110 protein-coding genes, 1 tRNA gene and 2 pseudogenes (2 of these 113 running past the window's edge) are annotated in these 114,083 nt (G+C 63.0%); 33 read left to right on the top strand and 80 right to left on the bottom strand.

The window, feature by feature from the left end:
* From X771_RS157510 to X771_RS157555, 10 genes are all read right to left on the bottom strand, one after another.
* A protein-coding gene (locus X771_RS157510; RefSeq protein ID WP_023687202.1) for an alpha-glucosidase family protein crosses the window boundary here: on the bottom strand, positions 1-1,343 show its 5' portion. It extends 307 nt beyond the left edge of the window; 1,343 of the gene's 1,650 nt are visible here — the first part of the coding sequence; its start codon is at positions 1,341-1,343; the stop codon falls past the left edge of the window.
* A complete protein-coding gene (gene glgX / locus X771_RS157515) occupies positions 1,343-3,343 on the bottom strand; it encodes a glycogen debranching protein GlgX (protein WP_023687201.1) in 2,001 nt (666 codons plus the stop codon). Before glgX ends, X771_RS157510 begins: the two co-directional genes overlap by 1 nt.
* A gap of 90 nt (positions 3,344-3,433) precedes the next feature.
* The gene (locus X771_RS157520) at positions 3,434-5,062 is read right to left on the bottom strand and encodes an alpha-D-glucose phosphate-specific phosphoglucomutase (RefSeq protein WP_023687200.1); all 1,629 of its coding nucleotides are present in this window, start codon (positions 5,060-5,062) and stop codon (positions 3,434-3,436) included.
* 3 nt (positions 5,063-5,065) lie between these two features.
* Positions 5,066-6,511 carry a glycogen synthase GlgA gene (gene glgA / locus X771_RS157525; protein WP_023687199.1) on the bottom strand — a complete coding sequence of 482 codons (1,446 nt, stop codon included), beginning with the start codon at positions 6,509-6,511 and terminating at the stop codon, positions 5,066-5,068.
* Positions 6,512-6,530: 19 nt separating this feature from the next.
* Complete coding sequence (gene glgC, locus X771_RS157530) at positions 6,531-7,796, bottom strand: glucose-1-phosphate adenylyltransferase (protein WP_023670729.1); 1,266 nt, start codon at positions 7,794-7,796, stop codon at positions 6,531-6,533.
* Between the two features lie 59 nt (positions 7,797-7,855).
* Positions 7,856-10,069, bottom strand: a complete 2,214-nt coding sequence (gene glgB / locus X771_RS157535; protein WP_023687198.1) for a 1,4-alpha-glucan branching protein GlgB — start codon at positions 10,067-10,069, stop codon at positions 7,856-7,858.
* Between the two features lie 70 nt (positions 10,070-10,139).
* Complete coding sequence (locus tag X771_RS157540) at positions 10,140-12,602, bottom strand: glycogen/starch/alpha-glucan phosphorylase (RefSeq protein WP_023687197.1); 2,463 nt, start codon at positions 12,600-12,602, stop codon at positions 10,140-10,142.
* Positions 12,603-12,742: 140 nt separating this feature from the next.
* Entirely contained in the window at positions 12,743-13,525 is a 783-nt protein-coding gene (locus X771_RS157545; RefSeq protein WP_023670726.1) for an ATP-binding cassette domain-containing protein, read from the bottom strand.
* Positions 13,522-14,583: an ABC transporter permease gene (locus tag X771_RS157550; protein ID WP_023670725.1), complete on the bottom strand. Its 1,062-nt coding sequence runs from the start codon at positions 14,581-14,583 to the stop codon at positions 13,522-13,524. The genes X771_RS157545 and X771_RS157550 overlap by 4 nt, the downstream gene beginning before the upstream one ends.
* 150 nt (positions 14,584-14,733) lie before the next feature.
* On the bottom strand, positions 14,734-15,750 hold the full coding sequence (locus tag X771_RS157555; RefSeq protein WP_023670724.1) for a sugar ABC transporter substrate-binding protein: 1,017 nt from the start codon (positions 15,748-15,750) through the stop codon (positions 14,734-14,736).
* 225 nt (positions 15,751-15,975) lie between these two features.
* Here X771_RS157555 and X771_RS157560 point away from each other — a divergent pair, with 225 nt between their 5' ends.
* The 4 genes from X771_RS157560 (at position 15,976) to X771_RS157575 (ending at position 20,009) form a co-directional block, all read left to right on the top strand.
* Positions 15,976-17,202, top strand: a complete 1,227-nt coding sequence (locus X771_RS157560) for an ROK family transcriptional regulator (protein ID WP_023687196.1) — start codon at positions 15,976-15,978, stop codon at positions 17,200-17,202.
* Positions 17,203-17,649 carry an RbsD/FucU domain-containing protein gene (locus tag X771_RS157565; protein ID WP_023687195.1) on the top strand — a complete coding sequence of 149 codons (447 nt, stop codon included), beginning with the start codon at positions 17,203-17,205 and terminating at the stop codon, positions 17,647-17,649.
* Positions 17,646-18,569, top strand: coding sequence for a carbohydrate kinase (locus X771_RS157570; RefSeq protein ID WP_023684582.1), 924 nt, complete (start codon positions 17,646-17,648; stop codon positions 18,567-18,569). Before X771_RS157565 ends, X771_RS157570 begins: the two co-directional genes overlap by 4 nt.
* A 297-nt stretch (positions 18,570-18,866) precedes the next feature.
* Positions 18,867-20,009 (top strand): DegT/DnrJ/EryC1/StrS aminotransferase family protein, encoded by a 1,143-nt coding sequence (locus X771_RS157575; protein ID WP_023687194.1) that lies wholly within the window; start codon positions 18,867-18,869, stop codon positions 20,007-20,009.
* 1 nt (position 20,010) lies between these two features.
* Here the strand turns inward: X771_RS157575 and cysQ are convergent, their stop codons facing one another.
* The 4 genes from cysQ to X771_RS1000000167950 form a co-directional block, all read right to left on the bottom strand.
* On the bottom strand, positions 20,011-20,799 hold the full coding sequence (gene cysQ / locus X771_RS157580) for a 3'(2'),5'-bisphosphate nucleotidase CysQ (protein ID WP_031196090.1): 789 nt from the start codon (positions 20,797-20,799) through the stop codon (positions 20,011-20,013).
* Between the two features lie 10 nt (positions 20,800-20,809).
* Positions 20,810-22,747 (bottom strand): sulfate adenylyltransferase subunit CysN, encoded by a 1,938-nt coding sequence (gene cysN, locus X771_RS157585; protein ID WP_023687192.1) that lies wholly within the window; start codon positions 22,745-22,747, stop codon positions 20,810-20,812.
* 2 nt (positions 22,748-22,749) lie between these two features.
* Positions 22,750-23,655, bottom strand: coding sequence for a sulfate adenylyltransferase subunit CysD (gene cysD, locus X771_RS157590; protein ID WP_023670717.1), 906 nt, complete (start codon positions 23,653-23,655; stop codon positions 22,750-22,752).
* A gap of 73 nt (positions 23,656-23,728) precedes the next feature.
* Positions 23,729-24,028, bottom strand: a complete 300-nt coding sequence (locus X771_RS1000000167950; protein WP_156935969.1) for a hypothetical protein — start codon at positions 24,026-24,028, stop codon at positions 23,729-23,731.
* A 41-nt stretch (positions 24,029-24,069) separates the two neighbouring features.
* Here X771_RS1000000167950 and X771_RS157595 point away from each other — a divergent pair, with 41 nt between their 5' ends.
* Both X771_RS157595 and X771_RS157600 read left to right on the top strand, forming a co-directional pair.
* Positions 24,070-25,362: an O-antigen ligase gene (locus tag X771_RS157595; protein ID WP_031202480.1), complete on the top strand. Its 1,293-nt coding sequence runs from the start codon at positions 24,070-24,072 to the stop codon at positions 25,360-25,362.
* Entirely contained in the window at positions 25,359-26,294 is a 936-nt protein-coding gene (locus tag X771_RS157600; RefSeq protein ID WP_023687190.1) for an NAD-dependent epimerase/dehydratase family protein, read from the top strand. Before X771_RS157595 ends, X771_RS157600 begins: the two co-directional genes overlap by 4 nt.
* On the opposite strand, the gene X771_RS157605 is transcribed toward X771_RS157600, so the two are convergent.
* From X771_RS157605 to X771_RS157670, 14 genes are all read right to left on the bottom strand, one after another.
* On the bottom strand, positions 26,282-26,821 hold the full coding sequence (locus tag X771_RS157605; protein ID WP_023684586.1) for a sugar transferase: 540 nt from the start codon (positions 26,819-26,821) through the stop codon (positions 26,282-26,284). The two genes, X771_RS157600 and X771_RS157605, sit on opposite strands and share 13 nt — an antisense overlap.
* 17 nt (positions 26,822-26,838) lie before the next feature.
* Entirely contained in the window at positions 26,839-27,771 is a 933-nt protein-coding gene (locus X771_RS157610; RefSeq protein WP_023687189.1) for a glycosyltransferase family 2 protein, read from the bottom strand.
* 138 nt (positions 27,772-27,909) lie between these two features.
* Positions 27,910-29,898 (bottom strand): nucleoside-diphosphate sugar epimerase/dehydratase, encoded by a 1,989-nt coding sequence (locus X771_RS157615; RefSeq protein ID WP_031202479.1) that lies wholly within the window; start codon positions 29,896-29,898, stop codon positions 27,910-27,912.
* Between the two features lie 178 nt (positions 29,899-30,076).
* The gene (locus tag X771_RS157620; protein ID WP_023687187.1) at positions 30,077-31,444 is read right to left on the bottom strand and encodes a sulfatase; all 1,368 of its coding nucleotides are present in this window, start codon (positions 31,442-31,444) and stop codon (positions 30,077-30,079) included.
* Complete coding sequence (locus X771_RS157625) at positions 31,444-32,223, bottom strand: sulfotransferase (protein ID WP_023687186.1); 780 nt, start codon at positions 32,221-32,223, stop codon at positions 31,444-31,446. Before X771_RS157625 ends, X771_RS157620 begins: the two co-directional genes overlap by 1 nt.
* Positions 32,224-32,310: 87 nt before the next feature.
* A complete protein-coding gene (locus X771_RS157630) occupies positions 32,311-32,976 on the bottom strand; it encodes a sulfotransferase (protein WP_023687185.1) in 666 nt (221 codons plus the stop codon).
* Positions 32,977-33,058: 82 nt separating this feature from the next.
* A complete protein-coding gene (locus X771_RS157635) occupies positions 33,059-34,528 on the bottom strand; it encodes a hypothetical protein (protein WP_023687184.1) in 1,470 nt (489 codons plus the stop codon).
* Entirely contained in the window at positions 34,528-35,253 is a 726-nt protein-coding gene (locus X771_RS157640) for an ATP-binding cassette domain-containing protein (RefSeq protein ID WP_023687183.1), read from the bottom strand. The genes X771_RS157635 and X771_RS157640 overlap by 1 nt, the downstream gene beginning before the upstream one ends.
* A gap of 36 nt (positions 35,254-35,289) precedes the next feature.
* The gene (locus X771_RS1000000166455) at positions 35,290-36,024 is read right to left on the bottom strand and encodes an ABC transporter permease (protein WP_245262533.1); all 735 of its coding nucleotides are present in this window, start codon (positions 36,022-36,024) and stop codon (positions 35,290-35,292) included.
* A gap of 124 nt (positions 36,025-36,148) precedes the next feature.
* Positions 36,149-37,078: a dTDP-4-dehydrorhamnose reductase gene (gene rfbD / locus X771_RS157650; RefSeq protein ID WP_023687181.1), complete on the bottom strand. Its 930-nt coding sequence runs from the start codon at positions 37,076-37,078 to the stop codon at positions 36,149-36,151.
* On the bottom strand, positions 37,075-38,169 hold the full coding sequence (gene rfbB / locus X771_RS157655) for a dTDP-glucose 4,6-dehydratase (protein ID WP_023687180.1): 1,095 nt from the start codon (positions 38,167-38,169) through the stop codon (positions 37,075-37,077). The genes rfbD and rfbB overlap by 4 nt, the downstream gene beginning before the upstream one ends.
* 25 nt (positions 38,170-38,194) lie before the next feature.
* Positions 38,195-38,749 (bottom strand): dTDP-4-dehydrorhamnose 3,5-epimerase, encoded by a 555-nt coding sequence (gene rfbC / locus X771_RS157660; protein WP_023687179.1) that lies wholly within the window; start codon positions 38,747-38,749, stop codon positions 38,195-38,197.
* A 1-nt stretch (position 38,750) separates the two neighbouring features.
* Entirely contained in the window at positions 38,751-39,632 is an 882-nt protein-coding gene (gene rfbA / locus X771_RS157665) for a glucose-1-phosphate thymidylyltransferase RfbA (protein WP_023687178.1), read from the bottom strand.
* Between the two features lie 272 nt (positions 39,633-39,904).
* The gene (locus X771_RS157670; protein ID WP_023684601.1) at positions 39,905-40,498 is read right to left on the bottom strand and encodes a biotin transporter BioY; all 594 of its coding nucleotides are present in this window, start codon (positions 40,496-40,498) and stop codon (positions 39,905-39,907) included.
* Between the two features lie 117 nt (positions 40,499-40,615).
* Here X771_RS157670 and X771_RS157675 point away from each other — a divergent pair, with 117 nt between their 5' ends.
* Positions 40,616-41,524, top strand: coding sequence for an MBL fold metallo-hydrolase (locus tag X771_RS157675; protein WP_023687177.1), 909 nt, complete (start codon positions 40,616-40,618; stop codon positions 41,522-41,524).
* 2 nt (positions 41,525-41,526) lie between these two features.
* Here X771_RS157675 and X771_RS157680 read toward each other — a convergent pair whose 3' ends face one another.
* Positions 41,527-42,309 (bottom strand): DUF1499 domain-containing protein, encoded by a 783-nt coding sequence (locus X771_RS157680; RefSeq protein WP_023684603.1) that lies wholly within the window; start codon positions 42,307-42,309, stop codon positions 41,527-41,529.
* A gap of 121 nt (positions 42,310-42,430) precedes the next feature.
* On the bottom strand, positions 42,431-44,059 hold the full coding sequence (locus tag X771_RS157685; protein ID WP_023687176.1) for a fatty-acid--CoA ligase: 1,629 nt from the start codon (positions 44,057-44,059) through the stop codon (positions 42,431-42,433).
* A 312-nt stretch (positions 44,060-44,371) separates the two neighbouring features.
* Between X771_RS157685 and X771_RS157690 the strand changes: the two genes are divergently transcribed.
* A complete protein-coding gene (locus tag X771_RS157690) occupies positions 44,372-44,731 on the top strand; it encodes a hypothetical protein (RefSeq protein WP_023670697.1) in 360 nt (119 codons plus the stop codon).
* Positions 44,732-44,890: 159 nt separating this feature from the next.
* Entirely contained in the window at positions 44,891-45,280 is a 390-nt protein-coding gene (locus X771_RS157695) for a DUF427 domain-containing protein (protein WP_023687175.1), read from the top strand.
* Positions 45,281-45,445: 165 nt separating this feature from the next.
* Here X771_RS157695 and X771_RS01000000164765 read toward each other — a convergent pair.
* The 3 genes and pseudogenes from X771_RS01000000164765 to ppdK all read right to left on the bottom strand — a co-directional run bounded on the left by X771_RS01000000164765 (position 45,446) and on the right by ppdK (position 50,283).
* Positions 45,446-46,215: pseudogene (locus tag X771_RS01000000164765) on the bottom strand (polysaccharide deacetylase family protein).
* A gap of 89 nt (positions 46,216-46,304) precedes the next feature.
* Positions 46,305-47,405: a glycosyltransferase family 9 protein gene (locus X771_RS157700; protein WP_023687174.1), complete on the bottom strand. Its 1,101-nt coding sequence runs from the start codon at positions 47,403-47,405 to the stop codon at positions 46,305-46,307.
* 172 nt (positions 47,406-47,577) lie between these two features.
* Positions 47,578-50,283: a pyruvate, phosphate dikinase gene (ppdK, locus tag X771_RS157705; RefSeq protein ID WP_023687173.1), complete on the bottom strand. Its 2,706-nt coding sequence runs from the start codon at positions 50,281-50,283 to the stop codon at positions 47,578-47,580.
* A gap of 215 nt (positions 50,284-50,498) precedes the next feature.
* On the opposite strand from ppdK, the gene X771_RS157710 reads away from it, so the two are divergent.
* Together X771_RS157710 and X771_RS157715 are read left to right on the top strand one after the other, a co-directional pair.
* A complete protein-coding gene (locus tag X771_RS157710; protein WP_023687172.1) occupies positions 50,499-50,843 on the top strand; it encodes a VOC family protein in 345 nt (114 codons plus the stop codon).
* A gap of 110 nt (positions 50,844-50,953) precedes the next feature.
* A tRNA-Gln gene (locus X771_RS157715) sits at positions 50,954-51,028 on the top strand.
* 117 nt (positions 51,029-51,145) lie between these two features.
* Here the strand turns inward: X771_RS157715 and X771_RS157720 are convergent.
* The 4 genes from X771_RS157720 to X771_RS157735 form a co-directional block, all read right to left on the bottom strand.
* Positions 51,146-51,454, bottom strand: a complete 309-nt coding sequence (locus tag X771_RS157720; protein WP_023687171.1) for a hypothetical protein — start codon at positions 51,452-51,454, stop codon at positions 51,146-51,148.
* A gap of 1,231 nt (positions 51,455-52,685) precedes the next feature.
* Positions 52,686-56,210, bottom strand: a complete 3,525-nt coding sequence (gene smc / locus X771_RS157725; protein WP_023687170.1) for a chromosome segregation protein SMC — start codon at positions 56,208-56,210, stop codon at positions 52,686-52,688.
* Positions 56,211-56,279: 69 nt separating this feature from the next.
* Positions 56,280-57,011: a DsbA family protein gene (locus tag X771_RS157730; RefSeq protein ID WP_023687169.1), complete on the bottom strand. Its 732-nt coding sequence runs from the start codon at positions 57,009-57,011 to the stop codon at positions 56,280-56,282.
* Positions 57,012-57,178: 167 nt separating this feature from the next.
* Positions 57,179-57,685: a DUF721 domain-containing protein gene (locus tag X771_RS157735; RefSeq protein ID WP_023687168.1), complete on the bottom strand. Its 507-nt coding sequence runs from the start codon at positions 57,683-57,685 to the stop codon at positions 57,179-57,181.
* Between the two features lie 50 nt (positions 57,686-57,735).
* On the opposite strand from X771_RS157735, the gene mutY reads away from it, so the two are divergent.
* Positions 57,736-58,857, top strand: a complete 1,122-nt coding sequence (mutY, locus tag X771_RS157740; RefSeq protein ID WP_023687167.1) for an A/G-specific adenine glycosylase — start codon at positions 57,736-57,738, stop codon at positions 58,855-58,857.
* Positions 58,858-58,879: 22 nt separating this feature from the next.
* The gene (locus tag X771_RS157745; protein ID WP_023687166.1) at positions 58,880-59,491 is read left to right on the top strand and encodes an HAD family phosphatase; all 612 of its coding nucleotides are present in this window, start codon (positions 58,880-58,882) and stop codon (positions 59,489-59,491) included.
* 219 nt (positions 59,492-59,710) lie between these two features.
* Here the strand turns inward: X771_RS157745 and X771_RS157750 are convergent, their stop codons facing one another.
* Positions 59,711-60,844, bottom strand: a complete 1,134-nt coding sequence (locus X771_RS157750; RefSeq protein WP_023687165.1) for a site-specific DNA-methyltransferase — start codon at positions 60,842-60,844, stop codon at positions 59,711-59,713.
* A 187-nt stretch (positions 60,845-61,031) separates the two neighbouring features.
* Here X771_RS157750 and X771_RS157755 point away from each other — a divergent pair, with 187 nt between their 5' ends.
* Positions 61,032-61,718, top strand: a complete 687-nt coding sequence (locus tag X771_RS157755; protein WP_023687164.1) for an HAD family hydrolase — start codon at positions 61,032-61,034, stop codon at positions 61,716-61,718.
* A gap of 5 nt (positions 61,719-61,723) precedes the next feature.
* Here X771_RS157755 and X771_RS0133485 read toward each other — a convergent pair whose 3' ends face one another.
* The 7 genes from X771_RS0133485 to X771_RS157785 form a co-directional block, all read right to left on the bottom strand.
* Positions 61,724-62,155 carry a DUF1801 domain-containing protein gene (locus tag X771_RS0133485; RefSeq protein WP_245260083.1) on the bottom strand — a complete coding sequence of 144 codons (432 nt, stop codon included), beginning with the start codon at positions 62,153-62,155 and terminating at the stop codon, positions 61,724-61,726.
* Between the two features lie 13 nt (positions 62,156-62,168).
* Positions 62,169-62,627: a DUF1801 domain-containing protein gene (locus X771_RS157760; protein ID WP_023687163.1), complete on the bottom strand. Its 459-nt coding sequence runs from the start codon at positions 62,625-62,627 to the stop codon at positions 62,169-62,171.
* Between the two features lie 3 nt (positions 62,628-62,630).
* Positions 62,631-62,852: a hypothetical protein gene (locus X771_RS157765; RefSeq protein WP_023668396.1), complete on the bottom strand. Its 222-nt coding sequence runs from the start codon at positions 62,850-62,852 to the stop codon at positions 62,631-62,633.
* Between the two features lie 24 nt (positions 62,853-62,876).
* On the bottom strand, positions 62,877-63,269 hold the full coding sequence (locus tag X771_RS157770; RefSeq protein WP_023687162.1) for a VOC family protein: 393 nt from the start codon (positions 63,267-63,269) through the stop codon (positions 62,877-62,879).
* 57 nt (positions 63,270-63,326) lie between these two features.
* The gene (locus X771_RS157775) at positions 63,327-63,752 is read right to left on the bottom strand and encodes an SRPBCC domain-containing protein (RefSeq protein ID WP_023687161.1); all 426 of its coding nucleotides are present in this window, start codon (positions 63,750-63,752) and stop codon (positions 63,327-63,329) included.
* Complete coding sequence (locus tag X771_RS157780; RefSeq protein WP_023687160.1) at positions 63,749-64,072, bottom strand: metalloregulator ArsR/SmtB family transcription factor; 324 nt, start codon at positions 64,070-64,072, stop codon at positions 63,749-63,751. Before X771_RS157780 ends, X771_RS157775 begins: the two co-directional genes overlap by 4 nt.
* A 199-nt stretch (positions 64,073-64,271) precedes the next feature.
* The gene (locus X771_RS157785; protein WP_023687159.1) at positions 64,272-65,003 is read right to left on the bottom strand and encodes a hypothetical protein; all 732 of its coding nucleotides are present in this window, start codon (positions 65,001-65,003) and stop codon (positions 64,272-64,274) included.
* Between the two features lie 128 nt (positions 65,004-65,131).
* Between X771_RS157785 and thrC the strand changes: the two genes are divergently transcribed.
* From thrC to X771_RS157805, 4 genes are read left to right on the top strand one after another with little or no spacing between them, the layout of a single operon-like run.
* Positions 65,132-66,529, top strand: a complete 1,398-nt coding sequence (gene thrC, locus X771_RS157790) for a threonine synthase (RefSeq protein WP_023687158.1) — start codon at positions 65,132-65,134, stop codon at positions 66,527-66,529.
* Positions 66,530-66,543: 14 nt separating this feature from the next.
* Positions 66,544-67,836: a pitrilysin family protein gene (locus X771_RS157795; protein ID WP_023668402.1), complete on the top strand. Its 1,293-nt coding sequence runs from the start codon at positions 66,544-66,546 to the stop codon at positions 67,834-67,836.
* Between the two features lie 14 nt (positions 67,837-67,850).
* The gene (locus tag X771_RS157800; protein WP_023668403.1) at positions 67,851-68,447 is read left to right on the top strand and encodes a GNAT family protein; all 597 of its coding nucleotides are present in this window, start codon (positions 67,851-67,853) and stop codon (positions 68,445-68,447) included.
* 3 nt (positions 68,448-68,450) lie between these two features.
* Entirely contained in the window at positions 68,451-71,339 is a 2,889-nt protein-coding gene (locus tag X771_RS157805; protein ID WP_023687157.1) for an EAL domain-containing protein, read from the top strand.
* Between the two features lie 195 nt (positions 71,340-71,534).
* On the opposite strand, the gene X771_RS157810 is transcribed toward X771_RS157805, so the two are convergent.
* Positions 71,535-72,143 (bottom strand): YqgE/AlgH family protein, encoded by a 609-nt coding sequence (locus tag X771_RS157810; protein ID WP_023668405.1) that lies wholly within the window; start codon positions 72,141-72,143, stop codon positions 71,535-71,537.
* Between the two features lie 215 nt (positions 72,144-72,358).
* On the opposite strand from X771_RS157810, the gene X771_RS157815 reads away from it, so the two are divergent.
* The 3 genes from X771_RS157815 to X771_RS157825 all read left to right on the top strand — a co-directional run bounded on the left by X771_RS157815 (position 72,359) and on the right by X771_RS157825 (position 74,337).
* Positions 72,359-73,165, top strand: coding sequence for a protein-disulfide reductase DsbD domain-containing protein (locus tag X771_RS157815; protein ID WP_023687156.1), 807 nt, complete (start codon positions 72,359-72,361; stop codon positions 73,163-73,165).
* Positions 73,166-73,276: 111 nt separating this feature from the next.
* On the top strand, positions 73,277-73,759 hold the full coding sequence (locus X771_RS157820) for a peroxiredoxin (RefSeq protein WP_023668407.1): 483 nt from the start codon (positions 73,277-73,279) through the stop codon (positions 73,757-73,759).
* Between the two features lie 98 nt (positions 73,760-73,857).
* Positions 73,858-74,337: a DUF2938 domain-containing protein gene (locus X771_RS157825; RefSeq protein WP_023687155.1), complete on the top strand. Its 480-nt coding sequence runs from the start codon at positions 73,858-73,860 to the stop codon at positions 74,335-74,337.
* Positions 74,338-74,409: 72 nt separating this feature from the next.
* Here X771_RS157825 and X771_RS157830 read toward each other — a convergent pair whose 3' ends face one another.
* The 13 genes and pseudogenes from X771_RS157830 to coxB all read right to left on the bottom strand — a co-directional run bounded on the left by X771_RS157830 (position 74,410) and on the right by coxB (position 84,331).
* The gene (locus tag X771_RS157830; RefSeq protein WP_023687154.1) at positions 74,410-74,994 is read right to left on the bottom strand and encodes a histidine phosphatase family protein; all 585 of its coding nucleotides are present in this window, start codon (positions 74,992-74,994) and stop codon (positions 74,410-74,412) included.
* 29 nt (positions 74,995-75,023) lie between these two features.
* A complete protein-coding gene (gene rnhA, locus X771_RS157835) occupies positions 75,024-75,560 on the bottom strand; it encodes a ribonuclease HI (protein WP_023685427.1) in 537 nt (178 codons plus the stop codon).
* The gene (locus X771_RS157840; protein WP_023687153.1) at positions 75,557-76,519 is read right to left on the bottom strand and encodes a homoserine kinase; all 963 of its coding nucleotides are present in this window, start codon (positions 76,517-76,519) and stop codon (positions 75,557-75,559) included. The genes rnhA and X771_RS157840 overlap by 4 nt, the downstream gene beginning before the upstream one ends.
* 7 nt (positions 76,520-76,526) lie before the next feature.
* Entirely contained in the window at positions 76,527-77,537 is a 1,011-nt protein-coding gene (gene ispH, locus X771_RS157845; protein WP_023687152.1) for a 4-hydroxy-3-methylbut-2-enyl diphosphate reductase, read from the bottom strand.
* A gap of 163 nt (positions 77,538-77,700) precedes the next feature.
* Positions 77,701-78,456 (bottom strand): SURF1 family protein, encoded by a 756-nt coding sequence (locus X771_RS157850; protein WP_023687151.1) that lies wholly within the window; start codon positions 78,454-78,456, stop codon positions 77,701-77,703.
* Complete coding sequence (locus X771_RS157855; protein ID WP_023685423.1) at positions 78,453-78,839, bottom strand: DUF983 domain-containing protein; 387 nt, start codon at positions 78,837-78,839, stop codon at positions 78,453-78,455. The genes X771_RS157850 and X771_RS157855 overlap by 4 nt, the downstream gene beginning before the upstream one ends.
* A 13-nt stretch (positions 78,840-78,852) precedes the next feature.
* A pseudogene (locus X771_RS1000000166440) lies at positions 78,853-78,987 on the bottom strand (L,D-transpeptidase family protein); the annotation flags it as partial.
* An 83-nt stretch (positions 78,988-79,070) separates the two neighbouring features.
* Entirely contained in the window at positions 79,071-79,952 is an 882-nt protein-coding gene (locus X771_RS157860) for a cytochrome c oxidase subunit 3 (RefSeq protein WP_023668416.1), read from the bottom strand.
* A 1-nt stretch (position 79,953) separates the two neighbouring features.
* Positions 79,954-80,580 (bottom strand): cytochrome c oxidase assembly protein, encoded by a 627-nt coding sequence (locus X771_RS157865; protein ID WP_023687150.1) that lies wholly within the window; start codon positions 80,578-80,580, stop codon positions 79,954-79,956.
* Between the two features lie 8 nt (positions 80,581-80,588).
* Complete coding sequence (locus X771_RS157870; protein WP_023698516.1) at positions 80,589-80,738, bottom strand: hypothetical protein; 150 nt, start codon at positions 80,736-80,738, stop codon at positions 80,589-80,591.
* A 2-nt stretch (positions 80,739-80,740) separates the two neighbouring features.
* Complete coding sequence (locus tag X771_RS157875; RefSeq protein ID WP_023668419.1) at positions 80,741-81,685, bottom strand: heme o synthase; 945 nt, start codon at positions 81,683-81,685, stop codon at positions 80,741-80,743.
* A 70-nt stretch (positions 81,686-81,755) separates the two neighbouring features.
* Positions 81,756-83,408 carry a cytochrome c oxidase subunit I gene (gene ctaD / locus X771_RS157880; RefSeq protein WP_023687149.1) on the bottom strand — a complete coding sequence of 551 codons (1,653 nt, stop codon included), beginning with the start codon at positions 83,406-83,408 and terminating at the stop codon, positions 81,756-81,758.
* A 38-nt stretch (positions 83,409-83,446) separates the two neighbouring features.
* Complete coding sequence (gene coxB / locus X771_RS157885; RefSeq protein WP_023687148.1) at positions 83,447-84,331, bottom strand: cytochrome c oxidase subunit II; 885 nt, start codon at positions 84,329-84,331, stop codon at positions 83,447-83,449.
* Positions 84,332-84,706: 375 nt separating this feature from the next.
* On the opposite strand from coxB, the gene X771_RS157890 reads away from it, so the two are divergent.
* The 5 genes from X771_RS157890 to X771_RS157905 all read left to right on the top strand — a co-directional run bounded on the left by X771_RS157890 (position 84,707) and on the right by X771_RS157905 (position 87,989).
* A complete protein-coding gene (locus X771_RS157890; protein ID WP_023668422.1) occupies positions 84,707-85,291 on the top strand; it encodes an invasion associated locus B family protein in 585 nt (194 codons plus the stop codon).
* A gap of 69 nt (positions 85,292-85,360) precedes the next feature.
* Positions 85,361-85,558 carry a hypothetical protein gene (locus X771_RS1000000168710; protein ID WP_023687147.1) on the top strand — a complete coding sequence of 66 codons (198 nt, stop codon included), beginning with the start codon at positions 85,361-85,363 and terminating at the stop codon, positions 85,556-85,558.
* Positions 85,555-87,258: a metalloprotease TldD gene (gene tldD / locus X771_RS157900; RefSeq protein WP_245262526.1), complete on the top strand. Its 1,704-nt coding sequence runs from the start codon at positions 85,555-85,557 to the stop codon at positions 87,256-87,258. Before X771_RS1000000168710 ends, tldD begins: the two co-directional genes overlap by 4 nt.
* Before the next feature lie 79 nt (positions 87,259-87,337).
* Positions 87,338-87,613 carry an AbrB/MazE/SpoVT family DNA-binding domain-containing protein gene (locus tag X771_RS1000000166435; protein ID WP_081725433.1) on the top strand — a complete coding sequence of 92 codons (276 nt, stop codon included), beginning with the start codon at positions 87,338-87,340 and terminating at the stop codon, positions 87,611-87,613.
* Complete coding sequence (locus X771_RS157905) at positions 87,600-87,989, top strand: type II toxin-antitoxin system VapC family toxin (protein WP_023687145.1); 390 nt, start codon at positions 87,600-87,602, stop codon at positions 87,987-87,989. The genes X771_RS1000000166435 and X771_RS157905 overlap by 14 nt, the downstream gene beginning before the upstream one ends.
* Positions 87,990-88,055: 66 nt before the next feature.
* Here X771_RS157905 and X771_RS157910 read toward each other — a convergent pair whose 3' ends face one another.
* Positions 88,056-89,291, bottom strand: coding sequence for a class I SAM-dependent RNA methyltransferase (locus X771_RS157910; protein WP_023668426.1), 1,236 nt, complete (start codon positions 89,289-89,291; stop codon positions 88,056-88,058).
* The gene (locus X771_RS157915; protein ID WP_023687144.1) at positions 89,288-90,082 is read right to left on the bottom strand and encodes a TlyA family RNA methyltransferase; all 795 of its coding nucleotides are present in this window, start codon (positions 90,080-90,082) and stop codon (positions 89,288-89,290) included. The genes X771_RS157910 and X771_RS157915 overlap by 4 nt, the downstream gene beginning before the upstream one ends.
* Before the next feature lie 146 nt (positions 90,083-90,228).
* On the opposite strand from X771_RS157915, the gene X771_RS157920 reads away from it, so the two are divergent.
* Positions 90,229-90,630, top strand: a complete 402-nt coding sequence (locus X771_RS157920) for a GFA family protein (protein WP_023687142.1) — start codon at positions 90,229-90,231, stop codon at positions 90,628-90,630.
* On the opposite strand, the gene X771_RS157925 is transcribed toward X771_RS157920, so the two are convergent.
* The 8 genes from X771_RS157925 to X771_RS157960 form a co-directional block, all read right to left on the bottom strand.
* Entirely contained in the window at positions 90,627-90,911 is a 285-nt protein-coding gene (locus X771_RS157925) for a hypothetical protein (protein WP_023668429.1), read from the bottom strand. The genes X771_RS157920 and X771_RS157925 overlap by 4 nt on opposite strands.
* 141 nt (positions 90,912-91,052) lie before the next feature.
* Positions 91,053-92,966 (bottom strand): 1-deoxy-D-xylulose-5-phosphate synthase, encoded by a 1,914-nt coding sequence (gene dxs / locus X771_RS157930; RefSeq protein ID WP_023685414.1) that lies wholly within the window; start codon positions 92,964-92,966, stop codon positions 91,053-91,055.
* 100 nt (positions 92,967-93,066) lie between these two features.
* Positions 93,067-93,987 (bottom strand): pirin family protein, encoded by a 921-nt coding sequence (locus tag X771_RS157935; protein ID WP_023687141.1) that lies wholly within the window; start codon positions 93,985-93,987, stop codon positions 93,067-93,069.
* Positions 93,988-93,996: 9 nt separating this feature from the next.
* Positions 93,997-94,263, bottom strand: coding sequence for a DUF2277 domain-containing protein (locus tag X771_RS157940; protein WP_023668432.1), 267 nt, complete (start codon positions 94,261-94,263; stop codon positions 93,997-93,999).
* 38 nt (positions 94,264-94,301) lie between these two features.
* A complete protein-coding gene (locus tag X771_RS157945; RefSeq protein WP_023668433.1) occupies positions 94,302-94,553 on the bottom strand; it encodes an exodeoxyribonuclease VII small subunit in 252 nt (83 codons plus the stop codon).
* Positions 94,554-94,556: 3 nt separating this feature from the next.
* Positions 94,557-95,483 carry a histone deacetylase family protein gene (locus tag X771_RS157950; RefSeq protein WP_023687140.1) on the bottom strand — a complete coding sequence of 309 codons (927 nt, stop codon included), beginning with the start codon at positions 95,481-95,483 and terminating at the stop codon, positions 94,557-94,559.
* A 71-nt stretch (positions 95,484-95,554) separates the two neighbouring features.
* Positions 95,555-96,538 carry a hypothetical protein gene (locus tag X771_RS157955; protein ID WP_023687139.1) on the bottom strand — a complete coding sequence of 328 codons (984 nt, stop codon included), beginning with the start codon at positions 96,536-96,538 and terminating at the stop codon, positions 95,555-95,557.
* A 94-nt stretch (positions 96,539-96,632) separates the two neighbouring features.
* On the bottom strand, positions 96,633-97,241 hold the full coding sequence (locus X771_RS157960) for a TetR/AcrR family transcriptional regulator (RefSeq protein ID WP_023687138.1): 609 nt from the start codon (positions 97,239-97,241) through the stop codon (positions 96,633-96,635).
* A 118-nt stretch (positions 97,242-97,359) separates the two neighbouring features.
* Between X771_RS157960 and X771_RS157965 the strand changes: the two genes are divergently transcribed.
* On the top strand, positions 97,360-98,583 hold the full coding sequence (locus tag X771_RS157965) for an MFS transporter (protein WP_023687137.1): 1,224 nt from the start codon (positions 97,360-97,362) through the stop codon (positions 98,581-98,583).
* 329 nt (positions 98,584-98,912) lie between these two features.
* On the opposite strand, the gene ribB is transcribed toward X771_RS157965, so the two are convergent.
* Positions 98,913-100,013, bottom strand: coding sequence for a 3,4-dihydroxy-2-butanone-4-phosphate synthase (gene ribB / locus X771_RS157970; RefSeq protein WP_023668438.1), 1,101 nt, complete (start codon positions 100,011-100,013; stop codon positions 98,913-98,915).
* Positions 100,014-100,086: 73 nt separating this feature from the next.
* Positions 100,087-101,202 carry a chorismate synthase gene (gene aroC, locus X771_RS157975; protein ID WP_023687136.1) on the bottom strand — a complete coding sequence of 372 codons (1,116 nt, stop codon included), beginning with the start codon at positions 101,200-101,202 and terminating at the stop codon, positions 100,087-100,089.
* Positions 101,203-101,385: 183 nt separating this feature from the next.
* Between aroC and X771_RS157980 the strand changes: the two genes are divergently transcribed.
* Positions 101,386-101,640, top strand: a complete 255-nt coding sequence (locus X771_RS157980) for a DUF1344 domain-containing protein (protein WP_023687135.1) — start codon at positions 101,386-101,388, stop codon at positions 101,638-101,640.
* Positions 101,641-101,722: 82 nt separating this feature from the next.
* Here the strand turns inward: X771_RS157980 and X771_RS157985 are convergent, their stop codons facing one another.
* From X771_RS157985 to mddA, 3 genes are all read right to left on the bottom strand, one after another.
* Positions 101,723-102,310: a histidine phosphatase family protein gene (locus X771_RS157985; RefSeq protein ID WP_023687134.1), complete on the bottom strand. Its 588-nt coding sequence runs from the start codon at positions 102,308-102,310 to the stop codon at positions 101,723-101,725.
* 46 nt (positions 102,311-102,356) lie between these two features.
* Positions 102,357-103,178, bottom strand: a complete 822-nt coding sequence (gene fabI, locus X771_RS157990; protein ID WP_023687133.1) for an enoyl-ACP reductase FabI — start codon at positions 103,176-103,178, stop codon at positions 102,357-102,359.
* Between the two features lie 219 nt (positions 103,179-103,397).
* Positions 103,398-104,132: a methanethiol S-methyltransferase gene (gene mddA / locus X771_RS157995; RefSeq protein ID WP_023687132.1), complete on the bottom strand. Its 735-nt coding sequence runs from the start codon at positions 104,130-104,132 to the stop codon at positions 103,398-103,400.
* Between the two features lie 187 nt (positions 104,133-104,319).
* On the opposite strand from mddA, the gene X771_RS158000 reads away from it, so the two are divergent.
* Positions 104,320-104,955, top strand: a complete 636-nt coding sequence (locus X771_RS158000) for a TetR/AcrR family transcriptional regulator (RefSeq protein WP_023687131.1) — start codon at positions 104,320-104,322, stop codon at positions 104,953-104,955.
* Positions 104,956-104,974: 19 nt separating this feature from the next.
* On the opposite strand, the gene X771_RS158005 is transcribed toward X771_RS158000, so the two are convergent.
* Both X771_RS158005 and X771_RS158010 read right to left on the bottom strand, forming a co-directional pair.
* The gene (locus tag X771_RS158005) at positions 104,975-105,904 is read right to left on the bottom strand and encodes a J domain-containing protein (protein ID WP_023687130.1); all 930 of its coding nucleotides are present in this window, start codon (positions 105,902-105,904) and stop codon (positions 104,975-104,977) included.
* Positions 105,905-106,028: 124 nt separating this feature from the next.
* Positions 106,029-106,490: an RT0821/Lpp0805 family surface protein gene (locus X771_RS158010; RefSeq protein ID WP_023687129.1), complete on the bottom strand. Its 462-nt coding sequence runs from the start codon at positions 106,488-106,490 to the stop codon at positions 106,029-106,031.
* Positions 106,491-106,530: 40 nt separating this feature from the next.
* On the opposite strand from X771_RS158010, the gene pdxH reads away from it, so the two are divergent.
* Entirely contained in the window at positions 106,531-107,148 is a 618-nt protein-coding gene (gene pdxH / locus X771_RS158015) for a pyridoxamine 5'-phosphate oxidase (RefSeq protein WP_023668448.1), read from the top strand.
* Positions 107,149-107,156: 8 nt separating this feature from the next.
* On the opposite strand, the gene X771_RS158020 is transcribed toward pdxH, so the two are convergent.
* Both X771_RS158020 and X771_RS158025 read right to left on the bottom strand, forming a co-directional pair.
* A complete protein-coding gene (locus X771_RS158020) occupies positions 107,157-107,909 on the bottom strand; it encodes a crotonase/enoyl-CoA hydratase family protein (protein ID WP_023687128.1) in 753 nt (250 codons plus the stop codon).
* A 31-nt stretch (positions 107,910-107,940) separates the two neighbouring features.
* On the bottom strand, positions 107,941-109,719 hold the full coding sequence (locus X771_RS158025) for an acyl-CoA dehydrogenase family protein (RefSeq protein ID WP_023687127.1): 1,779 nt from the start codon (positions 109,717-109,719) through the stop codon (positions 107,941-107,943).
* A 448-nt stretch (positions 109,720-110,167) separates the two neighbouring features.
* Between X771_RS158025 and X771_RS158030 the strand changes: the two genes are divergently transcribed.
* Complete coding sequence (locus X771_RS158030) at positions 110,168-111,280, top strand: glycoside hydrolase family 25 protein (RefSeq protein WP_033001343.1); 1,113 nt, start codon at positions 110,168-110,170, stop codon at positions 111,278-111,280.
* A gap of 3 nt (positions 111,281-111,283) precedes the next feature.
* Here the strand turns inward: X771_RS158030 and purD are convergent, their stop codons facing one another.
* Together purD and X771_RS158040 are read right to left on the bottom strand one after the other, a co-directional pair.
* Complete coding sequence (gene purD, locus X771_RS158035; RefSeq protein WP_023687125.1) at positions 111,284-112,570, bottom strand: phosphoribosylamine--glycine ligase; 1,287 nt, start codon at positions 112,568-112,570, stop codon at positions 111,284-111,286.
* 133 nt (positions 112,571-112,703) lie between these two features.
* Positions 112,704-113,498: a phytanoyl-CoA dioxygenase family protein gene (locus tag X771_RS158040; protein WP_023687124.1), complete on the bottom strand. Its 795-nt coding sequence runs from the start codon at positions 113,496-113,498 to the stop codon at positions 112,704-112,706.
* 91 nt (positions 113,499-113,589) lie between these two features.
* Here X771_RS158040 and X771_RS158045 point away from each other — a divergent pair, with 91 nt between their 5' ends.
* On the top strand, positions 113,590-114,083 hold the 5' portion of the coding sequence (locus X771_RS158045; RefSeq protein ID WP_023687123.1) for a LysR family transcriptional regulator. The gene runs 418 nt beyond the window's last position; 494 of the gene's 912 nt are visible here — the first part of the coding sequence; the start codon lies at positions 113,590-113,592; the stop codon falls past the right edge of the window.

The raw sequence follows: 114,083 nt of genomic DNA, 5'->3' as shown, positions 1-114,083 counted from the left end.
TGGATATCGACCGCCCGAGCGCGGTGGCTTTCCGGCACCGGCAGCCAGGGTTTTCCCGAGGAAAACCCGGCATTGTCGGCGCCCGCTTCCCAGACCATCGGTGTGCGGCAGCCGTCCCTGCCCTTTACCCCCGGCCAGAAACGGATGCCGACGGGATCGCGCAGATCCTCGAAGGTCAGTTCCGCCTCCTCCAGCCCAAGCTCTTCGCCTTGGTAGAGACAGATCGAGCCCCGCAGGCAGGAGAGCAAAGCGATAGCGAATGTCGCCACCGCATCTGGATCGCCGCCCGGCCGCGTCCAGCGGCTGACATGGCGCACGACATCGTGGTTGGAGAACGCCCAGCAGACCCAGCCGTCGGCGACAGCTGCCTCGAAGGCCTCGACGCAGCCGCGCACATGGGCGGCTGAGAATTGCGGGCCGAGCAGGTCGAAGGTGTAGCACATGTTGAGCTTGTCGCCGCCGGATGTGTAGGCGGCCAGCGTCTGCAGCGAGCGGCCTTCGTCGCCGACCTCGCCGACACTGGCGCGGCCGTCATATTCGTCGAGCAAAGCGCGGAAGCGCCTGAGGAAATCGAGGTTTTCCGGTTGCGTCTTGTCGAACAGGTGCTCCTGGAAGAGATAGGTGTTGGTTTCGCCGTTGGTGCCGGCGACGCTCGACGCCAGCGGCGGGTTGCTGCGCAGCCAGCGGTCGTGGACATAGTAGTTGACCGTATCCAGGCGGAAGCCGTCGACGCCGCGCTCGAGCCAGAACCGCACCGTCTGCAACAACGCGTCTTGAACCTCAGGATTGTGGAAGTTGAGGTCCGGCTGCGAGGCGAGGAAATTGTGCATGTAGTATTGCCGGCGGGTCGCGTCCCACTCCCAGGCCGGGCCGCCGAAGACCGACAGCCAGTTGTTGGGCGCGTTGCCGTCCGGCCTGGTGTCGGCCCAGACATACCAGTCAGCCTTGGGATTATCCTTGCTGGCACGGCTCTCTACAAACCATTCGTGCTTGTCGGAGGAGTGCGACAACACCTGATCGATGATCACCTTCAGGCCGAGCCTGTGCGCCTCGGCAACCAGCGCGTCAAAGTCGTCGAGCGTGCCGAACATCGGATCGACCGCCTGATAGTCGGAGACGTCGTAGCCCATATCGGCCATTGGCGATTTGAAGAAGGGCGACAGCCAGACGGCGTCGACGCCGAGCGAGGCGACGTGCGCCAGCCGTGAGGTGATGCCTGAGAGGTCGCCGCTGCCGTCGCCGGTGGTGTCCTGGAAGGAGCGAGGATAGATCTGGTAGATGACGCAGCCGCGCCACCAGTCGGCGCTCTGTTCGGGTCCCGGCTGGGCATTGTCGTCGGCCATCACGGACCCTTCCTGGCGCGGGCCTTTGCGGTCCGGCGCTCGATCATGAAACTGACACTGCGGCCGGGCAGCGGCCACGCGAGGTCGACCGCTTGCGCTTCAACAGCCGGCTGCCATTCAAACCCTTGCCGCGCGGGCAGCGTGAAGACGCATTGGCGGCGATCGCCATTGACGATCACAGCCAGGCGGCCCTCCCCGCCGTCGCCGAGCAGCATGACGAGGCGATGGCGCGAGCCATCGTTCCAGTCGGCTTCGCCGAGCGGCGCGCCGGTCTCGGTCAGCCAGGCGACGTCGGGCACATCAGAACCGGCCGGCGGCTCTCCGGTCAGGAAGCGCGTATCGGAAAGCGCCAGCACCGCGCGGCGCAGAGCTGCGAGCGCCGACACATGGGCTTCCAGCGCGACGTCGCGCCCGGCCCAGTCGAGCCAGGTGATGGCATTGTCCTGCGCATAGGCGTTGTTGTTGCCCTGTTGCGTGCGGCCGAATTCGTCACCCGCCGTCAGCATGATCGTCCCTCGCGAGGCAAACAAGGTGGCAAGCAGTGCGCGCCTATCACCGGAACGGGCCTCGGCAATCGCCTTGTCGGAGGTCTCGCCCTCGACGCCATTGTTCCAGGACAGGTTCTCATTGTGGCCGTCGCGGTTCTTCTCGCCATTGGCCTGGTTGTGCTTGGCTTCATAAGCGACGATATCAGCCAGCGTCATGCCATCGTGCGCGGCGATGAAGTTGACCGTGCGGCTGGCGGATTGGCCCTCCCTGCCGAACACATCGGAGGAGCCGGCGAGCCTTGTCGCCAGCGCACCGACCGCGCCGGCATCGCCGCGCCAGAAGCGCCTGACGTCGTCGCGGTAGCGGTCGTTCCATTCGAGGTAAGGCGGCCGGAAATTGCCGAGCTGATAGCCATTCGGGCCGATGTCCCAGGGCTCGGCGATCAGCACCCTGTCGGCAAGGATGGGATCGGTTGCGATGGTTTCGAGCAACGGGGCTGCCGGATCGAATGCGCCATCGACGCGACCGAGGACCGGCGCCAGGTCGAAGCGGAAACCGTCGACGCCGGCATGGCGGACGAAATGGCGCAGCGTGTCGAGCACCATGCCGCGAACGACCGGATGATCGCAGGCGACCGTGTTGCCGGTGCCGGTGTCGTTGGCCAACCTGCCGTCCGGCTCGCTGCGGTAGTAGGCTTGATTGTCGAGGCCGCGCAGCGACAGCGTCGGCCCGAGCCGGTCACTTTCGCCGGTATGATTGAAGACGAGATCGAGGATGGTGCCAATGCCAGCCCTGCGCAGCACCCCCACAGTATCGCGCAACTCGGCGATGCCGCCGGGCGCCAGGCGCGGGTCGAGCGCCATGAAGGTGACTGGGTTGTAGCCCCAGGCATTGCTGAGGCCCAGCGGCGGCAAATGGCGCTCATCGACCCATGCCGTCACGGGCATTAGCTCAACGGCGGAGACGCCGATCTTCTTGAGATGTTCGACGATAGCCGGATGGGCAAGGGCTGCAATGGTGCCGCGCTGCGCTTCCGGTACGTCCGGATGCAGCCTGGTGAAGGAGCGGACGTTGAGTTCGTAGATCAGGCCGCCTGGCTGGAACAAAGGCGGCTTGGCCGGCAGCGGCTTCGGTTGAGCCCGCGCGATGGTCTTCGGCATCAGTGGCGCGGTGTCGGCGCCTTCGTTGCGCCGGGCGGCAAGCCGCCAATGATGCTGGTAGGGCCGGTCGATCTCGACGGCGTAGGGATCGGTGAGCAGCTTGTCGGGATCGAACCACAGCCCGCGCTCCGGCGCATATTCGCCGTCGGCGCGAAAGCCGTAGCGCGTACCCGCGGCAAGGCCGGCGACGAACAGCGCATGGACGCCTTCGCTTTCCGGCTGGAGTTCGAGCCGGTCGATTTCGCGGGCGCCGGTGTCGTCGAAGATCGACACCCAGAGCCGCCGCGCCGAGGACGACCAGGCGGCAAAACGGATGCCTTCGGGAGTGACCTTTGCGCCGAGTTGGGTCATCGGCGCATCCTCCACCCTCCCCCTTGTGGGGAGGGTCGCGAANGCGGATCGACCCTCCCCACAAGGGGGAGGGTAAAGAAGTCACCACCCTCAAGTAATCACGCTCGGCTTGTTGCGCCCGGTGTGGCTCTTGATCCCGGCGATATCATCGGCAGCCGCGATCAGGTCAGCGAGCGCCTCTTGCGTGTCGAGATCATGCCGCGCTCTGTCCGGCTCGTAGCGCTCGATGTAGACGCGCAGCGTAGCACCCGACGTGCCGGTGCCGGACAAACGAAACACGACACGCGAGCCGCCTTCGAACAGGATGCGGATGCCCTGGTTCTTGCTCACCGAACCGTCGACGGGATCGTGATAGGCGAAGTCGTCAGCATTGGCGATCTTCAGTCCGCGCACGCTGGTGCCGGGCAGCGAAGCGAGCTTGGCGCGCAACTCGTCGACCAAGGCGTTGGCGCGCTCGGTTTCGACCTCCTCATAGTCATGACGTGAATAGTAATTGCGGCCGTAGGTCGCCCAATGTTCGGTGACGACGTCCTTGCAGCTTTCGCCGCGCACGGCCAGGATGTTCAGCCACAACAGCACCGCCCACAGCCCGTCCTTTTCACGGACATGGTTCGAGCCCGTGCCGGCGCTTTCCTCGCCGCAGATCGTTGCCATGCCGGCATCGAGCAGATTGCCGAAGAACTTCCAACCGGTCGGCGTTTCGTAGATGCCGATGCCGAGCTTTTCGGCGACGCGGTCGGCCGCGCCGCTGGTCGGCATCGAGCGGGCGATGCCTTTGAGGCCGTCCTTGTAGCCGGGCGCCAACTGCGCATTGGCGGCAAGCATGGCCACCGAATCCGACGGGGTGACGAAAATGCCCTTGCCGATGATGAGATTGCGGTCACCGTCGCCGTCGGAAGCCGCCCCGAAATCGGGCGCATCCGGTCCCATCATCTCGTCATAGAGATGCTTGGCGTGGACCAGGTTCGGATCCGGGTGATGGCCGCCAAAATCCGGCAGCGGCTTGTAGTTGCGGCAGGTGCCATTCTCCGCGCCGAGCCGGCGCTCGAGGATTTCCTTGGCATACGGGCCGGTGACCGCATGCATGGCGTCGAAGCGCATGCGGAAGCCGTATTTGAAATTGGCGCGGATGGCGTCGAAGTCGAACAGGCTCTCCATCAATTCGGCATAGTCGGTGACCGGGTCGATAATCTCGACCGCCATGCCGCCGGCGGTCACCGTGCCGATCTTGTCGATGTCGATCTGGTCGATGTCAACCGTCTTGAAGCTCGAAATCGTCTTGGTCTTTTCGAAGATCGCGTCGGTCAGCTTTTCCGGCGCCGGGCCGCCATTGCCGGCATTGTACTTGATGCCGAAATCCTCGTGCGGGCCGCCCGGATTGTGACTGGCCGACAGGATGATGCCGCCGAAGGTCTTGTATTTGCGGATGACATGCGACGCCGCCGGCGTCGACAATATGCCGCCCTGCCCGACCATCACCTTGCCGAAGCCGTTGGCCGCCGCCATGGCGATGGCCTTCTGGATGACCTCGCGGTTGTAGAAGCGGCCGTCGCCGCCGATCACCAGCGTCTTGCCCTCAAAGCCCTCCAGCGCGTCGAAGATCGACTGGATGAAGTTCTCGGCATAGTGCTCCTGCTGAAAGACAGGCACCTTCTTGCGCAGGCCGGACGTGCCGGGTTTCTGGTCGAGATAGGGTTTGGTGGCGACGGTCCGGATCATGCTTCAGGCAACCCTTTTCGAAAGCAGCAGGCGGTAGAGTTCAACGTATTTGTCGGCGCTCTTGTCCCAGGAGACATCGGCCTTCATGCCCTGGCGCTGGATCTGTTCCCAGACGGCCGGGCTCGAATGCGCATCGACCAGCCGGCGGATGGCGTGCAGCATGGCGCCGCCATTGTTGGGCGCGAACTGGAAGCCGGTGGCGACACCGGCCGAGATCGCTGCTTCATTGGCGTCGATGATGGTGTCGGCAAGGCCGCCGGTGCGGGCGACGACCGGCACGCAGCCATAGCGCAGGCCGTAAAGCTGGGTCAGCCCGCAAGGCTCGAAGCGCGACGGGATGACGATGGCGTCGCAGCCGCCCTGCATGGCGTGGGAAAGCCCCTCGTCATAGCCGACGACGACGCCGACACGGCCGCGATGGCGGGCGGTGGCAGCCAGCAGCGCGCCTTCCAGGCCGGCGTCGCCTGAGCCAAGGATCGCCAGCCGCGCGCCGGTGGCGACGACGCCGTCGACCACAGCCGCCAGTATGTCCATGCCCTTCTGCCAGGTCAGCCGGCTGACGACGCAGACGATCGGACTGTCGTCGCGCTCGAGGCTGAAGCGGTCCTCGACAACCGCCCGGTTGGGAAGGCGAGCCTTCAGCGTCGCGGCGGAGTAGGCCGACACCAGATGCTTGTCGGTCTCCGGGTTCCAGATGTCGGTGTCGATGCCGTTGACGATGCCGTAGAGGTCGGAAGAGCGCATGTTGATGAGGCCGTCGAGGCCCATGCCGAATTCCGGCGAGCGGATTTCCTGGGCATAGGTGGGGCTCACCGTGGTGATCGCCCAGGCCGCCTGCAGGCCGGCCTTGAGGAAGCCGACGCCGCCATAATATTCGACGCCGTCGAGCGCCATCGCCGCGGCCGGCAAGCCGAGCTCGCCAAAAATGCCGGCGCCGAACTGACCCTGGAAGGCAAGGTTGTGAACGGTGATCAGCGACGGTACGCCGACCGCCTTGCCGTAGCGCATGTAAGCCAGCGTCATCGCCGACTGCCAGTCATGGGCGTGCACCAGGTCGGGCTGGTAGCCGGAGATGGCGCCGCCGGCGATATCGCCGCCGACCTGGCTCAGCGCAGCAAAACGCCGCCAATTGTCGGGCCAATCGGCGCCCGCCGCATTGCCGTAGGGGCCGCCCGGACGGTCGTAGAGATGCGGCGCGTCGAGCACGAACAGGTCGAGCCCGGCGATCTTGACGGCATGGACCGAAGCCTTGCCGCCCTGCAGCAGCGGATATTGGTAGACGGCTTTCTTTTTCTTGAAGGCGTCCATCACCTGGGGAAAGCCAGGGATGAGCGTGCGCATGGTCACGCCCTTGGCGGCCAGCGCGATCGGCAATGCGCCGGTCACATCGGCAAGTCCGCCGGTCTTGACCAGCGGGAATATTTCGGGCGTGACCGACAGAACCTGCATGCGTCTATGGTATCCCGTCTTACAGCTTCAGCTTGTCGATCATGTCCTGCGTGACCAGGCAGATGCCCTTTTCCGAAACCCGGAAACGCTTGGCGTCGAGAACAGGGTCTTCGCCAACCACCAGCCCTTCCGGTATCCTTACACCGTGGTCGATGACGACGCGCTTCAACTTTGCGTTCCGGCCGACATGAACGTCGGGCAGCATGACGACCTCTTCCAGCGTCGAATAGGAGTTGATGCGCGCGCCGGTGAAGATCAGGCTGCGCTTCAGCGAAGCACCCGAGACGATGCAATCGCCTGAGACCAGCGAGGACACGGCCGAACCGCGCCGGCCATCCTCGTCATGCACGAACTTTGCCGGCGGCTTCAATTCGGCATAGGTCCAGATCGGCCAGTCACGGTCGTAGAGGTCGAGTTCGGGGGTAATGTCGGTCAGGTCGATATTGGCTTCCCAGTAGGCGTCGACCGTGCCGACATCGCGCCAATAGGCCTCGTTCTCGGCCGTCGAGCGCACGCAGGATTTGGCGAAGCGATGCGCGATCGCCTTACCGTGCTGGACGATGTAGGGGATGATGTCCTTGCCGAAGTCGCGGCTGGAGCCTGGCTCGGCCGCATCGCGGCGCAGCTGTTCCATCAGGAACTTGGTCTTGAAGACATAGATGCCCATGGAGGCCAGCGCGAATTCCGGCTTGTCGGGAATGCCGGGCGGGTCGGCGGGCTTTTCGACGAAGGCGATGATGTTGTCCTTGCCGTCGACATGCATGACACCGAAGCCGGTCGCTTCCATGCGCGGCACTTCGAGGCAACCGACGGTGACGTCGGCATTGGCATCGACGTGCTGGCGCAGCATCAACTCGTAGTCCATCTTGTAGATATGGTCGCCGGCCAGGATGACCATGTATTCGGGCCCATAGGCCTCGATGATGTCGATGTTCTGGTAGACGGCGTCGGCGGTGCCTTCATACCACTGGGTTTCCGAGACACGCTGGGAGGCCGGGAGGATGTCGAAGCTTTCGTTTCGCTCCGGGCGCAGGAAGTTCCAGCCGCGCTGCAGGTGGCGGATCAGCGAATGCGCCTTGTACTGGGTGGCGACACCGAGGCGACGAATGCCGGAATTCAGCGCATTGGACAGCGCGAAATCGATGATGCGCGTCTTGCCGCCGAAATAGACGGCCGGCTTGGCCCTGCGGTCGGTCAATTCCTTGAGCCGGCTGCCGCGGCCGCCGGCCAGCACATAGGCCATGGCATCGCGCGCCAGCGGCTGGGTTCTCTTCAAGTCTGCCATTTTTACCCTCCCAAATTACCAGTCTGGAGCATCGCCCGGTCCGCAACGAGTCGACGGACCTAGTCCGCAACGAGTTCAAGCATGATCGTCGACAGCGGCGGCAAAAGCATCGTTGCCGAAATGCCTCCTCCTTCCGCCCTTGCTTCGACCACACCGCCATTGCCCTTGCCCGAACCACCATAGTCCGAAGCGTCGGTGTTGATGATTTCGCGCCATTTGCCGACCTTGGGCAATGGCACGCGATAATTGTCGCGCGGCACCGGCGTGAAGTTGGAAATGACGGCGATCGGGTTGCCGTCGGGCGCGCTGCGCAGCCAGGCGAAGACCGAATTTTCCTTGTCGTCGACGATCAGCCAGGAAAAGCCGTCCGGTTCGCAGTCGCGCGCATGCAGCGCCGGGCGCGAGCGATAGAGATAGTTGAGGTCGCGCACCGTCTGCCAGACGCCGCGATGCGGGTGGAAGTCGAGCAGGTTCCAGTCGAGCGCGCGCGCCTCGCTCCACTCGCGGCGCTGGGCGAATTCCTGGCCCATGAACAACAGCTTCTTGCCGGGATAGCCCCACATGAAGGCGTAAAAGGCGCGCAAAGTCGCGAACTTCTGCCAGTCGTCGCCGGCCATCTTGCCGAGCAGCGTGCCCTTGCCGTGCACGACCTCGTCATGGGACAGCGGCAGCACGAAATTCTCGGAAAAGGCGTAGGTCAGGCCGAAGGTCAGGTCGTTGTGGTGATGTTTGCGGAAGATCGGCTCCTTGGCGAAATACTCCAGCGTGTCGTGCATGAAGCCCATGTTCCATTTGAAGCCGAAGCCCAGCCCGCCTTCATGCACCGGCGCCGAGACCTTCGGCCATGAGGTCGATTCCTCGGCGATGGTCATCACGCCGGGATGGTGGCCGTAGACCTCCTTGTTCATCTTCTGCAGGAAGGACACCGCTTCGAGGTTTTCGCGGCCGCCCTTCTCGTTGGGGATCCATTCGCCGGCCTTGCGCGAATAATCGAGGTAGAGCATCGAGGCCACCGCATCGACCCGCAAACCGTCGACATGGTATTTCTCGGCCCAGAACAGCGCGTTGTTGACGAGGAACGACACCACCTCGCGGCGGCCGAAATTATAGATCGCGGTGTTCCAGTCGGGATGAAAACCCTTGCGCGGATCGGCATGCTCGTAGAGTGCGGTGCCGTCGAAATTGGCGAGGCCATGCGCGTCGACCGGGAAATGCGCCGGCACCCAGTCGAGGATGACGCCGACGCCGGCGCGGTGCGCACCGTCGACGAAACGGGCGAAGCCGTCGGGGTCGCCGAAGCGCGCCGAGGGGGCATAAAGTCCGGTTGTCTGATAACCCCATGACGGGTCATAGGGATGTTCGGAGATCGGCAGGAACTCGATGTGGGTGAAGCCAGTCTCGACAGCATAGGGGATGAGCTGGTTGGCGAGTTCGTCCCATGACAGGAAGCTGCCATCATCGTGCTGCTGCCACGAACCGGCATGGACCTCGTAGATCGATATGGCTTCCCGCCGCGGATCGGCCTTTCGCCAGTAAGCGCGATGCGCTTCGTCCCCCCATTCATGCGCCGGGGGCACCGCCGTCACCGATGCTGTGGCCGGGCGTAATTCAGACTTGAAGGCGAACGGATCGGCCTTGAGCGGCAGGCGCACGCCGTCGGGGGCAATGATCTCGTATTTATAGGGGTGGCCGGCGCCGATATCGGGAATGAACAGTTCCCAGATGCCGGTGTCGCGGCGGTCGCGCATCGTATGGCGGCGGCCGTCCCATTCGTTGAAGTCGCCGACCACGGAGACGCGCCTTGCATTGGGCGCCCAGACGGCGAAATGGACGCCCGACGCGCCTTCATGGTCGAGGAGATGGGCGCCGAGCTTGTCGAACAGCCTGAGGTGCGACCCTTGCGCGATATAGTAGTCGTCCATCGGGCCGAGCACCGGGCCGAAGGAATAGGAATCGGTCAGCCACCAGTCGCCGCCGGCATTTTTGGCGTGATAGCGCAGCGGCTGACGCTTCTTGATCGACAGTCTGCCTTCGAAGAAACCGGCGTCGTCGCGCCGCGTGAGTTCGCCGGCGTTCTTGCCGGCCAGCGTGTATGCGGTGACGAACTCGGCATTGGGGACGAAGCAGCGGGCAACCAGGCTCTTGCCGGCATCATGCACGCCCAGGATTGCAAAAGGATCGCCATGCGTGCCTGCAACAATTGCGGCGACATCGCCGGCTGACGCCAGCCCGTCCGACCCGCTCGTCGTCGCGGTCGCGCGCGGTTTCTTCATCAGGCGGTGTCCCTCCCTGGGAACCAGTTCTTGTGCACAAGACCCATTGTCGTGGCCTCATGCAATCATATCAGGCGGGCACGTTCCAGATTTCTTTCGCATATTGGCGGATCGTGCGATCGGAAGAGAACCAGCCGACGCGGGCAACGTTGCGGATAGCGCGCGCGTACCAATCGGGGCTGTTGCGCCAGACGGCGTCGACATCGCGCTGGGCGGCGGCATAGGCGTCGAAATCCGCCGCCACCATGAACCAGTCGCTGTTGTAGAGACCGTCGACCAGCTCGCGGTAGCGATCCGGCTGGTCGGGCGAGAACACGCCCGACGATACTGCGGCAACAGCCTGCGCCAATTCAGGGGAGCCCTCGATCACGGCGCGCGGGTTGTAGCCATTGCTGCGCCGCTCGGCGACTTCCGCCGTGCTCAGGCCGAAGATGAAGATGTTGTCGTCGCCGACGCATTCCTTGATCTCGACATTGGCGCCGTCGAGCGTGCCGATGGTCAAGGCGCCGTTCAGCGCGAACTTCATGTTGCCGGTGCCCGACGCCTCCATGCCAGCAGTCGAAATCTGCTCGGACAGGTCGGCGGCCGGCATCATCACCTCGGCCAGGCTGACATTGTAGTTCGGCACGAACACCACTTTCAGCAGCCCGCGCACCGACGGGTCGCTGTTGATGACCTTGGCGACGTCGTTGGCCAGTTTGATGATCAGCTTGGCATTGTGGTAGCTGGGCGCCGCTTTGCCGCCGAAGAATTTGACGCGCGGCATCCAGTCCTGCTCGGGATGCGAGCGGATCTGGTCGTACAGCGCGATCGCTTCCAGGATGTTGAGCAGCTGGCGCTTGTATTCGTGGATGCGCTTGACCTGGATGTCGAACAGCGCCGACGGGTCGAGCTTGATGCCGAGCCGGTCTGCGACCAGATTGGCGAGCTTGACCTTGTTGGAGCGCTTGACGGCGGCGAACTTGTCGCGGAAGGCGGCGTCGCCGGCAAAGGCTTCGAGCCCCTTGATGGCGTCGATGTCGTCGAGGAAACGGTCCCCGATCGCCGCGCGGGTGAGCGCGGTGAGGCCCGGATTGCACTGGATCAGCCAGCGCCGTGGCGTGATGCCGTTGGTCTTGTTGTTGATGCGATCGGGATAGAGCTTGTGGAGATCGGCAAACACCGTCTCCTTCATCAGTTCGGTGTGCAACGCCGACACGCCATTGATCGAGTGCGAGCCGACAAAGGCCAGGTTACCCATGCGCACGCGGCGGTCGCCATTTTCCTGGATCAGCGAGATGCGGCTGATCTGCTCATTGGAAAACTGGTTGGTGGCGCGGGCCTCAAGCAGCACCTGAGCATTGATGGCGTAGACGATCTGCATGTGGCGCGGCAAAAGCCGTTCGAACAGCGGCACCGGCCAGCTTTCCAGCGCTTCTGGCAGCAGCGTGTGGTTGGTGTAGCCGAAGGTGCGCTTGGTGATGTCCCAGGCCTGGTCGAAATCCATGCCATGGACGTCCATCAGCAGGCGCATCAGCTCTGGCACGGCGATCGCCGGATGGGTGTCATTGAGATGGATCGCCGCCTTGTCGGGCAGCGAGGCGAGATCGCCATACTGGCTGAGATGGCGCTGGACGATGTCCTGCAGCGATGCGGTGGAGAAGAAATATTCCTGCCGCAGCCGCAGTTCCTGGCCGGCCTTGTGGGAATCGGCGGGGTAAAGCACGCGCGACAAGGCATCGGCCTTGTTGCTTTCGGCCAGCGCGCCGATGTGGTCGCCGGCGTTGAACTTGTCGAGCAGGATCGGATCGACCGGCATGCCGGACCAAAGCCGCAGCGTGTTGACGCGGTTGGCCCGCCAGCCAACCACCGGCGTGTCGTAGGCGACGGCCTGGACATGCTCGGTCGGCTTCCAGACGTGACGTTCGAGCCGGCCATCCTTGGAGGTGATCGATTCCACCGAGCCGCCGAAGCCGACCTCGAAGGCACGCTCCCGCCGCTCGAACTCCCAAGGGTTGCCGTGGTCGAGCCAGGTTTCGGGCAGTTCGACCTGCCAGCCATCATGGATCTCCTGGCGGAACATGCCGTTGGCGTAGCGAATGCCGTAGCCATGCGCGGGAATGTCGACGGTCGCCATGCTTTCCATGAAGCAGGCGGCGAGCCGGCCAAGACCGCCATTGCCGAGCGCTGCATCCGGTTCGAGCCCGGCGATGAGGTCGAGGTCGACGCCCAGCGACTTGAGCGCTTCTCGCATATTGTCCATCAGGCCGAGATTGGAGAAGGCATCGCGCATCAGCCGGCCGATGAGGAATTCGAGCGACAGGTAATAGACGCGCTTTTCCTGCTGGGCGTAGGCCTCCTGCGTCGCCTGCATCCAGTGATCGACGATGCGGTCGCGCACGACCTTGATCGAGGCTGTCAGCCAATCATATTGCGTGGCAACGGAGGTGCCTTTGCCGACCCGGTATTTGAGAGCCAGCAAGACTTCGTCGGCCAGCGTCTTGGGATCGGGTATTTCGAGATCGGGGGCTTTGGCTGTCATTGTTCGCGTCATACTGCCTCTCGTGATCGTGCTGCGATCATACCGGCTTTCGCTCTCAGTCCCAGCCTATCCTAGTGCATCGCAACATACGTTCAATCGATTTAGACCAGCATGCCGCCAGTTCCCCTGCGGCAATTTATCCGTCGAGCGGATCAGGCAGCGAGTGCAGCCTCCGGCGGAACCTTCGCTCCCGTCATGAAGGCGACGGCGTCGGACATGGTATATTGCTTGGGATCGATGACGCAGAGGCGGCGACCCAGCCGATGGATATGGATGCGGTCGGCAACCTCGAAGACATGCGGCATGTTGTGCGAGATCAGCACGATCGGCAGGCCTCGCTTCTTGACGTCGAGGATCAGTTCCAGCACGCGGCGGCTCTCCTTGACGCCGAGTGCCGCGGTCGGCTCATCCATGATCACCACACGGCTGCCGAAAGCGGCGGCGCGCGCCACCGCCACGCCCTGACGCTGGCCACCCGACAGCGTTTCCACCGCCTGGCTGATGTTCTGGATGGTCATCAGCCCAAGCTCGGTCAGCTTGTCGCGGGCGCGCTTTTCCATTGCGGGCCGGTCGAGCATACGAAGCCAGTCGCCGAGGAAGCCGGGTTTGCGGATCTCGCGGCCGAGGAACATGTTGTCGGCGATCGACAGAGCCGGCGACAAAGCCAGGTTTTGGTAGACCGTCTCGATGCCCGCCTCGCGCGCCTCCATGGGCGATTTGAAAGCGACAGCTTTGCCTTCAAGACGGATCTCGCCTTCGTCGGGCACGGCGGCGCCGGAAATCGCCTTGATCAGCGATGATTTGCCGGCGCCATTGTCTCCGATGACGGCCAGGATTTCGCCTGGGTAGAGGTCGAAGTCGGCATTGTCGAGGGCGGTGACACGGCCATAGCGCTTGATCAGGCCGCGCGCGGTGAGGATGGGTTCCACGGTCATGCCGAAACCTTTCTGATCCATTGGTCGATCGCCACGGCGCCGATGATCAGCACACCGGTGAGCAGCACCTTCCATTGCGGATCGGCGCCCAGCATGTTGAGGCCCATCGAGACGACGCCGACGATCATCGCGCCGAAAAGCGTGCCCAGAATTGAGCCGCGCCCGCCGAACAGTGAAATGCCGCCGATCACCGTCGCGGTTATCGCCTGCAGGTTGTAGTCGGTGACGGCGGCTGACGGCGAGATCGAGCCGTTGCGGCCGATGGAAACCCAGGCAGCGAAAGCGGCGATCAACCCGGCAAGGGTGTAGACCGTCATCAACACCTTCTTGGTCTGGATACCAGACAGCTTCGCCGCCTCCTGATCATCGCCAACGGCGTAGACATGGCGGCCCCAGGCGGTGTGATTGAGCACGTACCAGAGGATCAAAACGAGCACGACCGTGGCGATGACGCCCAGTGTGAGCACCGCCGTGCCGATCTTGAAACTCAGGGCAAAGAGATGCAGCAGCGGCGCCTGGGCGTCGACGTCGGTATCGCGGATCGTCTCATTAGCCGAATAGATGAAGTTCGTCGCCATGACGATGTTCCAGGTGCCGAGCGTGACGATGAACGGCGGCAGCTTCATGTAGGCGACCAGCAAACCGTTGAGCAGGCCGCAGGCTGCGCCGGCGGCAAGCCCGATGGGCACTGCGAGCACGGCCGGCATGCCGTAGCTGACCGCGCAATTGCCCATGATCACGGCTGAAATCACCATGATCACGCCGATCGACAGGTCGATGCCGGCGGTCAGGATGACCAGTGTCTGCGCGGCACCGAGGATGCCGACGATGGCGATCTGCTGCAGGATCAGCGTCAGCGTATAGGATGAGAAGAAACGCCCGCCAATGGCGATGCCGAAAATTACGATCGACAGGACCAGCACAATCAGCGGCACCGCCGCCGGCGTGGAGTGCAGGAAATGCTGGATGCGCTTGACGGCCGATTTGTGCTCGTCAAAGGCGGCAACGCTTGTGTCGCTGCTCGAGAGAACCTTCTCGAATTCCTGTGCTTGAGCCATGTTTCCTCCCCTGGGCTTCAGCTCCATGCCGATACCCGCTCGCGCCTGTCCGGTCTGCTGCCGGGATTATTCGCGTGACGCATCGTCCACCCGAAGCGGCCGGGGATCAAGCCCCCGGCCGTCAGCTTGCCGCTGGCTGTCAGGCAGCCATCAGCCCCAGCACTTGGCGAGGCCTTCCTTGGTGTCGATCGACTTCACGCCATTGGCCGGCTTGTCGGTGACGAGGTTGACGCCGGTGTCGAAGAAGTTCTTGCCTTCGGTCGGCTTCGGCTTGGCGCCGTCCTTAGCGAAGGCGGCGATCGCCTCGATGCCGAGTGCCGCCATCTGCAGCGGGTATTGCTGCGAGGTGGCGCCAATGACGCCTTCGGTCACCGACTTCACGCCGGGGCAGCCGCCATCGACCGAGACGATCAGCACCTGGCTTTCGAGACCGACCGCCTTGAGCGCCTGGTAGGCGCCGACAGCGGCGGGCTCGTTGATGGTGTGGATGACGGTGATGGAGTTGTCCTTCTGCAGAAGGTTTTCCATCGCCTTGCGGCCGCCTTCTTCATTGCCGTTGGTGACGTCGTGGCCGACGATGCGGGCATCGTCCTCATCGCCGATCTTGTTGGGATCCTTCACGTCGATGCCGAAGCCCATCATGAAGCCCTGGTCGCGCAGCACATCCACGGTCGGCTGTGAGGGGGTCAGGTCGAGGAAACCGATCTTGGCGTCCTTGGCCTTGTCGCCGAGGGTCGCGGCTGCCCAGGCGCCGATCAGCTTGCCGGCTTCCAGATTGTCCGTCGCGAAGGTCGCGTCGGCGGCATCGATCGGGTCCAGCGGGGTATCGAGCGCGATCACCAGCAGGCCGGCGTCACGCGCCTTCTTCACCGTCGGCACGATGCCCTTGGTGTCGGACGCGGTGATCAGGATGCCCTTGGCGCCGTCGGCGATGCAGCTTTCGATCGCCGCCACCTGGCTCTCGCTGTCGCCGTCGATCTTGCCGGCATAGGTCTTGAGGTCGACGCCAAGTTCCTTGGCCTTGGCGGTCGCGCCCTCCTTCATCTTGACGAAGAAGGGGTTGGTGTCGGTCTTGGTGATCAGGCAGGCGCCGACGCCGGCGGCCGATGCTGTCGAAGCAAACGCCATCAGGCCGAGGCCCGCCGCGGCGAACACGGTGGACTTCAATAAAGCTTTGGTCACGATCTTCCTCCCATGGAACCATGCGGATGCCGCCAACCGGCATCTCGAGCGCATCCACTGAAGTTCTCCCAGTGTGGACGCGCCCTCAAATGACACCAGCGGGAGCCGCCTGTCAATAATTAAATCACTCTTATTTATTATTGACAGCTTTGCGCGGTTCACTCATTCTGCCGCAAAAGCAGTAAGAATAAACCAAGGGAAGGAACAAGGGTGGAGACCGGCATTGCGAGGCACGGTTCGCCCGAGGCGGCCGCCAGCCGTCTCCACCGTGGCACCAACCAGAGCGGCATGCGCGACCACAATGAGCGGCTGGTGCTGTCGTTGGTTCGCCAGCACGGCAGCTTGGCCAAATCAGACATTGCGCGCATGACCGGGCTTTCAGCGCAGACCGTCTCGGTCATCATGCGCGAACTGGAGGAAGACAGCCTGCTGCTGCGCCAGGCGCCGTTGCGCGGCAAGATCGGCCAGCCCTCCATCCCGATGGCGCTGAACCCCGAAGGCGCCTTCTTCATCGGCCTCAAGATCGGCCGCCGCAGCGCCGAACTGGTGCTGATCGATTTCCTCGGAACTGTGCGTTCCATGCTGCAGCACTCCTACCGCTATCCGGCGCCGCGCGAGACGGTTGAGTTCGTCACCGAAGGCATGAAGACGATGCGCGCCGAACTGACACCTGCGCAGGACAAGCGCATTGCCGGGCTCGGCATCGCCATGCCGTTCGAACTGTGGAACTGGGCCGACACCGCCCGCGCGCCGCGCGACATCATGGACGAATGGCGCCATCGCGACATCCGTGCCGACATCCAGGCGAAGTGCGAATTCCCGGTCTATCTGCAGAATGACGCCACCTCCGCCTGCGGCGCCGAACTGGTGTTCGGCCAGACCGGCGGGGCGCGCGACTTCGTCTATTTCTATATCGGCGCCTTTGCCGGCGGCGGCATCGTGCTCAACGGCCGGCTGTTCGGCGGGCCAACCGGAAATGCCGGGGCGCTGGGTTCGATGCCGGTGCCGGGACCAGACGGCAAGCCGACGCAGCTCATCGACGTCGCCTCGATCGCCATGCTGGAAAAGGCGCTTAACGCACGCGGCGTCGAGGCTTCGCATCTGTGGACGTCGCCTGAGGATTGGGGCGAGATCGGTCACGAGCTCGACGACTGGATCGCCAATGCCGCTCAGGCGCTGGCCTATGCCATCGTATCGGCGTCATCGGTGATCGATTTCGAGGCCGCGGTGATCGACGGCTGGATGCCGCTCGCTGTCCGGCGCCGGCTCGTCGATGCGATCAGGCAGGCGATCGGTACGATCGATGGCGAAGGGCTGAAGCTTCCGGTGGTGCGCGAAGGCACCGTCGGCATCCATGCCCGCGCGCTGGGCGGCGCCAGCCTGCCGCTGTCCGAACGCTTCCTCATCGGTTCGACCACCATTTCCCGGAGCACCTGAATGCTGATCGGTATTCCGTCGCTGCTCGGTCCGGAGCTTCTGGCGACATTGCGCGCCATGGGCCATGGCGACGAGATCGCGCTTGTCGACGGCAACTATCCGGCGGAAGAACAGGCAAACCGGCTGATCCGCGCCGACGGTCTTCACCTCATACCGGTGCTTGACGCCATTTTGAGCGTGCTGCCGGTGGACGACTTCGTGCCGGAAGCGCTGTTTCGTGCCTCGGTAAAAGGCGATCCCTCGGTCGCCGATCCCGTCCACCTCGAGATCGAGGCGATCTGCACCAGGCGCGCGCCGGGCCGCAAGGTGGTTGCGCTGGCGGGCGCCGACTTCTATGCACGCGTCCGGTCGGTATATGCGATCGTCGCCACCAGCGAACCCCGGCTCTATGCCAACATCATCATCCGCAAGGGCGTGATCTATCCGCCGGAGAACAAGAAATCATGATCCTCTGCTGCGGCGAAGCCCTGATCGACATGCTGCCGCGCACCACGACACAGGGAGAGCCGGCCTTTGCGCCCTATGTCGGCGGCGCGGTGTTCAACACGGCGATCGCGCTTGGCCGCCTCGGCGCGCCCGCCGGCTTCTTTTCCGGCCTGTCGTCGGATCTGTTCGGCGGCCAGTTCCGCGAGGCGCTCGGCGCAAGCAAGGTCAGCTCCACCTATGCGCACACCTCCCCTCGCCCGACCACGCTCGCCTTCGTGCGGCTCACCAACGGTCAGGCGACCTACACTTTCTACGACGAAAACACCGCCGGGCGCATGCTGACGACAGAGGATCTGCCGAAACTGGGCGCCGAGATCGAAGCCATGCTGTTTGGCGCCATCAGCCTGATTTCGGACCCGGCGGGTGCTGCCTACGAAGAATTCATGAAACGCGAGCACGAACGCCGCGTCATGATGCTCGACCCCAACATCCGGCCGAACTTCATCCCCGACAAAGCCAAGCACCTCCGGCGCATCCGCTCGATGATGGCGATGGCCGACATCGTGAAGCTATCGGATGAGGATCTGCACTGGTTCGGCGAGGCCGGCTCGCATGAGGACGTCATCCGCAACTGGCTGGATCGCGGCCCGAAGCTGATCGTCGTTACCCACGGCAGCGAAGGTGCCGTCGGCTACAGCAGGGAACACAAGGTCACGGTGATGCCGCATAAGGTGGAGGTGGTAGACACGGTCGGCGCCGGCGACACTTTCAATGCCGGCATTCTGGCCTCGCTGCACGAGCAAGGCCTGCTCACCAAGGCCGGGATCGGCGGCCTTTCGGAGGACGCCATCCGTCAGGCGCTGGCGCTCGGCGCCAAAGCGGCGGCGGTGACCGTGTCGCGGGCCGGCGCCAACCCGCCCTGGCGGCACGAAATCGCCTGATCCACGCTTAGTCCGCCGCCAGCCGCTGCAAGCAGCCGATCACTTTATGTTTCCGCGAGCCGGAAAGACGCACTGAATTAGCCGGATTAATAGGCGGCGAAGCCCGGATTTCCGGCATCTTGCGGCAATGCAGGGAAAGCCTGAAGTAACAGGCTGCGACACCTAGACAACCCGTCCCGCGGCCGGTCCGGCTTTCTAGACCGGCCCAACTCTGGTACCAGCGGCCCGGTTAAGTTGTTGTTTCTGTGCGTGTCATTGTCCCCGGGGCAGCCCGCACCACACCGTTTTGAGGCCGACATGCAGTTCATCGATCTTGGCGCGCAGCGCGAACGTATCCGCGACCGGCTGAAGGCCGCGATCGACAATGTCGTCGAGGAAGGCCGCTATATCCTCGGACCGCAAGTCACCGAATTCGAAAACAAGCTCGCAGCCTATATCGGCACCAAGCATGTCGTGGCCTGCGCCAACGGCACCGACGCGCTGCTGTTGCCGCTGTTTGCCGCCGGTATCGGCCCCGGCGACGCGGTGTTCGTGCCGAGCTTCACCTTTGCCGCGACGGCGGAAGTGGTGGCGCTTGCCAAGGCCGAACCGGTTTTCGTCGATGTGGACGCCGAGACCTACAACATCGACATCGCCAGCCTCGAGGCGGCGATCGCCATGATCAAGAAGGAAGGCCGGCTGAAGCCGAAGGCGATTATTCCCGTCGACCTGTTCGGGCTTGCCGCCGACTACGAGGCGATCATGGCGATTGCCAAGCGCGAAGGGCTGCTGGTGATCGAGGATGCGGCGCAGTCGATCGGCGGTTCGGCCGAGGGCACAATGTGCGGCGCCTTCGGCCATGTCGGCTCGACCAGCTTTTATCCGGCCAAGCCGCTGGGCTGCTACGGCGATGGCGGCGCGATGTTCACCAATGACGACGCGCTGGCCGACCAGCTGCGCTCGTTTGCGTTCCACGGTAAGGGCGAGACGCAGTATGACAATGTCCGCGTCGGCATCAATTCACGCCTCGACACGATCCAGGCGGCGATCCTGATCGAGAAACTCGCTATCCTCGAAGACGAGATGGTCGCCCGCCAGGTGGTGGCCAAGCGCTACGCCGAAGGTCTCGGCGACATCGTCAAGACGTCACGCAATCTGGGCGGTGGCCGCTCGGCCTGGGCGCAATACGCCATCGAGACGCCGAAGCGCGACGGGTTGAGGGCGCATCTCGGCGAAAAGGGCATCCCTTCGGTGATCTATTATGTGAAGCCGCTGCACGAGCAGGTCGCCTATCGCGACTATCCGCGCACGCCGACCGGGCTTGCGGTTTCGGAGGAACTGCCGAAGCGCATCCTGTGCCTGCCGATGCATCCCTATCTCAGCGAAGCCGACCAGGACCGCATCATCGAGACGATCCGCAACTACATTGGCTCGAACTCGGCGCATGTAGCGGCGGCGTAAGTTACGCCGCGTCCGCCGCCTTCCCGCTCGCAATAAAATGCGGGTTGGCGAAATCCTCGTCGTCGCTCTGTTTGCGCTTGCCATAGGTGAGCGGCTCGCCGTCCAGCGTGCGCGTCATGCCGCCGGCGGCGCGCAGTACGGCGTCGCCGGCCGCCGTGTCCCATTCCATGGTGCGGCCGAAGCGCGGATAGATGTCGGCTTCGGCTGCGGCGAGCAGGCAGAATTTCAGCGATGAGCCGACCGAGACGATCTCGGCGGCGCCGAGATCCTTGATGAAGGCTTCGGTCTCCGGGGTGTTGTGCGAGCGGCTGGCAACGACCGCCAGCGGCGTGACCGCCCTCCTAACCGAAATCCGCCGGCGGCCGACGATACGGAAGTCGCCATCGACCTCGATTGCTTCGGCCCAGCCCGGCCGTCCAGAGAAGAACCGCCCGCTGCACGGTGCGAAGACGACGCCGATCTCCGGCACGCCGTGCCGGACAAGCGCGATGTTGACGGTGAAATCGGTCCGGCGGTTGACGAATTCCTTCGTTCCATCGAGCGGATCGATCAGGAAGAAGGCGCCATCCAGATCGGGCGGCACAATGCCTTCGGCGACCTCTTCCTCGGCCACGCAGGGAATATCGGGATAGGCCGCACGCAGGCCGGCGAGGATGATCGTCTCGCTCTCGCGGTCGGCTTCCGTGACCGGCGAGGAGTCCGACTTGCTGTCGACCGCGCAGCCGGCCTTGAAGACCCGCATCACCTCGCGTCCGGCTTCGAGCGCCAGGCGCTCGAACACGTCGAGCATCACTTCGTCGTCAGATGCCGCCGCCGCTGTCATATTGGTCTTCGGCAATGTCGCGCTCATTCAGCCAGTGTTCCAGAGCCTCTACCATCTCCTCGGCCGTCTTGCCGAGTGTCTTGAGATGGATTTCGGGATTTTCGGGAGCTTCATACGGGGAATCGACGCCGGTGAAGTTCTTGATCTCGCCATTCAGCGCCCGTGCGTAAAGGCCTTTCGGGTCGCGTCGGGCGCATTCCTCGAACGGCGTATCGACGAACACTTCAACGAACTCGCCGTCGGCCATCAACTCCCTGGCCATGCGCCGCTCGGCGCTGAAGGGGGAAATGAAGGAGACGATGACGATCAGCCCGGCATCGGCCATCAGCTTTGCCACTTCGGCGACACGGCGGATGTTTTCGACCCGATCGGCGTCGGTGAAGCCGAGATCGCGGTTGAGGCCGTGGCGGACATTGTCGCCGTCGAGAATGTAGGTGTGACGCCCCGAAGCGAACAGCTTCTTCTCAAGCAGATTGGCGATGGTGGACTTGCCCGAGCCGGAAAGACCGGTGAACCAGAATACGGCGGGGCGCTGGCTCTTGAGGTCGGAGCGGCCGCGCTTGCCGACATCGAGCGACTGCCAATGGATGTTTTCGGCGCGGCGCAAGGAATGCAGGATCATGCCGGCGCCGACCGTGGCATTGGTGATGCGGTCGATCAGGATGAAGGCGCCGGTATCGCGGTTGTCGGCGAAGGTATCGAAGGCGATCGGCGCCCGGGTCGAGATATTGCAGATGCCGACTTCGTTCATCTCGAGCGACTTCGCCGCCTCGCGAGCGAAGTCGTTGACGTTGACGCGGTATTTCAGGTCGGTGACGGTGGCGCTGGTCTGGTCGGTCTCGGTGCGCAGTATATAGGAGCGTCCCGGCAGCAGCGCTGCCTCGTCGAACCAGACGATGTTGGCGGCGAACTGGTCGGCGACCTGCGGCCGTGCCGCCGGCGACACCAGCATGTTGCCTCTGGAGACCTCGACCTCGTCATCGAGCACAAGGGTGATGGCCTGGCCGGCCACCGCCTGGGCAAGATCGCCGCCTTGCGCGACGATGCGCTTGACCCGCGAGGCCTTGCCGGATTTGGCGACCACCACCTCGTCGCCCTGCGCGACGGAGCCGGACGCGATGGTGCCGGCAAAGCCGCGGAAGTCGAGATTGGGCCGGTTGACATACTGCACCGGAAACCGGAACGGCAGTTCGACCGCGGCCTCGTCGACCGATATGGTTTCGAGATGCTCGATCAGCGACGGGCCGGAATACCACGCCGTCTTGCCGGAGCGGCTGGTGACATTGTCGCCATAGCGGGCCGACATCGGGATCGGCACGATCGTCAGGAAGCCGAGCTCGTGCGAGAACTGCCGGTAATCCTCGACGATACGGTCGAACACCGCCTGGTCGAAATCGACGAGGTCGATCTTGTTGACGGCAAGCACGATATGGCGGATGCCGAGCAGCGAAGCGATGATCGAGTGGCGCCGGGTCTGGCGCAGCACACCCTGGCGCGCATCGATCAGCACGATGGCGAGATCGGCAGTCGATGCGCCGGTCGCCATGTTGCGGGTGTACTGTTCATGGCCGGGGGTGTCGGCGACGATGAACTTGCGCTTGGGCGTGGCGAAGAAGCGGTAGGCGACGTCGATGGTGATGCCTTGCTCGCGCTCGGCCTCGAGGCCGTCGACCAGAAGCGCGAAGTCGATGTCGTCGCCAGTGGTGCCGTGCTTGCGGGAATCGCGCTCGAGTGCGGCGAGTTGGTCCTCGAAGATCTGCTTTGTGTCGGACAGAAGACGGCCGATCAGCGTCGACTTGCCGTCGTCGACCGAGCCGCAGGTGAGGAAGCGCAGCAGCGACTTCTTCTCCTGCGCCGCCATGTATTCGCGCACGCCGTCGGTGGGAGCGAGGCTCTTGGCCAGGATATGGCGCATGCTCAGAAATATCCCTCGCGCTTCTTCTTTTCCATCGAGCCGGCTTCATCGCGGTCGATGAGGCGGCCCTGGCGCTCGGAGGTGCGCGCCGTCAGCATCTCGCCGACGATGGCTTCGAGCGTGTCGGCGTCGGATTCGATGGCGCCGGTCAGCGGATAACAGCCGAGCGTGCGGAAACGCACCAGACGGTTCTCCATCGTCTCACCGGGGCGCAATTGCATGCGATCGTCATCCTTCATGATCAGCATGCCGTCGCGTTCGACCACCGGCCGCTCCTTGGCGAAATAGAGCGGCACGATCGGGATGTTTTCCTGCAGAATGTACTGCCAGATATCGAGCTCGGTCCAGTTCGACAGCGGAAACACGCGGATCGATTCGCCCGGCGCGATGCGGGTGTTGAAGATCTTCCACATCTCCGGCCGCTGGTTCTTCGGGTCCCAGACATGCTGGGCGTTGCGGAAGGAAAAGATGCGCTCCTTGGCGCGCGACTTCTCCTCGTCGCGCCGAGCCCCGCCGAAGGCAGCGTCAAAGCCGTATTTGTCGAGCGCCTGGCGCAACGCCACCGTCTTCATGACATGGGTGTGGGTGTTCGAGCCATGGTCAAAGGGGTTGATACCGTCGCGCACGCCGTCTTCATTGACGTGGACCAGCAGGTCGAAGCCGAGCTTCTGCGCCATCTGGTCGCGAAAGGCGATCATCTCGCGGAACTTCCAGGTGGTGTCGACATGCAGGAAGGGGAAAGGCGGCTTGGCCGGATAGAAGGCCTTCATCGCCAGATGCATCAGCACGGAGGAATCCTTGCCGACGGAATAGAGCATCACCGGCTTGGAGAAGGAGGCGGCAACCTCACGGAAGATGTGGATGGACTCGGCCTCGAGCCGCTGCAGGTGCGTAAGCGCGATGTTCATGGACTGTGAGCGTTCTCTCGTGCAATCCAGACCTTGCATCAGATGGATCGGGCGTCCTTTTCAGCCGCCCGGTTCAAGCTTCACTGCTGGACACTATCGGTTCGTGCCGGCGTTCTAGCAGATCGCCACCTGATATAACAACGCTGGAAAGGCCGGCGGCCACACCGATCGGCAACGAATTTTCCATGAAAAGCCTAGAATCCGAAAATTCCTGCCCGCCGGAGCGATAGCATTCAAAGGCCGGGAAAAATCTTGCCTGAACCGAAAGAAACGCCCGCCCGATCTCGTCGCACTTTCGAAAACCGCACCCAGCCGCTATACCGGCTCCTGAACCTGCGCCGGGCGGCATGCCGCAAATGCCGCCGCCAAACATTGTCCGTCGCCACGCGACCCAGCGCATTGTGAACCAGAGCATTGACCCCGATCTCCGCCATCAAGCAGCACGTTTCGCCGTCACGGATCAACGTCACCTTCTCCATTTTGTGCTTCTTTTTCCCGCCGGTACTGGGATCGGCGGTCAGCTTTTTGTTCAATGGCGGCGGCCTGTGGTCGGTGCTTCTGCTTGCGCTGAAAAGACGGCGTTTCAACATCGACCGGCCGATGACCGCGATGACGGTGGCCATCTATGCCTATTGCGCAGCCAGCGTGCTCGCCTCCATCGTCAACAATTCGATCGCCAGGGATGCGCCGCATCTGGCAGGGCTGATCACCTTCCTGTTTTTCCCTGTCTCATACGCGACCTGGAGCATTACCGAGAAAACCACGCTGACGCGCATCGTCGTGCTGGCGAGCGCCGCCGCCTGTTTTGGCGCCCTGCTGCTGGCGGTCGTGCAATATCACGGGCTGGGCATACGGGCCGAAGGCGGCGCCGGCAATCCGATCGTGTTCGCGACCGTCGCCTGCCTCAGCATGATGATGTGCCTGGCAGGCGCCTTATCGGGTGTCGAAAAGAACAGGGCGTTGCTGGCCTGCGCGACACTGGCCGGCGCGGTCGCCATTGTCTATTCGGGGTCGCGGATCATCTGGCTGGCGATGCTGGTGGCCGGCATCGCGGTCCTGCTGATCAACCGTCGCAAGCTCAACAACAGAAACGCCATTCGGCTTTTGCTGATTGCGGGCGCGATCGGCATCGTCATCGCGGTCATTGGTCTCCCCATCATTTCCGAGCGCGCGGCCTTCCTGTTCAGCGACTGGGATGCGCTCGCCACGAAGGGCGACCACACGACCGCGCTCGGCTTGCGCGCCGCACTTTGGCAGATTGGGCTGAGCGCCTTCCACGACATGCCGATTTTCGGTCACGGCATTGCTGCAAGCCGTGAGCTGATAAAGGATGGATTCCACAATCAGTTCCACATGCCGTCCACGGGCTTCAGCCATTTTCACAATGGCTTCCTGACTGCATTGGTGGAGGCCGGGCTGCTTGGAGCCGTAACGCTCGCGGCTGTGTTCTTCGTTGCCGCGAGAAACGCGGCCATCGTGCTGCGCACCAGCACGGACGCGATCGAGCGGTTCGGCGCCACGATGATTGTCGTCACTGCGATCATCTACCTCATCGGCGGCCTGACCGGCATCCTGGTCGGCCACGACATCCTCGATGCCACACTGATGGTGTTCCTGGTGTCCGGGACATATCTTGCATCGGGCCGGCAACAAATGCTGCCGGAACAACAGGCACCGGCCCCGGCGCCCCAGGCAAGCCGGCCGTGAAAGTGCTGGTCACAGGCGCGACGGGTTTCATCGGCAGGCAGGTCGTCAACCAGCTGCGCGAAGCCGGGTTCGTGGTGCGCATGGCATCGCGCCACCCGGAACGGCTCGATCCCGTGAGCGATGCGGTTTTGTTGCCGGACTTCGACGCACCGGCTCAGGCATACCAGGCGCTGATGCGAGATATCACCCATGTCGTCCACTGTGCGGCGCTCAACAATGACCGCAAGGCGAGCGAAGCCGACTTCATGGCAGCCAACGCGACACTGACCGCGCAGCTGGCGCGCGCGGCCGCCTCGCGGACAAGCGGGCGCTTCATCTATCTGTCGTCGATCCGGGCAGTAGCCGGTCCCGGTTTCAGCGGAACGATCAGCGAGGCGACGCTCCCTGCCCCGCAATGCGCCTACGGGCGCTCGAAACGCGAAGGCGAGATCAAGACACTGGAAGCCTATGCGTCCAGGCCCTCCGATGCCACGGCGCTGCGCCTGCCGCCGGTCTATGGCGAAGGCATGAAGGGAAACCTGCGTGGAATGATGCGGGCTGCCGCCATTGCCTTACCATTGCCCTTAGGCGCTTTCACCGCAGTTCGTTCGCTGATATCGCGCGACGCGGTGGCTGGCGCCGTGGCGCATCTTTTGACTCGTCCCACGCCACCGCGCCCGACCTATGTCCTGGGCGATGCTTCCCCCGTTGCGATGTTCGAAATCTTGACTGCATTCAGGCACGGATACGACGTTCCGACCCGGCTCGTTCCTGTGCCGGCCTGGCCATTCAGGCTGTTCGCCACACTGCTTGGCAGAAAAGCAGCGTACGACGCTTCCATGGCGACACAGATTTGCGACCCGTCACTGCTGATCTCGGAAGGCTGGATGCCGGAAACCGACACGCTCGGCCGGATTGAGGAACTTGCACGACAGGCCCGTCAGGTCCGGTAGATTGTGCCAAGCAGGATTTTGACGTCGAGTCCGATCGAGGCTCCCCTGAGATATTCGGCATCCGTTTCGGCGCAGAGTTTCGGATCCGACATGTCGATGCCTCTCATCTGCGCAAGCCCGGTAATGCCTGGAAGTGCGGCAAGCACACCCAATTGCCTGCGGCGGTCGACCAACTCGGTTTGCGTGGGCAGGCATGGACGCGGCCCGACCAGGCTCATCTCGCCCTTCAGCACGTTCCAGAGCTGCGGCAGCTCGTCGATCTTGAATTTTCGCAGCACCTTACCGGCGGCGGTGACGGAGTTTGCCGGCGCCTGATGCGAGGGCAGAGATGGCGTTCCCACAACCATCGTCCTCAACTTGTGGCAGCGAAACAGCACCCCGTGCTGGCCGACGCGAGTTTGGGAGAGGAGTGCCGGTCCGGGCGACGACAGCCTGATTGCCAGTATGGCAAGCAGGGTGACGGGCGAGGTCAGCGGCAACAGAACCGCCGCCGCGACGAGATCGAAAGCTCGCTTGGGTCCCCTCATGGCCATCTCAGCATGCTCTAGATCCGCCGCCAGATGAAGGCCACATAGAGCCCAAGCGTCCCAGCCAGCGTCTGCCGGTAGACGCCGCTTTTCCTGAGAAGGCGCAGGCGTCGCAAGATACCGCCCTTTCGCGCCCTGATGAACAGGCCGAGACAGGCGGCGGCATCCCTCGTGAGGATGTCGCGATTGACGGCCAGGCCGCTCAGATTGTGATCGGTCCAGACGGCGAACTCGCCCCTGAAGAGGCGCCCCAGCCGCGACAGCCTCGCCTTCCACGACACGTTGGCGCCGACCAGGTTTGCCTCATGCTGGCGGTAGCGCACCAGCGGTCGCGGGTCATAGCGGACAATGCCGCCGGCAGCCGTGACGATCAGATAGGTCCACCAGTCATGGCTGACGAACTCGGTCCTTGCCGATGCCTTTGCCAGCAACTTTCGCGCGGCGCGGTTGATCGTCATCGTGTTGCCGCCGGCAATGCTTTGCACAAGCGCATTGCGAAATGCGGGTGGATGCTGGAACAGCGGCGAATACCCTTGCGCTGCTCCGGTTTCGGACATGGTCGCGGTTCTGGAGCAAAACAGCAGCGGCGTTCCGGCGTCGTGCCCTTGCATCCAGGCAATGGCGCTCTCCAGCCTGTCCGGCTCCCAGATGTCGTCCTGGTCGCAGAAGGCGTAGTAGTCGGCCTCGATGCGCGGATCGATGATCATCGCGCGGAAATTGGCGGCAAAGCCTTGGCGAGGACCATTCGACAGGGTCAACCGGCCCTTGGACCAGCGGCTCTGCCAGGCGCCGATAATGGCCGAAGTGCCGTCTGTCGAACCGTCGTCGGAAACCCAGAGGTCGACAACAGGATGCGATTGCGCAGCCAGCGACGCGAGCTGCTCGTCAAGGAAAGCCGCGCCATCTTTCGTGCCCAGCAGCACGGCCACGCGCTGATCTTGTCTGCTCACTGGTTCAAAATCATCTGCAAACGCCTGGGAACGGCCATCGGATCGGTTTCAATAGCCAATCCCGGTCGATCAGGACAGGCTCTTTGTTTTGACGCAATCCCGGACGGAAAACCGCTCCACACTTTTCCTGGAATTGCTCTAACCAGCTTGCCCGACTGTTTTCGCAACGGTTTCCCGGCGTGCGTCACTTGGAGGCTCTTCCGCCTGATAGAGGCCGGCCATGACGGCGAGCGCCGAGGCCTTGTCCTGATCGCGCATGGCCGCCTGCAGCAATGTCAGCGCCTCCTGGACCTTGGGCCATCCCACGACATCGGTCCTGAGGCCGAAGATCTTGGGGATATCCAGCGCGACGATCTCCTCATTGCCGCCATGCAGCACCTCGTGAAGCTTCTCGCCCGGCCTGATCCCGGTGAAACGGATCGGAATGTCGGTGTAGGGGCTTTTGCCGGCCATGCGGATCATGGTTTCAGCGACTTCGAGGATCGGCACCGGCTTGCCCATGTCGAGCATGTAGATGGCGTAGTCGTCCTTGCCCTGGCGCCGCTCGGCGTCGGCCGCCGACATGATGACGAGGTCGACGGCTTCGGCCACCGTCATGAAGTAGCGGGTCATGCGACGATCGGTGATGGTGACCGGACCGCCGGCCTCGATCTGCGCCTGGAAGATGGTGGCGACCGAGCCATTGGAGCCGAAGACATTGCCGAACCGCACGGCGATGAACTTGGTGCCGGAGCGACGGCCGCTAGGCCCGGTGGCATGCGTTTCGTGCAGCGAAGAGACGATCTGCTCGGCGGCGCGTTTCGTCATGCCGAGCACCGAGGTCGGATCGACCGCCTTGTCGCTGGAAATCAGCAGGAACTGCGGCACCCCGCATTTGGCGGCAACCTCGGCGCAGACGAGGGTGCCTAAAATGTTGGTCTGGATCGCCGATTCCCAATTTTCCTCGAGCAGCGGCACATGTTTGAGCGCGGCGGCATGGAAGATGATGTCGGGCTTGAAATCGCTGACGACGCGGGTGATCTGGCGCCGGTCTGTGACATCGACGATGCGGCTCTTGAGCCGGACATGGTCCTTTTCGTCAACCTGCTGGTCGAGCTGGAAAATACCGAACTCCGAGATATCGGCGACCAGAACCGCCTCGGCGCCAAGTTCCAGCGACCGCTTGACCAGGATGCGACCGATTGAGCCGGCGCCGCCGGTGACCAGGACGCGCTTGCCACCGATAAAGCCGCCGATCCGCTCCATATCGGAAGCAACTGTGGAGCGGCGCAGGATGGTTTCCATCTCGACAGCGTCGAGTACCAGCTTTCCGCCTTGGCCGAGCTCCGAAACGCCGGAGAATTGGACGACGGCGATACCGCTGTGACGGGCGACACGGACCAGTTCCGAATATTCCTCGATCTCGCGTTCGGTGCCATTGCCGAAAATCAGCATGTCGAGGCTTTTGGTGCCTCTTGCATATTCTTCGAGGACCTCGACCAGGCGGGGCCGCACGGCCACCACCGGAACGCCCTGTATCTGCGTGCCCAACGGCGCGCCGTTCTCGATGGCCATGATGCCGGCGATGGAATATTCGGCCGGCTCGGCCGTGCGTGTGAAGCGGATGATGACGTCTGCTTCGCCAAGCCTGCCGACGAACAGCGCTTGTTTGATCGCCGCATTGTTTGCGTTGCGGCTCAGGATTCGCCAGCTCGCCCCGTCGCGCAGGAACCGGTAATAGAGCCGAGGCGCCGATATGATGGTGAAGGAGACGAGGAAAAAGACGATGAACTGGCGCTCGTTGAGGCCGGTCACCGGCTGAAACGATCGAACCCCCAGCGAGACGACATAGAGCGTGACGGTCAGGATGGCGCAGCTCTTCAGGATGTTGAAGAAGTCCGGCGTGGAGGCGAAACGCCACACGGTGTTGTAGAGGCCGCAATAGCGAAACAGCATATGGCTGAGAAAAACAATACTTGCCCAGCACGCCAGGCCGGCCGTGGAGAGCGCGTCGAATGAAAGTCTCGACTGAGAAAGCCCCAGACTCAGCGCCACCGCGACCAGGACCATGACCAGATCCTGGATCATTATAATGGCGCGCCGCATCTTCGGCCGAAGTCCGGACACGACCTCTACATAGGATGTCATTGGGTAGTACTGAACTCCAGGCGCAAGGACATGGACACTAACGTGGTGCAAGAGCGACGGAAACCCGTCACCGATCACCTGTTTAGAGTGCCAATCCCCAGCCCCGCCGCTTTGTATCGCATAGCGTGGAGTTGTAGTGATCGCCAGATATTTTTTTGGAAATTCCCTTGGCTGGCCTTCAATCCAGGCGATCGGGCGGGAGGCGCGCACCGAGATCCATGCGCATTTGCTCAAAGCGGGCGTCGCCGGCCAGATTGTTCCACTCATAAGGGTCGGCGCTCAAATCATAGAGTTCTTCCGACAAGTCGGAGTAGCGCGTGTAGCGCCAGCGGCTTGACCGCACAGAATGATTGCCGCGCAACCATGTCATGATCGCACAATGGTCTTCCATTTTGCCGCCCCGCGCCAAAGGCATGAGTGAACGGCCGTCTATGTCCGCTGGCGGCTCGAACCCGCAAAGATCAAGAAGCGTAGGAAACAAGTCGACCAGACTGACCGGCTGGTCGACGCGAGCCGATGTCGCCATACCTCGTGGCGGCACCAGAATGAAGGGCACTCGCGTTGCTTCCTCCCACAGCACGAATTTCCGCCAGTGCAGCTTTTCGCCCAGGTGGAACCCGTTGTCTCCCCAAAGGACCACGATCGTATTGTCGGCGGCGGGCGAAGCATCCAGGGCGTCAAGCACACGTCCAATCTGACTGTCGCAGTAGGAAATGGCCCCGAGATAGCCTTGGACGGCGTTGCGCCATTGCCCGTGTTTCAGGACGGTTTCGTGGTCAGGCGGCGACAGAGCCCAAGCCTTTGCGATGGCGGGAACGTCGTCAAGGTCGTCATTCTTGACAAAGGGCAGGCTGACCTTGTCGAGAGGATAAAGATCAAGGAATCGTTGCGGTACGTACCAGGGCAAATGCGGCTTGTAGAAACCCGTCGCGCAAAAGAACGGCTGCTCGTGCGGTTTTTGCAGGAAGGCGCAAACCGCGTCCGCGGTCTTGAAATCGGGCATCTCCGGCTCGCGAGCGGATTCGATGGCGCCCCAATCGAAGTGGTGATTCATCGACGCTACGTTCGGGAAATCATCAAAATCAAACATGCGGTTGAGCGGCCGATGCAACGGCATCGGCTCGGCGGCGGTCGTATGGAATTCGTCCCACAAGGCTGGGCGGTTCTCGATGTCGCTCCATCTTGCCGACGGCGTCCTGTTGCGCCCTGCATCGGCGTAGTCGAAACTGCCATGGAACACTTTCCCCGCACCCATGCAAAAATACCCGGCCTCGCGCAGGCGCTCGAGCAGTGTGACCCTGCGCAGCGGCGCCTCCCAGAATGGCTCATTCTGATAGACACCTGTTGTCGTCGGCAGGCATCCGGTAAACACGGACATCCGGCTGGCATTGCAATAGGGCGCCGTGCAGTAGGCGCGCAGAAACGTCGTTCCACGCGATGCGAGTCGGTCGATTGCAGGCGTCTTGACGTCCGGATGGCGGCCCAACGGCGCAATCCAGGAATTGAGGTCGTCAGCCACGATGAAGAGGATGTTGGGTCGCTCCATCAGCCTTCAACCGCCAAGCCCGAATCAATAGTCGGCCAGTCGGAAACCGACAGCCCCGAAAGTCGGGAGAATTCGACGGTGTCATCGTAAAAAATCTCGCGCAAATAGGTTACGTCCTCAGGTCGAAGCTCGTTCTCACATCGTCTCCCAAGATGATCTGTTCGCGGAGCAAGGGGGGGAAACGGTTGGATGGAAAGGAACCCGGCAACGGCATCCAGCGTAGGTTGGTGATCCCTCAACAAATCCAGTGAACGCAGGAGCAGAACGTTCTCCCTTGGGAACAAGGCAAATAGCCGGCGTGTTTGGCGTGCGTAAAAGCCCCGTTCGACATAGCTATACACACGCCATGCCGGATCGGTCTGATCCAACCCCTTTAGTCGCCAGCGGCCTTGCCGGATCGCCAGGTGAAAAGGCAGATACTCCGACCGGTTACCGGTCTCCATACGCCATTGCGACCACGCTCGCTCGATCGGATCGCGAAAGATGAAGACAAGCTTCATTGCGGGATTGTATCGCTTTATCCGTTCCAGCGATGGCGGCCAGAAGAGATAGATCGGGGTCACGTCAAATCCGATGCCTCTCCCAGCATCGTCGGAAAAAAAGCTTCCCAATTTGCGATAGTCCGGCTCCGTCCAGTTCTGCGTCTCGTCGTCAAAGAAATGCATCTCCTTGACGGACGGCGTCGCCAGCTGTGGGTGTTGCATGAGATAGCCGAACAGGCTGGTCGTGCCGGACTTCTGCACCCCACCAACGATGAAACCCAACACAGGCTGGTCCAATGCATGCGCCCCCATGCCAGGGTTACGTCCTTGTTACCACTGTCTCTCGCCCCCCGACGAAAGTGCCCGGCAAGCCATCAAGGAAGCCTAGACAGCGGCGTTTGCCAAGTCCAGTTCCTGATAATCCCGCCCGGAAGCGAACTGCTTGATGAAATCGCGCTGTCTTTCGCTGGGGGGCTCAAGTCCAATAAAATCTGCGATCTCGCACAACAGTGACTCCGGGTTCAACAGCGAACGCTCATAGCTGACAAGGAGCGTCGGCCACTGCAATCGCTGCAGCAATTCCCAATATCTGCTGTACCTGATCAGCGCCAGGTCATAGGCTTGCTCGATCGAGGACTGCATCTGCTTGACTTCGGACTGGGCGACCGCAGCCATGTCGCGGTTGACGAACACGATGAACGGGTTCCTCACGACCTCCGCTATCGCCCCGAGGTAAAGATCGGCAGACGGATCTTTCCAACCCCATAGATCATTGGCATCATTTCTCGCCTCGATGATCTCTTCCAGCTTCTTCAAGCCATTATCTGCCGAACCATCGATCAGGCGGCCATCGATGTCCCGACCCTGGGCCGCATAAACGAGCTCCATATCCTCATGGATGATGGAAGCGGGTGACGATCCCATGGGCACACCCAGGATTATGGCCGCACCGGCGACGAGGCTTGTGCCGCCCCGGCCACATCCGACCACTATCAGGGTTCGTGGCCCCAGCGGCAACGCGAGTCTGACCGCCTTGTGTGATGTAGCCATCGCCACCGTCTTACGCTCCTAGTGTCCCAATGTTCGCAGTCGCCCCGACCGCGGCGCCGGCAATCGAAAAAATTCATGACGGTTATTGTTTGCCTGTTGCTGCTTTTTCCGCGCGAACCTGCAGGCGACGCTTGAAGAAATTCAGATGTTTGGCAGTGAGCGACTGGTCCCAATCCCGCGGATACTTCATTGCCTTGGCAAATCTGTACCTCTGCTCCAGGTCCCCGCTCCTCGACTTTGCCAGCTCCAAAGCTGAAACGATTTCATTCAATTCCGAAGCAGCCGGGATGATATTTCCGCTGAGGCCCTTCAAATAATCATCAGTTTTTGTCTTGAAGGTATTTGTCACAACGACACAGCCGGATCCGGCCAGATCCATCGGGATCATGCTCGGATGCGGAGAAGCCATCAGCGTGAGACAGATATCAAAACCCGAGACCTCCTCGATGTATTTGCTGAGGTCCATCCTTGGCAACGAAACCGATCGAACCCCGGGCTGCAACTCGACAACACCTTCTCCCAAGCCCATGCCCACGCAATCCCATTCCTCGGGGTCGAAAATGCCCCGCCTGAAGGCCGTGGTAAGAGCTAACGCTGTAAGTTCGAACATATTCCGATCCACCACCGGCCGAGAATAGAAGACGATCGTCTTCTTTTTCTTTGCAAGATTGCGTTGGATGAACATGTCCTTGGGCAGGAGATTGGACGAGCAGGCGTTGTTGAAAAACGTATGCGACATGCCGCGAGACCTTATGCCGCCGACATCATTCGAAATGAAGAACTGCATAAGGCTTTCGCTTGAAAATATCGCGTCGTAGTCCATCGCGTATGTACGATCTGCAACGGCATATAGACTATTTGCTGGATAAAATACAGCCTCATAGTCCTGTATCAGGTATATAAACTTCTTGCTCTCTGTGCGCGCTGTAATCTTCTCTGCAAAATAGGCTGAATACCAAACGGTCGCCACGGCATAGTCGAAGCGCGATATAGCAAGCGGTTTCCGCCTCTCGCCGATATACTCGACTTCGAGTTCGTCGAAGACACCCTCCATACCGGGGTATTTCAAAACCTTTTCTCTGAAGTCGGCGATATTGAAATAGAAATTATCAAATAGGACGAGGCGAACATTGATACCCGTCTTGCGCAAGAACAGCGCCATCTGGAAGACGCCGAAGAACCCGGCCGAGATCGATTTGAAGTCGAAAGCAGGAACCAGGACATTGATCGTCTGCGGCCGGCGCTCATCTATCTCGACGTCCGGCATGTCGTAGATTCGATTCAGCCGCAGGTTCAAGAACTCGTGATCATAGACATGGTTTGGCGGAGCGACCGCCGGGACGAGCGGCAGCTGCGACAGGTAGGACAGTTGCAGGTCGGAGAGGAAGCCAAGGCGGTGCGCCGCCGACATGCACCAATAGGCAAGCCTGCCCTTATAGCTTTGCAGGGGAACGTCGGGGTCGAAGACCTTATGGTAGGATTGTTTCAAATCCTGGTGCCCGAAGATTCGGGCGCCGGCGCCGGCGAGCGTTGCAGTCAGCTGACGACGCATTAGCCAAAGGTCTCCTCTCTCACGACGCGACCTTTCTCGAGAAACACCGCGGAACTGCACATCGACCGGATCAGGGCATCGGAATGCGATGCCAGCACGACGATGGCGGCATTGTTGAGCCAATGCTCCATTCTCTCTCTGGCCTTCTTTTGAAATGACGCGTCGCCCGTGCCCAGCCCTTCGTCAAGAAGCACGATATCGGTCGGATATGCGGTGACAACCGAAAACGACAGCCGTGTCTGCATGCCGGACGAGTAGGTGCGTACCGGCAAATTTATGAAATCGCCCAGTTCCGAGAACTCGATGATCGATTCGGTCTGGCGCTCGATTTCACGGGGGGCGATACCGGTCATGAGGCTCTGAAGCCGGATGAACTCTCGGCCCGTGAGTTCGGGAGATAAACCCATGGAGGGCGTTATCAGAACGGCCGAGTCCCCGTTGATGACAGCTGTCCCGCTGGTGGGTTTGAGAATGCCTGCCAAGACGCGCAACAGTGTCGTCTTGCCAGCACCGTTGTGCCCGCTCAGTCCCAGCCGGGTGCCGGGTTTAAGATCGAGCGACACGCCATCGAGAGCCGCGACTTCGAAACGGCCGGAGTCACCGGCCAGCAAACGCCCGCCCGTGGTGAAACGGAGCGCGGCTTGCTTGAGAGAACGATTTGCCGGAGCCGACCAGACCGGAATTCGGACGGTGACGTCGCTCAGATGAATGGATGGCGGTGACATGGGGCTTCCAATACAATTGTGTGACGGCGTCAGAATTCAAAGCCAGTACGGAATTCGGTGCTCCGTCCTTCGATAGAGAAGATAGGCGGCGATGCTCCCCGCGCCGGCAATAATGGCGGACACGAGCACGCTCATGTAGTCGGTGCCGTCGCTCATCAGTGGAGTTCGCGCTGCATCGATGATGTAGGCGACAGGATTGTAGACCAGGAACGGAGAGCTGGTAGGGAGAACCTTTGCCGTCCAGATAATCGGCGAAAGCATGAACAGAAGCTGCATAACGGCAGCGGTGATCAGCGGAACGTCTCTGTATCGCACAGAAACAATCGCTACGATGGTCGATATCCAGGCGGCATGGGCAGCCAACAGCGCGGTTCCGACGATGAACATTGGTATGTTCAAGCCGGAGTTCGGATAGGCAATAATTAGAGTTATGAATATAATTAGCACATTGTGCATCAATATTATTGTGTTCTTAGAGACACAACGAAATATGCATGAGGCCGGCGAGATCTTCGTATTTAGAAGAAGATCGTGAGATCCAATTAAAATTTCCGAACCTTCAATTATTGCTCCAGATAGAAATTGCCACAAGACTACACTCGTAGCCAAGTGATGTATGAACTCCCTTATAGGCTGCTTAAACAAGACAGCATATAGAAGCCCAACTGAAAGGGCAAATATTGCCGTGTTCAGCGTAATCCAGAAAGGCCCGAAAGTCGAATTTCGGTAACGAAGCCGTATATCAAACTGCGCGAGCCGAAGCCAAACCATTGATACACCCGACATTATGATACTTCCTTCAGTGTAACTTGCTCAGGCTTGGTAATTTCCGCGACAGGCATGAAGGCGCCGCGATATGGCGACTCGGCCGACATAAAGATAGCGACAAGCTGTTTCATCGCTTAACAGACACAATCGCTACGTCTTTCCATGCTGTCGGCTGGGCTTGCAAGATGCGGCGCACCACAAGCCCCGTCGATTGCTGCCACCCCTGTGCCTCCGATCCGAATGCGGCCGTGAATTTTTGCGTCGAAAGACGCGAATTAGCCGGGCGACGCGCTTTGGTCGGGTAGTCGCGCGCCGTAATATCCCGTACCGCAGCATACGGCCCGCCATGTGACAGGCTTGCCTCCAGAATGTGGCGAGCAAAGCCGCTCCAGTTGACGTCTCCGGCTCCGGCGAGATGGTAGATCCCATAGCCGTCGAAGCTGTCGTCGCCGCGCAACACCGCCGCCGCATGCAGGATCGCGTCGGCAATATCAAGTGCGGATGTCGGATTTCCCCATTGGTCGGCGACCACGGCGATCTCGTCGCGGTCGCCGGCCAGCCGCAGCATGGTTTTCACGAAATTCTTGCCGAACGGGCTGTAGACCCAGGCGGTGCGCAGGATCAGATGGCGCGGATTGACGGCGGCCACGGCCAGCTCGCCGGCAAGCTTGGAGGCGCCGTAGACGCCGAGCGGTGCGGTGGCGTCGGTCTCGACATAGGCGCCGTCCTTGGTGCCATCGAAGACGTAGTCGGTCGACAGATGGATTACGGGCACGCCGAGCTTCGCGGCCGCCTCGGCGACCTTGCCGGCGCCGACGGCGTTCACAGCGAAGGCAAGATCGGGCTCGTCCTCGGCCTGGTCGACCGCGGTGTAGGCGGCAGCCGACACCACGATATCCGGCCGCGCTGCCGCGAGTGCGTCGAATACCGTATCGGGCCGCGCCAGATCGAGCACTGGGCGGCCGAGGGTGACGACCTCGATGCCATCGCGCCTCTGCCCGGCCTCCAGCAGGCTGGCAGCGACCTGACCGTCGCGTCCGGTGACAACCAGCCTCACGCCGCGCCCTTCCTGCCTTCAACCTGGCCGCGCGACCGGACTTGCCCCAGCCGCTCGCCGGCGTAGCGCTGCTCGCGGATCGGTCCCCACCACCATTTGTTGTCGAGGAACCAGTCGACGGTCCTTGCAAGGCCGCTGTCGAAACTCTCCGCCGGCGCCCAACCGAGATCCCGGCTGATCTTGGAGGCATCGATTGCATAGCGGCGGTCGTGGCCGGGGCGATCGGTGACAAAGCTGATCAAATCGCGGTAGCTCCTGCCGCCGGCGCGCGGACGCCTGATGTCGAGCAGATCGCAGATCGTCTCGACGACACCCAGATTGGTGCGCTCGGAGTTGCCGCCGACATTGTAGCTTTCGCCCGGCTGGCCCTTGGTGGCGACCAGCTCCAGGGCGCGGGCATGATCCTCGACGAACAGCCAGTCGCGCACATTGGCGCCGGCGCCGTAGACCGGTAGCGGCTTCTCGTCGAGCGCGTTGAGGATGACCAGCGGGATCAGCTTTTCGGGAAAGTGATACGGTCCGTAATTGTTCGAACAGTTGGAGAGCACGACCGGCAGGCCGTAGGTCTCGTGCCAAGCCCGCACCAGATGGTCGGACGCCGCCTTGGAGGCGGAATAGGGCGAGGACGGCGCGTAAGGCGTTTCCTCGACGAACATGCCGCCGTCGAAGGGCAGATCGCCGAACACCTCATCGGTCGAGACATGGTGGAAGCGGAAGCGGGCTTTCCTGTCCTCACCAAGGCCACGCCAATATTCGAGCGCCGAATTCAGCACCCGGTAGGTGCCGACGATGTTGGTCTCGATAAAGGCGCCGGGTCCGTCGATCGAGCGGTCGACATGGCTTTCGGCGGCGAGGTTCATGACGACGTCGATCTCGTCGCGGTGGAGGATGTCGAGAACCGCCCGCTCGTCACAGATGTCGGCCTGCGCAAATTTGTAGTTGTGTGCATTCTCGATGGTGCGCAGCGAGGCCAGATTGCCGGCATAGGTGAGCTTGTCGAGATTGGTCACATGGTAGGCGGGATTGGCGCACAAATGCCGGCACACGGCCGAGCCGATGAAGCCGGCACCGCCTGTCACCAGAAAATTCATGGCGCTCTCCTCACATCGTCGCGCGTCATGCGAACACCTCGGCCTCGGCAAGCGCCGACGCCTTGAGGTCCTTGGCCGAGAGCTCGAAGGCGCCGGCCGGCGACGGCCAATCGATGCCGATATCAGGATCGTCGAAACGGATCGATCGATCATGCGCCGGCGAATAGGTGTCGGTGACCTTATACAGAACCTCGGTGTCCGGCACGAGCGTGACGAAACCGTGCGCGAAACCCTTCGGCACCAGGATCTGGTTGCCTCTCTCGGCCGATATTTCGAGCGCGACCCATTTTCCGAAGGTTTTCGAGCTGCGGCGGATGTCGACCGCCACGTCGAGAATCTTGCCTCGGATCACACGCAGCAACTTGTCCTGCGCGCGTGGAGGCAGTTGATAGTGAAGCCCCCGCACGACACCTGCGGCAGCCGAATAGGAATGATTGTCCTGGACGAAACGCAGATCGATGCCGGCCTCGGCAAAGGCTTCGGCATTCCAGGTTTCGATGAAATAACCGCGCGCATCGCCATGCCGCTTCGGCACGATTTCCAGCACGCCGTCCAAACCGAGCTGCCTGACTTCCAGCACTCTATGTCTCCGTCAGCTCGGCGACACGCCGGCGCAGATAGGCGGCGTATTCGTTCTTGCCCAGGCGCGTGGCGCGCTCAAGCACCTTGTCGGCGGTCAGCCAGCCCTGCTCGAAAGCGATTTCTTCAGGACAGGCGACCTTGATCCCCTGGCGGTGCTCGATCGTGCGCACGAAGGAAGAGGCTTCATGCAGGCTGTCATGCGTGCCGGTGTCGAGCCAGGCATAGCCGCGGCCGAGCTGATGCACGTGCAATTTCCCGCGCTCGAGATAGACGTTGTTGACCGCCGTGATCTCGAGTTCGCCACGCGCCGAGGGCTTGATCGTCGACGCGATGTCGACGACCTCATTGTCGTAGAAATAGAGGCCGGTGACCGCCCAGTTGGACTTCGGCTCCCGCGGCTTCTCCTCGATCGTCAAAGCCGTGCCGCTGAGCTTGTCGAACGACACCACGCCGTAGCGCTGCGGGTCCTCGACATGGTAGGCGAACACCGACGCGCCGCTTTGGCGCTGCGCAGCAGTGCGGCAGAGCTGCGACAGGCCCTCGCCGAAATAGATGTTGTCGCCGAGAATCATCGACACATTATCCTTGCCGATGAAGTCGCGGCCGATGATGAAGGCCTCGGCAAGCCCGTTGGGCTGCGCCTGTTCGGCATAGGAGAATTCGACCCCGAATTCCGAACCGTCGCCCAGCAACTCCCGAAACACCGGCAAGTCGCGAGGTGTCGAAATGATCAAAATCTGGCGGATACCGGCGAGCATCAAGACGCTCAGCGGATAAAAAATCATCGGCTTGTCGTATATCGGCAGAATCTGCTTAGAGATCGCTAATGTAAGGGGATACAGACGCGTCCCGCTGCCTCCTGCAAGGATTATTCCCTTCAACAAGCTCTCCTTGAATTACCGGCCCCCGCCTCGAAATCAAGTTGCCCGTGCTTAGGTTTCGCGCAATGGCTTGTCAATTCAATCTCGGCCGTGGATCGGCGCCAGAATTGCTCTGCATCTGCCGCCTCGCGGCAATTTGACCGACCAGGCACAAGCTGACGATGCAAATGGGCGTGGCGATTTGGCAACCGGCTTGCACCATCGGCTGGCGGACGCGTGACAACAAAAAGCCGGCGGGCCCAGGGCCCGCCGGCTCATTCATTTGTCCGGTTTCAGGGCTGCTTGGGCAGCAGCGACCATACCGCCGGCACCAGGCTGGCGGCGAGCGCAACCTTGATCAGGTCGCCGAGGACGAACGGCAAAACGCCGAACTGCCACGCCTTTTCCGCGCCGATGAGGGTGGCCAGCCAGGCAAAGCCCATGGCCATCATGACGATTTCGGCGACCAGCATGGCGTTGAACAACTTGATCGGGTGGCGGTCCCAGCCGCGGTCGGCGGCCCAGCCGACAATGGCCGCCATGACGACGAAGCCGGCGAGATAACCGCCGGTGCCGCCGATCATGTAGGCGATGCCGATGCCCTTTTCAGGCGTGCTCTGGAAGACCGGGAAGCCCATGGCGCCTTCGGCCATGTAGAGAAGCAGGGTAGCGACGCCAAGCCGCAGGCCAAATGCGGTGGCGATCAGCAGGACGGCCAGCGTCTGCATCGAGATGTCGACCGGCCCGAGCACGACTTTCGTCTTGGCCGACAGGGTCAAAAGCAGCGTTCCGGCGATCGCCAGCAAAAGCTGGGTTGCCAGGCGCTGCGCGCCCTCCTGGGGCAAAGCGAGAGAAACAAGCGGGCGCATCGTCGTTGCAAGTGCCATGGTCTTCCCCAATCCGGATTGCCGCAGATCGCGGCCTTGCGTTTTTCTATATTGGCTTCCGTGTTATGCGGCAATCAGTTTTGCCGTCTTCCTGAACAGAGATTCAACGACACCGCCATGGCGCTCAAATTCGACACCAGCTTCGATCCGGCATATGGCGAGGGCGTCACCGTTGCGCCGGACGTCTTGCGCGTCACCGCCAAAAACCCCAGCCCGTTCACCTTTCACGGCACCAACAGCTACATCGTCGGGCGCGATACGCTGGCGGTGATCGACCCGGGTCCGGATGATGAAGCGCATTTCCAGACGTTGCTGAAGGTGATCGCAAACCGGCCGGTGAGCCATGTTTTCGTCAGTCACACGCATCGCGACCATTCTCCCCTGGCCGCCCGGCTGAAAGCGCGCACCGGTGCCGCCGTGCTGGCCGAAGGCCCGCACCGCCCGGCAAGGCCGCTGCGGATCGCCGAGATCAATCCGCTCGACGCCAGCGCCGACACCGGTTTCGTGCCGGATGTCACTTTGCCCGACGATACGCTGGTCGAGGGCGATGGCTGGACGATCCGGACGGTGCTGACGCCGGGCCACACCGCCAATCACGCGGCATTTGCGCTCGAAGGCACCGGCATCCTGTTTTCGGCCGACCATGTGATGGCGTGGGCGACGTCGATCGTGGCGCCGCCGGACGGCGCGATGGCCGACTACATGGCCTCGCTGGATAAATTGATCGCGCGCGGCGACCGCCTGCTGCTGCCCGGCCATGGCGGCCCGGTGAATGCGCCGCGCAGCTTCATGCGCGGGCTGAAGACTCACCGCAAGATGCGCGAACGGGCGATCCTCGAACGGATCCGGGGCGGCGACCGGACAATCCCGGACATGGTCAAGGCGATCTACAGGGACACCGACCCGCGCCTGCATGGCGCCGCCGGCCTGTCGGTGCTTGCCCATCTCGAGGACCTGGTGGCGCGCGGCCTGGTTGCTACCCAGGGTGACCCGGCCATCGACGGCGTTTTTGTGCCGGTGGGGTAGAACTACTCAGCCGGCGCCGCACCCACCTGGCCCGCAACTTCCTGATCAAGTTCGGCGAGGAACCCGACGATACGGGCGGCATTGTCGCCGAGGTCGTAGCGGCCGTAGCGGGAGGCCGAGCGCATGTCGACGACGATGGTGTCACCATCATTGCTGACCCGGATGGCGACGTCGGCGGGCAGGCCCACGACGAAGCTCCGGGCCACGGCCGATATCGTCACCTCGTCTTGACCGTCGGTCACTGGGTATGGCGCGGTAAGTTGCCAATCGCGGCGGTCGAGCACGGTTTCAACGGCGTCGACGACGGTTTCGAAAGGCAGATTGTAGCTATGCCCGGTGACCAGCGGATAGGCGTCGGCCTGCAGGCGCGCTTCGCCCGGCGTTGGCAGCGCGAGCACGTTCATGTCCTTGGTGCGGTCGCTGGTGTCGAGCACTGGCGGATTGTCGAGGTCCGTCGTGATGTCCCTCAGGGGCGGCGTGGTCGCCGCCAAATAGGTGGCAAAGCCGTAGGGCGTCAGCACCAGCAGCGCCAGCAGGGCGCCGACCGAGAGGTCGCGGCCGCCACGGTCACCGAAATGCCACAGCCGGGACAAAGCGAGGCCGGCAAACAGCAAAGCGAACGCGGCAAGCAAGGCGACGATCGCCAGCACCCACAGGAAGGCCGGCGTTTCGACCAGTTCGAAATGATGGCCGGCCAGCACGGTGAGCAGCAGGACCAGGGCAAAAGCGCCCGTGCGCCGCGACCAGCCGGCCGCCTTCGATGTCTGCCGCTCGTCAATTTCCATTGTCTTCAGCACCGCCCCAACCCGCACAGACGCTTAGAGCAAAGGATGCTCAAATTGAACATCCCCTGCCCTAACGTTTTTGCCGCCGGTAGCTTGAAGTCAAGGAAACGCACGGTCCCGGTCAATCCGTCGGCAGGCGGTAGTCGCTGAACTGCTTGCGCAAGGTGATCTTCTGGATCTTGCCGGTGGCGGTGTGCGGGATTTCACTAATGAAAGCGACGTCGTCGGGCATCCACCATTTCGCCACCTTGCCGTCCATGAACGCCAATATATCGGCCTTGCTCGGCTCCTTGCCGGGTTTGGCGACCACGACCAGCAACGGCCGTTCGCCCCATTTCGAATGATGGACGCCGATCGCCGCGGCCTCGGCGACATCGGGATGGCCGACGGCGAGGTTCTCCAGGTCGATGGTCGATATCCACTCGCCGCCCGATTTGATCACGTCCTTGGCGCGATCGGTGATCTGCATGTAGCCGCTCGCGTCGATATGGGCGACATCGCCGGTGTCGAACCACCCGTCCTTGTCGAACTGCTCGGCGCCGACGCCGCCATAATAGGCTCCGGCGATAGCCGGACCGCGCACCTTCAGCCGGCCGAAGGTCTTGCCGTCCCAGGGCAGTTCCTTGTCGTCATCGTCCGTCACCTTCATCTCGACGCCGAAGGGCGGGTAGCCCTGCTTGCCCTGGATATCGAGCCGGTCCTCGCCCTCGAGCGCTTGATACTGCGGCTTCATGGTGCACAGCGTGCCGAGCGGTGACATTTCGGTCATGCCCCAGGCATGGATGACTTCGACACCGTAATTGTCCTGGAATTTCCTGATGATGGCGCGCGGGCAGGACGAGCCGCCGATGACGACTTTGCTGAGATAGGGAAGCTTCTTGCCGGTCTCTTCCAGATGCTGCAGCAGCATCATCCAGACGGTCGGCACGGCGGCGCTGAAGGTCACCTTCTCGGTGTCGAGCAGCTCGTAGATCGAGGCGCCGTCCATCTTGCAACCGGGCATGACCAGCTTGGCGCCGATCATCGGCGCGCTCTGGCCAAGGCCCCAGGCATTGGCATGAAACATTGGCACGACGGGGAGGATCGTGTCCCGCGCGGAGAGGCCCATGGCGTCGGGCATGGCAGCAATCATGGCATGCAGCACATTCGAGCGGTGGCTGTAGAGCACACCTTTGGGATCGCCCGTCGTGCCGGAGGTGTAGCACATGCCGGCTGCGGTGTTTTCGCCGAAAACCTTCCAGGCGAAGTCGCCATCGGCCTCGTTCAACCAGTCCTCATAGGCAACCACATTCGGCAGCGTCGTTTCAGGCAGATGCGCCTTGTCGGTCAGGACGATCACCTTTTTCAGCGATTTGACCGCGCCGGCGATCTTTTCCAGCAGCGGCATGAAGGTCAGGTCGACGAAGATCCCTCTATCCTGCGCATTGTTCATGATCCAGACGATCTGCTCGGGGAACAAACGCGGGTTAAGCGTATGGTAGATGGCGCCGATGCCCATGATGCCGTACCAGGCCTCTATGTGGCGCGCCGTGTTCCAGGCCAGGGTCGCGATGCGGTCGCCGAGCACAAAGCCATCGCGCTCCAACCGTTGAGCGACCTTGAGGGCGCGGCGATGAACTTCAGCATAGGTGGTGCGAACGACAGGACCTTCGATCGAGCGCGAGACGATCTCGCGCGTCCCGTGCTGCCGCTCGGCATTGTCGATCAGCTTGTGGCAGAGCAGCGGCCATTCCTGCATCAGTCCGAGCATCTGGTTCCTCCCATTGCTTCCTCGTTTTTCCCGTCTTTTGTTCCATTGTGGGACGAACGGACGGATTGTCCAGCCATGACGTCTCCAACCGTTAACGGCTGAAGCAAGCAGTGATCGAAACGCGGGGAAAACCGCCACAATCCGGCCATCGTCGACGTTAAGGTTCGTTAACGGGGTAGGGGTGCGGAGTGGCGACTGAAAGAGGTTCGCATGGACACGCAGCTCGACGACAAGCAGATCGACGACAAGCAGATCGACGACAGGCAGATCGACGACAGGCAGCTGGCTGACAGCGGGGCCGAAGACGTGCAGTTGGACGATATTCAACTCGACGACAAAGAGCTTGAAGACACGCTTGCCGCAAGTCTGGCCGATCTCGTGCCGGAGGCCAAAAAGGTTTCCGAAGACGAATTTGTCGAGGTGGTCGGCGGCGCCCTTGAGGCGGTCGGCGGCACGCTGCTGTTCAAAATGTGCGTCCAGAACGAAGGCGAAGGCCAGCATGTCGCCGCCGCATCGATCGGCGACGGCGGCAATCGCCAGTTCCTGCTGCTCACCTTGCCGACCGGCGGCGGCCCGCTGAAGGTTGAGACGACGTCAAGAAGCACCAACCCGGTAGCCGGTATTGCCGCGGCCTATGCCGGCCTAATGGACGTGTTCAAGACCGCAGCCTAGCATTCCACGCGGGATCGTTTTTAGTGATCGGAAGGCCAGCTCTGGCCTACTGGCGAAGGCTTGCGCAACGAGTTCTCCAGACACATTTTAGGGACATGGGAAGCAACCCCGCACTCTCTCAATCGGACTGTGCTCCCAATCGAACAAGGAGAACCCCGCATGGACCAGATCGCCAACCCCGCCCCCGGCTTTCAGAGCAATCCCGGCAAGGTCATCACCGTCGAACCCTATCGGGGTACCGTGGTCGTGCGTGCCGGCGATACGGTGATCGCCTCATCGAGGCGGGCGAAGCTTCTGTCCGAACCGCCCTACCCCCAGGCATTCTACATCCCCTTCGAAGACATCGACTTCACCCAGCTCGGCAAAACCACCCTGTCGACCCACTGCCCCTACAAGGGCGACGCCAGCTACTGGAGCGTGCTGCCGGCCGGCGAGACCGGCAAGGACGCGATGTGGGGCTATGAGCAGCCCTTCGACGAAATGGCTGAGATTCGCGACCACGGCGCCTTCTATCCCAACAGGGTGACGATCGAAGCAGCACCGGCCTGAGCAAGCGACTCAAGCCGCCGTTGCTCGCTTCGTCATCCCAGGGTCTTCGCGACGGAGCTTCGCTCCTGTTTCATCCTGGGATGACGAAGCTCAGAGGCCTCGGCTAATCTCAAACGTCGGCGACGTCAGTCCAAAGGCGATGAAACTGCCTGCCGCCGCCTGATCCTAATCAGTCGTCCCGTCGTTGCCGACACCGTCGGCGTCATCCAGCCGCACGAACATCAGCCCCTTGGCCTTCAGCGCGAGCAGACTTTGCACGACGCCCTCGCCGGCAGCGTGGGTCGGCTGGTTGATGTGGGCGATGATGACATCGCCATCCTTGGCGGCGGCGATGCGCCGGGCAGTTTCTTTTGCGCCGAGCAACGAGCCGCCATCGCCGTTGATCGAAAGCCGGCGACCTTGAAGCCAAGCTTGCGGATCATGGCGATAGCCGACGGGCTGTATTCGGCGGTCGCGCCGCGAAACCATTTCGGCGCCGGCTCGCCGGTGCCAGCGAGAGCGGCAGCGCCCGATTCGACTTCGGCCTGCACCGCTTCCGGGCTGCCGGCGCTGCGGATGCCGTAGATCTTGCGCGGCGTGTCAACGGCCGGGATGTGATGGCCGCCATGGTTTTCCAGTTCGAACAGGTCCGGATGCGCGCGCATGATCTCGACGGCGGCGGCGTTGCGCTTCAGCCAGATACCGGTGACGAAGATCGTCGCCGGAATCCGGTTCTCCACCAGCGCCGACAGGATCCTCGTATCGGTCTGGCCGCCGCAGGCGTCGAGCGTAAGCGCGACGCGGCCGACACTGCTACCGTCCTCAGCCTTCAGATGCAGCGCCGGCTCGACAAGCGGCGCGGCCTGGGCCGAGGACACGGCCACGATAGATAGCGCCAAGGCGCAAAACAGCTTTTGCAAGGGATGCCTGTCTTGTCTGAGAATCGGCGCTGTCATAGCCGCATCCCAGGACCCGCAACAAGGCGGAAATCGGGATAGTGGCCGTGAGAAAGCTGATATCCCGACAATGTGACCGCCGCGCACCGTCAGACGGCGTGTTCCAGTTCCACATGCGTGCGTGACAGGACTTCGCGCACGGCCGCGACGACCGGTTCGACCTCGAGGCGCCAGACGCAGCAGGCCTTGCTGGGATCGAGCGGATTGCACAGGCTGCCCGCCACGCAATTGCACGGCATGGATGGCTGCAAGGCGAGGCTGGGCACGCCGACCGGTCCCCAGACTGCCGGGCTGGTCAGGCCGAAAAGGCCGACAACCGGCGTTCCGGCCGCTGCTGCCATGTGCATGGGGCCGCTCTCATTGCCGACAAACAGCCGCGCCTGCTGCAACACCGCCAGCAGCGTTTCCAGCGACAGCGCGCCGACGAGGTTGATGATCGACGCGGCACTGGCGAGGATCTGCTCGGCCGGCTTGCGCTCGTCAGGGCCGCCGACGAGTACGAAATCCAGTCCGGTTTCGCGCGAAATCGTGTCGATCACGGCGGCAAAGCGTTCATGCTGCCAGCGCCGGCCGTGAAAACTTGCGCCGGCATGCACCGCGATAAAGCCGTTTGGCCGCAAATGGTGTTTGTCCAGCAATGCCTGGGCCCTCGCCGTCTCCATCGGCAATGGCCGAATCGACGGCACCCGCACGCGCAGGCCGACGCCGAGCGGCTCGAGCGGCGAAAGGTAGCGGTAGAGATAGTGACGTTCGCCAAAACCGAACGGCTCAGCAAAGACATTGGCGGGCTGGCGCTCATGCCAGCGCAGCGGCCTTTCCGGAGGATTGTAGCCGATGCGGGTGCTGGCGTTGAGGAACCTGACGATGAGCCGCGATGTCTTTGAATCGGTGAGGTCGATGGTCAGGTCGAAACGGAATTGGCGCAGCTTGCTGATCATAGAATAGAGCTCGCGCCCACGCTCCAGCGGGGTGCCGCGCATGGCGGCGCGGCGGAAGCTGACGACCTCGGCGGCGATGCCGTGCGCGGTGACGAAACTGGCGAGGCGCGCCTCGCAGAGAAAGACGATCCTGACACCGGGATATTCGAGCTGCAGGTTCTTGGCGAGCGTGGAGGACAGAACAATATCGCCGATGAACTTGGTCTGGATAATCAGGATCGAGCGGAAGGGTCTGGGCGAAATCTGTAACATCTTTTCTCGGCACCGGCGGGTTGGGGGGCCGTGAAATTGGGAAGAAACGATGTCGGGATTGCGTGTTGGGGCGCGCACATCAGCGTGAATTTGCTTACAAAATCGTAAGCTTAGCGCCAAACGGCCACCCAGGGGTGGCCGTTTCATCGATACCGAAAGGACTGTGTCGAAATCAGGATGCCGCGGCGCTCTTTTTGGGGCGCGGCACTGCTGTTTTGGCAATCTGCACCGCGGCTTGGGCTGCGGCCAATCTTGCGATCGGCACGCGGTAGGGAGAGCACGAGACATAGTCGAGGCCGACCTCTTCGCAGAAGCGGATCGAGGCCGGATCGCCGCCATGTTCGCCGCATATGCCGAGCTTGATGTCGGGCCGCGTCGCCCTGCCCTTCTCGGCAGCCATGCGCACCAGTTCGCCGACGCCCTCGATGTCGAGCGAGACGAACGGGTCCTGCTCGATGATACCTTTCTGCCGATAGGTCTCGAGGAAGGATGCTGCGTCGTCGCGCGAGATGCCGAAAGTGGTCTGGGTGAGATCGTTGGTGCCGAAGGAGAAGAACTCGGCCGTGGCGGCGATGACGTGGGCGCGGATCGCCGCGCGCGGAAGCTCGATCATCGTGCCGGTGAGATAGTCGATCTTGACGCCGGTCTCGTCCATGACAGCCTTGGCGACCGCATCGATGCGCGCCTTGACGTAGTCGAGCTCCTTCACCAGGCCGACCAGCGGCACCATGATCTCGGGAACGACCAGCGCGCCGGCTTTCTTGCCGGCCTCGACGGCTGCCTCGAAAATGGCGCGCGCCTGCATCTCGGCAATCTCGGGATAGGAGACGGCGAGACGGCAGCCGCGATGGCCGAGCATCGGGTTGAACTCATGCAGGGCTTCTGTGCGCTGCCTGAGCTTGTCGGGCGAGACGTTCATGGCGGCGGCGACCTCCGCCACCTCCGCTTCCGTCTTGGGCAGGAATTCGTGCAGCGGCGGATCGAGCAGCCGGATCGTCACCGGCAGGCCGGCCATAATCTCGAACAGTTCGAGGAAATCCGAGCGCTGCATCGGCAACAGCTTGGCAAGTGCGGTGCGGCGGTCCTTCTCGGTATCGGCCAGGATCATCTCGCGCATAGCGACGATACGCTCGCCGTCGAAGAACATGTGCTCGGTGCGGCAGAGGCCGATGCCTTCGGCGCCGAAGGAGCGCGCCATGCGCGCATCGAGCGGCGTCTCGGCATTGGTGCGCACCTTCATGCGGCGCACCGCATCGGCCCATTCCATGATGGCGGCGAAATCGCCCGACAGTTCCGGCTGCAGCATCGACACGGCGCCCTTCAGCACCTGGCCGTTGCTGCCATCGATGGTGATGATGTCGCCCTTGCGGAAGGTCTGGCCCATCGACATCAGCGTGCCGGCCTTGTAGTCGACACGCAGCGAGCCGGCGCCCGAAACGCAAGGCTTGCCCATGCCGCGCGCGACCACGGCGGCGTGGCTGGTCATGCCGCCGCGCGTGGTCAGGATGCCTTCCGAAGCATGCATCCCATGAATGTCTTCGGGGCTGGTTTCGATGCGCACCAGGATTGCCTTGCGACCTTGCGTCTTCAGATCCTCGGCATCGCCCGAGGAGAAAACAATCTCGCCGGTCGCCGCGCCCGGAGAAGCCGGCAGGCCGACGCCGATGACATCGCGCGCGGCCTTGGGGTCGATGGTCGGATGCAACAGCTGATCGAGCGAGGCCGGATCGATGCGGGCGACCGCCTCCTCCGTCGTGATCAGCTTGTCGCGCGCCATCTCGACGGCGATCTTCAGCGCCGCCTTGGCGGTGCGCTTGCCGGAACGCGTCTGCAGCATCCACAATTTGCCGCGCTCGATGGTGAATTCGAGGTCCTGCATATCGCGGTAGTGCTGTTCCAGGCGGTCGGAGATGTCGACGAAGGAGCGAAACGCGTCCGGCATCAGTTTCTGCAGCGACGGCTTGTCGGAGCCAGCGGCGATGCGCGCCGCCTCGGTGATGTTCTGCGGCGTGCGGATGCCGGCCACGACATCCTCGCCCTGCGCGTTCACCAGGAACTCGCCGTAGAGCATCTTTTCGCCGGTCGAGGGGTTGCGCGTGAAGGCGACGCCGGTGGCTGACGTCTCGCCCATATTGCCGAACACCATGGCCTGGACATTGACCGCCGTGCCCCAGCTTTCCGGGATGTCGTGCAGGCGCCGGTAGGTGATGGCGCGGTTGTTCATCCAGCTGGAAAACACCGCGCCGATCGCCCCCCACAGCTGCTCGTGCGGGTCCTGTGGAAACGGCCTGTCGAGCTCCTCCTCGACCTTGGCCTTGTAAAGGGCAATGACGCTCTGCCATTCCTGCGCTGTCAGTTCGGTGTCGAGCTCGTGGCCGAGGCTGGCCTTCTGGTCCTCGAGGATTTCCTCGAACACTTCGTGGTCGAGACCCATGACGACATCGGAATACATCTGGATGAAGCGGCGGTAGCTGTCATAGGCAAAGCGGGCATCGCCGGAATCGGCTGCCAACGCCTCGACCGTCTCGTCATTGAGGCCGAGATTGAGCACGGTGTCCATCATGCCCGGCATCGAGGCCCTGGCCCCGGAGCGGACCGAGACCAGAAGCAGCTTCGACGGATCGCCGAAACGGCGCCCCGTCAGCTGCCCGATATGGTCCAGCGCCTTGACGACATCGGCCTGCAACGCGGCCGGATAGCTGTTGCTATTGGCGTAATAGGCGTTGCAGACTTCGGTGGTGAGGGTGAAGCCCGGCGGCACGGGCAGGCCAAGACTGCACATCTCGGCCAGATTGGCGCCTTTGCCGCCGAGAAGGTTGCGGTCGCCCGCACGTCCCTCCGCGGCGCCATCGCCGAAGGTGTAGACCCATTTGGTCATGCTCGCCCTCCAAGTCCTCGGAAGATAGAACACCGGGGCCAAGACCCGGTTCCCCCGCGTTCCGACCCGAGCGTTATTATGCTGCAGCGCGAAAGGCAAGGTGTGGCAGCGAAGCCTGGCGACTACAATCGATTAAGCAAAAGCTGCGTCGAAAAGACTTGCCGGATCGCTGCCCAGGATATAGAACATATAGGGAACAAGTTGGGAGCAGCGTGATGAAACTCAACGGAAAACTCGACTATCTCGAACTGCCCGCGACCGGCGCGACGCTGGACAGCGTCAAGGCTTTCTACAGCGCCGCCTTCTCGTGGTCGTTCACCGATTACGGGCCGACCTATTCGGCCTTCGGCGAAGGGCTCGATGGCGGCTTCCAGGCCGATGCAGGCGAGGCTCCGGCGAAACCATTGCCGGTGCTCTATTCGCAGGATCTGGAAGCAACCCTCGACGTTGTCGAAAGCGCCGGCGGCACGATCGTCAAGCCGATATTCTCGTTCCCGGGCGGCAGGCGGTTCCATTTCACCGATCCCGCCGGCAACGAGTTGGCGGTCTGGGGCGAATAGCGCTTCCCCGCGCGAAGCGGTGGATCAGTTTTGCATAGTGGCCAACTCGGCATTGAGCTTTCGTGCCGCTCGTCTTATAAGGCCGCGCGCAACGGGCAAAGCTCGCTTGCTGGGGCGTCGCCAAGTGGTAAGGCATCGGTTTTTGGTACCGACATTCCCAGGTTCGAATCCTGGCGCCCCAGCCAAATCACATGCCTTTGGAATCAATGATTTACCGACCTTATCGATGGCTCCCGTCAGGAGCTATCTGACTCCCACGCGACCCCGACTCCGTTGACAGAGCCGGGGCCGTGCGGAGAGGATCAGTAATCGTTGTCGTCCTGGATGACGACGGGATGATGCCGATGATGTCGATAATAGCGATGATGGCTGCGCTCGATCGAGCCGGTCACGATGACCATATCCCGGCGATGATGTCTGCGGCCGTGGTCGTAGAAGGCAACCGTGCCGTGTCTGCGGTGATGAAGGCGTTGACCCTGGTCATTGATGACCTTTACGCTCCTGTGATGATGTCGATGGTGGGTCGTGATGACCACGTCAGCTTCGGCTGCCGGAGCTATCGTCGGCATGGCAATGAACAGCGCCAAGGCGCTCACGATCATTGTTTTCATTGTAATATCTCCACCTGCTAATTATCCCTTCGCGGGGATAACCGCGTCCCATCCCTTTGGTTCCGAGTAGCGTCGTCGGTCCACGGGCGCGATCAGTGACGGCTGCTCCCGTGCAACACGGCGTATCGAAAGAAGAAGTTGCGACAGCAGCTCCTGTTGGCAACTTCTGGTAAAGGCGCTCTTTCAAGCCGACCACCAGGGTTACGCCACTCGACAAAGGAGCGCTGCACAGGACCCTTCTATGTCGTCGCGTTCGATCTCCTGATCTGTGACGGGAAACACCCGTCTTGCGAGGAAGACCGTCGGCACAATTTGTGAGATTTACGAGACCAATCAGGCCATCTTAGATCGCCTAAGTCGGGCCGTCTCAGATCCCGTAAGAAAGTGCAAGGTAAACCACCGGCGCCAAGATCAGCAGAACCGCGATTCCGATAACCACTGCGATTGCCAGGCGCTCTGTTCGCCTGACAAGCTCAGCGACCTTGTCGTCGTCAGCCGATGGTATGAGGTCAAGAACGGAAGAAACCTCCGCAGGACTGTCGTTGTCGTTTGCGGGTCGGGTTGCGCCGTCACGCACAGATCTCTGGACAAAGGTCACTGTTAGCCTCGCTATTGAAACGCACGCCGTTGGCGGTGTCACGACAATCGGGTGCCCGCTAACCTCTCAGGAATGGCGGGCACCCGATTGACCACCGATGAAGGGACTCATGCTCGGCAGCCCGGTTCCAATGTATCGGGAGGGCATAGGTTGCCCGCCTTCAGGCCTATGGCTCCGACGTCAGGACTTCAGTCATACCCTGTTCGGACCTTGGTCTGGCAATCGACGAAGCGATGGCCGCCATTTTGTTTCGATGCAGAAAATGCGGGAACATTAGTAGGCTCTTACGAGTTCACTCCCAGCAACTAGTTCGGGAGAGATACGGTGAACAACATAATCTGGCTCATCGGAGCAGTCGTTATCGTGATTGCGATACTGAGCTTCCTGGGCTTCCGATAAACGTGGCAGCTGAATTGCGGTCGGAGCCTATTGCCATCTGCGCCTTGTAGGCATCGCTTTCGCGTTGGCCGGGCGCTTTGCATGTGGGCTTTGGCGTTCGCTCTCAGGTGGCGCTTAAATTCCTTCTCTTCGAACCTTACAGAATGCGCGTCGCAAGCAGGTCGCAAGGGCGACGGTCCTATTGCAACAGTCGGATCGACGCCATCGCCGACGAAATCAACAAAGCATGCTGCGTCAGCTCGCCTCGCGCATCGCCTCGGCGGCCTGCAGATCGACCGAGACCAGTTGGCTGACGCCCTGCTCGGCCATGGTCACGCCGAACAGGCGGTTCATGCGCGCCATCGTGATCGGGTTGTGGGTGATGATGACGAAGCGCGTCTCGGTGGTCGCGGCCATTTCGTCCATAAGGTTGCAGAAGCGTTCGACATTGTGATCGTCGAGCGGCGCGTCGACTTCGTCGAGCACGCAGATCGGCGCCGGATTGGTCAGGAACACGGCAAAGATCAGCGACATCGCCGTCAGTGCCTGCTCGCCGCCGGACAGCAGCGTCATGGTCTGCGGCTTCTTGCCGGGCGGACGTGCCAGGATTTCGAGCCCGGCTTCGAGCGGGTCGTCGGATTCGATCAGCTGCAGTTCGGCCGTGCCGCCACCGAACAGATGCGAGAACAGCCGCTGGAAATGGCCGTTGACCACCTCGAAAGCGGCAAGCAGCCGTTCGCGGCCTTCGCGGTTCAGGCTCTGGATCGCTTGCCTGAGCTTGCGGATCGCCTCGATGATGTCCTCGCGCTCGGAGACGATGGTCTCCAGCCGGTCCGACAATTCCTTCTGCTCTTCCTCGGCGCGCAGATTGACGGCGCCGAGCCGCTCGCGCTCAACCTTCAGCCGGTCGAGCTGGCGCTCGATCTCGGCCATTTCCGGCATCGGGCTGTCGGCTTCCAGGCCAGTATGGCGAATGACCAGATGCGGCGGCGTGTTCAGCGTTTCCTGGATGCGCGCCTCGACCTCGAGCCGGCGCTCATCGGCGGCGGTCAATCGCTCTTCGGCGCGGACGCGGGTTTCGCGGGAATCGGCCAGCGACTGGATGGCCGCGGTGGCGGCCTTGTCCAGCTCGGCCTGCTTGTTCTCGGCCTCCTGCAAACGGTCGGCGGCCGCCTTGCGCAAGGTCTCGGCCTCGGTCAGCTGCGACAGCAGCGCGCGCCGCCTGGCGTCGATCTCGTCGGGGGCGTCGGCCAGCGTTTCGCGCTCGGCCTCGGCCTCGGCCCTGCGCTCGCCCAGCGAGGCAATCTGCGTCGAGGCGTTTTCGGCCCGCTGCAACCAGTTGCTGCGCTCGGCGCCGATGGCGTCGAGCCGGCGCGTGCGCGCCTCGGCTTCGCGGCGCAGGCCTTCATGGACGGCGCGCGCGTCGGCCAAGGTTGCGCGATCGCGGCTGACATTGGCGGCGGATTGTTCAAGCTGCAATTGCAGGTCGCCGAGATCGGGGGCGTCCNCGCGGCTGACATTGGCGGCGGATTGTTCAAGCTGCAATTGCAGGTCGCCGAGATCGGGGGCGTCCTGCAGCAGCATTTCGGCCTCGGCGAAGGCGGCGGCCGTTTCTTCATGGCTGTCGACGATTCGCGCGCGCGCCTCGTCCAGGGCGGCGCGGCGGCTTGCCAGCTCGCCACCGGCCTTTTCGGCCTCGGCCAGCGCGCTGCGGGCGGCGTCCAGGCCGTGCTGGGCATCGCGCCCGGCCTGGCGGGCGTTGCGTTCGGCCTCGCTCGCCTCACGCAGCGCCTGTTCGGCCTGGGCAAGGGCAGCCTCTGCCTCACGCATCATCTGCGTCGCCTGCACCGCCTCGGCATCGAGCTCGGCCAGCCGGTTCTTCTGCGCCAGCCTCTGCGCGGCCGCGGTCGGTGCATCGGCGCTGGCGGTCAAGCCATCCCAACGCCACAGCGCGCCGTCACGGCTGACCAGCCGCTGGCCGGGGGCAAGCAGCGTCTGCAGGCGTTTGCCGTCCGCCGCATCGACGATGCCGATCTGCGCCAACCGGCGGGCAAGCTGCGAAGGCGCGCGCACCACGCTGGCGAGGCTCTTGAGGCCTTCCGGCAAAGCCGCATCGCCTGGTTCAACCTGGCTTTCGCCCCAATGCACCGGCGCGCTGCGGTCGAGCGGCACGTCGAGATCCTCGCCAAGCGCAGCACCGAGGGCCGTCTCATAGCCGCGTTCGACGCTGAGTTGCTCCAGTACCGACGGGAAAAGATCGCCGCTGGCGGCATTGAGGATCTTGGCCAGCGTGCGGGCTTCGGTCTCGATGCCGGCGAGTTCGGCCCTGGCATCCTGCAGCGGCGGACGGGCGGCACTCTCGGTGGCGCGCGCCTCGGCGACCGCCTGTTCGGCAGCAATGGCGCCGGCCTCGGCTTCCTCCAACCGGGCGAGCGCGTCCTCGACCAAAGCGCGCTTCTCGGCGGGATCGGGCAGGCCGGCGACTTTCGAGACGATCTCCGATAGCTCGCGGTCGACATCGGCCAGCTGGCGGGCAAAGCGATCGCGGCGTTCGGCGGTGTCGCGCAGCGTGCGCTCGATCTGGTTGCGCGAGGCGGCGGCCTCTGCTCGTTCGGCGGTCAGCGCCGCGAGCTTTGCTTCGCTTGTTATAAGCGTTGCGCCGGCCTGCTCGAAAGCGGCCCGCGTCGTGGCCTCGCGCTCGGCGGCGCCGGCATTTTCGGAGTTGAGCGTGGCTTCTTCCTCGCGCAGGCGCTCAAGAATATCCGCATTGTCGCGGACCATGCGCTCCTCGCGGGCGATGTCGCCGTCGAGCTGCTGCAGCCGGCGCTCCAGTTCGGCCTGGCGGGCGCGGATGCGGCCAGCCTCCTCCTCGATCTGAGCCTTGGCGATCGACAGCCGCTGGAAGGCGGCGGCAGCCGCGGCCTCGGCGTCACGCAGATCGGGCAGCCGGTGGGCGCCGATGCCTTGTTCCCGGGCGGCAGCCATCTGGGCGGCGGCGCGGTCGCCGACCAGAGCTGTGGCAACCGCCAGCGCCGACCGCGCATCGCCCTCCTGGGTCTTGGCCAGCGTCCAGCGCAGATGCAAGAGCGTGGCTTCCGCCTTGCGGATATCGGCCGACAGGTTCTTGAAGCGCGATGCCTGGCGCGCCTGGCGCTTAAGGCTTTCGATCTGGCTCTCCAGTTCGCCGACGACATCGTCCAGCCGTTCCAGATTTTGTTCGGCCGCCTTCAGCCGAAGCTCGGCCTCGTGACGGCGCGTGTGCAGGCCGGAAATGCCGGCGGCTTCTTCGAGCAGCGCGCGGCGCGCCTGCGGCTTGGCCTGGATCAGTTCGCCGATGCGGCCCTGTCCGACCATGGATGGCGAGCGCGCGCCGGTCGACTGGTCGGCGAACAGAAGCTGCACGTCCTTGGCACGGGCTTCCTTGCCGTTGATGCGGTAGAGCGAGCCGGCTTCGCGCTCGATTCGGCGCGACACTTGCAATTCATCGGCGTCGTTGAAGGCGGCGGGCGCGGTCCGGTCGCTATTGTCGAGGAACAGCGTGACTTCGGCGGTGTTGCGGGCCGGGCGCGTTCCCGAGCCGGAAAAGATCACGTCGTCCATGCCGGATGCGCGCATGTTCTTGTATGAGCTTTCGCCCATCACCCAGCGCATCGCCTCGACAAGGTTCGACTTGCCGCAGCCATTCGGCCCGACAATGCCGGTCAGGCCGCGTTCGATGACGAACTCGCCGGGTTCGACGAAGGACTTGAAGCCGAGGAGGCGAAGGCGCGAAAACTTCATTCGCGCCTGCCTGGAAGGCACAAAGGTGCGCTGACGCCGAAGCGCAGTCGCTCCGGCGCCGCCTGGACGTCAGAGCAGAGGGTCGATGATGGCCGATATTTCCTCAATCGACATCGCACCTTTGTAGGTTTTCCCGTTGATGAAGAAGGTCGGTGTCGAGTCGACCTTGAATTCATCGGCGCCGCGCTTCTGGACCGATCTCACATCGTCCAGAAGTTTCTGGTCCGTCAAGCAGGCCTCGAAGGACTCCTGTGTAAAACCGGCGAGCTTGGAGATCTGCAGCAGCGCATCCTTGGTATTGTTGACGCCGACCCAGTTGGCCTGCTGCTTGAACAGCACGTCGACCATCGGGAAATAATTGTCCTTCGAACAGCGCGCCAGCATGAAACCGGCCTCGGCGCTCGGATCGAACGGGAATTCGCGCAGGATGTAACGCGCCTTGCCGGTGTCGATGTATTTGGTCTTCAACTCAGGGAAGGTGGTCGCCGCGAAATGCGCACAATGCGGGCAGGTCATCGAAGCATATTCGACGATGGTGACCTTGGCGTCATCCTTGCCGAGCTGCTTGTCGGGCAAAGCGCCGGGCTTCAGCAGTTCGGCCATGTCGACATTGCCGGAAGACTCCGGGACCTTGACGGCGGCCGGAGTGGCAGGCGTCGAAGCAGGCACCGCGGGAGCCGCAGGCTTCACATCCGCTGCTTTGGCATCCTCGCCTGAATCGCTGCATGCGGCGAGCATAGCCACTGCCGGAATGACGGCCAGCGAAGACAGGAGGTTTCTGCGGGACAAGCTACGGTTCATGCGAATCACCTGACTGTGGTTTGATTTTGCAACGCAAAGGCTAGAAAAGGCGAGAGTTGGCGGGAATTAAGGCATCGCCGTCCCCATTCCAATCGCCAAACTCTACATGCAGGATCACGAATGCGCGAGATAGATGACGCGTTCATGACCGACTGATTACCGGTTGATTACCTTGGCCGCTTCCTTTGGCCAAGAATTGTGGCGCCAAGACGCTCCAGCGAGGCGCGCAAGCCTTCATCCTCGATCTTGCCGACGGTATCGGACAATTTGGCCTTTTCGACAGAAGTCAGTGCTCTCGGCGTCGGTTTCGGCCGGGCTTTGTCCCTCAGCACCGGCTTTTGCACGATCCGGATCCTGCCGATCGCGTTGAAGCCGAGAAAGGCATTGACGCGGTTGATGATCTCGCCGGTCTCGTGCTGTAGGTGCAGCGCGGCCATGCCCTCGCAGGCGATGACCAGCACCGCCGGCTCGAACGGATCGTCCTCATGCATGCGGCGCGGCCACTGGATTTTTTCGGGGCGCGAATGGCCGGCGAGCCTGGGGCCGGCGATCTCTTCCCATGACTGCACCAGCCCGATCGAAATGCCGGCCCGCTTGCGCAGCACGGGGTCGAGGATCGCGGTCGCGAGATCGCTCACCGGAACGGGATTGCCGTAAGGCGTTCTCCCTGCCATGTACGTTCTCCAGCCACGCTCCTCACCAGCCTAGAGCCAGCCCGCGATCAATGGCACTGCACGAACAGACCCGCAAGGCCGCATCCGGACCAACTCTATCGGGAGAGATCGCCGCGCGTCTGCTTGCCTGGTACGACGCGCACCATCGCGAACTGCCGTGGCGGATCACGCCGCACGCCGCGGCCGGCGGTGCACGGCCGGACCCCTATCGCATCTGGCTTTCGGAAGTGATGCTGCAGCAGACCACGGTCGAAGCGGTAAAATCCTATTTTCGCGCCTTTGTCGAGAAATGGCCTGATGTGAAGGCGCTGGCGGCTGCGCCGGCCGAGGATGTGATGAAGGCCTGGGCCGGGCTCGGCTATTATTCACGGGCGCGCAACCTCAAGGCCTGCGCCGATCTGGTTGCGAGCCAGGGCGGCCGTTTTCCCGACAACGAAACGGGATTGAGGGAATTGCCGGGGATCGGCGCCTATACGGCGGCGGCGATCGCGGCGATCGCCTTCGACCGTCCGGCGGCGGTCGTCGACGGCAATGTCGAACGTGTCATCTCGCGGCTCTATTCGATCGCAACGCCGCTCAGCGAGGCAAAGCCTGAAATCCGCGCGCTCGTCGCAAGACTGGTTCCGCAGACAAGGCCGGGCGATTTCGCCCAGGCGATGATGGACCTCGGCGCTACGATCTGCGCGCCAAGACGGCCGCGCTGCATGCTGTGCCCGGTGCGCGAGGATTGCAGCGCCATCCTGTCCGGCGACCCCGAGCGCTTCCCGGTCCGCCTGCCCAAGGTCGACAAACCACTCAGGCGGGGTGCCGCCTTCGTCGCCGAGCGCGGCGACGGCGCCATCCTGTTGCGCAAGCGGCCTGACAAGGGCCTGCTCGGCGGCATGACCGAGGTGCCGACCACAGGTTGGACAGCGCGGATCGACGGTGCAACCACTTCGGAGGCAGCGCCCTTCCCTGCCGACTGGCGGCGCGCTGGAGAGATCGCGCATGTCTTCACCCATTTCGCGCTCGAGCTCGAAGTCTTTCACGCTCAAGTGAAAAGTGATGCGCCGGAAGGGCATTTCTGGTCGCTGGCCCATGACATTTCCGGAGAAGCGCTGCCGACGGTCATGAAAAAGGTCATCGAAGCAGCGATACCGGGCGCAACCAAAAAGCACCGCCCCATTGACTAGCATTCGCTTTGAAAGGCCAGAAATGACTGAAATCCGCCATATCGTGTTCGACATCGGCCGCGTCTTGCTCCACTACGATCCGAACATTCCGTTCAGCCGCCTCATTCCCGATGCCGAAGAGCGCAAGTGGTTCTTCGACAATGTCTGCACGCATGACTGGAACATCGAGCAGGACCGTGGCCGGACGTGGGAAGAGGCGGAAGCGCTGCTGATCGCGGATTACCCGGATCATGCTGAAAACATTCGCAATTTCCGACGCTATTGGAACGACATGGTGCCGCATGCCTATGAGGACAGCGTCGCCATCATGCTCGGCCTGATCGAGAGCGGCCACGACGTGACCATGCTGACGAACTTCGCCGCCGACACACTTGCCGAGGCAAGACTGCGCTTCGATTTCCTCAGCCGCCCGCGCGGCGTGACCGTGTCGGCCGATATCCGTGAGATCAAGCCCGACCGCGCCATCTACGACCATCACGTCGCCGCGTTCGGTCTCGAACCGTCAGCCACGCTGTTCATCGACGACAGCCCCAGAAATGTCGATGGCGCCAGGGCCGCCGGCTGGCAGTCGGTGCTGTTCACGGATGCAAAAACGCTGCGGGCAGATCTTGCGGGGTATGGGATCGCGGTGTGAATGCGCGGAGGGCCGAAGTAACGCTCTACGGCGCCCCCCTCTGGCCTGCCGGCCATCTCCCCCTCAAGGGGGGAGATCAGCAGCCGCTGCGGCCGTTCTCACCTTGCAAGATCAAAAATTGGCGAAAGCGTTGATGACAGCAATCTCCCCCCTTGAGGGGGAGATGCCCGGCAGGGCAGAGGGGGGCCGTCGTAGAGCGCCGAATTTAAACCTTGAATCTCAAGCCCCTGCGCGCTCCATACCGAGCCTGGCGATGCGGCGCAGTTCGTCGATCGGGGTCAGGCCGCCCGAGCGCTCATAGTGCCAGAAGGTCCAGCCGTTGCAGGCGTCCAGGCCCTGCACTTCGGCGCCGATCTTGTGGATCGAGCCGGCGCTGTCACCGATGGCAACCGTGCCGTCGGCGCGTACCTTGGCCGACCAGCGCTTCTTGGCATCGTAAAGCGTGGCGCCGGGCTGCATAAGCCCGGTATCGATGAGGCTGACAAAGGCGACGCGCGGCTCGGCGCGCTTGCCGGTGAGCACGGCGAGATCGGCGCTTTCCAGCGGCCGCACCGCATCGATGCGCTCATTGGCGGCGTCGATATAGGCCTGTTCGCGCTCGATGCCGACGAAATGGCGGCCAAGCCGCTTGGCCACGGCGCCGGTGGTGCCGGAGCCGAAAAACGGGTCGAGCACGATGTCGCCCGGCTTGGTCGAGGCCATCATGATGCGGGCGAGCAGCGCTTCCGGCTTCTGCGTCGGATGCAGCTTGTCGCCATTGTCGTTCTTCAGCCGCTCGCCGCCAGTGCAGATCGGGAACAGCCAGTCGGAGCGCATCTGGATGTCGTCGTTCGATGCCTTCATCGCTTCGTAATTGAAGGTGTAGCCCTTGCCCTTCTGGTCGCGCGAGGCCCAGATCATGGTCTCATGCGCGTTCTGGAAGCGGCGACCGCGGAAATTCGGCATTGGGTTGGTCTTGCGCCAGACGACATCGTTGAGGATCCAGAAGCCGAGATCCTGCATCTTGGCGCCGACGCGGAAGATGTTGTGGTAGGAGCCGATGACCCAGATGGTGCCATTCGGCTTCAGCACGCGGCGTGCCGCCAGGAGCCAGGCGCGGGTGAAGGCGTCATAGGCCTCGAAACTCTCGAACTGGTCCCAGTCATCGTCGACGGCGTCGACCTTGGACTGGTCGGGCCGGTGCAAATCGCCGTCGAGCTGCAGATTGTAAGGCGGATCGGCGAAGATGACGTCGATGGATTTTTCCGGCAGCCGGTCGAGCGCGGCGACACAATCGCCCTTGAGGATCGTGTCCAGCCACTCGGATTGCTGGGGGGCGTGGGAGAGGTCGGCGAGAAGACGCACGGCAGACATTTTTACACCCAAGGCACGCGTTACTGTTTACTCCCCGTTATGGTTACCGATCAGCGTAAATATTCGGTGAAGGACGCAACGGTCCAGGCAGCCCTGACGTCGTCAATTTGCGCAGCCCGGCCCGTTGGTGTATGTCGCGCCGCTTGAGCCTTGCCGGGCCTCCATCACCCTCCTCGTTCGGATTGCCATGCCCCAGCCAGATCTTGTCATCTTCGATTGCGACGGCGTGCTCGTCGATTCCGAAATCATCGCAGCCCGCGTCGAGGCCGAATTGCTGACCTTGGCCGGATATGAAATTTCGGCTGAGGAATACGCCGAAACCTATGCCGGACTGACCTTCAAGGACATCATGATGCGGGTCGAGCAAAAATCCGCCATCCCGTTCCAGGCCTCGATGATCGACCGGGCCGAAGAGCTGGTCGACCGCAAACTGCGCAGCGACGTGCGCGCCATCGACGGCGTGCGCGAGGCGGTCGCCGCGGTCACCGCGCCGCGCTGCGTCTGCTCGAACTCACGCTTGGAGCGGATCGAGTTCATGCTCGAGAAAGTGGGCCTGCTGCCGTTCTTCGCCGGCCGGATTTTTTCAGCGCTGGAAGTACCAAGCAAGAAAACCAAGCCCGCGCCGGATGTGTTCCTGATCGCGGCGGAGCAACTCAACGCCAATCCGGCAAACACCTTCGTCATCGAGGATTCGGTGCACGGCGTCACCGGCGCCAGGGCCGCCGGCATGCGCGTGATCGGCTTCACCGGCGCCGCGCACAGCTATCCCGGCCATGCCGATGTGCTGACCGAAGCCGGAGCCGAAACCGTCATCCGCCGCTGGGCCGAACTGAAAAGTGTGATTGCCGCTCTGTCGGAGTGGTCGGACGCCTGAACCGATCAGTCCTTGGCTTTGGCCGACCTGGCCGGTTTCTTCTTAGCCCTGTTGTAGGCAATCGCGGCGCGGACGAGCGCTTTCAGCGCATCCGCATCGATCACGTCGCCCTCCGACACATCGATGGCGCGCCACACCTTGCCGTTGAGCCCGTTGTTGAACAGCCTGTCGGGATCCGGCAGGCTGGCACCGTGTGAAAAGGTCAGCTTCACCTTGTCCTTGTGAGCGTTGCCGACGGCGATCATGCCGTCGCGTGACCATACCGGGCTGCCCATCCACTTCCACTCCTCGATGATTTCCGGGTCGGCGTCGAGGATGGTCTTGCGCAGGCTGGCCAACGTCTTGCCCCGCCAATCGTCCAGCTCCCGGATTCGGGCATCTATCCGCTCGGAGGCAGAGGCGCCTCCCTCGTCCTTGCTCGACATGCTGATCTTCATGGTCTGCCTCCGTTCACATCTTCTCGCCGGGCAATCGGCTGGCCTGCTTCACCCAGGAGGCGAAGCGGGCTTCGTCGATCTCTTCGCCTTCATGGATGTCGAGATAGCGCACTTCCTTTTGCCTGGAACCGCCGGGAGGCACAGGATCGAGCGACGTGCCGCGAAAGAAGGCGACTTTGACGTATCTGGTGAAGCAATGCAGGCTGAGGAACCAACCGTCGCCCTCGATGCCATAGAACGGTGAGTTCCACTTCACCGCCTTGCAGACGCCGGGGAAGGCGCTGACGATAAGTGCGTCGATCCGGCGCCCGACATCGCTTTTCCAGCCCGGCATGGCGGCAATATATGCCTGCACCGGAGCGTCCCCATAGACCTTAGGGATCTGCGGGTTGCCGCCCGAAAGCAGGACCGGCTTTTCCGGCTTGTCTGGGGCCGGTTTTGCGACCTTCGATTTTCCCGGCGCCTTGGCCATGTCCTACCCTTGCGCGCCCTGCTCGCCACGCGATCTCGCGACGTAAGGCAGCACGAACATGTAGAGGCCGCTGAACAGCAGCAGGAATAGCGGCAGCAGCGGCGAATAGACCACCCAGGCCGGAGGTTGCCCGAACGCCATGGTGATGAAATTGGCTGCCACGGTCAGCGTGAAGATGATCGACAGCCAACGATGGGTTTGACGTATCCATTTGCTCAAGTTCATTGCAACTTCCTCTTGAACCAGCGCCTACCAACGCGCCAGTTGGGTGATCTGGATGAGATTGCCGCAGCTGTCGTTGAGCTGGGCGATGGTCGAGCCGGTCACTTCTGTCGGCGCCATGGCGAACGCACCGCCGCGTCCCTTGATGCGCTCGTAATCACCCTTGACGTCGTCGGTGAACAGCATGAGCGCGGGCTGCCCCTGCTTGAAGATGGCCTGCTGGTAGGCCTTGGCGGCCGGGTTGTCGTTGAGCGCCAGCTGTAGCTCGGCTCCCTCGGGCTCATCGGGTGAGATGACGGTCAGCCAACGAAAAGCCCCATTGCTGAAGTCGGCCTTCACAGCAAAGCCCAGCACGTCGGTGTAGAAGCGCAGTGCGTTGTCCTGGTTGTCCACATAGACGCTGGTCAGCTTGATCTTCATCGATTTCCTCCTTTTTGCATTCGGTGCCCCGCGATCAGGGCATGGTACCGGCAGGCTTCAATCCGGCTTCGCCAGGACCTGCTCCAGCTTGGTGAGGAATTGCTGCCACCCGGCCCTGGCGCCGCCATAGGCCTGCTTCTGGCTCGGATGGAAGCCCGACTGCTCGACGCGCAGATGGGTTCCCGAGCTCGTGGGTGTGAGCGTGAACGTCACCACGCTCTTCAGATTGTAGGCGGCATCCTCATGCGCAAAATCCCAGCTGTAGGACAGCGTCCTGTTTTGCTCGATGGCCAGCACCTCGCAGTCGAGCACGCCGCCCCAGTCGCCGCGAAGATTGAAGCTGTGGCCGACGACAGGCTTGAAATCGTTCTTCATGAGCCAATCCTCCATCAGATGCGGCTGCGTCAACGCGCGCCAGATCTTCTCCGCCGGCCAGGATATTTCACGTTCGACGACGACGGTGCGCAGTTCGGGATTGCTCACTGGTCCATCCTTTTCAGCAGGTTCTCGAGATCATCGAAGCGGCTCTCCCAGAATCCTGTCATTTGAACTGTCCAGTCGGTCAGCGGACCAAGTGCCTCGGGCTGCGCGCTGTAGTGGGTCTGGCGTCCGGCGTGGCGGTCACGCACCAGGCCGGCCAGCTTCAGGACGCCGAGATGCTTCGACACCGCCGGTTGCGAGACCCCGGACTGCGCCGTCAGCGCCCCCACGGTCTGCTCACCTTGGCGGCACAAGCGCTCGAAGATGGCCCGCCGGGTCGGGTCGGCAAGCGTTCTGAACAAAGTATCGTGGGCGTCCGGCATCGGGATCAATAACCTGCGAGCTATTGATTGACGTATAACCGCCGGGATATGGATGAGTCAAGTGCGCTGGCGGAATGGATCGAGATTAAAGCGCAGACGCGACCTGCCGCAGGCGCACGCCTGCAGGATTACGATCGGATCGTTTGGATCTTTCAAAGAGTTGACCGGCACCGTCGCAGCAGCGACGGCGCCCAGGCGCTTAGTTCGTCGCCGGAGCGCGCTTCTTTTTCTTGCCGGACTTCTTGTCCACCGCCGCCGGCGCGGTGTCGTCATAGCCGGCATAGACAGTGTAATCCCGGGCGGAGGGTTCGGGCACGACGACGTTGGGATCGGTGAACACGAACTGGGTGGCGGTCGAGGGATCGCTGACCTGGATCTGATAGGGGTGGATCTGCGAATAAAGCACGTCGGGGCCGTGCATGACGGCAATGCGGATCGGCATGGTGATGGTGCCGGGGGCGAACAGCGGTCCCGGCACGATCTTGCCGGCAACGCCAACCTTCATCGTCAACTGGCCGTTGGCACGGCTGCAATCGCGGCTCACATCGCTGATCGAGGCCTGGTAGATGATCTTGGCCGGATCCTTGTTCGGATCGACGATGGAGCCGTCAGGCGCCGTCTGCGCGGCGGCAGCGGCCTCGGCATCCTGTGTTGCATCAGCCTTTTTCTTTTTCGGCTGCGGCGCGCCCTTGGCGTAGGTATTGAAGTATGCGGTGCCATCGCGCACCGTCACTTTCGGGCAGTAGGCCTGCAACTGGCTGGCGAGAACCTTGGGATCCTGAGGCGGTATTGGCGCATTCGGGTCGGTCTTCTTGCCGAAACCGAGATTGAGGATGCCATTGTCGCTCGATTGGCAACCGGCGGCGGCAAGCATAAAGCCGGTTAGCGCCAGACCCGCGACAAAGCGACGGTTGAACTTATGAAACGCCATGAAACTGCACTTCCCTCTCGCAAAGTTGGTGACGTATAGCAACGCCACGGCAAAAATGCGACTGAGGCGGCTCGGAAAATTAACCAATTGCCGTGGATGAAACCGGCGGCAGCAATGGACCTTTGACGATGCGCTATGTGAGTACCCGCGGGGATGCGCCCGTGCTTGGATTTGCCGATGCGGTGCTGGCGGGGCTGGCCCGCGACGGCGGGCTTTATGTGCCGCAGACATGGCCGCAGTTTTCGGCAGCCGAGATCCGCGCCATGCGCGGCCTGCCCTATGCGGACCTCGCCATCCGCGTGCTGACGCCGTTCCTCGGCGGCGAGATCGCCGCACCCGTCTTCGAGCGCCTGGTGCGAGAAGCCTATGCCACCTTCCGCCACCGGGCCGTCTGCCCGCTGGTGCAGACCGGCGCCAACACGTTCATCCTCGAGCTCTTCCACGGTCCGACGCTGGCCTTCAAGGACGTTGCCATGCAGCTGCTTGCCCGGCTGATGGACCATGTACTGACTGAGCGCGGCCAGCGCGCCACCATCGTCGGCGCGACCTCGGGTGACACTGGCGGCGCCGCCATCGATGCCTTTGCCGGCCGCGACCGAACTGACATTTTCGTGATGTTCCCGCATGGCCGCGTCTCGCCGGTGCAGCAGCGGCAGATGACGACATCGACGGCCGCCAACGTCCAGGCGCTGGCGATCGAAGGCAATTTCGACGATTGCCAGGGCCTGCTGAAGGATATGTTCAACGATCATGGTTTTCGTGATCGCGTGTCGCTGTCGGGCGTCAATTCGATCAACTGGGCCCGCATCATGGCCCAGATCGTCTATTATTTTTCCTCGGCGCTTTCGCTCGGCGCGCCGGACAGGCCGGTCTCCTTTACCGTGCCGACCGGCAATTTCGGCGATATTTTCGCCGGGAACGCCGCCAAGAAGATGGGCCTGCCGATCGAGCGGCTGATCGTCGCCACCAACGACAACGACATATTGGCGCGCACTTTCGCGACCGGTGAATACCGCACCAAGGGTGTGTTTGCGACGACGTCGCCATCGATGGACATCCAGGTATCGTCGAACTTCGAGCGACTGCTGTTCGAGGCCTGCGACCGTAACGCAGAGACGGTGCGGCGTTACATGGCCGGCCTCAAACAATCCGGCGCCTTCACCATCGAAACCGCGGAAATCGACCGGATGCGGTCCGAATTCGACGCCGGACGCGCTGTTATGGACGAAGTTGCAGCCACCATTCGCTCGACGCTCGAATCCAGCAATTATCTGCTCGATCCGCACACGGCCGCGGCCGTGCATGTCGCCGCCGGCAAGGCCGACGGTGCAGTGCCGATGGTGGTGCTGGGCACGGCGCACCCGGCCAAGTTCCCAGCGGCGGTCGAAGCCGCCTGCGGCGTGTCGCCGGCCCTGCCCGCATGGCTGGGGTCCTTGATGTCAGCCGACGAAAAGTACACGGTACTTCCATCCGACCTGAAAATGGTGGAAGATTACGTGAGCCGCCACTCAAGGGCAGCGCGTTAGGGAGTACTTGCCATATGGGTGTTGAGGTAAGCCGTCTGTCGAACGGCCTGACAGTCGCCACCGAAACCCTTCCAAGCCTCGAATCCGTTGCCCTTGGCGCCTGGGTCAAGTCCGGCGCCCGCAATGAGCGTGACGACGAGCACGGAATGGCCCATCTGCTCGAGCATATGGCCTTCAAGGGTACGAAAAGGCGGACCGCCTTCGAGATCGCCTCGGAAATCGAGGATGTCGGCGGCGAGATCAATGCCGCCACATCAGTCGAGACGACGTCCTATTACGCCAGGGTGCTGTCCGACGATGTGCCGCTGGCGGTGGATATCCTTGCCGATATCCTGCAGGAGTCCGAATTCGACCCGGAGGAACTGGAGCGCGAGCAGCATGTGATCCTGCAGGAGATCGGCGCCGCGCACGACACACCCGACGACATCGTCTTCGACCGCTTCACCGAGACCGCCTTCCGCCACCAGACGATCGGCCGCTCGATCCTCGGCACGCCGGAAACCGTCAAATCCTTCACCTCCAAACAGCTGCATGATTTCATCGAGCGCCAATATGGCGCCGAGAAGATGGTGATCGTCGCGGCCGGCGACATCAAGCATGACAATTTCGTGCGCGAGGTCGAAAAACAGCTCGGCGGTTTCCGCAGCAAGTCCGACAGCACGATGCCCCAATATGCGCAGTATGTCGGCGGCGATTTCCGCGAGGATCGCGACCTGATGGACGCGCAGATCGTGCTCGGCTTCGAAGGCCGAGCCTATCATGTGCGCGATTTCTACGCTTCGCAGGTGCTGTCGATGATCCTCGGCGGCGGCATGTCGTCCCGGCTGTTCCAGGAGGTCCGCGAAAAGCGTGGCCTGTGCTATTCGGTCTATGCCTTCCACTGGGGTTTTTCCGATACCGGCATCTTCGGCGTTCATGCCGCGACCGGGCAGAGCGACATTGCCGAACTGGTTCCGGTCATTATCGACGAGCTGCAGAAGGCCGGCGAGAATATCCTTCAGGAAGAGCTCGACCGCGCCCGCGCGCAATACCGCGCCGGCCTGATCATGTCGGCTGAAAGCCCGGCCAGCCGCGCCTCGCAGATCGCCAGGCAGCTGCTTCTGTTCGGCCGGCCGATCGCCAAGGAGGAGTTGATGGAACGGCTGTCGGCGCTGACCGTCGAGCGGCTGACCGACCTTTCGTCCCGGCTGTTTTCGACCAAGCCGACGCTGACTGCGGTTGGACCGGTGGGTACGCTCGCGCCCTATGAGGCGATTCTCGATTCGCTTGCGGGCACGCACACCACGGCCCGCAAGCTCGCCGTCTAAGCCTTCAAGCGCCGGTGTTCGCGCTCCCTTTCTTTCGCCGTGACCTGCCGGCACTGAAAGGCGACCGGGTCATGCTGCGCGTGCCCTACACCAACGACTATCGCGAATGGTCGGCGGTGCGCGGCGAAAGCCGTGCCTTCCTCGAACCGTGGGAGCCGCGCTGGACGCCCGATGAACTCGACCGCACCGCCTGGCGGCTGCGCATCGGCCGCTACCGCGAAGACTATGCGCAGGGGACAGCCATCGCCTTCTTCATCTTCGAGAAGGCGAGCGGCAAGCTTGCCGGCGGCATTACGCTCGGCAATATCCGCCACGGCGTCTCGCAAAGCGGCCATGTCGGGTACTGGATCGGGGAGCGGTTTGGCGGCCGCGGCCTGATGACCGACGCGGTCAAGGTGGTCTGCCGCTTCGCCTTCGATACGCTGAGGTTGCACCGGATCGAAGCTGCCTGTATTCCCGACAATGTCCGGTCGATCCGCGTGCTTGAAAAAGCCGGATTCCGGCGCGAAGGACTTCTGCGATCCTACCTCAGGATCAACGGCATCTGGCAGGACCACTACCTCTACGCCCGGATCGCGGACGATCCGCCGGGCGCTGGAACGAAGGACTGATTTTTGACGAATTTCCTGCGAAACGGGTCGCTGTTGGCCTTTGTTCTGGCGGCTGCCGTCGCGCTTTGCGCGGCGCTCCCGGCCTTCGCCGTCGAACCGATCAAGATTGCCCGCGACGATGTCGCGCTCGACCTGTCGCGCGCCGTCCAGATCTACGTCAATCAGGGCGAAAACTTCCAGGTGTCGACCGCGCCCGGTCCCGACGGCATCGTGCGGCGCATCGAGGTCGAGGCCAATGACGCGCGCTCGAGCGGCGACTGGGCGGTGTTCGCGCTCGCCAACACCACCGACCAGCAGCTCGACCGGCTGATCGTGGCGCCGCATTTCCGGCTGGTGAATTCCGGCATCTTCTGGCCCGATCTCGGCGCCACCCGCATCGCCGCGATCACACCCAGCGAGGGCTTCGCGCTCGACCGCCAGTCAAGCTCCGACGCCGACGTGTTCCGGGTGACGCTGAACCCGGGAACGGTGATCACCTTCATCGCCGAACTCGCCTCGCCGAAGCTGCCGCAGGTCTACCTATGGGAGCCGGAAGCCTACAAGGACTCGGTCAATTCCTATACGCTGTTCCGCGGCATCGTCATCGGCATTGCCGGCCTTCTGGCGCTGTTCCTGACAATTCTGTTCGTGGTCAAGGGAACCTCGATGTTTCCGGCGACCGCAGCGCTGGCCTGGGCGGTTCTGGCCTATATCTGCGTAGATTTCGGCTTTCTAAACAAGATCATAGAGATATCGCCCGGCAACGAGCAGATGTGGCGAGCGGGAACCGAGGTGGCGCTTGCGGCGACCTTCGTGGTGTTCCTGTTCGCCTATCTCAACCTCAACCGGTGGCACGGCCATTTCAGCTATGGCGCGCTGGTCTGGATCCTCGGCCTGGTGCTGATTGCGGGTGTGGCCATCATCGATCCGGCCGTCGCCGCCGGTATTGCCCGGCTGTCCTTCGCCGCCACCGCGCTGACCGGGCTCGGCCTGATCATCCTGCTGGGTCTTCGTGGTTACGACCGTGCGATCATGCTGGTGCCCAGTTGGGTGATGGTGCTGCTATGGCTGTGCGGGTCGTGGATGGCGATCACCGGCATGCTCGACAACGACATCGCCCAGCCGGCATTGGGCGGCGGGCTGATCCTGATCATCCTTTTGATCGGCTTCACCGTCATGCAGCATGCCTTTGCCGGCGGCGCGCTGCATCAGGGCCTGTTCTCCGATCTCGAGCGCCAGGCGCTGGCCGTGGCCGGCTCCGGCGACACGGTGTGGGACTGGGACGTGCTGCGCGACCGCGTCGTCACCAAGCCCGACGTCAGCATCCAGCTTGGCCTGGCGCCCAACAGCCTGGGGGGTGCGGCCCGCAACTGGCTGCCGGTGCTGCATGCCGACGACCGCGACACGTTCCGCACCACCCTCGACGTGGTGCTCGAACATCGGCGCGGCCGGGTCTCGCAGAATTTCCGCCTGCGCGGCGCCGACGGGCACTACCACTGGTTCTTGCTTCGGGCGCGGCCGGTGATCGGCTCGGACGGCGAAGTGATTCGCTGCGTCGGCACCATGGTCGACGTCACCGAGCAGAAAAAGTCCGAGGAAAGGCTGCTGCACGATGCCGTTCACGACAATCTGACCGGCCTGCCCAACCGCGAACTTCTGATGAACCGGCTGGAAGCCATCATCTCGATCGCGCGCACCGAAGAGAAGGTGCGCCCGACCGTCTTCGTCATCGACATCGACCGTTTCAAGCAGGTCAATGACGGGCTTGGCATCTCGGCCGGCGACACCATCCTGCTCACCATTGCGCGCCGTTTGCACCGGCTGTTGAAACCGAAGGATTCGCTGTCGCGCTTTGCCGGTGACCAGTTCGCCCTGATGCTGCTCTCCGAACAGGAACCCTCCCGCATCGCGGCGGTGGCAGACGCCATCAAGCACGCCATCAACAACCCGATCACCTTCGCCAAGCGCGAGATCGTGCTGACTGCCTCGATCGGCCTGATCACCTGGACCTCGGCGCAGACTTCGGCAGAAGACATGGTCAAGGACGCCGAGCTTGCCATGCACCAGGCCAAGCGCTTCGGCGGTGACAGGATCGAGCCGTTCCGGCCGGCCTTCCGCACCGTCGGCACCGACCGGCTGCAATTCGAATCCGATCTGCGCCGCGCCATCGAGCGGCGTGAGTTCACCCTTGCCTACCAGCCGATCGTACGGCTGGAGGACGGCAGCATTGCCGGCTTCGAGGCGCTGCTGAGGTGGGACCATCCGCGCCGCGGCATGATCCCGCCGGGCGATTTCATCCCGGTCGCCGAAAGCTGTGGCCTGATCGTGCAGCTTGGGCTGTTTGCCATGCAGCAGGCGGCCGAAGACCTCGCCGGTTGGCAAAAGCAGATCGGCGACACGCCGCTGTCGGTGTCGGTCAATCTGTCCAGTCGCCAGCTGATCCGCCGCGACCTGGTCAGCGATGTCCGCTCGGTCATCGCGCGCGCCAATCTGAAGCCGCGCTGCTTCCGGCTCGAACTTACCGAATCGCTGGTGATGGACAATCCAGAGCAAACCTCGCATGTGCTGACCAAGCTCAAGCAGCTCGGCATCGGCCTGTCGCTGGACGATTTCGGCACCGGCTATTCCTCGCTCGCCTATCTGACCCGCTTCCCCTTCGACACCATCAAGATCGACAAGAGCTTCGTCGACGACGCGACGCCGAAGCGGGCGGTGCTGCTCAAATCCATGGTCAACATGGCGCATGAACTCGGCCTGTCGGTGGTGGCCGAGGGCATTTCCGACGAAAGCGATGCGCTGGAACTGCGCCAGATGGGCTGCGAATATGTGCAAAGCTTCATGTTCGGCGCGCCGATGCCAGGCGACCAGGTGCTGAAGGCGTTGAAAGAGCAGTACCCGATGACGCAGGCGTGACGGGTGAGGCATGCGTCGTGCAGGCGCGTGGTTACATTGGAATGAACCCCGAAAATTAGCTGAAGCGACCGCGCCTTCGTCATCCTGGGGCGAAGCAAGGAGCGCAGCGACGCGGCGCAGACCCTAGGATGACGAAAGTGGCGGGCGGCTTCGGCTAGTCGCGAAGGTTCGGCGGAACGTCGGCGAGGCGAGGCCTCAGGCGTGCCCCGCGGCCAGGCTCAAATGCGCCAGATCAATCCCGATCGATGCCAGGATGCGGTCGTATTTGCGCTCGATGTCGGCGTCGAACAGAAGCTCCGGCGTGGCCGGACAGGTCAGCCAGCCATTCTCGGCGATCTCGGTTTCCAGCTGGCCGGCGCCCCAGCCGGAATAGCCGAGCGCCATCAACGCGCGCCGCGGGCCGCGGCCGGACGAGATGGCGCGCAATATGTCGACCGTCGCGGTCAGGCAGATATCGTCGGAGACGGTGAGCGAGGATTCCACCCGGTAGTCGCCCGAGTGCAGGACGAAGCCGCGGCTACGGTCGACGGGGCCGCCATTGCGCACGACGAAGTCGCGAGCCTGCGCCGGCAGCCTGATCGCCTCCTGCTCGTTCATGATGCCGAGCTGCACCAGAAGATCGGGAAACAGCATCTGTTGCGTCTGGTTGATGATCAGGCCCATGGCGCCTTCATCGCTGTGCGCGCAGATGTAGATGACCGAGCGCGTGAAGCGATCGTCCTTCATGCCGGGCATGGCAATCAGGAACTGGTCGTCAAGAAAGCCGCGTCCACCGGCTGTCTTTTTGTGGCGCAACAAGTCCATGCACTGGAGCGTAACGCGTTTCCGGGACGCCGAAAAGATGCGCCGCGTGCGATTCGGCCAAAGCCCAACGGTTGAAACAACGGAATCTTGACTGCGAACTTCACTCGGCCGATTGCTTGAAGCCAACTGTTCCTTGCCCGAAGGTCACGCAAATATGATACGCAGAGCGCCATGAAAACATTGCGCGGCCATGAACTGACGATCAAATCAACGCCATGCAAAGCTTGAAAATCCTGCTGCTCGGCGCCGCCATCGGATGCGGAGCAGCTATTCCCGCCGCCGCCTCGTCTTCCGACTGGTACAACAGCGAAGGCGGTAAGGTGCGGCTGGTGACATCAGGCAAGGCCGACGAGGCCGGTCGCATCCATGGCGTGCTCGACATCGCGCTCAAGCCCGGCTGGAAGACCTATTGGCGTGATCCGGGCGACGCCGGCGTGCCGCCGCAGATCGACGTTTCGGCCAGCACCAACATCACCGATGCGGCGTTTTCCTTCCCGCCGCCGCAGCGCCATGACGACGGCTACGGCAAATGGGCCGGCTACAACCATCCGGTCTCGCTGCCGGTGACGTTCACTTTGTCGTCGCCTGGGGATGCGGCCGTCATCGATGCCGACATCTTTCTTGGCATTTGCGAGACGATCTGTATTCCGGTACAGACGCGGCTGAGCGTCGATCCCGCCGCCGATCCCGACAATGCCGAGGATGCGGCGCTGGTGAAGGCTGCACTCGCCACCTTGCCCGCGCCTGCCAAGCCCGATTTCGGGATCAAGGTGCTGCCGGGCGACCATGAGACGCTGATCGTCGAGGCGACTTTTCCCGGAGATCCGGAGGCGGCGGATTTCTTCGTCGCCGGGGGACGCGACTATATGTTCGGGGCGCCTGCGCGCAGCGAAAAGGACGGCCGGCTGGTATTTACCATTCCGATCCTCGACCGGCCGTCGACGACACCGACCGATGGCGGGTTGTATTACACCCTGACAAGTGCCGAAGGCGCGGTCGAGGGCGTTCTGCCGTTCCCCTGATACCGAACCCGATCCGGGCTTTCCCTTGATCCAGGCCTTGTCGGCGGTTGCGGGAGATGCCCGATTTCGCTATCGCAAGAAACCTTCCCTGCTTTTCACACGAGGACCATCATGACGATTGCCGTTGGCGACAAACTGCCCGATGCGACCTTCAAGGAAATGACCGCCGACGGCGCCAAGGTGATCACCTCGGCCGAGATTTTCGCGGGCAAGAAGGTCGTGCTGTTCGGTGTTCCAGGCGCCTTCACGCCGACCTGCAGCAACAATCATCTGCCGGGCTATCTTGAGAACCACGATGCCATCCTGGCCCGCGGCGTCGACACCATCGCCGTCGTGTCGGTCAACGATGTCCATGTCATGGGCGCCTGGGCGAATTTCACCGGCGGTCAAGGCAAGATCCTCTATCTCGCCGACGGCAATGGCGATTTCGCCAAGTCGATCGGCCTCGACTCCGACTATTCCAGCGGCGGCATGGGATTGCGCTCGAAGCGCTTCTCGATGATCGTCGACAACGGCAAGGTTACCGCGCTCAATGTCGAGACCAAGCCAGGAGTCGACACATCGGGTGCCGCTCACATTCTGAGCCAGCTCTAAACCGCGGCGGCCGCCTCGGCTCATGAGCGCCATGGCCTGACGACCACGCGCTTCCAGCCGGATTGCCTGCTTTGGGGGACATCGACGATGNATCGACGATGTTTGACATCATCTGGCGCAGCATTGCGATCGGCATCGGCGCCACGGTGCTGATGGATCTTTGGGCGCTGTTCCTGCATCTGGCGCTCAGCCAGCCGCGGCCGAACTGGGGGCCGCCCGGCCGCTGGGTCTGGCACCTTAGGGAAGGCAAGGTTTTCCACGACGATATCGCCCAAGCCGCACCTTATGCGCATGAGCAGGCGCTGGGCTGGGCTTTCCACTATGTCACCGGCATCGTCTACGGCTTCATCCTGGTGGCGCTGGTGGGCACGGCATGGCTGGACGCGCCGACCTTCCTGCCGGCCTTCATCCTCGGCATGGTCACCATCGGCGCCGGCTGGTTCCTGCTGGCGCCCGGCATGGGCGCCGGCTGGGCTGCCTCAAAGCGCCCCAACGCGATGCAGATCCGCGCCTTCAATGTGATCTCGCACACGGTGTTCGCGCTCGGCCTCTACGGCACGGCCCTGCTGATCCGCTGAGGACAGGTTCTATCCGCTGGTCGCGCGCGGCTTCATCGCCGCTACGGTGTCGATGATCTCCTGACATCCGCTTTAGCGCGGCGCCAGACTGTCTATCGGCCGCCATCCGTGGACGACGCGGCGCGTGCCGACATCATAGGCGAAGTAATTGCCGCCGCCGGCCGGCTGATCCGCCTCGCGGCTGATTGCGCGGCCGCTGAGCGCGAGCAGCAGCAATGTTCCGACGCCGCCATGGCCGACGAAGGCAATGTCGCCGCCATCGGCAGCACCCAGCACCGTTTCGACCTCGCTGACAATGCGTTGCTGGGCGTCGATGGCCCGTTCCCAGCCGCGAATGCTTTTGTGCGGATTGGCGAAGAACTGGTCGGCGACCGCCTCGAACTCCGGCGGCGGCAGGAAGCCGGTTGCCGACCGATCGTTCTCATGCATGCGCTCCCTCACCTCGACCGCGAGGCAGAGGTGTTTGCCAAGAATCTCGGCGGTTTCGATCGCCTTGCGTTCGGCCGACGAGACGACACGGCGGATCGATCCGACCCATGGCTGATCGAGCATGGCTGATGCTGTCGCTCGTCCGATCTCGGATAGCCCCCAGTGCGGCACGGGAACGTTGGCATCGATCTGAACCTGGGGATGGGTGATGTAGTATACGATCGGCATGAGTGAGATCCCCTGCCGATAGCTTGAGCTCAATAGCTTTGGGTCGAGCGCCGTGCCCGTGGCGCCGGCTGCTTCTCGGATGCCGCCGGCTTCAGCGCCACTTTCGGCGCCGCAGGTTTGGCTGAGCCCCTCTTGAACGGCGCCATGCCTTCCCTTGCGAGTTCGTCGGCGCGTTCGTTCTCGGTGTGGCCGGCATGGCCCTTGACCCAGTTCCAGGTCACCTTGTGGCGCCGATTGGCCTCATCCAGCGCCTGCCACAGTTCACCGTTCTTGACCGGCTTCTTGTCAGCGGTCTTCCAGCCGTTTTTCTTCCAGCCGTGGATCCATTTGGAGATACCGTCCATGACATATTTGCTGTCGGTGTGAAGCTCGACGGCGCACGGCTCCTTCAGCGCATTCAGCGCCGAGATGGCGGCCAGCAGCTCCATGCGGTTATTGGTCGTCTCGGCCTCGCCGCCCGACAATTCCTTGGTCTTGCCGTTGAAGCGCAGGATGGCGCCCCAGCCGCCGGGACCGGGATTGCCCGAGCAGGCACCGTCGGTGAAGATTTCAACCTGCTTGGTCATGTCAGTCCGTATTCCGAAGGCGACTTGATCGCGCGGTGGAAGCGCATGCGGCGGATATATTCGGTCGGATCGCGCTTCATGACCAGCCCGCCCTCGGGAACCGTCAGCCAGTCATAGAGCCGGGTCAGCATGAAGCGCAGCGCCGAACCGCGCGAAAGCATCGGCAGCGCTGCTTTCTCGCCATCGCTCAAAGGCCGCACGCTCTGATAGCCGGCCAGCAGCGCCGTGCCTTTGGTCAGGTTGAAGGAGAAATCCTTCTCGAAACACCAGGCGTTGAGACAGGTGGCGACGTCATAGGCGTAGAGGTCGTGGCAGGCGAAATAGAAGTCGATGAGGCCGGACAGTTTCTCGCCGAGGAAGAAGACATTGTCGGGAAACAGATCGGCATGGATGATGCCTGCCGGCAGGCCCGGCGGCCAATGGCGTTCGAAATCCGCGAAATCCGCGTCGACCTCGGCCGCCAGTCCCGGCTCGACCTCGTCGGCTCGGTCGCGCGAGGCATTCCAGAGTTTGCGCCAGCCCTCGATGGCGAGCGCGTTGTCACGCGTCATCGCAAAATCCTGGCCGGCGAGATGCAGGGCGGCGAGCGCCTTGCCGACCTCCGCGCAATGCGCCGCTGTCGGCCGCCGGAGCGACAGGCCTTCGAGGAAGGTGATGATGACCGCGGGGCGGCCGGCCAGCGTGCCGATGACGGTGCCGTCATGCGCGGTCACCGGCAACGGGCAGGAAATGCCTTTGCGGGCGAGATGGCCCATCAGGCCGAGGAAGAACGGCAGGTCGGCCTTCTCGACGCGCTTCTCGTAAAGCGTCAGTATGTAAGAGCCGCTTGAGGTGTGCAGCAAAAAGTTCGAATTCTCGGTGCCTTCGGCGATCCCCTTGTAGGACAAGAGTTCGCCGACCGGATATGCCCTCAGGAACGCGCCGAGTTCGCCCTCATTGACGTCGGTGTAGACCGCCATGGGCTGCTCACGCGGCTCCGTTGACGAAGGCCATGTCGGCCCGCGTCAGTTCGACATCGCGCAGAACCCGCATGACTGGAAAATCCTCCGTTTCGGTGGCGGTGATCGCCAGGTCGATGGTCACCTCGAAGCGCTGGCGGAAGGCATCGATGATCTCGTCGACGATGATCTCCGGCGCCGACGCGCCGGCAGACAGGCCGAGCGTCGAGATATTCGTGATGTCATTCCACGGAATTTCGGCGGCGCGCTGTACGAGAAGCGACATGGTGGCGCCGGCGCGCTCCGCCACTTCGACAAGACGGCGCGAATTGGAGGAATTGGGCGCACCGACGATCAGATAGAGATCGGCGCCGGCGGCGGTTTCCTTGACCGCTTCCTGGCGGTTGGTGGTGGCGTAGCAGATCGATTCGGCGGCCGGTGCATGCAGCTGCGGGAAGCGCTCCTGCAGCACCCGCAATATGCCGGCAGTGTCTTCGACCGACAACGTTGTCTGGCTGACGAAGCCGAGCGCTTCCGGGTCGGCGGGGGCAAAGATAGCAGCGTCGGCTTCGGTCTCGATCAGCGTGACGGCGCCTTCAGCCAGCTGGCCCATGGTGCCGATCACTTCGGGATGGCCGGCATGGCCGATCAGAAGCACATGGCGGCCGAGCCGCTGATGGCGCATCGCCTGCTTGTGCACCTTGGACACCAGCGGGCAGGTGGCGTCGAGATAGAAGAGCTCGCGTGCCTTGGCGTCGGCCGGCACCGATTTCGGCACGCCGTGGGCCGAGAAGACAACCGGCGACTTGCGGTGCTCGGCCGGGATTTCCGAGAGTTCCTCGATGAAAACCGCGCCAAGGCTTTGCAGGCCCTCGACGACATAGCGGTTGTGCACGATCTCGTGGCGGACATAGACCGGCGCGCCGTATTTCTTCAACGCCAGCACGACGATCTGGATCGCGCGGTCGACACCGGCGCAAAAGCCGCGCGGCTGGCAGAGCCGGATCGTCAGCGGTGGTTTTGTGGCGGTCTGCAGCATGATTCCAGATCGATTGATCGTATCGTGACGCGAAATGAGGTGTGCACCCCTGCCCTGTCAAGGGCAGTTGAGATCAGGTTGAATGGTCAACCTGATCTAACTCTTTGTTGGAGCATGATCTTGTCCGAAAACCGGTTCCCACTTTTCGGGATGATGCTCTGGATCATTCAGTCTTTGCCGGACCGCGCAGCCTGACGATCAGAACCGCGGCAAGAGCCGCCGCCAGGCCATACCAGGTGAAGGCATATTGCAGATGAGAGTTCGGCAGGTCGATGATGGTGACGCCGCCGACCGGCAGCCCGCCCGGGTTCGGCGTCTTGTCGGCGTCGATGAAGATCGGCACCAGCACGGCACCGGCCGGCAGGCCGGCACTCGCCGCCATGACATCACGATCCTTCCAGTAGAAGATGTTCTTGGCCACGTCATTGTCGGGCAGCATCATCGACGGCTTGCCCGGCAGCGGGTTGCGCGCCAGGCCGGTGACCGTGACCTTGCCGGTCACCTGCCCTTGCGGCCGCTTGGCGGCATCCTTGAGATCATAGGGAACGAAGCCGCGGTTGATCAGGATATAGCGGCCATCGTCGAGGGCCAGCGGGGTATAGACGTTGAAGCCGGCGTCGCCGTCCCATGTGGCGTAGAAATGCCGCTCGCCGGAGTGCAGGAACGTCCCGCTGACGGTGACCGGCGTGTAGTCGACATCACCGGTGGCGGCGAATTCCTTCTCGACGTCCGCCAGCGGCTGCGGCGCTGAATGGGTGCGCTGGTCGATGGTCTGCAGAAGGGCTTCCTTCCAGTACAGGCGCTGCACCTGCCATGTGCCAAGCCCGAGCAGGATGACGAACACCACCAGGCCGAGGCCGAGCAGCAATGCCGTCTTCGGCCGCGAGCGGCCGGCGGGCTTGGTCAGCGCCTCGTTCATTGCCCCTGGTCCAGGCGGCCTTCGGCCGCCTTGTTGGCGTATTGAAGCGTCAGCAGCACCCCCTTGATCAACCTCAGCGCCGTCAGGCACAGTCCCACGGCCAGCGGTATCCAGATGATGAAATGCAGCCAGAGCGGCGGGCTCAGCGTCACCTCCACCCACAGCGCCAGCCCCACGACGATGAAGCCGATGATCAGGATGACGAACACCGCCGGGCCGTCGCCGGCATCGGCGTAGGAATAGTCGAGGCCGCAATTGTTGCAGCGCTTGCCGACGGTGAGGAAGCCGGAAAACAGCCGTCCTTCGCCGCAGCGCGGGCAGCGTCCGTGCAGGCCGGCCGAGATCGGCTCAATGGGTGGCCAGATCGCCCTATCTTCACTCATGGATAGTCATGCTTTACGGCTCGATTTCGATCAGCGTTCCATCCGGCACCATAGTCCAGATTTCGTCCATGTCGCAGTCGGTAACCCCAATGCAGCCATCGGTCCAGTCGACCAATTGAAGCAGCCAGCCCGACCAGCCGAATCCGTTGGCCATTGATGGGGCGCCGAAAAGAAGAAAGGCGACCGCGTTGCCGCGACCGCCCTTCTGATTTGTCGGTTCGGTGAAAGCCGTCAGTGGCCTTCGATCACCGCGCCGACCGATCCCCAGACGTAGATCGATGCGAACAGGAACAGCCAGACCACGTCGACGAAGTGCCAGTACCAGGCAGCCGCCTCGAAGCCGAAATGCTGCTTGGGCGTGAAGTCGCCTTTCCAGGCGCGGATCAGGCAGACCAGCAGGAAGATGGTGCCGATGATGACGTGGAAGCCATGGAAGCCGGTCGCCATGAAGAAGGTGGCGCCGTAGATGGAATCCTTGAAGCCGAACGGAGCGTGCATGTACTCGTAGGCCTGCACCATGGTGAACAGCATGCCGAGGCCGACGGTCAGCACCAGGCCGTTGATCAGGCCCTTGCGGTCGCCATGGATGAGCGAATGGTGCGCCCATGTCACCGTGGTGCCCGACAGAAGCAGGATGATGGTGTTGTAGAGCGGCAGATGGAAGGGATCGAGGACTTCGAGACCCTTCGGCGGCCAGACGCCGCCAGTGAAAGCGGTGCGGGCGTAATTCTGCACTTCGCTCGGAAACAGGCTGGCATCGAAATAGGCCCAGAACCAGGCAACGAAGAACATCACTTCCGAAGCGATGAACATGATCATGCCGTAGCGCAGATGCAGCGACACGACGCGCGTGTGGTGGCCCTCATGCGCTTCCTTGATGGTGTCCGACCACCAGGCAAACATCGTGTAGAGGACGATGACGAGGCCGATGAAGAACAGCCACGGATTGGCGATGTTGTGGCCGAAAATTGGAAAATCGCCGTTCTTGAGATACTGCATCAGGGCGACGCCGCCGACTGCAGTCACCAGTGCTCCTATCGACCCCAGGAAGGGCCACGGGCTCGGGTTGACGAGATGGTAGTCGTGTTGTGGTTTTGCGTGCGCGTCTGCCATATCAACCCCCGAGATTTGCTTCGGTATCTGAAACTTTGCTGCTGCTGTTCGGCGTCGATGACGCCACCGGCTTGTTCTTTTGGACCGGGAACATGGTGTAGGACAGGGTGATCGTCTTCAAGTCTTTCAGTTCCGGCACGTTGACGATATCGGGATCCACATAGAACACGACCGGCATGTCCAGCGTCTCGCCGGGCTTCAACGTCGTGTCGGTGAAGCAGAAACACTCGACCTTGTTGAAGTATGGGCCCGCCAGTTCCGGCTGCACGTTGAAGGTGGCGCGGCCGGTAACCGCGCGGTCGAGCTTGTTGGTGGCGCTGTAATGCGCCTGCGTGGTCTCGCCGATCTTGATGGTGACCGAACGGGCGACCGGCTGGAACTGCCACGGAATGCCGTTGGTGTTGGCGTCGAAGCGCACGGTGATGTCACGGTCGAGGATGCGGCCGGCATATTGCTTTTCGGCGCGCTGCGTGGTGCCGCCATAGCCGGTGGCCTGGCAGAACATCTTGTAGAGCGGCACCGCGGCGTAGGCCATGCCGATCATGCCGCCGAAGAAGGCGACGCAGACGGCGGCGACGACGCGGTTGGTGTTCTTCTTCCTGGGATCGGTCACGGTCTGGCGGGTCATCATCGGCCTCATCCGGTATGGCCGAATTTCACGATGGTCGCGACGTAGAAGATGACGACCAGAATCGCCAGCGCGACGCCGATCGCCGCCGAACGGTTGCGCCGCGCCTTCTTCTGGCTTTCGGTCAGCGTGACCAGTTCAAGCTTCTTGTCGATCATAGTCATGCTCCACCGATGGCCAAAGCGCGACCGACGACACAGTCGGCAAGATAGATGGCGAAGATGGCGAAGAGGTAGAGCAGCGAATAGGCGAACAGAGCCTTGGCCGGCTTCATGACGCGGTCGCTATCGGTCATGCACAGCACTTTCCAGGCATACCAGACGAAGCCGGCGCCGAGAGCCACTGATGCGACGCCATAGAAGGCGGTAGTGAAACCGAGCACCCAGGGCAGCACGCCGATCGGCGCCAGGATCAGGGCGTAGGCAAAGATCTGGCGGCGGGTCGAGGCCTGGCCGGCAACGTTCGGCATCATCGGGATGCCGGCCTTGGCGTAGTCGTCGGACTTGAACAGCGCCAGCGCCCAGAAGTGCGGCGGCGTCCACAGGAAGATGATCAGGAACAGGACGAGGCTTTCCAGGCTCACCGTTCCGGTCACCGCGGCCCAGCCGATGACCGGCGGGATGGCGCCGGCGGCGCCGCCGATGACGATGTTCTGCGGCGTCGAGCGCTTCAGCCACATCGTGTAGACGACGGCGTAGAAGAAGATGGTGAAGGCAAGCAGCGCCGCCGACAGCCAGTTGACCAGCACGCCCAGCGTCATCACCGACAGCACCGAAAGCACAAGGCCGAAGCTCAGGGCTTCGCCGGGCAGGATACGGCCGGACGGTACCGGGCGGCCGGCGGTCCGGCTCATCACCGCGTCGATGTCGGCGTCGTACCACATGTTGAGCGCACCCGAGGCGCCGGCGCCGATGGCAATGGCCAGGATGGCGATCACCGCCAGCAGCGGGTTGATGGTCACGGGCGCAGCGACCATGCCGACAAAGGCCGTGAACACCACCAGCGACATGACGCGCGGCTTCAGCAGGGCGAAGAAATCGCCCGACGTGGCTTCCGACATGCGAAAGCCCGCTTCGTCAATCATTGGGTCGTCGACAAGGGCCATGCGTACATAAGTCCAATCATTCCGTTGGCCGAAACCGCCGGCGGGCCGGCGGTTTCGTATTCGGGCTGCCTTACTTGATCTTCGGCAGCTGTTCCCACTGGTGGAAGGGCGGCGGCGAAGGCAGCTGCCATTCGAGCGTCGTTGCACCCTCGCCCCACGGATTGGCGCCGGCGACGCGCTTCTTCTGGAAGGCCTCGAACACGCCATAGAGGAAGATCACCACGCCGACGGCCGATATATAGGAGCCGTAGGACGACACCATGTTCCAGCCGGCGAACGCGTCGGGATAGTCGATGGTGCGGCGCGGCATGCCGGCCAGGCCGAGGAAATGCTGCGGGAAGAAGATCAAATTGACGCCGACGAAGGTGACCCAGAAGTGGGTGTTGGCGATCACCGGCGAGTACATGTAGCCGGTCATCTTGGGGAACCAGTAGTACCAGCCGGCGAAGATGGCGAAGACCGCACCCAGCGACAGCACATAGTGGAAGTGGGCAATGACGAAATAGGTGTCATGCAGCGAGCGGTCGAGGCCGGCGTTGGCGAGCTGGACGCCGGTGACACCGCCGACCGTGAACAGGAAGATGAAGCCCAGCGCCCACAGCATCGGCGTCTTGAACGAGATCGAGCCGCCCCACATCGTCGCGATCCAGGAGAAGATCTTCACGCCTGTCGGCACGGCGATGACCATGGTGGCAAAGACGAAATAGCGCTGCGTGTCGAGCGACAGGCCGGTCGTGTACATGTGGTGCGCCCAGACGATGAAGCCGAGGGCGCCGATCGCGACCATGGCGTAGGCCATGCCGAGATAGCCGAACACCGGCTTCTTCGAGAAGGTCGAGACGATGTGGCTGATGATGCCGAAGCCCGGCAGGATCAGGATGTACACTTCGGGGTGACCAAAGAACCAGAACAGATGCTGGAACAGGATCGGATCGCCGCCGCCATCCGGGGCGAAGAAGGTGGTGCCGAAATTGCGGTCGGTAAGCAGCATGGTGATGCCACCGGCCAGAACCGGAAGCGACAAGAGCAGCAGGAAGGCGGTGATCAGAACCGACCAGGCAAATAGCGGCATTTTGTGCAGCGTCATGCCCGGCGCGCGCATGTTGAAAATGGTGGTGATGAAGTTGATGGCGCCGAGGATCGAGGACGCGCCGGCAATGTGGATCGACAGGATCGCCAGATCCATGGCCGGCCCGGGCTGGCCGGAGGTCGACAGCGGCGGATAGAGCGTCCAGCCGCCGCCAACGCCATAGGCGCCGGGCGCGCTCGGCATGAAAGCCGAAGCGATGAGCAGCAGGAAGGCCGGCGGCAGCAGCCAGAACGAGATGTTGTTCATGCGCGGGAAGGCCATGTCAGGCGCGCCGATCATGATCGGCACCATCCAGTTGGCGAAGCCGCCGATCAGCGCCGGCATGACCATGAAGAAGATCATGATCAGCGCGTGCGCGGTGCCGAAGGCGTTGTACATGCTCTTGCCGCCGTCGATGGCGGCATCGCCGTTCATGCCATAGACCATCTGCGCCAGACCGGTGAAGATCTGGATGCCCGGCTCCTGCAGCTCCATGCGGATGACGACCGAAAGCGCGCCGCCGACGATGCCCGCGAAGATCGCGAAGATCAGGTAGAGCGTGCCGATGTCCTTGTGGTTGGTGGAGTACACCCACCGGACCCAGCCATGATAGGGCTTGTGGTCGTGGTCGTCGTGAGCTGCAGCTTCTGCCATGGTCGGCTCCGTTCCCTAATTCTTGCTAACCCGCGGCATCAATTGCCGGCGGCCGCTACCTTGTTGGTACCGTCGACCTCGGCCATCAGCGCCTTGTTGGCGCCGGGGAGGTCGGTCTTGGCTGCTGCCAGCCAGGTCTTGTACTGCGCATCGGATACGACGCGGACGGCGATCGGCATGAAGGCATGGTCCTTGCCGCAGAGCTGCGAGCACTGGCCGTAATAGATGCCTTCCTTTTCCGCCTTGAACCACGTCTCGTTGGTGCGGCCGGGAACCGCGTCCATCTTGATGCCGAAGGCCGGCACGGCAAAGGAATGGATCACGTCGGCTGCGGTAACCAGGACGCGCGTCATGGTGTTGACCGGCACGACCAGCTCGTTGTCGACCGCCAGCAGGCGCGGATAGACCTTGCGGTCTTCCTTGCCGATCGCGGCGCGGTCGGCGTCCTGCAGGATGGCCGAGTTGAAGGAGAGCGTGTTCTCGGTCTGGTACTCATAGTCCCAGTTCCACTGATTGCCCGTTACCTTGACGGTCAGCTTGGCCTCTTCCGGCGGCGTGTACTGCGCCGTCAGCAGTTGGAACGAGGGAATGGCGATGAACAGCAGGACGACGACCGGCCCGACTGTCCAGATGATCTCGATCAGCGTGTTGTGACTGGTCTTTGACGGAACCGGGTTTTTGCTGGCGCGGAACCTGAAGATGCACCAGGCGAGAAGCGCCAGAACCAAAGCAGTGATCGGGACGACGAACCACATCGTGTAGTTCCCGAACCACTCGATCTGCCGCATCATGTCTGTCGCCGGCGGCTGAAAAGTCATCTCCCACGGCTGCGGCTGGGCCGCATGGGCGGAGGCACCGGCGAAAAATGCGGCGGCGGCGCCTGCCGTTGCCATCAATTTGGCGCTTGCTGGGAATTTTCTCATCGCCCTCTTCATCTCCCGGTTCCTCGCGATCGCGACGCAAGAATATCGAACAATGCCGGGATGGGAATCCCGGACAGTCCCAAGGGTGGTTCAAACCATACTCTATTTCCCTCCGCAAGAAAGGAGCGGGCGAAACCGTGCGGCATTTTTGCGCGCAAGTGCTGCCGCGCTGTTTCGACGGCCTCGTGGCCCGCGCGGGTCGTCGACAGACAGGCTATGCGGGCTTGTGTCCGGAATGCGCCCGACGGTCGCAATTCGGGCGAATTTGCTAGGGAAAAGCGCATTATTGCGCCTGCCGGGGCTGACCGGCGGTCGCCCTATCCTTTACTTGGCCTTGGCGCGGCTTAAAGTGCCGTGATTCGCAATGGAGCCGTCATGACCTCTTGGCTTTCGAGAAACGCCTGGCATTCGAAGAGCGCCTGGCATTCGAAAAGCGCTTGGCTTTCGAGAAGCGGGGCGAAGGTCGTTTTTCTCGCCGCCCTGATCGGTATCGGCTCGTCCGCAACCGGCGTCGCCAATGCAGCGCAGCCCAGCGGCACGGTCAAGTCAACGCATGGCGCGTGGTCGATCATCTGCGACACGCCGGCCGGCGCCACCTCGGAACAATGCGTGATGATGCAGAACGTCGTTGCCGAGGATCGCCCGGAAATGGGACTGTCCGTCGTCGTCCTGCGCACCGCCGACAACAAGGCCGAGATCCTGCGCGTGCTGGCCCCGCTCGGCGTTCTGCTGCCCAATGGCCTGGGCCTCAATGTCGACGGCAAGGATATTGGCCGCGCCTATTTCGTGCGCTGCTTCCAGGACGGCTGCTATGCCGAGGTCATTCTCGAAAAGCCGCTGCTCGATACGCTGAAGACCGGGACGTCGGCCACCTTCATCGTCTTCCAGACGCCGGAAGAAGGCATCGGCATCCCCGTCGACCTCAAGGGCTTCGCCGACGGTTTTGCCGCCCTGCCCTGAGCTTGATGCTTGCGAAACCGTCTTTCCTCACAATTCCCACGGGTTTGATCTTTGGCTGTGGGGGTCATCATGCGTGCTTGTTCTTTGCTTTTGTCGACCGGTCTGATCCTGACCGGCGCCGCTTCCGTCGCCTTTGCCGAGGATTCCGAAATCATCACGGCGCCCGATCCGGCCGTCATTTTCGAGCTTGCGAAAGGCTATGGCTCGGCCAAGATGGACAAGGACGACGGGGCGATCCGATGGTCTCGGGCCGGCTTCAGGGCATGAAATATGTCATCTACTTCTATGGCTGCGAAAACCATGAGAAGTGCAAGTCGATCCAGTTCTCCTCGGGCTATACCGACCCCTTCACGGCCGACCAGGCCAATGAATGGAACAAGAAATATCGCTGGGTGAAGGCCTTTTCGGGTGACGGGTCGAACTTCAAGATGGATGTCATGTTCAGGGGCGGGGCTACCCGCTCCTACCTGCTGCGGATCGTCATTGCGGATTGTGCAGGCGCGTCTTCGCGCCTACATCGTGGCAACACCATTCCTCCTGTGAGCGGACCTGCCATGAACAGCCTGACCGGCCAATTCGACATTTCAGATGATCGCATCAAGCGGATCGTCGCCGACACACTGAACGGCGCCGACGACGGCGAACTGTTCGTCGAATACAGCGAGAGCGAAGCGCTGATGTTCGACAATGGCAGGCTGAAGACCGCCAATTTCAACACCGACCAGGGTTTTGGCCTGCGCGCCGTGGCCGGCGAGGCCAGCGGCTACGCTCATTCCAGCGATCTTTCGGAGGCGTCGCTGCTGCGCGCCGCCGACGCCGTCTCGACAGTCAGGGGCGGCTATTCCGGCACGCTTGCCGCGGCACCCGCGCGCACCAACCGCCATCTCTATGGCGAGGAGAACCCGATCCCCTCGCCCTCCTTCGAGGTCAAGGCCAAGCTGTTGCAGGAAATCGACGCATGGCTGCGCGCCGAGGACCCGCGCGTGCGCCAGGTGACGGCCTCGCTCGCGGCGTCCTGGCAGCATGTCGAGATCGTGCGCGCCGACGGCCAGATCGTGCGCGACATCCGCCCGCTGGTCCGCATCAACGTTTCCGTCGTCGTCGGCGACGGCGACCGCCAGGAAAGCGGCTCCTATGGCATGGGCGGGCGCAAGGCGTTCGGCGAGTTCCTGGTCGAGGACGCCTGGAAGCATGCGGCCAGGGAGGCGCTCAGGCAGGCGCTGGTCAATCTCGAAGCCATTCCCGCGCCGGCCGGAACGTTCGACATCGTTTTGTCCAGCGGCTGGCCAGGCGTGATGCTGCACGAAGCCGTCGGCCATGGGCTGGAGGGCGACTTCAACCGCAAGAAGACCTCCGCCTTTGCCGGCCTGCTCGGCCAGCAGGTCGCCGCCAAGGGCGTTACCGTGGTCGATGACGGCACCATGCCGGAGCGGCGAGGTTCGCTGACCGTCGACGATGAAGGCACGCCTTCGGCCCGCAATGTGCTGATCGAGGACGGCAAGCTTGTCGGCTACATGCAGGACCGCCAGAACGCCCGGCTGATGGGCATGAAAGCCACGGGAAACGGCCGGCGCGAAGGCTATGCGCACCAGCCGATGCCGCGCATGACCAACACCTATATGACGGCGGGCGACATGGAGCCGGATGAGATCATCGCCTCGGTCAAGAACGGCATCTATGCCGTATCCTTCGGCGGCGGCCAGGTCGACATCACCTCAGGCAAGTTCGTGTTCGGCTGCACCGAGGCCTACATGATCGAAAACGGCAAGGTGACGCAGCCGATCAAGGGCGCCATGCTGATCGGCAACGGACCGGACGCCATGCACCGTGTGTCGATGATCGGCAACGACATGAAACTCGACACCGGCATCGGCATGTGCGGCAAGGCCGGACAAGGCGTGCCGGTCGGCGTCGGCCAGCCGCATCTCAGGATGAACCAGATGACGGTCGGCGGCACCAGGGTTTGAGCGAGGAGACGCCAATGGGCTTGAATAGTTCCCCTCACAGGGATATCTTACCTTTGTCTTACACAAGGGTAATACCGCAATGGGTGCAATAGAAAAGCTTATAACGACCGTCTCTACCAAGGGACAGGTAATCCTGCCCAGCGCGATCCGCAAACGGAGGGACTGGGGCGCGGGCACGCGCCTGCAGGTCGAAGACACACCAGACGGTGTACTTTTGAGACCGGCGCCTGCCTTTGCCCCGACACGACCAGAAGATGTCTTTGGTGTCCTGCCGCACAGTGGCAGACCGAAGACCTTGGAGGAGATGGACGCGGCCGTCCTTGCTGAAGCACGGCGGCGCCATGCTCGCGATTGATACCAACGTTGTCGTCAGGTATCTGACGAACGACGATCCCGAGCAGTCCCCGCGAGCCCGGCGGCTGATCGACGGTCAGCCCGTTTTCGTCGCCGTCACGGTGATCCTGGAGGCTGAGTGGGTGCTGCGCAGCGGCTATGGTTATGATCAGGCCTCGATCGTCAATGCACTGCGGGTGTTCGGCGGGCTTCCCACTGTCGAGATAGAGGATGCTGCGATGGTCTCTTCCGCGGTCGATCTAGCCGAGACGGGAATGGATTTCGCCGATGCGCTCCATCTGGGCAAGTCCTCGCACTGCTCAGCATTTGTGTCCTTCGACCGTAAGTTCATCAAGGCCGCACAAGCGGCCGGGTACGAAAGCGTTCGCGAAGGCTAGTTTGCCAGCCGGCTACGTCTTGCGGGGGGCGGCAAACTCAAGCACGGCCTTGTGAAAATCGGCGGATTAACGTCGCCGTTTCGGCTTCTCCAGCAGCGCCACGGCCTCGACATGCGGCGACCACAGGAACTGGTCGATGGGCGTGACGCTCTTCAAGATGTAGCCGCCGTCAATCAGGATGCGCAGGTCTCGTGCCAGCGTCACCGGATTGCAGGAGACGGCGGCGACGAACGGCACATCCGAGCGGGCGATCTGCTTCGACTGGTCCTCGGCGCCGGCGCGCGGCGGGTCGAAGACGACGCCATCGAAAGCATTCAGCTCCTTGAACGTCAGCGGCCGCCGGAACAGGTCGCGGCGTTCGCCGGTTACCCGCTTCAGGCCGGTGGCGAAGCGCGATCCGCGGTCGAGCGCCGAAAGGGCTGCCGCGTCGCCTTCGACCGCGTGGACTTCGGATTTGGCCGCCAGCCGAAGCGCAAAGCTGCCGCAGCCGGCGAAAAGATCCGCGACTTTCCTGGCACGCTTCAGATGTCCGCCAACGAGATCGGCCATCGTCTGTTCGGCGGCTTGCGTTGCCTGCAGGAAGGCGCCAGGCGGTATGGCGACAGCGACGGTGCCGAACATGACCACCGGCTTTTTCGGCTCGATGACAATCTCGTCGTCGATCGAAAGCCGGGCAAAGCCATTGGCCATGATGAAGTTGGAGGCGACCCGGCGCTGGTTCTCGCCCAGCTTGCCCGACTCATAGACAGCGACGTCAAGCCCCGAGCCCGTCACAGTGACCGCCATCCGGAACGATTTGGTGGTGGCGCAAACCAGGTCGGCGACCGACCTCAAGCGATCGAGCGCGGCAACGATCTCCGGCAGCGAGATCGGACATTCCTCGATGGGGATGATTTCCGGCGACAGATGGCGATGGAAGCCAAGCAGCATGCCTGTGTCGGCGCGCCTGGCGGCAAGCACGACGCGGCGGCGTGTGTGTGGCGCACACGGCACCAGGGCGCCGATGTCGCCGGCAATGCCTTTCAAGGCATGCACGACCTTGTCGCGTTTCCATTGCTGGTAAGCGTCGGCTTGCAGATGCTGGACGGCGCAGCCGCCACATTCGGTGAAATGCCGGCAGGCCGGATCGATACGCAGCGGCGACGTCTCCAATACCGCCATCAGCATGGCGCGATCCCTCTCGCGCGCGGCGGTGACGGTCTCGCCGGGCAGGGTGAAGGGAATGAACAGCTCGCCGGTTTCCGTCTCGGCGACGCCGTCGCCCTGCGAACCCAGTCTCTTGATGGTGAAGCCCGTGCTCATCGGTCCTTGGTCCCGGCATCCTTGATCCCGGCATCCTTGATCCCGGCAAGCAGGAATTCGCGGTTGCCGTCGCCGCCTTCGATCGGCGACATGTGCAGGCCCAATGTACGCCAGCCAGGGACGCCTTCGAGCCATTCCTGCAGCAAGCCGGCCACACGGGCGGCGTCATAAGGGTCTTTCAACAGACCGCCCTTGCCGATTGCCTCGCGGCCGGCCTCGAATTGCGGCTTGACCAGAAACACCGCACGAGCGCCGTCCCGAGCCAATGCCAACGCCGGTGGCGTCGCCAGTTTCAACGAGATGAAGCTGACGTCGGAGACGATGAAATCCGGGATGCGGCCGCCGAGATCGGCAGCCGTGAGCTCGCGAGCGTTGAGGCCCTCGATGACCGTCACGCGCGGGTCGCCCGCAATGTCGGGATGCATCTGGCCGTGGCCGACATCGATGGCCGTGACATGGGCCGCGCCGCGTTCGAGCAGCACCTGGGTGAAGCCGCCGGTCGAGGCGCCGATATCGAGAGCTTCACTACCCGCAGGATCGAGACTGAAATGGTCGAGCCCGGCGATCAGCTTCAGCGCCGCGCGTGAGACATAACCCTGCGCCGGATCGTCGATGACGATGAGACAGTGCGGCAGAACCGTCTGGCCGGGCTTGCGGGCGACCACGCCGTCGACCGTCACGGTGCCGCGCTCGACCGCGTCGCGGGCGCGCGAGCGGCTCGCAAACAGGCCGCGCTGGACGAGCAATTCGTCAAGCCGCTGGCGTGTGCTGGCTGGCAGAGGGGAGTTCATCGGCCTTCATGGCGAAAGCCGGCCGCGAAGGCAAGGACATTGGCATGGGAGGACGTCGAGACCCGGGCCGCAAGCCAGTCCGCCCGGTTGAATATCGCAGCCAGTCCGGCAAGATGTAGAGGCTCAGGCAATGCGGAGGAAGACGAATGCTGACGGGAACCTGCCATTGCGGCGCCGCCCACTGGACCCTGGAAGGCGATCCCGGCCCGATCACGGCCTGCAATTGCACGCTTTGCCGCCGCTATGGCACGCTCTGGGCCTATGACTTTGTCGACGAGCGTATCCGGCTTGCGGGGCCTGTGCAGTCCTACACCCGCGCCGGCAAGGAGACGCCGTCGCTGGAAATCCTGTTTTGCCCGACATGTGCCTGTGTGCTTGCCTGGCGCGGTTTGCGCCGCAGCGACAGCGGCCGCACGCGTATCGCCGTCAATGTCAGGCTGGCACCGCCTGAGGCGGTCGCCGACCTGCCGATCGACCATTTCGACGGGCTGGACACTTATGACGACCTGCCGCGCGATGGGCGCTGCGTGCGCGATATGTGGTTTTAGAAGATCGTCCGTGAGACCTGCCGTTCAACGGCCGGCATCAGGCCGTCGCTTCCGTCATCTGAAGCCTGCTTGCGCGGGCGCTCGACAGCAACGACTGGTGCGTCCGGCACGACGACAAGCTGCGGCACCTGCTTGTAGGAAAAAGCGCCCCTGATATCGCCCATCTTGCGGGCGACGATGCCTGCCACCGCCTGTTCGAGCTTGCGGTCATAGCGCGTCTCGGCCATGGCCGGCGCGGCGATGACGGCCAAAAGGGCCGCGCCGCACAGAAGCGTTCGCATTGTTTTTAACTCCCTGCCTGGCTCTCGTTCTAGCAGGGGGGCGTTGAAAAACGGCCAAAAGACACGGTAAGCAAAACGCCAAAAGGAAGCGTTAACATAGGGTTGCAGCCGACAACCGCTTCAGAGGCGTGAGGTTTTGATTCAGGCCCGTTGCGCGCGCGCGGAATGGCCGAGCGCGACGAACACGGTGCGCACGATGCCGGCCGCGTCGAGCCCGGCATCGGCATACATTTTTTCCGGCTTGGCGTGGTCGGTGAACTCGTCCGGCAGCACCAGCGGCCGAACTTTCAGACCGCTTTCCAGCAAGCCTTCATGGGCGAGGAACTGCAGCACGTGGCTGGCGAAACCGCCGACAGCGCCCTCTTCCACCGTCACCAGCACTTCGTGCGAGCGGGCGAGACGGCGGATCAAATCCTCGTCGAGCGGCTTGGCGAAACGGGCATCCGCAACCGTTGTCGACAATCCGGCCGCGCCGAGTTCCTCGGCCGCCAGCAGGCAATCCTGCAGTCTTGTGCCGAAGGACAGAAGCGCCACCTTGGTGCCTTCCCTGACGATGCGGCCCTTGCCGATTTCGAGCACCGAGCCGCGCTCCGGCATATCGACGCCTACGCCGTTGCCGCGCGGATAGCGGAAGGCGATCGGGCCTTCGTCATAATAGGCGGCGGTGCGCACCATGTGGCGAAGCTCCGCCTCGTCGGCAGCCGCCATCACCACGAAGCCCGGCAGCGTCGCCAGGAAGGTGGTGTCGAAGGCGCCGCAATGGGTGGCGCCGTCAGCGCCGACGAAACCGGCGCGGTCGATCGGGAAACGCACGGGCAGTTTCTGGATCGCCACGTCGTGGACGACCTGATCGTAGGCGCGCTGCAGGAAGGTCGAATAGATGGCGGCGAAGGGCTTGTAGCCCTCGCTGGCGAGGCCGGCGGCGAAGGTCACGGCATGTTGCTCGGCAATGCCCACATCGAAGGTCCGGGTCGGGAAGGCTTCGCCGAACAAATCGAGGCCGGTGCCGTTCGGCATGGCGGCGGTGACGGCGACGATACGTTCGTCCAGGCGGGCTTCCTGGACCAGGCTTTCGGCAAACACCTTGGTGTAGGCCGGCGCATTGGCCGGGGCCTTGGTCTGCGCGCCGGTGATGACGTCGAACTTGTTCACGCCATGATATTTGTCGGCCGCGGCCTCAGCCGGCGCGTAGCCCTTGCCCTTCTGGGTCACGACATGGATCAGCACCGGGCCGTCGGCATGGTCGCGGACGTTCTTCAGCACCGGGATCAGATGCTCGAGATTGTGGCCGTCGATGGGGCCGATGTGGTAGAAGCCGAGCTCCTCGAACAGCGTGCCGCCGGTGACGTAGCCGCGCGCATGCTCGACCGCCCGCTTGATGGCGCGATCGGCGCGTTTGCCGAGATAGGAGGTCAGCTTCTTGCCGAAATCGCGCAGCCCAAGATAGGTCTTGCCCGACGCGAGCCGGGCCAGATAGGCGCTCATGGCGCCGGTCGGCGGCGCGATCGACATGTCGTTGTCGTTCAGGATGACGATCAGGCGAGCATCAAGCGCGCCGGCATTGTTCATGGCTTCATAGGCCATGCCGGCAGACATGGCGCCGTCGCCGATGACGGCAATGACATTGTTGTGGCCGCCGGAGAGGTCGCGCGCCATGGCCATGCCGAGGCCGGCGGAAATGGAGGTCGAGGAGTGCGCGGCGCCGAACGGGTCGTATTCGCTCTCGGCGCGACGGGTGAAGCCGGATAGGCCGCCTTCTTGCCTGAGCGTGCGGATGCGGTCGCGGCGGCCGGTCAGGATCTTGTGCGGATAGGCCTGGTGGCCGACATCCCAGATCACGCGGTCTTCCGGCGTGTTGAAGACATAGTGAAGCGCCACCGTCAGTTCGACGACACCGAGGCCGGCGCCGAGATGCCCGCCCGTATGCGAGACGGCATCGATCAGCTCGGCGCGCAGCTCCGAGGCCAGCTGCGGCAGCTCGCTTTCGTCAAGCTTCTTCAGGTCGGCTGGAATGCGGACCTTGTCGAGAAGCGGCGTATGCAGCGTTGCGTTCACTGTTAAGGGCCTGCTCAGCTATGATGCGCGTCGATCATGGCGAAATATGCCTGCGTCGCCCGAATGTAAATGCGTGTCAGTGACGCGGGTGATGCTGACGTTAATTGTCCGGTAGCGGAATGAACTCTTCCTCATCTCCAGGAACGATATCGAAGCGGCCCGTCTTCCATTCCTGCTTGGCCTGTTCGATGCGTTCCTTCGACGACGAGACGAAGTTCCACCAGATGTGGCGCGGAGAGCCGAGCGAAGCGCCCCCGAAGAGCATGAAATGGGCGCCGCGCTCGGACGACACGACGATCTCGTCACCAGGCCGGAACACCAGCAGCCGTTCGGCCGGAAAACGGTCGCCCGAAACCGAGACATCGCCGTCCAGCGTGTAGATGGCGCGTTCCTCGGCGTCGGCGGGAATTTTGACGCTGGCGCCGGGCGCCAGCCTCAGATCGGCGTAGAGCGTCTCGGTGTCGGCTCTTACCGGCGAGCGCAGTCCCTGGAAATCGCCGATCACCACGCGGCCGGAAACACCTTCGGCGTCGATCTCGGGCAGAAGGAGCGCGGCCGTGTTCTCGAACACCGGCGCCACTTCCTCCTTGCCGTCGGGCAAAGCCAGCCATGTCTGCAGGCCGGAGACCGACATTGGCGCGCCGCGCAGTTCTTCGGGCGTGCGCTCGGAATGGACGATACCGCGGCCGGCGGTCATCAAATTCACGTCGCCCGGCTGGATGACCATCTCGGTGCCGAGCGAATCGCGGTGCCTGATATTGCCGTCGAACAGATAGGTGACGGTGGAAAGCCCGATATGCGGGTGCGGGCGCACATCCATCGCCTGCCCGGCGCGCAAGATGGCCGGCCCCATGCGGTCGAAGAAGATGAAGGGACCAACCAGCCGCCGCTTTGCCGTCGGCAGAGCGCGGCGAACCTGGAAGCCGCCAATATCCTTGGCATTCGGAATGACCATCAACTCGATCTGGTCGCTGGCGAAGGCGTCGCCAGGCTCAGGGTCCTTGCCGGGAAAGAAACTCATTGGATTTCCTTATGCGAAGCGCAGCGCCGATTTGGCTTTCGCCTTGGCCGCCACCTCTTCGCGATTGCGCGGATGGTGTGTGGTTTCGAGCGAATGCAGCAATTCATGCGCCGATTCGGCGATCGCCTCGACGGCGCGGTCGAAGGCTGCCTGGTTGCGCTGCGAGGGGCGCGTCGTTCCGCTCAGTTTGCGCACGAATTGAAGGGCGGCGTCGCGGATCTCGTCATGGGTCGCCGGCGGCTCGAAATTGAACAGGGTCTTGATGTTTCTGCACATGCTTGAACTCCTATCTGCTTTATGCCCGCCCCATTCCACTACTCCGCGTCGAGCGGCTCCGTTCCCACCGGTTTGCCATCACGCGACAGCCTGATCTTCTCGACCTTGTCTTCGGCCGCCTTCAGCAGCCGGTCGCAATGGGCCTTCAGCGCCTCGCCGCGCTCATAGATCTTGATCGACTGGTCGAGCGGCACGTCGCCGCGTTCGAGATCATCGACGATCTTCTCCAGCGCGTCGAGTGCCTGCTCGAAGCTCATCGCCTTGACGTCTTCATTTGCTTCGCCAGCCATACTTTACCCCTTCATCAGCCGCCCGACATGGGCGGCCACCGAAAATGCCAGTCCTTGCAGATCGTAGCCGCCCTCGAGCAGGCTGACGAGCCGGTTGCCGCTGTGGCGCCCGGCGCGTTCCAGCAACTGGCCTGTCGCCCAGTCGAAATCGTCCTCGCTGAGGTTGATCTCGGCCAGCGGGTCGCGATGGTGAGCGTCGAAGCCTGCGGAAATTATGATCAGATCGGGCGCGAAATTATCGAGCGCCGGCAGGACGCGCGACAGCAAGGCATCGCGAAACATGTCCGAGCCGGTCTGCGGCGCCAGAGGGGCGTTGACGATGTTGCCGGCGCCGGTTTCGGTCTTGGCGCCAGTGCCGGGATAGAGCGGCATCTGGTGCGTCGAACAATAGAGCACCGAGGGATCGTCCCAGAAAATGTCCTGCGTGCCATTGCCGTGATGCACGTCCCAGTCGACGATGGCGACACGCTCGGCGCCGTGTTTCTTCTGCGCGTAGCGGGCCGCGATCGCCGCGGTGTTGAACAGGCAAAAGCCCATGGCCGTGGTCTTTTCGGCATGATGGCCGGGCGGACGCGCGGCGACGAAGGCATTGGCAACGCTGCCCTCGAAAACATCGTCGACGGCAGCGTTGGCCGCACCGATGGCAGTGACCACTGCCTGCCAGCTTTTCGGGCTGGCGCTGGTGTCGGCGTCGATCGAGGCAATGCCGCTTTCAGGGATCGCGGCGCGGACGCGGGCGACGAAATCCTCGGGGTGGGCGTAGAGGATTGTGGCCTCGTCGCCTTGCGGCGCCGTTACCCGATCGAGTGCGGTGAAGGCCTCGTCGTCGAGCACGCGCTCGATAGCGCGCAAGCGGTCCGGCCGCTCCGGATGACCGGGGGGCGTCAGATGTTCGAGGAAGATCGGATGGGTGTAGAGCCGGGTGACCATGACCCGATATAGGCGCGCCCGGCCGCTTTGACCATGGTTTGACGCCTCACCGCCCCGACGTTCAACAGGGATTACACCCCGGGCGCGGGCTGCGTCCAGCGCGAGCCGCCGAAGGAAGCCACCGCCTTGTCCCTGAGTTCCCTGAACTTGGACGACGCCTCGGCCAGCCGCTGGTCCCATTCGGCGTTCGGCACCTGGCCTTCGATAGTCCTAAAATAGACCTGCATCAGGCAGGCGATGGCGAAGGGTTCGATGAAGGCCGCCTTGAAGGCCCAGGCAAGGAGGATGGCGAGCACGAAGGCCCAGCCGCCGAGCTGCCCCGGTATGAACCACATGATGGCGGCGGCCGGCGCCAGCATCAAAAGGAAGATGACGAAGGACACGGCCCACATGATGACAGCCAGCCAGACCGCGTTCTTGACCATGGTCTTGCCGTTCTGGGCATAGAGCACGACGCCTTGCCGGGCGGTTTCGAAGGGCGACGACGAGTTGATGCGGATGTTGTAGCCGAGGATGATCTCGTCGACATAGGTCAGCGACAGGCGGATGACCGTATTGATGAACGCGACCAGGCCGCCGAGACCCGGAATGGGCAGGAAGGCGGCGATGCCGCCGATCAGGCCGGTGATGGCGCGGATGGCGCCCTTGACCAGCTGGTCGACCACGAAAAGGATGTTGGCCTCGGCGAAACGCTCCTTCACCACGTCCTTGGCGTAGGCGATCTGGTCCTGCCCATTGGGAACGTCCCGGCCATCGATCAAATGGACCATGACGGCGATATGGCCGGCCTTGACGACGTAGAGAATGTATTCGCGGATCCAGTAGAGCGCGATCGAAACGATGCCGATGCCGACGATGCCGCCCCACAGTGCAAAGGAAAGCGGCCCGTCGGGATCGGTGGAGATATGGCCGACGCCATAGCCGACGGAGGCGCCGCTGCCGGTCGCCACGATATAGGCGAGCGTGATGCCGAAATAGACGATCATGCGAAAGACGATGAATGGCCATGTCCTGATCATGATGGACACCGACCTGCCGATTTCGAAATCCCACATGCGCCCGAATCTCCCCTCAGAGATGGACGGCGAGGATGAACCCGGGCCGGGAATTGTCAATCTCGGCAAATGCCGGGTCTCGGCCGACCAGATTTCAGGCCGGCTGCGAGTCCTGCTTTTTAAGCAAGCCTTCAAGCAACTGCTGGAAGGCCGCCACCACGGTCTTCGACGTGGCTTCGGGGTCGTTCGAATTGGCGATGCGCTGTGCCGCCTGGCTGCTGGCGCCGTTGATTAGTCTTGCGGCGGTTTCCGGGTCGACGCCGGGGACGACCACCCCCTCCTGCTGCAGCCTGGTCAGATGATCGGTCATTGAACCGACGCAGGCATTGGCATTCGGCCATTGCGCCGGATCGCCGAGCACAGCCGGACCGTCGCGAAACATGATGCGCTGGATTTCCGGCTCCAGCGCCATCTCGATATAGGTCGTGCATTCGTCGACAAAACGCTGCCAACGGCTTGGCGCCCGCGACGCAATCTCATGGATGCGGACGGCCATCTCGCCATCGATTTCGGCGATGACGGCCTGCAGCAGGCCCTTCTTGTCGCCGAAATGATGGTAGAGCGCGCCGCGCGTCAGCCCGGCCAAGGCGGTGAAGTCGTCCATCGACGCGTCGGCATAGCCGATTGTGCCGAAAGCGTGGCGGGCCGCCGTGATCAGCTTGGCGCGCGTTTCGGCAATCATCTCCTTGCGGGGTCTGTGCATGGTTCTGGCCTTATTCACATACGCTTCGTATGCCAATTGACATACGCGGCGTATCGACTACCTATATTCATACGCATCGTATGTAATTGTCGAATTGGCCTTTGTCGAGGAACCAGCCATGCAAAACCCATACTCGGAAATCTTTCGTGCCCCTGGAGCCAAGGGGTTTGCCGCCGCGGGCTTCCTCGCGCGGCTGCCGATCGCCATGGCGCCGATCGGCATCGTGGCCATGCTCTCGCAGACGCGTGGCGAATACTGGCTGGCGGGAGCTGTCTCGGCGACGTTCGCGCTGAGCAACGCTTTCGTGGCGCCGCATATATCACGGCTGGTCGATCGCCTCGGCCAGACGCGGATCGTGATTCCGACCACCATCCTCACCGTGCTCGCCTTCGCGGTGCTGATTGCCGCAGCCAATCAGGACTGGCCGGTGTGGACGCTGTTTGTGTCGGCACTGGCGGCCGCCGCCATGCCCAGCATGCCGGCGATGGTGCGCGCGCGCTGGACCGAGATTTTTCGCGGCCGGCCGCAGATGAACACCGCATTCGCCTTCGAATCGGCGGCGGACGAACTCGTCTACATTGCAGGCGCATCGCTGTCGGTGGGCTTGAGTGCCGCTCTGTTCCCGGAAGCCGGTGTCCTGGTCAGCACGCTATTCCTCGCCCTTGGCTCGGCAGCCTTCATCCTGCAGCGTTCGACCGAACCACAAGTGCGGCCGGTGAATCATGTCTCGAGCGGCTCGGCAATCCGGCTCAGGCCGGTGCAGATCATCACCTTCGCCCTGATCTTCGTCGGCGCCACCTTCGCGACGACGGAAGTGAGCACGGTGGCGATCACCAAGGAACTCGGCCAGCCGGGCGCCGCCAGCCTCGTCATCGGCGTCTATGCGCTGGGATCGTTCGTGCTCGGCCTTATCGTCGGCGCGCTCAACCTGAAAGCGCCGCTGCAGCGCCAGTTGGCCCTCGCGGTCGCCCTCGTTGCGCTCGGCACGCTGCTGCCGCTCACCGCCGACACGGTGCCGCTGCTGGCGCTGACCGTTTTCATCAGCGGCGTGGCGATCTCGCCAACCTTCATCACCGCCTTCGGCCTGATCGAACGCCACGTGCCGGAAGCGATGCTGACCGAAGGCATCACCTGGGTGATGACAGGCATCGGCATCGGCATGGCGCTCGGTTCGTTTGCCGCCGGTGCGGTGGTGGATGAATTCGGCGCCCGCAACGGGTTCTGGGTCTCGGTGGCGGCCGGCGTCATCGCATTGGTGACGGTGTTGCTGGGCCAGCGCAGCCTGGCCACCCACACATGCGAGCTGGACGGATGCGACGCGGCCGCCGTTCCCGCGGAGTGAGGATATGGCCTGACGTTGGCTTTGGAGACGATCGCAAACGTTCGGAATTAGGTGAGGCCTCTGGTGTCGTCATCCACGCGCGAGCGGGAGCGAAGCGGCCGCGCAGACCCGAGGACCCATTCCGTTACCTTGACCGAAGGGTGCAGCGGAGCAGACTTCTGCACCGTTGCAACGCGTCGAAGTCGCGGCATGGATCCTATGGTCTGCGCCGCGTCGCTTCGCTCCTTGCTTCGCCATAGGATGACGAACGCGTGGAGGCTTCAGCAAATCGCAGAAGCAGGCGACCTGCCCGCGCAATTTTTTCGGCAGCGTCGCTCTTGCGCGACGAACTAGATAATCTCAGTTTTCGCGATGTGAATCCCAAAGCCTTCAAGCCCGACATAGTGGCGCTCGCGCGAGGCGATCAGGTTGATCGAGGAAATGCCGAGATCCTTCAGGATCTGGGCGCCGAGGCCGATTTCTCGCCACTCGTTCTCACGGCGGCGGGCCTCTTCGTGGTCCTCACGGTCGGCACTCATCGGCCGGTTGCGCTCCTGATGGGCGACGCCGACCGAACCCTCCCGGAGATAGACGATGACGCCGCGCTTGCGTTCGCCCATCGCCTTCATAATGGCGTCGAGCCGGTGGCTGGTGCCGAACACGTCGGTCACCACATCCTCCGAATGCAGCCGCACCGGCACGTCCTCGCCGTCACGGATGTCGCCGAAAACGACCGCGACATGGTGCATGGAGTCCCAGGGCAGCGTGTAGGTGAAGACCTGTGCCTTGCCGCCGAGTGTGTCGATTTCGGAGCAGGCGACGCGTTCGACCAGCGTTTCCTTGCGCTGCCGGTAGGCGATGAGGTCGGCGACCGAGACCTGCTTGAGGCCGTGTTCCTCGGCAAAGCTCGCCACCTGCGGGCCGCGCTTGACGGTGCCGTCGTCATTGACCAACTCCGAGATCACGCCAACCGGCGGCAGGCCGGCAAGTTTGCACAAGTCAACCGCGGCTTCGGTATGGCCCGAGCGCATCAGCACGCCGCCTTCCCTAGCGATCAGCGGGAAGATGTGGCCGGGCCGGACGAAATCCGAACCGCCGACATTGCCGTTGGCTAGGTTGCGCACGGTCAGCGTGCGGTCCTCGGCCGAAATGCCGGTGGTGGTGCCATGCTTGAAATCGACGCTGACGGTAAAGGCCGTGGTGTGGGCGGAATCATTGTCGGCGACCATCGGCTGCAGATTGAGCCGCTTGGCCTCCTCGCGCGGCATCGGCGTGCAGACGATGCCGGAGGTGTGACGGATGATGAAGGCCATTTTCTCCGGGCTGCAATGCACGGCGGCAACGATCAGGTCGCCCTCGTTCTCACGCCCGTCATCGTCCATGACGACGACGATCTCGCCGCGTTCGAAGGCGCGGATGGCTTCGACGATTTTCTTCTGATCGTATGGCATTGGCTCGCTTCGCTCGCAGGGAATAGGGTTGGGCAGTAGGAGTTAGGGAAGGAAGGACGGGCTGGCCTATTGCCTAATCCCTACTGCCTAATCCCTGGCCTGTCTGTCCCCGGTGCCGCAGATAATGGTCCGCGATGGCGCAGGCAACCATGGCTTCGCCGATCGGCACGGCACGGATGCCGACGCAGGGATCGTGGCGGCCCTTGGTCATGACGTCGACGTCGTTGCCGTCCTTGTCGATGGATTTGCGCGGCGTCAGGATCGACGAGGTCGGCTTGACGGCGAAGCGGGCGACGATCGCCTGGCCGGTCGAGATGCCGCCCAGAATGCCGCCGGCATTGTTGGACAGGAAGACCGGCTTGCCGTCATTGCCGATGCGCATCTCGTCGGCATTCTGTTCGCCGGTGATGCGGGCGGCCTCGAAGCCGTTGCCGATCTCGACGCCCTTGACGGCGTTGATCGACATCAGGCCGGACGCGATGTCCTGGTCGAGCTTGGCGTATATCGGCGCGCCAAGGCCGGCTGGCACGCCGTCGGCGACGATCTCGATAACCGCGCCGACCGAGGAGCCGGATTTGCGGATGCCGTCGAGGTATTGCGTGAAGACGGGAACGGACGCCGGATCGGGGGTGAAGAACGGGTTTTCGGCGTCACCGATGAAATTCCAGTTCCAGTTGGCGCGGTCGATGGATTTCTCGCCCATCGAGACCAGCGCGCCGCGCACCACCATGCCGGGCACCACCTTGCGCGCCAAGGCGCCGGCCGCCACGCGAGCGGCGGTCTCGCGGGCCGAAGAACGGCCGCCGCCGCGATGGTCGCGCAGGCCGTATTTGACGTCATAGGTGTAGTCGGCGTGGCCGGGACGGTACTGGCGGGCGATCTCGCCATAGTCCTTGGAGCGCTGGTCGACATTCTCGATCAGCATCGAGACGGGCGTGCCGGTGGTGATCATCGACTCGCCGTCCTCGTCGAGGATGAAGCCGGACAGCACCTTCACCTCGTCCGGTTCGCGGCGCTGCGTCACAAAACGTGACTGGCCGGGGCGGCGCTTGTCGAGTTCGGCCTGAATTTCGGCCCGTGTGAAGCGGATGCCGGGCGGGCAGCCGTCGACGACACAGCCGAGCGACGGGCCATGGCTTTCGCCCCAGGTGGTGACGCGGAAGAGATGGCCGAACGTGTTGTGAGACATGAATTTTAGCCCTGCCCGGCAGCGGACCGGATCAAAGGTGCGTTCTATTGGCGTTTTCCACAGCGGTCAAACTGTGATCCGGCGGTTTTAGTTTTGACACATTCGGTTGGTTTCTGCTCTCTTCCATCCGCCCGTTGAAAGCTCGCCGCCATCCGTGCAGGCGCAATGACAAAGAGGACGACGATGCGTACCCTGATTGGCGCTGCTGCCGCCATGTTGCTGATTTCCACCGCCGCCTATGCCGGCCAGACCGAAGGCCTGATCAAGAAGGTCGACAAGGACGCACTGACGCTGACGCTGGAGGACGGCAAGTCCTTCAAGCTCAACGCCGAGACCGATCTCGATTCGCTGAAGCCGGGCATGGATGTCGTGATTGCCTATGACGTGACGAATGGCGAGAACGTCGTCACCGACATGGAATTGCCCGACACCGAATAAGACCGACGCCGAACAGGGTCTTGCCGCTCGGCGGAGCCCTGCACGGATAAACAGGACAGTCGTCCTGTTTATCTGCTCGAACCTAAAGCCAATCCAGACGCCCGTCCTGCAGCCTGAGCACCCGGTCCTGCCGCACTTCCAGGTTTGCCGCTTCGTGTTCGGAAACACCCTTGACCATCCGAAACAGGGTCCGCACGACGCCACCATGCGTGACGCAGACCGTCTGGTGGTCGAGCGCGTCGAACCACGGCTTCACCCGTTCGAGCAGCATCTGGTAGCTTTCGGCGCCCTCGCCCGGCGGCTGGAAATTCCATTTGTTGCGTCGTCGCGCCTTCGCCGAGCCCGGCATCCGCGCATCGAGTTCGGCATAGGTAAAGCCCTGCCAGTCGCCAAAGTGCACCTCGACCAGACGCGGGTCGGTGCGGTAGGCATCGGGATCGAGCTGCATCGCCAAGCGCAGCCGCTGCATCGTCTCGCGCGTCCGCTTCATCGGGCTGGCGACAAAGTCGAAATCCTCAGGGTTCTGGATCAGTTCGGCCAGCCGCCGTCCATTGCGGGTCGCCTGCTCGCGGCCGAGCGCGTTGAGATCGGTGTCGGCCTGGCCCTGCAGCCGCGACTCGGCATTCCACTGCGTCTGGCCATGGCGCACGATGTAGACGAGCGGAACCATCAGGTCTTCCGGAAATCAGGACAGGCGGGCGGAAACCGCGGCAGAACTATTCCTTGACGGTCGAAATATCCGGCGCGTCGACCGCCTTCATGCCGACGACGTGATAGCCGGAATCGACATGGTGCACCTCGCCGGTGACGCCACGCGACAGGTCCGACAGGAAATACACGGCGGAATCGCCGACTTCTTCCTGGGTGACGGTCTGCTTCAGCGGCGAATTGTATTCGTTCCACTTGAGGATGTAGCGGAAGTCGCCGATGCCCGAAGCAGCCAAGGTCTTGATCGGCCCGGCCGAGATGGCGTTGACGCGGATCTTCTTGCCGCCGAGGTCGACGGCGAGATAGCGCACGCTGGCTTCCAGCGCGGCCTTGGCGACACCCATGACGTTGTAATGCGGCATGACCTTTTCAGCGCCATAATAGGTCAGCGTCAGCAGCGAGCCGCCATCGGTCATCAGCGCTTCGGCGCGCTTGGCGATGGTGGTGAAGGAATAGACCGAAATGTCCATGGTGCGCAGGAAATTGTCGCGCGTCGTCTCGACATAGCGTCCGGTCAACTCGTCCTTGTCGGAAAAGGCGATGGCATGGACGAGGAAGTCGAGCTTGCCGTCCCAATGCCTGGCGACATTGGCAAACACGTCGTCGAGGCTCGCCGGATCAGTGACATCGCAATGACCGGCGACAAAGGCGCCCAATTCCGCAGCCAGCGGCTCGACGCGCTTCTTGAACGCCTCGCCCTGATAGGTCAGCGCGATCTCGGCGCCATGGTCGACGCAGGCCTTGGCGATGCCGTAGGCAATCGATCTGTTGTTGGCGACGCCCAGTATAAGCCCGCGCTTGCCGGCCATTAGGCCCTGTCCACCCGCCATGTCAGCGCTCTCCGAAAGGTTTTCTGCTTTGGAGTGCCTATCGCACACGCAGAAAGGCGCATCAAGCACAGACGGGGCGCGCGTTCAATTCAGACACTCGGCGTGACAACGAATGGGGGATAATAAGGTTGTTGTGAGATTCGAACGCCTCACTGCGGCCAGCGCGCCTTGACGGCCCAGGCCGGGCAGCCGAATCGGCTGGCCGGCACCGCATCGGCCCTATCCAGCCATTTTGCGCCAGGGAATGAGCATTCCCACCTGCTTGCGGTAGAGGCGGTACTGATCGCCAAACATCGCGACGAGATCGCGTTCCTCGAGGAAGATGCCGAGCAGGATGTAGCCGGTGCTGCCCGCCGCGAACAGAAGATGGCCCCATGTCATCGACGGCGTCGCCCAGAAGGCCAGGAGAAAGCCGACATAGAGCGGGTGCCGGACCCATTTGTAGAACAGCGGCGTCCTGAACACGGGCGGCGCCGGTTCGCTCTTGCGCAAAGCGGCGAGAACCTGGCGCAAGCCGAACAGTTCGAAATGGTTGATCAGAAAGGTGCTGGTCAACAATACCGCCCAGCCGAGCCAGAACACGCCATGGATGACGGCGACCCAGACCGGGTTCTCGACCGTCCAGACGAGACCGGGGATCGGCCGCCATTGCCAGTAGAGCAGCAGCAGGATGAGGCTGGCCAAAAGCACATAGGTGCTGCGTTCGGCCGCGTGCGGGACAATCTGTGTCCACCAGCGCTTGAAAACCGGCCGCGCCATGATGCTGTGCTGGGCGGCGAAAAGGCCGAGCAGCAGCGCATTGACGATGACGGCTTCGACCGGACTTCCAGCGACTCCGGAATCGATGGATTTCGGCACGACCATGTTGCCGACGAAACCGACCGCATAGAGAAACGAACCGAGAAAAATCAGGTATGCGGCAACGCCGTAGATAAGGGTGATTACGCCCGCCATGACTGCCCCTCCATGCAAGCATCAGGATTCGGTCGGTCGACCGAATTCAGTGTCAAAAACCATAAATTCTCTGACGAGTCAACTTGATCGGTCGCTCGACCGAGATAGAGTGGAGGGACGTCCAGCCCCGGACAGGAGAAGCTATGATCCGCCCAGATTGCACCGCTAACAGCGGCAGCCACGCCGCATGACGGACGCTGCCGAAGCCGTTACCCCGCCGCAGAGCAAGCAAAAGCGCGACACGCGCGCCGAACTGATTTCGGCCGCCGAGTTATGCCTCCATCAAGGCGGTTATGCCGATCTGTCGACGCGCCGCGTTGCCGAGATCGCCGGCGTTCCGCTCAGCCAGATCCATTACCATTTCGGCTCCAAGGAACGGCTGTTCCTGGCCCTGCTGGACCATCTGAACGAGGGCCTGCTGAAGCGCCAGGCGGAGACCTTTGCGGCACCGATGCCGCTGTGGCAACGCTGGGAGCGCGCTTGCGATTTCCTCGACGATGATCTGGCGTCCGGCTATGTCCGGATCCTGCACGAGATGATCGCGGCAAGCCTGTCGAGCCCCGAAATCGCCAAGGCGGTGCGCCGCGACCTGCGCGGATGGTTCGAACTGCTGGACGGACTGGCGCAAGAGGCGGAGCAGCGGTTCGGCGGCCTCGGGCCATTCTCCGCCGCCGAAGTAACCAGTCTGGTCAGCGCCGCCTTCCTCGGCAGCGAGACGATGATCCTGCTGGAGATCGAGGGCCCGCATGTCCCGGTGCGGCAGGCGCTGCGCCGCTTCGGCGAAACCATCCGGCGGATGGAGGAAGCGGCGCCCGGCAGCTAGCCAGCCAAGTCGAGCCGCATCAGCCTTTGCGGCTGCGCATCAGCGCTTCGAGTTCGCTGTCGCCGCCTTCCGGCAGCATGATGCGAACATGGGCGTAGAGATCGCCATGGCCGCCGGCCTTTTCCGGCAAGCCCCTGCCCTTCAGGCGCAGCACCTTATCGGAACTCGACCAGGCCGGAATGTTGACCGCCAGCCTGCCGGTCGGCGTGTCGACCGGCACCTTGGCGCCCAGCACCGCGTCGGCCAACGCTACCTCCAGATCGGCATGCAGGTCACGGCCTTCGATCCGGTAGCGCGGGTGCCTGCGGATACGGATCTTGACCAGCGCATCGCCCGGCTGTCCCGGCCCCTGCTCGCCCTGGCCCTTCAGCCGGATGGTCTGGCCATCCTCGACATAGACCGGCAGCTTGACCGCGATCTTGCGGCCGTCGGGGAACATCGCCGTCACCTTTTCGGCGGTCGCTATCTCCTCGATGGTGACGTCGAGCGTGACGTTGAGATCGGCGGCTGTCGCCTGCTGGCGGCGGTCGCCGGCGCCAGCGCCGCGCGCACCGGAAAAAGCGTCGCCAAAGATCTGGCTGAAGATGTCGCTGTTGCCGTCGAAAGGATCGCCGCCCGGGCGGCCCGAACGGAATTCGAAGCGCGAGCCGCCGGCGCCCTGCTGGCGGCGGAAGCCACCGAACGGATCGCCGCCACCGGCCGCGCCCTCGAAGCCCTGGAATTTCGGCTTGCCGTCGGCGTCGATCTCGCCGCGGTCGAAGGCCGCACGGTTCTTCTCGTCGCCGACGACCTCATAGGCCTGATTGGCGGCGGCAAAACGGTCCTTGGCCTTTGGATCATTCGGATTCTGGTCCGGATGATACTTCTTGGCGAGCTTGCGGTAGGCCGATTTTATGTCCTTGGCCGATGCGTTCTTGGCCACGCCCAGCACCTCATAGGGGTCGCGCATGCGTCCTGCCCTGGAAAATGAGTTAAATCCACGTTGGCCCTTATATGCGCTCCCATAGGAAGAAATTCCAGTGGCGCGCAGGCTTATCGAGGGTTGAAATTGCGGTGCCCGCAAACCTCGAAAATCAGAGCGGTTTGAAGTCCTGCATGTGCCAGCCGCCGGCCGCGGCGATGCACAATTGCCCCTTGAACAAAGCGACGCCGTCGAAGCTTTCGCGCGAGGCGGTAAAGCTGCGGCAGGCCTGGCCGTTGTCCTGCACTTCGGCGAGTTCAGTGATGGAGCCGCGCGAGCCGGTGTCGGCATTCGCCCAGGGCACGGCCTGGCCGCGAAGCTCCTCGATGTCGGCCGAAGACACCGCATTGCCGATCGTGGTCTGGTCGGAAGCGCTGTCGGCGTCCGTCGATGTCACCCTGGCCGGCGCGCTTGAGGTGACGATGGAACGATCGACCTCGGCCTTTTCCAGGCTGAAGCCGCCGGCGCCGCAGGCGGCAAGCGGCAGTGCGATAATCACGATCACGGCTTTCGAACTGGCCGAAGCGATAACGCTCCATTGCCCGCTGTCAAAAGCTTGCGCGATACGCGACAATCGGCAACCTCCTGAAGCTCGATACAATTTGAGAAAAACTATGAGTGACACTGAGTTAACAAGTAGTGACTTTACCGAAGCCGCCGAGCCGTTCCGGCTCTTTGCCGAGTGGCTGGAGGACGCCAAGAAAAGCGAAATCAACGACGCCAACGGCGTAGCACTTGCAACCGTCGATGCCGACGGCATGCCGGATGTGCGGATGGTGCTGCTCAAGGGTTTCGATGAAAGCGGCTTTGTCTTCTACACGAATTTCGAGAGCGCCAAGGGCCGCGAGATTCTTGGCAGCATGAAGGCGGCGATGTGCTTCCACTGGAAATCGCTGCGCCGCCAGGTGCGCATACGCGGTCCGGTGGAGATCGTCAGCGACGCTGAAGCCGACGCCTATTACGCGACGCGGCCGCGCGGCAGCCGGATCGGCGCATGGGCTTCGAAACAGTCGCGGCCGCTGGAAAGCCGCTTTGCCCTGGAGAAGGCGGTGGCCGAATACACGGCGCGCTACCCTATCGGCGAAATCCCGCGGCCAAAGCACTGGTCGGGCTTCCGCATCGTGCCGCAGGCGATCGAGTTCTGGCACGACCGGCCATTCCGGCTGCACGATCGGCTGGTCTTTTCGCGCAACGCCGAAGGCGGCTGGGACAAGACACGGCTTTATCCCTGAGGATAAGTTCAGGCCTTCTTGCGCGTCATGAAGGCCGTCAACGCGGCGCGCGCTTCGTCGGACTTCAGCCGCTCGGAGAAACGCTCGCTCTCCACCTTGATGCGGGCGACAAGCTCGTCGCGCGGGGCGCGCATCAGGTCACGAGCGATCTTCAGCGCCTGCGGCGGCTTGGCGGCGATCGCGCCGGCCGCGGCGAGTGCCGCGGCTTCTAGCCCGTCCTCCTCGACCACCTCATAGATCAGGCCGGCGGCCTTGGCGCGTTCGGCGGAAAAACCTTCGCCGAGTCCAAGCAGCGCAAAGGCGCCCTGCCTGCCGAGGATGAGCGGCGCCAGCAGGCTGGAGCCCGCCTCCGGCACCAGGCCGAGGTCGACGAAGGGTGTGCGGAACACCGTGCGCGGCGTGGCGAAAGTCAGGTCGCAATGCAAATTGAGCGTGGTGCCGATGCCGACCGCAATGCCGTCGACGCCGGAGACCATCGGCTTCTCCGTTTTGGCCAGCGCCATCAGGAAGTCCCAGACCTCGTTGCCGCCCTCACCGCCGGTGGCGATGACCAGGAAATCGGCGAGATCGTTGCCGGAAGAGAAGGCGCCTGAAACACCGAGGAAGACATGGACGCGGACCGCCGGATCGGCATCGCCCTCGGCCAGCGCCTTGGACATTGTCGCGTACATGGCGCGCGTCAGTGCGTTCTTCTTGTCGGGACGGTTCATGCGGATGATCTGGATGGCGCCCTGGCGCTCGACGAGAATATGGTCTGTCACGGTCATTCTTCCCTGGTGAGCGCTCTGGTATTCAGGCCGTTATCAGCGCCTTGCCGGCGGTAGCGAGGCTCTCGGCGCCATCGATTACGCGTTCCTTCAAGGCGCTGACTTCGCCGAGCAGGTTTTCGGCGAAAAAGCGGCAAAGGGCGATGCGGCTCTGCTGGGCAAGTCCGCCACGCGCCAGATAAGCGCCGCCGGCAGCAAGCGAGATCAGCCTGAGATAGGGGGTCGCACCGGCTTGCGCTTCGTCCAGACGGCCGTCGGCCAGCAGCTTCTGCAGGAAGCGCGTCGCCTCGGTGAGATCGTCGAACGCCTGGTCAAGCGCTTCGGCGGTGCGGCCGAAGCCCTGCAGGTTCGAGGTCCGCACCTCGTCGGCGATGGCCTTCAGTTCGGCGATATAGCCATGCGCATGCTCGCCGCCGCCAAGCGGCAATTTGCGGGCTACAAGGTCGATCGCCTGGATGCCGTTGGTGCCTTCATAGATCGGCGCAATGCGGGAGTCGCGATAGAGCGCGGCCGCGCCCGTCTCCTCGATGAAGCCCATACCGCCGTGGACCTGGACGCCGAGCGATGCGACATCGACGCCGATATCGGTGGAAAAGGCCTTGGCCAGCGGCGTCAGCAGATTGGCGCGATCGCGCCAATGCGCGGCCTCCTCGCCTGTCGACACACGCGCAAAGTCGATGGCATAGGCGCAGGAATACGAGATGGCGCGGGCGATCTGGGTCAAAGCCTTCATGGTCAAGAGATTGCGCTGCACGTCGGGGTGATGGACGATCGGCGCCATCCCGGCGCCTGAAAAGTCCGATGCCTTGCCCTGGCGGCGCTCATTGGCATAGGCGATCGCCTTCTGCGTCGCGGCTTCGGCCACTGCCACGCCCTGCATGCCGACGCAAAGCCTCGCGTTGTTCATCATGGTGAACATGCAGGCGAGCCCCTTGTTCTCCTCGCCGATCAGCCAACCGACGGCGCCGGGCGCAGCACCCTGGAACCCGTCGCCATAGATCATGGTGCAAGTCGGCGAGGCATGGATGCCNTGGATGCCGAGCTTGTGCTCGAGGCCGGAACAGAAGACGTCGTTGCGGGCACCGAGCGAGCCGTCATCATTGACCAGGAATTTCGGCACCAAAAACAGCGAGATGCCGCGCGTGCCGGCCGGTGCGTCGGGCAGCCGCGCCAGCACCAGATGGATGATGTTGTCGGTGAAATCATGCTCGCCATAGGTGATGAAGATCTTCTGGCCGAAGATGCGGTAGGTGCCGTCGCCGGCAGGCTCGGCGCGACTGCGCAAGGCGGCGAGATCGGAACCGGCCTGCGGCTCGGTCAGGTTCATCGTCCCCATCCACTCGCCGGAGACGAGCTTTGCCAGATACTTTGCCTTCAGCGCTTCGGAGGCATGCTTGTCCAGCGCCTCGACGGCGCCCATGGTCAGCGTCGGGCCGATGCCGAAGGCCATGGCGGCGGAGTTCCACATTTCGAGCGCGGCAACGCCGAGCATGGTCGGCAGGCCCTGGCCACCGAATTCTTCCGGTCCGGACAGCGCGTTCCAGCCACCGCCGATCCAGCTGCGGTAAAGCGCCCTCCAGCCGGGCGGCATGGTCACGGCTGCATCCTTCAGCACCGCGCCGTGCTCGTCGCCGATCTTGTAGAGCGGCGCCACTTCCTCGCTGGCGAAGCGGCCGGCCTCGGCCAGGATGGCGTCGACAAGGTCTTCGCCGAGGTCGCCGAACGCGCCGCTGTCGAGCGCCGGTTTGAGCCCGGCGACATGCTTGAGCGTGAACGAAATGTCGTCGACCGGGGCCTTGTACATGCCGCTTTCTCCTCCGCTGCTCCGACTGCTCGATCCTAGGACCCGGGCCGATGCAAAACCATCCGCCTCTGGGCGGCCTCCGACCTTCTTTTTACGTAAACGTCAAACTTTGTCACGCGGATTTTCATCGAACTTCGTCGTCCACAGGTGGAGCGGGAGCGTAGCGGATGCCGAGTACCATGTCGCGACCTCGCGCCAGGGGCGCAACGGTGCAGAATTCCGCGCCGTGGCAACGCTTCGAAGTCGCGGAATGCATACTATGGTCCGCGCCGCGTCGCTTCGCTCCTTGCTTCGCCATAGAATGACGAAATCGCGAGAGCGACAGGACTCCTGCCCGAAAGCACTTCCTTAACCATACCGGTCCACCATCGGTGTTTGGTCAGCGGGGATCCCCTGTTTGAAAACGCCGGCGCATCTTCTTCGCCGCTCAGCGATCGCTCTCGCGGCGATGATGGCGCTGACGTCAGCGGCTACAGCCTCGGACTTTTCCGAGCCTTGGCGGGATGGCGACCGCGCGCTGGTGGTCGACGCCTATGAATACAATTCCATCGACTGGGCGCAGCTTGCCACCGACAAGCGCATTGTCGGCTTCATCAACAAGGCCTCCGACGGGCTGCCGCCGCCCTATTTCTGCTACGGCGACGAGCCTACGGTCAAACTCTGCAAGACATTGTGGAAACGCTTTGCGGTGACGCGCGAGCTGTTTCAGACGCGCAAGGTGGTGGCCAAGGCGCTCGGCCTGAAATGGGGCGCCTATCATCTTGCCCGCCCCGGCAATCCGCTCGAGCAGGCCAACAGTTTCATCGATTTCGCCGAGCCAGCCCCTGACGATCTGCTCGCCCTCGATCTCGAAGGCAACGACCCCTCGCAATGGATGTCGCTCGAGGATGCCGAGGAATTCGTGCGCCAGGTGCACCGGCGGCTCGGCCGTTTCCCGATCCTCTACACCAACGGCAAGACCGCCCAGTACATCGCCGACAACCGCTACCAATACCGTCTGCTGTCGCGGCTGCCGCTCTGGTATGCGCGCTACAAGCCCGACATCGACGTGCATTTTCCGATGGGCAACTGGCAGGGCTATGCGCTGTGGCAGTTCTCGGCGCAGGCCAATTGCGGGCGTCTGCGCTGCCCCTACCGCGTCGCCGGCACGCCCAACGACATCGACGTCAACGTCGCGCCGATGGACGCGGCGGCACTGCGCCAGGAATGGCCCTTCGGCGGCCTGATCGACGTGCCGCCCGACTACCTCGCCTCAATACCGGTGCCGGTGTCGCGCGCGGCCGGGCTCGCCGGCAAAGTCACCATCACATACGCCGATGTGGCGACGCCACCGACGGTCGAGGAAATGGTGGCGGTGCTCGGCGCGCGCTGGCAGACATTCCGCGCCGCCTTCCGCATGCCGGTGGTCAAGACGGTGCCGCGCCGCGCGCGCTTCGGCATTGCCGAGTATGTCGCCTGGAAGCGGACCACGTATCGTTCGGAGGCTCTGCTCGAGGCCGCCTTCTCGCAGGCCGCCGACCCGGTCAGCACCGCTTCGACGGAACTGGTTCGCGAGCGCTGAGGCCTATGTGGCGGCGCTGGCCTTTTCCCGCGCCACCGCCTGCCAGCCTATGTCGCGGCGGCAGAAGCCTTGCGGCCAGTCGATACGGTCGAGCGCGGCGTAAGCGCGGCTTTGCGCTTCGCCCACCGTCTTGCCTGATGCCGTGACGTTGAGCACGCGGCCGCCATTGGCGACCAGCGCGCCGCCATTGATGGCAGTGCCGGCATGGAAAATCTCAACGCCTTCGCCAGCGGCTTCGTCGAGACCCCGAATGACCGAGCCTTTTTCCGGCGTCCCGGGATAGCCCTGTGCCGCCATCACCACGGTCAGCGCGGCATCGTCGCGCCAGCGGATCGAACTGTGCGCCAACTGGCCGTCGACGGCGGCGTTGAGCAGCACCAGCAGATCGTCCTTCAGCCGCATCATCAGCACCTGACACTCGGGATCGCCGAAGCGGGTGTTGTATTCGATCAGCTTCGGCCCCTTGTCGGTGATCATCAGCCCGGCAAACAGAATGCCGGCGAACGGCGCGCCAAGCTCGGCCATGCCGCGCATGGTCGGCTCGACGATCTCGCGCATGGTGCGCTCGACCATTTCGGGGCTCATCACCGGCGCCGGCGAATAGGCGCCCATGCCGCCGGTGTTGGGGCCGGTATCGCCATCGCCGACGCGCTTGTGGTCCTGCGCGGTGCCAAAGGGAAGTGCGGTCGTGCCGTCGCACAGGCAGAAGAAACTCGCCTCCTCGCCGGTCATGAATTCCTCGACTACTACCTCAGCGCCGGCGTCACCGAATGCGCCGTCGAAACAAGCATCGAGGGCGGCGCGCGCCTCGTCCAGCGTCATGGCGATGGTGACGCCCTTGCCGGCGGCAAGCCCGTCGGCCTTGATGACGATCGGCGCGCCGACCTTTTCGACATAGGCTTTCGCCGAGGCAAGATCGGTGAAGCGGCCATAGGCGGCGGTCGGGATGCCGTATTTGGCGCAAAGGTCCTTGGTAAAACCTTTCGAGCCTTCGAGCCGCGCTGCCCGCTTCGACGGGCCGAAGACGCGGATGCCCTGCTCACGCAGATCGTCGGCAATGCCGGCGACCAGCGGCCCTTCCGGCCCGACGACGACGAGATCGATCGCGTTGTCCTGGCAGAAGCTGGCAACAGCGGCATGGTCGGCGATGTCGAGCTTGACCAGTTCGGCCTCGTGGGCGATGCCCGGATTGCCGGGCACGGCATAGAGCCTGGTCAAAAGCGGCGAGGCCGCGATCTTCCAGGCCAGGGCATGTTCGCGGCCGCCGGAGCCGATCAACAAAACGCGCATGCCGATGTCCCTTGTCATTTCACGACAGGGACTGCGCTATTGCCCCGGGCGGCGCGGGTCAAGAGTTTTACCTTGCGCCATACCGGTTGCGCACGGGAACGTCGCGCCGAGAGCACGGCGTCCCCGGCCGGTATCAGCTCTGGAAGACCACTGGAAACCAGTCCTCGCGCAGTTTCTGGCCGGGCTTCATGTCATGGCCGGGATAGGGCGGCGAGGTACGGCCGGGGCGCTCGACATAGCGCGCATCGTCGCCGACCCAGCGCAGCGACAGCGCCCGGCGACGCGACGCGGTCGGATTGCCGCGCGCACCATGCGCGGTGCGGAAGTCGAACAGGATGGCGTCGCCCGGCTCCATCTCCCATTCGAGCACCTTCAGCGACGGGTCCTTGTCTGGATCCGGCACGGGCAGATAATCGCCCTCGCCGGCATAGAAATTGCTGTCATCGAGCCAGCGCACCGGCAGGATCATCTTGTCCCATTTGTGCGAGCCGGCGATCAGCCGCAGCGTCGCTTCCTTGACCGGATCGATCGGAATCCAGAAGCTGACGGTCTGGGTGCCATCGACGAAGTAATACGGGATGTCCTGGTGCCAAGGCGTCGGCTTTTGCGTGCCCGGTTCCTTGACCAGCACATGGTCGTGGAAGAACTGGGCGCTGCGCGACTGCATCGCCGCTGCCGCGAGTTCCGCGGCCGGGGAATTGCGCACCACGTCGACGAATTCGGGAATGCGCTCCCAATTGCAGTAATCGTCGAAGAAGCTGCCCTTGCCGTTGGCGATGTCCGAGGCCGTGGCGCTGCGGTTTTGCATGTTGCGCTCGATGCCGGCGGCGATGGTGCCGACCCAGTCCTTGAAGGCGCCGCGTATGCAGACCGCGCCGTCGCGCTGGTAGTCGGCAATCGCTGCGGCATCAATATGTCTGGCGGCCATCTCATGTCTTCCCTGTTTCGATGACCGACTATCGCAGCCGCCGCACATCGCGTAAAATAATAACTTCTCATCTCCCTTATAGCTTTACTCTATGAACCTGACCCTCACCCAGTTGCGCTACCTCGTCACTGTTGCCCGTCACGGCAGCGTCACCGTGGCCGCCCGGATGCTGAACGTCTCGCAGCCCTCGATCTCGGTGGCGATCGACAATGTCGAAGCGACGCTCGGCCAGAAACTGTTCGTGCGCCAGCGCGGCAGCGGCATCGCGCTGACCTCGTTCGGCCGCAGCGCGGTGGCGAAGGCAAAGCAGGTGCTGGCCGAAGCGGACGAACTGGTTGGGCTCGGGACGCGCGACGCCGATGTCGGGGGCGAACTTGTGCTCGGCTGTTTCGAGGATCTGGCGCCCTATTTCGCGCCGGCGCTGATCCGCGCTTTTTCGCAACGCTGCCCGGCGGTCACCGTGGTGGTCCGCGACGAGACCTTCGAGACGCTCGGCCGGCGGCTCGGCGATGCGGCAATCGATCTCGGCCTGACCTACGATCTCGGCCTGCCCTCGCACTTCGCCCGCATCCTGCTGCATGAGCT

Origin of the sequence: Mesorhizobium sp. LSJC269B00, from assembly GCF_000502815.1 — a bacterium.
GTDB lineage: Bacteria > Pseudomonadota > Alphaproteobacteria > Rhizobiales > Rhizobiaceae > Mesorhizobium.
Note: the sequence above shows the minus strand (reverse complement) of the source record. Positions and strands in the feature narration are given on the sequence as shown.

Coding starts and splice junctions, on each gene's coding strand:
- glgX (WP_023687201.1), bottom strand. CDS start 3,343: ATGACCCAACTCGGCGCAAAGGTCACTCCCGAAGGCATCCGTTTTGCC.
- X771_RS157520 (WP_023687200.1), bottom strand. CDS start 5,062: ATGATCCGGACCGTCGCCACCAAACCCTATCTCGACCAGAAACCCGGC.
- glgA (WP_023687199.1), bottom strand. CDS start 6,511: ATGCAGGTTCTGTCGGTCACGCCCGAAATATTCCCGCTGGTCAAGACC.
- glgC (WP_023670729.1), bottom strand. CDS start 7,796: ATGGCAGACTTGAAGAGAACCCAGCCGCTGGCGCGCGATGCCATGGCC.
- glgB (WP_023687198.1), bottom strand. CDS start 10,069: ATGAAGAAACCGCGCGCGACCGCGACGACGAGCGGGTCGGACGGGCTG.
- X771_RS157540 (WP_023687197.1), bottom strand. CDS start 12,602: ATGACGCGAACAATGACAGCCAAAGCCCCCGATCTCGAAATACCCGAT.
- X771_RS157545 (WP_023670726.1), bottom strand. CDS start 13,525: ATGACCGTGGAACCCATCCTCACCGCGCGCGGCCTGATCAAGCGCTAT.
- X771_RS157550 (WP_023670725.1), bottom strand. CDS start 14,583: ATGGCTCAAGCACAGGAATTCGAGAAGGTTCTCTCGAGCAGCGACACA.
- X771_RS157565 (WP_023687195.1), top strand. CDS start 17,203: ATGCTGATCGGTATTCCGTCGCTGCTCGGTCCGGAGCTTCTGGCGACA.
- X771_RS157570 (WP_023684582.1), top strand. CDS start 17,646: ATGATCCTCTGCTGCGGCGAAGCCCTGATCGACATGCTGCCGCGCACC.
- X771_RS157575 (WP_023687194.1), top strand. CDS start 18,867: ATGCAGTTCATCGATCTTGGCGCGCAGCGCGAACGTATCCGCGACCGG.
- cysQ (WP_031196090.1), bottom strand. CDS start 20,799: ATGCTCGACGTGTTCGAGCGCCTGGCGCTCGAAGCCGGACGCGAGGTG.
- cysN (WP_023687192.1), bottom strand. CDS start 22,747: ATGCGCCATATCCTGGCCAAGAGCCTCGCTCCCACCGACGGCGTGCGC.
- cysD (WP_023670717.1), bottom strand. CDS start 23,655: ATGAACATCGCGCTTACGCACCTGCAGCGGCTCGAGGCCGAGTCCATC.
- X771_RS1000000167950 (WP_156935969.1), bottom strand. CDS start 24,028: ATGTTTGGCGGCGGCATTTGCGGCATGCCGCCCGGCGCAGGTTCAGGA.
- X771_RS157605 (WP_023684586.1), bottom strand. CDS start 26,821: ATGAGGGGACCCAAGCGAGCTTTCGATCTCGTCGCGGCGGCGGTTCTG.
- X771_RS157615 (WP_031202479.1), bottom strand. CDS start 29,898: ATGACATCCTATGTAGAGGTCGTGTCCGGACTTCGGCCGAAGATGCGG.
- X771_RS157620 (WP_023687187.1), bottom strand. CDS start 31,444: ATGGAGCGACCCAACATCCTCTTCATCGTGGCTGACGACCTCAATTCC.
- X771_RS157630 (WP_023687185.1), bottom strand. CDS start 32,976: ATGGCTACATCACACAAGGCGGTCAGACTCGCGTTGCCGCTGGGGCCA.
- X771_RS157635 (WP_023687184.1), bottom strand. CDS start 34,528: ATGCGTCGTCAGCTGACTGCAACGCTCGCCGGCGCCGGCGCCCGAATC.
- X771_RS157640 (WP_023687183.1), bottom strand. CDS start 35,253: ATGTCACCGCCATCCATTCATCTGAGCGACGTCACCGTCCGAATTCCG.
- X771_RS1000000166455 (WP_245262533.1), bottom strand. CDS start 36,024: ATGGTTTGGCTTCGGCTCGCGCAGTTTGATATACGGCTTCGTTACCGA.
- rfbB (WP_023687180.1), bottom strand. CDS start 38,169: ATGAATTTTCTGGTGACAGGCGGTGCCGGCTTCATCGGCTCGGCCGTG.
- X771_RS157670 (WP_023684601.1), bottom strand. CDS start 40,498: ATGGCACTTGCAACGACGATGCGCCCGCTTGTTTCTCTCGCTTTGCCC.
- X771_RS157675 (WP_023687177.1), top strand. CDS start 40,616: ATGGCGCTCAAATTCGACACCAGCTTCGATCCGGCATATGGCGAGGGC.
- X771_RS157680 (WP_023684603.1), bottom strand. CDS start 42,309: ATGGAAATTGACGAGCGGCAGACATCGAAGGCGGCCGGCTGGTCGCGG.
- X771_RS157685 (WP_023687176.1), bottom strand. CDS start 44,059: ATGCTCGGACTGATGCAGGAATGGCCGCTGCTCTGCCACAAGCTGATC.
- X771_RS157695 (WP_023687175.1), top strand. CDS start 44,891: ATGGACCAGATCGCCAACCCCGCCCCCGGCTTTCAGAGCAATCCCGGC.
- X771_RS157700 (WP_023687174.1), bottom strand. CDS start 47,405: ATGTTACAGATTTCGCCCAGACCCTTCCGCTCGATCCTGATTATCCAG.
- ppdK (WP_023687173.1), bottom strand. CDS start 50,283: ATGACCAAATGGGTCTACACCTTCGGCGATGGCGCCGCGGAGGGACGT.
- X771_RS157710 (WP_023687172.1), top strand. CDS start 50,499: ATGAAACTCAACGGAAAACTCGACTATCTCGAACTGCCCGCGACCGGC.
- X771_RS157720 (WP_023687171.1), bottom strand. CDS start 51,454: ATGAAAACAATGATCGTGAGCGCCTTGGCGCTGTTCATTGCCATGCCG.
- X771_RS157730 (WP_023687169.1), bottom strand. CDS start 57,011: ATGAACCGTAGCTTGTCCCGCAGAAACCTCCTGTCTTCGCTGGCCGTC.
- X771_RS157735 (WP_023687168.1), bottom strand. CDS start 57,685: ATGGCAGGGAGAACGCCTTACGGCAATCCCGTTCCGGTGAGCGATCTC.
- mutY (WP_023687167.1), top strand. CDS start 57,736: ATGGCACTGCACGAACAGACCCGCAAGGCCGCATCCGGACCAACTCTA.
- X771_RS157745 (WP_023687166.1), top strand. CDS start 58,880: ATGACTGAAATCCGCCATATCGTGTTCGACATCGGCCGCGTCTTGCTC.
- X771_RS157750 (WP_023687165.1), bottom strand. CDS start 60,844: ATGTCTGCCGTGCGTCTTCTCGCCGACCTCTCCCACGCCCCCCAGCAA.
- X771_RS157755 (WP_023687164.1), top strand. CDS start 61,032: ATGCCCCAGCCAGATCTTGTCATCTTCGATTGCGACGGCGTGCTCGTC.
- X771_RS0133485 (WP_245260083.1), bottom strand. CDS start 62,155: ATGAAGATCAGCATGTCGAGCAAGGACGAGGGAGGCGCCTCTGCCTCC.
- X771_RS157760 (WP_023687163.1), bottom strand. CDS start 62,627: ATGGCCAAGGCGCCGGGAAAATCGAAGGTCGCAAAACCGGCCCCAGAC.
- X771_RS157765 (WP_023668396.1), bottom strand. CDS start 62,852: ATGAACTTGAGCAAATGGATACGTCAAACCCATCGTTGGCTGTCGATC.
- X771_RS157770 (WP_023687162.1), bottom strand. CDS start 63,269: ATGAAGATCAAGCTGACCAGCGTCTATGTGGACAACCAGGACAACGCA.
- X771_RS157780 (WP_023687160.1), bottom strand. CDS start 64,072: ATGCCGGACGCCCACGATACTTTGTTCAGAACGCTTGCCGACCCGACC.
- X771_RS157785 (WP_023687159.1), bottom strand. CDS start 65,003: ATGGCGTTTCATAAGTTCAACCGTCGCTTTGTCGCGGGTCTGGCGCTA.
- thrC (WP_023687158.1), top strand. CDS start 65,132: ATGCGCTATGTGAGTACCCGCGGGGATGCGCCCGTGCTTGGATTTGCC.
- X771_RS157795 (WP_023668402.1), top strand. CDS start 66,544: ATGGGTGTTGAGGTAAGCCGTCTGTCGAACGGCCTGACAGTCGCCACC.
- X771_RS157810 (WP_023668405.1), bottom strand. CDS start 72,143: ATGGACTTGTTGCGCCACAAAAAGACAGCCGGTGGACGCGGCTTTCTT.
- X771_RS157815 (WP_023687156.1), top strand. CDS start 72,359: ATGCAAAGCTTGAAAATCCTGCTGCTCGGCGCCGCCATCGGATGCGGA.
- X771_RS157820 (WP_023668407.1), top strand. CDS start 73,277: ATGACGATTGCCGTTGGCGACAAACTGCCCGATGCGACCTTCAAGGAA.
- X771_RS157825 (WP_023687155.1), top strand. CDS start 73,858: ATGTTTGACATCATCTGGCGCAGCATTGCGATCGGCATCGGCGCCACG.
- X771_RS157830 (WP_023687154.1), bottom strand. CDS start 74,994: ATGCCGATCGTATACTACATCACCCATCCCCAGGTTCAGATCGATGCC.
- rnhA (WP_023685427.1), bottom strand. CDS start 75,560: ATGACCAAGCAGGTTGAAATCTTCACCGACGGTGCCTGCTCGGGCAAT.
- X771_RS157840 (WP_023687153.1), bottom strand. CDS start 76,519: ATGGCGGTCTACACCGACGTCAATGAGGGCGAACTCGGCGCGTTCCTG.
- ispH (WP_023687152.1), bottom strand. CDS start 77,537: ATGCTGCAGACCGCCACAAAACCACCGCTGACGATCCGGCTCTGCCAG.
- X771_RS157850 (WP_023687151.1), bottom strand. CDS start 78,456: ATGAACGAGGCGCTGACCAAGCCCGCCGGCCGCTCGCGGCCGAAGACG.
- X771_RS157855 (WP_023685423.1), bottom strand. CDS start 78,839: ATGAGTGAAGATAGGGCGATCTGGCCACCCATTGAGCCGATCTCGGCC.
- X771_RS157860 (WP_023668416.1), bottom strand. CDS start 79,952: ATGGCAGACGCGCACGCAAAACCACAACACGACTACCATCTCGTCAAC.
- X771_RS157865 (WP_023687150.1), bottom strand. CDS start 80,580: ATGACCCGCCAGACCGTGACCGATCCCAGGAAGAAGAACACCAACCGC.
- X771_RS157870 (WP_023698516.1), bottom strand. CDS start 80,738: ATGATCGACAAGAAGCTTGAACTGGTCACGCTGACCGAAAGCCAGAAG.
- X771_RS157875 (WP_023668419.1), bottom strand. CDS start 81,685: ATGGCCCTTGTCGACGACCCAATGATTGACGAAGCGGGCTTTCGCATG.
- ctaD (WP_023687149.1), bottom strand. CDS start 83,408: ATGGCAGAAGCTGCAGCTCACGACGACCACGACCACAAGCCCTATCAT.
- coxB (WP_023687148.1), bottom strand. CDS start 84,331: ATGAGAAAATTCCCAGCAAGCGCCAAATTGATGGCAACGGCAGGCGCC.
- X771_RS157890 (WP_023668422.1), top strand. CDS start 84,707: ATGACCTCTTGGCTTTCGAGAAACGCCTGGCATTCGAAGAGCGCCTGG.
- X771_RS1000000168710 (WP_023687147.1), top strand. CDS start 85,361: ATGCGTGCTTGTTCTTTGCTTTTGTCGACCGGTCTGATCCTGACCGGC.
- tldD (WP_245262526.1), top strand. CDS start 85,555: ATGAAATATGTCATCTACTTCTATGGCTGCGAAAACCATGAGAAGTGC.
- X771_RS1000000166435 (WP_081725433.1), top strand. CDS start 87,338: ATGGGTGCAATAGAAAAGCTTATAACGACCGTCTCTACCAAGGGACAG.
- X771_RS157905 (WP_023687145.1), top strand. CDS start 87,600: ATGCTCGCGATTGATACCAACGTTGTCGTCAGGTATCTGACGAACGAC.
- X771_RS157910 (WP_023668426.1), bottom strand. CDS start 89,291: ATGAGCACGGGCTTCACCATCAAGAGACTGGGTTCGCAGGGCGACGGC.
- X771_RS157915 (WP_023687144.1), bottom strand. CDS start 90,082: ATGAACTCCCCTCTGCCAGCCAGCACACGCCAGCGGCTTGACGAATTG.
- X771_RS157920 (WP_023687142.1), top strand. CDS start 90,229: ATGCTGACGGGAACCTGCCATTGCGGCGCCGCCCACTGGACCCTGGAA.
- X771_RS157925 (WP_023668429.1), bottom strand. CDS start 90,911: ATGCGAACGCTTCTGTGCGGCGCGGCCCTTTTGGCCGTCATCGCCGCG.
- X771_RS157935 (WP_023687141.1), bottom strand. CDS start 93,987: ATGAGTTTCTTTCCCGGCAAGGACCCTGAGCCTGGCGACGCCTTCGCC.
- X771_RS157940 (WP_023668432.1), bottom strand. CDS start 94,263: ATGTGCAGAAACATCAAGACCCTGTTCAATTTCGAGCCGCCGGCGACC.
- X771_RS157945 (WP_023668433.1), bottom strand. CDS start 94,553: ATGGCTGGCGAAGCAAATGAAGACGTCAAGGCGATGAGCTTCGAGCAG.
- X771_RS157950 (WP_023687140.1), bottom strand. CDS start 95,483: ATGGTCACCCGGCTCTACACCCATCCGATCTTCCTCGAACATCTGACG.
- X771_RS157955 (WP_023687139.1), bottom strand. CDS start 96,538: ATGTGGGATTTCGAAATCGGCAGGTCGGTGTCCATCATGATCAGGACA.
- X771_RS157960 (WP_023687138.1), bottom strand. CDS start 97,241: ATGCACAGACCCCGCAAGGAGATGATTGCCGAAACGCGCGCCAAGCTG.
- X771_RS157965 (WP_023687137.1), top strand. CDS start 97,360: ATGCAAAACCCATACTCGGAAATCTTTCGTGCCCCTGGAGCCAAGGGG.
- ribB (WP_023668438.1), bottom strand. CDS start 100,013: ATGCCATACGATCAGAAGAAAATCGTCGAAGCCATCCGCGCCTTCGAA.
- aroC (WP_023687136.1), bottom strand. CDS start 101,202: ATGTCTCACAACACGTTCGGCCATCTCTTCCGCGTCACCACCTGGGGC.
- X771_RS157980 (WP_023687135.1), top strand. CDS start 101,386: ATGCGTACCCTGATTGGCGCTGCTGCCGCCATGTTGCTGATTTCCACC.
- X771_RS157985 (WP_023687134.1), bottom strand. CDS start 102,310: ATGGTTCCGCTCGTCTACATCGTGCGCCATGGCCAGACGCAGTGGAAT.
- fabI (WP_023687133.1), bottom strand. CDS start 103,178: ATGGCGGGTGGACAGGGCCTAATGGCCGGCAAGCGCGGGCTTATACTG.
- mddA (WP_023687132.1), bottom strand. CDS start 104,132: ATGGCGGGCGTAATCACCCTTATCTACGGCGTTGCCGCATACCTGATT.
- X771_RS158000 (WP_023687131.1), top strand. CDS start 104,320: ATGACGGACGCTGCCGAAGCCGTTACCCCGCCGCAGAGCAAGCAAAAG.
- X771_RS158005 (WP_023687130.1), bottom strand. CDS start 105,904: ATGCGCGACCCCTATGAGGTGCTGGGCGTGGCCAAGAACGCATCGGCC.
- pdxH (WP_023668448.1), top strand. CDS start 106,531: ATGAGTGACACTGAGTTAACAAGTAGTGACTTTACCGAAGCCGCCGAG.
- X771_RS158030 (WP_033001343.1), top strand. CDS start 110,168: ATGATGGCGCTGACGTCAGCGGCTACAGCCTCGGACTTTTCCGAGCCT.
- purD (WP_023687125.1), bottom strand. CDS start 112,570: ATGCGCGTTTTGTTGATCGGCTCCGGCGGCCGCGAACATGCCCTGGCC.
- X771_RS158040 (WP_023687124.1), bottom strand. CDS start 113,498: ATGGCCGCCAGACATATTGATGCCGCAGCGATTGCCGACTACCAGCGC.